The organism is Clostridium sp. AF17-21AC (assembly GCF_003461365.1).
Taxonomy (GTDB): Bacteria; Bacillota; Clostridia; order Lachnospirales; family Lachnospiraceae; genus Coprococcus; species Coprococcus ammoniilyticus.
Genome location: NZ_QTWY01000003.1, coordinates 288,357 through 395,388, shown reverse-complemented (window position 1 = coordinate 395,388; position 107,032 = coordinate 288,357). Strand labels below are relative to the sequence as shown.

Annotated in this window: 87 protein-coding genes, 1 pseudogene and 1 other annotated feature (1 of these 89 running past the window's edge); of the genes and pseudogenes, 23 read left to right on the top strand and 65 right to left on the bottom strand. The window is 40.4% G+C overall.

The window, feature by feature from the left end:
- Both DWW85_RS06870 and DWW85_RS06865 read left to right on the top strand, forming a co-directional pair.
- A partial coding sequence (locus DWW85_RS06870; RefSeq protein ID WP_147340902.1) for a DDE-type integrase/transposase/recombinase occupies positions 1–535 on the top strand: 535 nt, incomplete at its 5' end.
- A 166-nt stretch (positions 536–701) separates the two neighbouring features.
- Positions 702–1,736, top strand: a complete 1,035-nt coding sequence (locus DWW85_RS06865; RefSeq protein WP_117808124.1) for an acyltransferase — start codon at positions 702–704, stop codon at positions 1,734–1,736.
- A 44-nt stretch (positions 1,737–1,780) separates the two neighbouring features.
- Here DWW85_RS06865 and DWW85_RS06860 read toward each other — a convergent pair whose 3' ends face one another.
- The 14 genes from DWW85_RS06860 to DWW85_RS06795 form a co-directional block, all read right to left on the bottom strand.
- Positions 1,781–2,971, bottom strand: coding sequence for an acyltransferase (locus DWW85_RS06860; RefSeq protein ID WP_117808123.1), 1,191 nt, complete (start codon positions 2,969–2,971; stop codon positions 1,781–1,783).
- A 59-nt stretch (positions 2,972–3,030) separates the two neighbouring features.
- Positions 3,031–3,513 (bottom strand): Cys-tRNA(Pro) deacylase, encoded by a 483-nt coding sequence (gene ybaK, locus DWW85_RS06855; protein WP_117808122.1) that lies wholly within the window; start codon positions 3,511–3,513, stop codon positions 3,031–3,033.
- Between the two features lie 6 nt (positions 3,514–3,519).
- Positions 3,520–3,903, bottom strand: a complete 384-nt coding sequence (locus DWW85_RS06850; RefSeq protein ID WP_117808121.1) for a response regulator — start codon at positions 3,901–3,903, stop codon at positions 3,520–3,522.
- Positions 3,900–7,295 (bottom strand): ATP-binding protein, encoded by a 3,396-nt coding sequence (locus DWW85_RS06845; RefSeq protein WP_117808120.1) that lies wholly within the window; start codon positions 7,293–7,295, stop codon positions 3,900–3,902. The genes DWW85_RS06850 and DWW85_RS06845 overlap by 4 nt, the downstream gene beginning before the upstream one ends.
- A 58-nt stretch (positions 7,296–7,353) precedes the next feature.
- The gene (locus DWW85_RS06840) at positions 7,354–8,043 is read right to left on the bottom strand and encodes a YkgJ family cysteine cluster protein (RefSeq protein ID WP_117808119.1); all 690 of its coding nucleotides are present in this window, start codon (positions 8,041–8,043) and stop codon (positions 7,354–7,356) included.
- Positions 8,036–10,879: an ECF transporter S component gene (locus DWW85_RS12920; RefSeq protein WP_117808118.1), complete on the bottom strand. Its 2,844-nt coding sequence runs from the start codon at positions 10,877–10,879 to the stop codon at positions 8,036–8,038. Before DWW85_RS12920 ends, DWW85_RS06840 begins: the two co-directional genes overlap by 8 nt.
- Positions 10,831–11,745 (bottom strand): energy-coupling factor transporter transmembrane component T, encoded by a 915-nt coding sequence (locus tag DWW85_RS06830; RefSeq protein ID WP_179970001.1) that lies wholly within the window; start codon positions 11,743–11,745, stop codon positions 10,831–10,833. Before DWW85_RS06830 ends, DWW85_RS12920 begins: the two co-directional genes overlap by 49 nt.
- Complete coding sequence (locus DWW85_RS06825) at positions 11,738–12,727, bottom strand: DUF4430 domain-containing protein (RefSeq protein WP_117808117.1); 990 nt, start codon at positions 12,725–12,727, stop codon at positions 11,738–11,740. Before DWW85_RS06825 ends, DWW85_RS06830 begins: the two co-directional genes overlap by 8 nt.
- A 91-nt stretch (positions 12,728–12,818) precedes the next feature.
- Entirely contained in the window at positions 12,819–14,867 is a 2,049-nt protein-coding gene (locus tag DWW85_RS06820; RefSeq protein WP_117808116.1) for a hypothetical protein, read from the bottom strand.
- Positions 14,868–15,247: 380 nt separating this feature from the next.
- Positions 15,248–15,688: a thioesterase family protein gene (locus DWW85_RS06815; protein WP_117808115.1), complete on the bottom strand. Its 441-nt coding sequence runs from the start codon at positions 15,686–15,688 to the stop codon at positions 15,248–15,250.
- A gap of 89 nt (positions 15,689–15,777) precedes the next feature.
- Positions 15,778–17,451 carry an AMP-binding protein gene (locus tag DWW85_RS06810; protein WP_117784457.1) on the bottom strand — a complete coding sequence of 558 codons (1,674 nt, stop codon included), beginning with the start codon at positions 17,449–17,451 and terminating at the stop codon, positions 15,778–15,780.
- 422 nt (positions 17,452–17,873) lie between these two features.
- Positions 17,874–19,244 carry an ArsB/NhaD family transporter gene (locus DWW85_RS06805; protein ID WP_117808114.1) on the bottom strand — a complete coding sequence of 457 codons (1,371 nt, stop codon included), beginning with the start codon at positions 19,242–19,244 and terminating at the stop codon, positions 17,874–17,876.
- A gap of 153 nt (positions 19,245–19,397) precedes the next feature.
- Positions 19,398–20,849 (bottom strand): 4Fe-4S dicluster domain-containing protein, encoded by a 1,452-nt coding sequence (locus DWW85_RS06800; protein WP_117808113.1) that lies wholly within the window; start codon positions 20,847–20,849, stop codon positions 19,398–19,400.
- A gap of 82 nt (positions 20,850–20,931) precedes the next feature.
- Positions 20,932–21,696: a YwaF family protein gene (locus tag DWW85_RS06795; RefSeq protein WP_181986525.1), complete on the bottom strand. Its 765-nt coding sequence runs from the start codon at positions 21,694–21,696 to the stop codon at positions 20,932–20,934.
- Between the two features lie 632 nt (positions 21,697–22,328).
- Between DWW85_RS06795 and murC the strand changes: the two genes are divergently transcribed.
- The 4 genes from murC (at position 22,329) to DWW85_RS06770 (ending at position 27,507) form a co-directional block, all read left to right on the top strand.
- Positions 22,329–23,711: a UDP-N-acetylmuramate--L-alanine ligase gene (murC, locus tag DWW85_RS06785; RefSeq protein ID WP_117808110.1), complete on the top strand. Its 1,383-nt coding sequence runs from the start codon at positions 22,329–22,331 to the stop codon at positions 23,709–23,711.
- A gap of 312 nt (positions 23,712–24,023) precedes the next feature.
- Positions 24,024–25,187, top strand: coding sequence for a DnaD domain protein (locus tag DWW85_RS06780; RefSeq protein WP_117808109.1), 1,164 nt, complete (start codon positions 24,024–24,026; stop codon positions 25,185–25,187).
- 19 nt (positions 25,188–25,206) lie between these two features.
- Complete coding sequence (locus DWW85_RS06775; RefSeq protein WP_117808108.1) at positions 25,207–26,211, top strand: ATP-binding protein; 1,005 nt, start codon at positions 25,207–25,209, stop codon at positions 26,209–26,211.
- Positions 26,212–26,307: 96 nt separating this feature from the next.
- The gene (locus tag DWW85_RS06770) at positions 26,308–27,507 is read left to right on the top strand and encodes a ribose-phosphate pyrophosphokinase (RefSeq protein ID WP_347465299.1); all 1,200 of its coding nucleotides are present in this window, start codon (positions 26,308–26,310) and stop codon (positions 27,505–27,507) included.
- Positions 27,508–27,647: 140 nt separating this feature from the next.
- Here the strand turns inward: DWW85_RS06770 and DWW85_RS06765 are convergent, their stop codons facing one another.
- Together DWW85_RS06765 and DWW85_RS06760 are read right to left on the bottom strand one after the other, a co-directional pair.
- Positions 27,648–29,342 (bottom strand): AAA family ATPase, encoded by a 1,695-nt coding sequence (locus DWW85_RS06765; protein WP_117808107.1) that lies wholly within the window; start codon positions 29,340–29,342, stop codon positions 27,648–27,650.
- Between the two features lie 2 nt (positions 29,343–29,344).
- Positions 29,345–30,397 (bottom strand): DNA repair exonuclease, encoded by a 1,053-nt coding sequence (locus DWW85_RS06760; protein ID WP_242996071.1) that lies wholly within the window; start codon positions 30,395–30,397, stop codon positions 29,345–29,347.
- Between the two features lie 104 nt (positions 30,398–30,501).
- On the opposite strand from DWW85_RS06760, the gene DWW85_RS06755 reads away from it, so the two are divergent.
- The 4 genes from DWW85_RS06755 (at position 30,502) to DWW85_RS06740 (ending at position 33,739) form a co-directional block, all read left to right on the top strand.
- Positions 30,502–30,798: a hypothetical protein gene (locus DWW85_RS06755; protein WP_117808105.1), complete on the top strand. Its 297-nt coding sequence runs from the start codon at positions 30,502–30,504 to the stop codon at positions 30,796–30,798.
- A 289-nt stretch (positions 30,799–31,087) separates the two neighbouring features.
- Positions 31,088–31,675: a VTC domain-containing protein gene (locus tag DWW85_RS13100; RefSeq protein ID WP_181986524.1), complete on the top strand. Its 588-nt coding sequence runs from the start codon at positions 31,088–31,090 to the stop codon at positions 31,673–31,675.
- Entirely contained in the window at positions 31,641–31,865 is a 225-nt protein-coding gene (locus DWW85_RS13095) for a hypothetical protein (protein ID WP_117808103.1), read from the top strand. The genes DWW85_RS13100 and DWW85_RS13095 overlap by 35 nt, the downstream gene beginning before the upstream one ends.
- A gap of 176 nt (positions 31,866–32,041) precedes the next feature.
- Positions 32,042–33,739 carry a carbohydrate-binding domain-containing protein gene (locus tag DWW85_RS06740; RefSeq protein ID WP_117808102.1) on the top strand — a complete coding sequence of 566 codons (1,698 nt, stop codon included), beginning with the start codon at positions 32,042–32,044 and terminating at the stop codon, positions 33,737–33,739.
- Positions 33,740–34,194: 455 nt separating this feature from the next.
- Here DWW85_RS06740 and DWW85_RS06735 read toward each other — a convergent pair whose 3' ends face one another.
- From DWW85_RS06735 to DWW85_RS06705, 9 genes and pseudogenes are all read right to left on the bottom strand, one after another.
- Positions 34,195–35,595, bottom strand: coding sequence for a DUF6034 family protein (locus DWW85_RS06735; protein WP_117808101.1), 1,401 nt, complete (start codon positions 35,593–35,595; stop codon positions 34,195–34,197).
- A gap of 213 nt (positions 35,596–35,808) precedes the next feature.
- Positions 35,809–35,976: pseudogene (locus DWW85_RS06730) on the bottom strand (sporulation transcriptional regulator SpoIIID); the annotation flags it as partial.
- Positions 35,963–37,522, bottom strand: coding sequence for a recombinase family protein (locus DWW85_RS06725; RefSeq protein WP_117808099.1), 1,560 nt, complete (start codon positions 37,520–37,522; stop codon positions 35,963–35,965). The gene DWW85_RS06725 and the pseudogene DWW85_RS06730, both read right to left, overlap by 14 nt.
- A gap of 136 nt (positions 37,523–37,658) precedes the next feature.
- On the bottom strand, positions 37,659–38,666 hold the full coding sequence (locus DWW85_RS06720; protein WP_147340899.1) for a hypothetical protein: 1,008 nt from the start codon (positions 38,664–38,666) through the stop codon (positions 37,659–37,661).
- Positions 38,647–38,817 carry a hypothetical protein gene (locus tag DWW85_RS12695; RefSeq protein WP_181986523.1) on the bottom strand — a complete coding sequence of 57 codons (171 nt, stop codon included), beginning with the start codon at positions 38,815–38,817 and terminating at the stop codon, positions 38,647–38,649. The genes DWW85_RS06720 and DWW85_RS12695 overlap by 20 nt, the downstream gene beginning before the upstream one ends.
- 4 nt (positions 38,818–38,821) lie before the next feature.
- A complete protein-coding gene (locus DWW85_RS06715) occupies positions 38,822–39,676 on the bottom strand; it encodes a TIGR04255 family protein (protein ID WP_117808097.1) in 855 nt (284 codons plus the stop codon).
- A gap of 48 nt (positions 39,677–39,724) precedes the next feature.
- Positions 39,725–39,889, bottom strand: a complete 165-nt coding sequence (locus DWW85_RS12690) for a hypothetical protein (RefSeq protein WP_181986522.1) — start codon at positions 39,887–39,889, stop codon at positions 39,725–39,727.
- 68 nt (positions 39,890–39,957) lie between these two features.
- On the bottom strand, positions 39,958–40,746 hold the full coding sequence (locus DWW85_RS06710; protein ID WP_117808096.1) for an ATP-binding protein: 789 nt from the start codon (positions 40,744–40,746) through the stop codon (positions 39,958–39,960).
- Positions 40,746–41,288 (bottom strand): replication initiator protein A, encoded by a 543-nt coding sequence (locus tag DWW85_RS06705; RefSeq protein ID WP_347470672.1) that lies wholly within the window; start codon positions 41,286–41,288, stop codon positions 40,746–40,748. The genes DWW85_RS06710 and DWW85_RS06705 overlap by 1 nt, the downstream gene beginning before the upstream one ends.
- Before the next feature lie 679 nt (positions 41,289–41,967).
- Here DWW85_RS06705 and DWW85_RS06700 point away from each other — a divergent pair.
- Positions 41,968–44,085 carry an AAA family ATPase gene (locus DWW85_RS06700; protein ID WP_117808094.1) on the top strand — a complete coding sequence of 706 codons (2,118 nt, stop codon included), beginning with the start codon at positions 41,968–41,970 and terminating at the stop codon, positions 44,083–44,085.
- Positions 44,082–45,116, top strand: a complete 1,035-nt coding sequence (mcrC, locus tag DWW85_RS06695; RefSeq protein WP_117808093.1) for a 5-methylcytosine-specific restriction endonuclease system specificity protein McrC — start codon at positions 44,082–44,084, stop codon at positions 45,114–45,116. The genes DWW85_RS06700 and mcrC overlap by 4 nt, the downstream gene beginning before the upstream one ends.
- 50 nt (positions 45,117–45,166) lie before the next feature.
- On the opposite strand, the gene DWW85_RS06690 is transcribed toward mcrC, so the two are convergent.
- The 5 genes from DWW85_RS06690 to DWW85_RS06670 form a co-directional block, all read right to left on the bottom strand.
- Positions 45,167–45,784, bottom strand: coding sequence for a DUF2971 domain-containing protein (locus DWW85_RS06690; RefSeq protein ID WP_117808092.1), 618 nt, complete (start codon positions 45,782–45,784; stop codon positions 45,167–45,169).
- Between the two features lie 16 nt (positions 45,785–45,800).
- Positions 45,801–46,796, bottom strand: coding sequence for a hypothetical protein (locus tag DWW85_RS06685; protein ID WP_117808091.1), 996 nt, complete (start codon positions 46,794–46,796; stop codon positions 45,801–45,803).
- 27 nt (positions 46,797–46,823) lie between these two features.
- Entirely contained in the window at positions 46,824–47,084 is a 261-nt protein-coding gene (locus DWW85_RS12905; protein WP_242996069.1) for a sporulation transcriptional regulator SpoIIID, read from the bottom strand.
- A gap of 174 nt (positions 47,085–47,258) precedes the next feature.
- Positions 47,259–47,453 carry a hypothetical protein gene (locus tag DWW85_RS06675; RefSeq protein WP_117808090.1) on the bottom strand — a complete coding sequence of 65 codons (195 nt, stop codon included), beginning with the start codon at positions 47,451–47,453 and terminating at the stop codon, positions 47,259–47,261.
- 1 nt (position 47,454) lies between these two features.
- Positions 47,455–48,378, bottom strand: coding sequence for a hypothetical protein (locus DWW85_RS06670; protein ID WP_117808089.1), 924 nt, complete (start codon positions 48,376–48,378; stop codon positions 47,455–47,457).
- 200 nt (positions 48,379–48,578) lie between these two features.
- Between DWW85_RS06670 and DWW85_RS06665 the strand changes: the two genes are divergently transcribed.
- The gene (locus DWW85_RS06665; protein WP_179960571.1) at positions 48,579–49,349 is read left to right on the top strand and encodes an arginase family protein; all 771 of its coding nucleotides are present in this window, start codon (positions 48,579–48,581) and stop codon (positions 49,347–49,349) included.
- 17 nt (positions 49,350–49,366) lie between these two features.
- On the opposite strand, the gene DWW85_RS06660 is transcribed toward DWW85_RS06665, so the two are convergent.
- Positions 49,367–50,704 (bottom strand): MATE family efflux transporter, encoded by a 1,338-nt coding sequence (locus tag DWW85_RS06660; protein WP_117808087.1) that lies wholly within the window; start codon positions 50,702–50,704, stop codon positions 49,367–49,369.
- Positions 50,705–50,814: 110 nt separating this feature from the next.
- On the opposite strand from DWW85_RS06660, the gene DWW85_RS06655 reads away from it, so the two are divergent.
- Positions 50,815–51,636 (top strand): MerR family transcriptional regulator, encoded by an 822-nt coding sequence (locus DWW85_RS06655; RefSeq protein WP_117808086.1) that lies wholly within the window; start codon positions 50,815–50,817, stop codon positions 51,634–51,636.
- Between the two features lie 25 nt (positions 51,637–51,661).
- Here the strand turns inward: DWW85_RS06655 and DWW85_RS06650 are convergent, their stop codons facing one another.
- A complete protein-coding gene (locus DWW85_RS06650; protein WP_117808085.1) occupies positions 51,662–52,867 on the bottom strand; it encodes a lanthionine synthetase LanC family protein in 1,206 nt (401 codons plus the stop codon).
- A 520-nt stretch (positions 52,868–53,387) separates the two neighbouring features.
- On the opposite strand from DWW85_RS06650, the gene DWW85_RS06645 reads away from it, so the two are divergent.
- Positions 53,388–55,073 (top strand): ABC transporter ATP-binding protein, encoded by a 1,686-nt coding sequence (locus DWW85_RS06645; protein WP_117808084.1) that lies wholly within the window; start codon positions 53,388–53,390, stop codon positions 55,071–55,073.
- A 300-nt stretch (positions 55,074–55,373) separates the two neighbouring features.
- Here the strand turns inward: DWW85_RS06645 and DWW85_RS06640 are convergent, their stop codons facing one another.
- Positions 55,374–55,613, bottom strand: a complete 240-nt coding sequence (locus DWW85_RS06640; RefSeq protein ID WP_117808083.1) for a hypothetical protein — start codon at positions 55,611–55,613, stop codon at positions 55,374–55,376.
- A gap of 1,072 nt (positions 55,614–56,685) precedes the next feature.
- On the opposite strand from DWW85_RS06640, the gene DWW85_RS06635 reads away from it, so the two are divergent.
- Positions 56,686–57,465: a YlmH/Sll1252 family protein gene (locus DWW85_RS06635; protein WP_117808082.1), complete on the top strand. Its 780-nt coding sequence runs from the start codon at positions 56,686–56,688 to the stop codon at positions 57,463–57,465.
- A gap of 229 nt (positions 57,466–57,694) precedes the next feature.
- Here DWW85_RS06635 and DWW85_RS06630 read toward each other — a convergent pair whose 3' ends face one another.
- The 5 genes from DWW85_RS06630 to DWW85_RS06610 form a co-directional block, all read right to left on the bottom strand.
- The gene (locus DWW85_RS06630) at positions 57,695–58,963 is read right to left on the bottom strand and encodes a GHKL domain-containing protein (protein ID WP_117808081.1); all 1,269 of its coding nucleotides are present in this window, start codon (positions 58,961–58,963) and stop codon (positions 57,695–57,697) included.
- Positions 58,960–59,682, bottom strand: coding sequence for a LytTR family DNA-binding domain-containing protein (locus tag DWW85_RS06625; protein WP_173784027.1), 723 nt, complete (start codon positions 59,680–59,682; stop codon positions 58,960–58,962). Before DWW85_RS06625 ends, DWW85_RS06630 begins: the two co-directional genes overlap by 4 nt.
- 29 nt (positions 59,683–59,711) lie before the next feature.
- Positions 59,712–60,047 carry a helix-turn-helix transcriptional regulator gene (locus DWW85_RS06620; RefSeq protein ID WP_021944672.1) on the bottom strand — a complete coding sequence of 112 codons (336 nt, stop codon included), beginning with the start codon at positions 60,045–60,047 and terminating at the stop codon, positions 59,712–59,714.
- Between the two features lie 297 nt (positions 60,048–60,344).
- Positions 60,345–60,815, bottom strand: a complete 471-nt coding sequence (locus DWW85_RS06615) for a methylglyoxal synthase (protein WP_021944671.1) — start codon at positions 60,813–60,815, stop codon at positions 60,345–60,347.
- A gap of 85 nt (positions 60,816–60,900) precedes the next feature.
- Entirely contained in the window at positions 60,901–62,070 is a 1,170-nt protein-coding gene (locus tag DWW85_RS06610; RefSeq protein WP_117808079.1) for an NADP-dependent malic enzyme, read from the bottom strand.
- Between the two features lie 248 nt (positions 62,071–62,318).
- On the opposite strand from DWW85_RS06610, the gene DWW85_RS06605 reads away from it, so the two are divergent.
- Positions 62,319–62,864 carry a DUF6512 family protein gene (locus DWW85_RS06605; RefSeq protein WP_117808078.1) on the top strand — a complete coding sequence of 182 codons (546 nt, stop codon included), beginning with the start codon at positions 62,319–62,321 and terminating at the stop codon, positions 62,862–62,864.
- Positions 62,865–62,917: 53 nt separating this feature from the next.
- On the opposite strand, the gene DWW85_RS06600 is transcribed toward DWW85_RS06605, so the two are convergent.
- Positions 62,918–63,703: a hypothetical protein gene (locus tag DWW85_RS06600; protein WP_117808077.1), complete on the bottom strand. Its 786-nt coding sequence runs from the start codon at positions 63,701–63,703 to the stop codon at positions 62,918–62,920.
- Between the two features lie 1,120 nt (positions 63,704–64,823).
- Positions 64,824–65,077 (top strand) — a binding site (T-box leader).
- A 151-nt stretch (positions 65,078–65,228) separates the two neighbouring features.
- Between DWW85_RS06600 and DWW85_RS06595 the strand changes: the two genes are divergently transcribed.
- Entirely contained in the window at positions 65,229–66,443 is a 1,215-nt protein-coding gene (locus DWW85_RS06595; protein ID WP_021944668.1) for an aminotransferase class I/II-fold pyridoxal phosphate-dependent enzyme, read from the top strand.
- A 93-nt stretch (positions 66,444–66,536) separates the two neighbouring features.
- Here DWW85_RS06595 and DWW85_RS06590 read toward each other — a convergent pair whose 3' ends face one another.
- The 5 genes from DWW85_RS06590 to DWW85_RS06570 form a co-directional block, all read right to left on the bottom strand.
- On the bottom strand, positions 66,537–67,355 hold the full coding sequence (locus tag DWW85_RS06590) for a PD-(D/E)XK nuclease family transposase (RefSeq protein ID WP_117808076.1): 819 nt from the start codon (positions 67,353–67,355) through the stop codon (positions 66,537–66,539).
- Positions 67,356–67,564: 209 nt separating this feature from the next.
- On the bottom strand, positions 67,565–72,043 hold the full coding sequence (locus DWW85_RS06585; protein WP_117808075.1) for a hypothetical protein: 4,479 nt from the start codon (positions 72,041–72,043) through the stop codon (positions 67,565–67,567).
- Positions 72,030–72,755 (bottom strand): DUF6063 family protein, encoded by a 726-nt coding sequence (locus DWW85_RS06580; RefSeq protein ID WP_008402483.1) that lies wholly within the window; start codon positions 72,753–72,755, stop codon positions 72,030–72,032. Before DWW85_RS06580 ends, DWW85_RS06585 begins: the two co-directional genes overlap by 14 nt.
- 21 nt (positions 72,756–72,776) lie before the next feature.
- Positions 72,777–74,414 (bottom strand): hypothetical protein, encoded by a 1,638-nt coding sequence (locus tag DWW85_RS06575; protein ID WP_117808074.1) that lies wholly within the window; start codon positions 74,412–74,414, stop codon positions 72,777–72,779.
- A 125-nt stretch (positions 74,415–74,539) separates the two neighbouring features.
- Entirely contained in the window at positions 74,540–74,731 is a 192-nt protein-coding gene (locus DWW85_RS06570) for a transcriptional regulator (protein WP_008402480.1), read from the bottom strand.
- 501 nt (positions 74,732–75,232) lie between these two features.
- Between DWW85_RS06570 and pap the strand changes: the two genes are divergently transcribed.
- Entirely contained in the window at positions 75,233–76,705 is a 1,473-nt protein-coding gene (pap, locus tag DWW85_RS06565) for a polyphosphate:AMP phosphotransferase (protein WP_117808073.1), read from the top strand.
- Here pap and DWW85_RS06560 read toward each other — a convergent pair.
- From DWW85_RS06560 to DWW85_RS06545, 4 genes are all read right to left on the bottom strand, one after another.
- Positions 76,702–79,461, bottom strand: coding sequence for a CDP-glycerol glycerophosphotransferase family protein (locus tag DWW85_RS06560; RefSeq protein ID WP_117808072.1), 2,760 nt, complete (start codon positions 79,459–79,461; stop codon positions 76,702–76,704). The genes pap and DWW85_RS06560 overlap by 4 nt on opposite strands.
- A gap of 115 nt (positions 79,462–79,576) precedes the next feature.
- Entirely contained in the window at positions 79,577–80,665 is a 1,089-nt protein-coding gene (locus DWW85_RS06555) for an NAD-dependent epimerase/dehydratase family protein (RefSeq protein ID WP_021944663.1), read from the bottom strand.
- A gap of 111 nt (positions 80,666–80,776) precedes the next feature.
- Entirely contained in the window at positions 80,777–81,589 is an 813-nt protein-coding gene (locus tag DWW85_RS06550) for a LicD family protein (RefSeq protein ID WP_117808071.1), read from the bottom strand.
- Positions 81,590–81,709: 120 nt separating this feature from the next.
- Entirely contained in the window at positions 81,710–82,459 is a 750-nt protein-coding gene (locus tag DWW85_RS06545; protein WP_242996067.1) for an HAD hydrolase-like protein, read from the bottom strand.
- Positions 82,460–82,665: 206 nt separating this feature from the next.
- On the opposite strand from DWW85_RS06545, the gene DWW85_RS06540 reads away from it, so the two are divergent.
- The 3 genes from DWW85_RS06540 to DWW85_RS06530 all read left to right on the top strand — a co-directional run bounded on the left by DWW85_RS06540 (position 82,666) and on the right by DWW85_RS06530 (position 86,640).
- Entirely contained in the window at positions 82,666–83,847 is a 1,182-nt protein-coding gene (locus tag DWW85_RS06540; protein ID WP_117808069.1) for a PD-(D/E)XK nuclease family transposase, read from the top strand.
- A 432-nt stretch (positions 83,848–84,279) separates the two neighbouring features.
- Entirely contained in the window at positions 84,280–86,178 is a 1,899-nt protein-coding gene (locus DWW85_RS06535) for an oligopeptide transporter, OPT family (RefSeq protein ID WP_117808068.1), read from the top strand.
- Positions 86,179–86,328: 150 nt separating this feature from the next.
- On the top strand, positions 86,329–86,640 hold the full coding sequence (locus DWW85_RS06530) for a PqqD family protein (protein WP_161117480.1): 312 nt from the start codon (positions 86,329–86,331) through the stop codon (positions 86,638–86,640).
- Positions 86,641–86,869: 229 nt separating this feature from the next.
- Here the strand turns inward: DWW85_RS06530 and DWW85_RS06520 are convergent, their stop codons facing one another.
- The 6 genes from DWW85_RS06520 to xerA form a co-directional block, all read right to left on the bottom strand.
- Positions 86,870–87,118: a type II toxin-antitoxin system prevent-host-death family antitoxin gene (locus DWW85_RS06520; protein ID WP_117808066.1), complete on the bottom strand. Its 249-nt coding sequence runs from the start codon at positions 87,116–87,118 to the stop codon at positions 86,870–86,872.
- 145 nt (positions 87,119–87,263) lie between these two features.
- Positions 87,264–88,364 carry a PDDEXK nuclease domain-containing protein gene (locus DWW85_RS06515; protein WP_117808138.1) on the bottom strand — a complete coding sequence of 367 codons (1,101 nt, stop codon included), beginning with the start codon at positions 88,362–88,364 and terminating at the stop codon, positions 87,264–87,266.
- A 31-nt stretch (positions 88,365–88,395) separates the two neighbouring features.
- Positions 88,396–89,379 (bottom strand): WYL domain-containing transcriptional regulator, encoded by a 984-nt coding sequence (locus DWW85_RS06510; protein WP_117808065.1) that lies wholly within the window; start codon positions 89,377–89,379, stop codon positions 88,396–88,398.
- A gap of 59 nt (positions 89,380–89,438) precedes the next feature.
- Positions 89,439–90,557, bottom strand: a complete 1,119-nt coding sequence (locus tag DWW85_RS06505; protein WP_117808064.1) for a DUF3800 domain-containing protein — start codon at positions 90,555–90,557, stop codon at positions 89,439–89,441.
- Between the two features lie 36 nt (positions 90,558–90,593).
- Positions 90,594–91,706: a restriction endonuclease subunit S gene (locus tag DWW85_RS06500; protein WP_117808063.1), complete on the bottom strand. Its 1,113-nt coding sequence runs from the start codon at positions 91,704–91,706 to the stop codon at positions 90,594–90,596.
- 10 nt (positions 91,707–91,716) lie between these two features.
- Positions 91,717–92,700 (bottom strand): site-specific tyrosine recombinase/integron integrase, encoded by a 984-nt coding sequence (gene xerA / locus DWW85_RS06495; RefSeq protein WP_117808062.1) that lies wholly within the window; start codon positions 92,698–92,700, stop codon positions 91,717–91,719.
- A gap of 91 nt (positions 92,701–92,791) precedes the next feature.
- Between xerA and DWW85_RS06490 the strand changes: the two genes are divergently transcribed.
- Positions 92,792–93,379 (top strand): restriction endonuclease subunit S, encoded by a 588-nt coding sequence (locus tag DWW85_RS06490; RefSeq protein WP_117808061.1) that lies wholly within the window; start codon positions 92,792–92,794, stop codon positions 93,377–93,379.
- On the opposite strand, the gene DWW85_RS06485 is transcribed toward DWW85_RS06490, so the two are convergent.
- The 11 genes from DWW85_RS06485 to DWW85_RS06445 form a co-directional block, all read right to left on the bottom strand.
- Positions 93,358–93,915, bottom strand: coding sequence for a restriction endonuclease subunit S (locus tag DWW85_RS06485; protein ID WP_117808060.1), 558 nt, complete (start codon positions 93,913–93,915; stop codon positions 93,358–93,360). The two genes, DWW85_RS06490 and DWW85_RS06485, sit on opposite strands and share 22 nt — an antisense overlap.
- Positions 93,908–95,542 carry a class I SAM-dependent DNA methyltransferase gene (locus DWW85_RS06480; protein ID WP_117808059.1) on the bottom strand — a complete coding sequence of 545 codons (1,635 nt, stop codon included), beginning with the start codon at positions 95,540–95,542 and terminating at the stop codon, positions 93,908–93,910. The genes DWW85_RS06485 and DWW85_RS06480 overlap by 8 nt, the downstream gene beginning before the upstream one ends.
- 11 nt (positions 95,543–95,553) lie before the next feature.
- The gene (locus tag DWW85_RS06475) at positions 95,554–98,739 is read right to left on the bottom strand and encodes an HsdR family type I site-specific deoxyribonuclease (RefSeq protein WP_181986521.1); all 3,186 of its coding nucleotides are present in this window, start codon (positions 98,737–98,739) and stop codon (positions 95,554–95,556) included.
- A 17-nt stretch (positions 98,740–98,756) separates the two neighbouring features.
- Positions 98,757–98,963, bottom strand: coding sequence for a helix-turn-helix transcriptional regulator (locus DWW85_RS06470; protein WP_008789334.1), 207 nt, complete (start codon positions 98,961–98,963; stop codon positions 98,757–98,759).
- A 208-nt stretch (positions 98,964–99,171) separates the two neighbouring features.
- The gene (locus DWW85_RS06465) at positions 99,172–101,649 is read right to left on the bottom strand and encodes an RNA polymerase sigma factor (protein WP_117808058.1); all 2,478 of its coding nucleotides are present in this window, start codon (positions 101,647–101,649) and stop codon (positions 99,172–99,174) included.
- Between the two features lie 63 nt (positions 101,650–101,712).
- The gene (locus DWW85_RS13035; protein WP_278286976.1) at positions 101,713–101,841 is read right to left on the bottom strand and encodes a hypothetical protein; all 129 of its coding nucleotides are present in this window, start codon (positions 101,839–101,841) and stop codon (positions 101,713–101,715) included.
- Between the two features lie 109 nt (positions 101,842–101,950).
- Complete coding sequence (locus DWW85_RS06460; RefSeq protein ID WP_117808057.1) at positions 101,951–103,039, bottom strand: fibronectin type III domain-containing protein; 1,089 nt, start codon at positions 103,037–103,039, stop codon at positions 101,951–101,953.
- Positions 103,040–103,069: 30 nt separating this feature from the next.
- Entirely contained in the window at positions 103,070–103,423 is a 354-nt protein-coding gene (locus DWW85_RS06455; protein ID WP_117808056.1) for a hypothetical protein, read from the bottom strand.
- 311 nt (positions 103,424–103,734) lie between these two features.
- Positions 103,735–105,525, bottom strand: coding sequence for an RNA polymerase sigma factor (locus DWW85_RS06450; RefSeq protein WP_181986520.1), 1,791 nt, complete (start codon positions 105,523–105,525; stop codon positions 103,735–103,737).
- Between the two features lie 75 nt (positions 105,526–105,600).
- Positions 105,601–105,765 carry a hypothetical protein gene (locus DWW85_RS12685; RefSeq protein WP_156782874.1) on the bottom strand — a complete coding sequence of 55 codons (165 nt, stop codon included), beginning with the start codon at positions 105,763–105,765 and terminating at the stop codon, positions 105,601–105,603.
- A 193-nt stretch (positions 105,766–105,958) separates the two neighbouring features.
- Positions 105,959–107,032: the 3' portion of a hypothetical protein gene (locus DWW85_RS06445; protein ID WP_117808054.1), read on the bottom strand. The gene runs 18 nt beyond the window's last position; 1,074 of the gene's 1,092 nt are visible here — the last part of the coding sequence; its start codon lies beyond the right edge, outside the window — the gene reads right to left on this strand; its stop codon occupies positions 105,959–105,961.

Here is a 107,032-nt window from a genome sequence, read left to right as displayed (position 1 = left end):
TCCGGGACAACGCATACAGGTTGATGTAAAATTTGTTCCTTCTGCATGCCTCAAAAATCCCAAGGTCATCGGCAAACAATTCTTTCAGTATACTGCCATTGACGAGTATTCCAGATGGCGTTTCGTAGAGGCTTTTGAAGAACACAACACGTATTCTTCTGCTATGTTTATAGAGCATCTGGTGAAAGCCTTTCCGTTACCCATTCAATGTATCCAAACTGATAATGGAGCAGAATTTACAAATCGTTTTACCACTCACCGTGACAAACCCACACTATTTCAAGTGCATCTGAAGCAGCATGGGATTCGCCATAAAGTTATACGACCTTTTACACCACGACATAACGGGAAAGTTGAAAGAAGCCACCGAAAGGATAATGAGCGTTTTTATGCAACTCATACTTTTTATTCTTTTGAGGACTTTGCCAAACAGTTGAAAGTGTATAATCGCAGGGATTATAACAACTTTCCTATGCGTCCATTAGGATGGAAATCTCCAAATCAGGTACTAAAGGATTATCTGGCATCTGTGTAACATATGTTTGACAAACCTACAATGTTATATTTATTAAGATAGCATCCGCGACATTTCATTGTTTTATCTGATTTGTTAATATTGGCATATGTACAAGCTTTACTTTTTGCGGTATGATTGTTTTTGCACATTGAACCAGTAATATATATTGAAAAAGGAGTTTAAAATGAATACTGTAAAGACAAGGAAAAGACCAACATGGGATGTAATCTCAGATTATCGTGGGGTTTTGATGGGAATTTCTATTATATGTATTATAATCTTTCATTATGTGGAGGACTGTGGCATCTATCACGTCCACAAAAACGGATGGGTAGAATTTTTCCGTAACTATATCACCAGTTCAAGTGTAGACGGTTTTCTTTTCTTATCCGGTTTTGGTTTGTACTACGCAATGAAAAAGCATCCGGATATTTCCCAGTTTTATAAGCGGAGATTCACACGGATTCTTATTCCTTATTTTTTAATTGCCATCCCTGCGCTCTGCTGGAATGATTTTTTATTTGATAAGACTGGGGTAAAAGCTTTTTTCTCTGATTTGTCCTTTTATTCATTTTTCACCCGAGGGATGTCATGGTTCTGGTATATTTTATTAATTTGCTTTTGTTATCTTATCTTTCCATTCATTTTCCGCGCAATAGATAAGGCACCAGATGAAGAATCTGAGCAAATGCGTATAATTAATTTATTTACTTTTTTTACCATGATCACATTTGTAATCCGCTTATCCAATAAAGAGTTGTTTGATAATACCAATCTGGCCTTATTACGTATTCCCTTTTTCTGTTTAGGCTGTTTTATCGGCAAATACTCATATGAAAAAAGGTCTATATCCGGCGGGACTTATGGATTAATGCTCTTATCGTTATTTGCAATTCAGTTTCGAAAAGGAAGCAAGATCATATTCGCACGATATTCTGCTGCTTTTCTCAATATCAGTGCATGTATTTTAATTGCAATTTTATTCAGCAAGCTGAAACATTTTGAAAAAATACATAATTGCATAAAGAAGTTCTTTGAATGGTTCGGCAAATATTCTCTGGAATTGTATCTGGCACATGTTACTGTACGAGGTGTTATGCGCGATTACGGTCACCCTACCTGTTATGGTCGAAATGAGCTGATTATGGTTGCCATATCTATTGTATTAGCATTAATTGTAAACCAATTAACAAAATGGATTGAACATTTTATTCATTAAACATAAAGGCTTCCTGTTCGAATTATCGTTAGGAAGCCTCTTTTTTATACCTGTTTCTTTTCAAGATATATCCACTTTACATATTTAGAAGTGATGATTGTAAATAATCCCCCTATTAAAATTGTAAATAAAACTGTAAAAATAAAACTTCTGCCCTTTTCATCTGTCAGCCATCGTACAACACTCATCCATACCGGCACGATCATGCACCAGCAAACCATAATCATTCGAAAAATAAAAGCTTTCTTTGAATTAGTATTCGCTGTATACTTGCCATTCATATATGGCCACCACCGATTCATCACATATGCAATTCCCAGAAGCAAAGCTTCTACACCAAACACCATGAACATTTTGATAAACGAACTTGATAATTTATCTGCCCATATTGCTTGACATATTCGAATTAAAGCTATATGTGCTCCCAGCGCAAATAATGTATTTCTTCCCATAAAAGCAAGAACTTTATCCTTTGAGAACTCGCTGAATAACAAGATCAGGGCAATACTAAATGTTAATGATGATGTCACAAATAATGGTATTGAATAATATTGTCCATATACCATGAACACAGTCTTATTGCTGAATGCACTAACAAATCCAATTGTTGTAAGTATAACTATTACAAGGTTCTTATAATTTCTCAATACGTTCTTTTCCAGTATATATCTGCGAACCAAATAACCAGTATAAATATAACCTGCTCCGACCATTCCTGTATTAACATGGTATGGCAACTGCTTATCTGAAAAATAAAATCCCAGAGCCATGATGCCAAATGCCATAAGTAACCGAAGCCATCGTTGTCTTCCTGTTATTTTTACTATAATCAGAATATATAAATATGCAAAAAATAATGCTCCAAGAAACCAAACCGGATTTACAGTCGCAGGATAAATTTTATCCTGCGATACAAGATTTCCTATTAATGTATGCCAATAATTTGCTTTTCCCTTTCGCAAAACCCGATAATTTAATACCCATATTGGAAATAACGAAAATACAACCCAAAAATATGGAATAATAATACTTTGAAACTTATGTCCAACCTGCGAAATCAAACTTCTTTCCAACACTTTTTCCGGATAAAATAATAATCCTGATATCATAAAAAACAACGGCATATGAAATGCCGCTCCAACATGTGATATCACTCCGAGCACACTTGCATGACACAAAACAACAATAAAAAAGGCAAAGCCTCTCAACTGATCAATCCAGTCCTTCCTCTCCATTTAATTCTCTCCCCATTTGTTTTATTACGACTTTATCTATAATCTTCTAATGTCAAAAATCACTTAGCCGATATAATATCCGCATACCGTCCGTTCACCGCGCGAACTAAATCATCCGGCTTTAACATAATCTGTTCGCCAAGGCGTCCACCGGATACGATCATCTGAGGAAGTGTTTCCGCACTTTCATGGATCACGGTCGGATATGCTTTCTTCATGCCGATCGGTGTACAGCCGCCACGGATATACCCGGTAACTTTATTGATATCTTTTACAGGAAGCAGCTCAAGGTTTTTCTCACCGACAACCTTAGCTGCTTTTTTCAGGTCGATCTCTTTGTCGATTGGAAGTGCAAATACATAATATCCCTGACTCTTTCCGACCGTAACGATCGTCTTGAAGCTCTCGTCGTAGCTCTGTCCAAGCATATCTGCAACATGCACACCATCGATAAATTCTTCACAGTTATATTGATTGAGCGTATACGGAATCTTCATACGATCGAGAATCCGCATCGCATTTGTCTTTGTCTCTTTTCCCATTGTTTCTTATATCCTTACACACTCATGAATATTCAAAACACGTTCGAGCCGCGCTGTTAATGCATTCGCTGTAAATGGTTTACAGATGTAGTCTTCCGCTCCTGCTTCAAAGCATTTTGTCTCTGAATACTCATCTGTAACTGCCGTCAGGAAAATAACCGGAATACTCTTATATTCCTGATTCACCTTCAGTCTGGATATCACATCATATCCATCCATACCCGGCATCTTCAGATCCAACAGGATGACATCCGGATGAATCCGTTCAAGGACACGGAACGCCTTCTGTCCATCATTCACGGCTGATACTTCAAATTTGTTCTCCAGGATTCCCTGGATCATATCAAGTATCATCTTATCATCATCTATAACCAATACTGTTCGTTTCACTTAAGTATCCTCCTAATATCCGTTTCCAGTTTTTCTGCCAGTTCATAAGCTTTATCCATATCATAATCCGAAACATACTGATACAGCTTATCGAGTATTCCATAATACTTTGCACCCATTTCATCTGCTAACTCCGGTATCTCTGTCTTGTACAATCGTTCCAGACAGGTGCATGCAGCTTTCTCTTTATACTCAAAAACAGCAGTTTTTAAATCACTGATGATCGTAAGCATCTCCGTTATATTTGTGACCGCTTCTTTTTCTATTTTACCATCTGTTTCTATATTCGCAAGCCATTTTTTTATCTGCTCCAGAAGCTCCCGGTACTGGCTTACTGCCTGGTCATGATTCATCTGAATATACGCCAATGCCGTCTGTGGATCCTTACATGCTTCTTCCAGTCCTGCAGCGGCTGCCGCCATAGAATCTGCACCAATGCTTGCGGATATTCCCTTCAGGCCGTGGATCGTTATATCATAATTAAAGATGTCTTCTTTGTTCTTACATTCTTCAAGCTTCCGGATCCGTTCTTCACTTCCATCCAGATAAGTCTGCAGCAGACTGATATACAACTCTCTGCTTCCGCCAATATAGGATAAGGCTTTCGCGATATCAATTCCCGGTATGCTCCATTCTTCTGCCTGCTGTAGATCCGGTGTGCCGTCTGTTTCCTGTCCTCTTGTGACAGTATCTCCATTCCCGTCTCCACATTCCGTTACATATTCCTGTGGAAGATTATCTTTAATGATCTGTTCAAAGCGTTCCGGATTGATCGGCTTCGACAGATAACCGCAGAAGCCAGCATCCAGATACGTCTGCTTTGCACCCGATAATGCATTTGCCGTAATCGCAACTGCCGGTATATCTTTATAAATGCCGCCATCCATGGTCTTCACATGCTGGAGCATCTCGATTCCATCCATTTCCGGCATCATATGATCGATCAGCAGAAGCTGATAGGTATGCTGGCGGATCAGTTCCAGTCCTTCTGCCGCACTAAGTGCCGTATCGATCTGAAGTTTTGTATTCTTTGCAAGTCCAACCACGACCTTCAGATTAACCTCATTATCATCTACAACCAGGATCCGGGCATCCTCTGCATGGAAGGACTCCTGATAACAGACCTCTTGATGAAGCTGTTCTTTATATTTCTTTCTGTAATCCCCGATCTGTTCTTCATTTACGATCTCCTGTCCAACCGTTGCCGTAAATGTGGAACCTTCACCATATACACTGCTGACTGTAATATCTCCACCCATTGCAACCAGCAGATTCTTGGTGATCGGAAGTCCCAGTCCTGTACCTTCAACTGAGCGGTTCCGCTTCAGATCCAGTCGTTCAAAATTTGTAAACAGCTTATCCATATCCTCACTCCGCATACCAATGCCGGTATCGGAAACTTCAATCGTCAGGTTCTGTTTATTATCCATAACAGTTCCTGTGATATAGAGACGAACTTCACCCTTTTCTGTATATTTTACTGCATTTGTTAAAAGGTTCATAATAATCTGTTTGATACGCACCTCGTCACCCTTCAAATTCTCATGCAGCTCCGGTTCTACATAGATCTTAAGTTCCAGCCCTTTTTCCATAATACGCTTCTGGATGGATCGTTCGACATCCTCCACAAGGCTGCTCAGTGAATAGTTCTCGTTCACCAGATATACCTTTCCGGATTCAATCTTGGACAGATCCAGAATATCACTGATGATCGTAAGCAACGATTTACCGGAATTCTTGATATACATAGCGTATTCCTTGATATGCGGCTGTCTGCTCTCCCGGAGCACCAGCTCATTCATACCCAGGATCGCATTTAACGGAGTCCTGATCTCATGTGAGATGTTTGCAAGAAATGCGGACTTGCTGTTCGCCGCAGCCTCTGCTTCTTCTGCCTTCTGTTTCAAACGAACCTGAAGCTGCTTGTTCCATGCGATCACCACAAGAAGCATCAGACTTCCAATCAATATGATAAGCAGATCCATAACCGTCTCGCTGACATCGAGTGGATCTGCCTGTGATATATAGCGGCCGGCAAGAACCATATACAAATAATAAACGATGGTACTGATCAGCATAAATATATTCAGTTCCATCTTCTGGTACAATGACACAACAACGGCTGCCGCAAGAAACATATCAGTCAGGCGGTTATGTTCACCCGGTACCAGTCCATACATCGCAACGATTGCAAACAGGCAGCCCGACATACATAATCCATGTATCTTTACCGTAGTCTTTCTGATAAAAGTCACAAGAAAGCTGACCAACATAGTTGCCAATGTCACAACAATGAACACCGGAGCCTTCTGAAACCGATAAAACATCATAATAAAATATGTGGCAAAAAGGATATATACATAAAATACAACCTTTTTCACCCGCTTATCATCCTGCAGAACAGAACCAGAGGCATAACGCTCAACTCCGATCGAAGCTCTTCCTTTTTTTCCCGTCCGGTATACACGGACAAACAGGTTCATATAAAGCATGAAGAATACCAGCAGTACAACAGCCAGTGTCACCGCAGAAGGGATTGCATTTTTTGCTGCCAGTTTGCTGACTTCATTCTTATCCACGATCGCAACCACATACCAGTTATCCAAGATTGGTTTCACAGATATCCATGCACTGTCTGTCTTATAGCTGACAGTACCTTCCGTCTCCGAAGCAAGTTCCTTATCAATATCTGAAACATAATTCTCATATGCACCCGTTCTGTGATATATGCTGTCCAGTGTTTTTCCCATAAATGCGGGATTCTCCCCCGCAATAATGCTTCCGGTCTGATCAACAATATAGATTTCACCCGCTCCTGCATCCAACTCTTTCAGAAGATTTGACAGATCCTCCAGATCAACATCTACACCGATCAGGTTCGAACCGTCCCGGAACATACGTCCGACGGATACCACCTGCCGGTTCGTCTTCATATCCAGATATGGTGTCGTAATCGTAAGTTCTGTACCATTCTGCTTCATCTCCTGATACCAGGAACGATCCTCGATCCGATATCCCTCTGGCTGCTCCCATGCAGTACTCAGCATCAGTTCTCCGTCAATATATCCATAAATCCCCAGATACTGCATACTTTCTTCATTTTTCAGATAATCGGTCTGTTCGGTAAAATACGCACGGAACTCATCCATACTATATCCCGACTCATGCATATACTGCACTGTGAAATAATTCACTGTCAGAATATCAATCGCATCCGACAGGCAGTTCTGACAGGACATGGCGGCATAATCTATATTATTGTTCATCTCATCATCCACCTGCTCCGTTGTCTCCCGGATCTCTCTTGCACAGAAGATCAGGATCACGCCTGCCATAAGGATCACAAATATACTTATATAAAATACCAGTCTTTTATATGCTCTTTTTACCATCGTTCACACTCCCCGCCTCTTATCCGCATTTATACCGTTCCCGATCAGGATCTGTCTGCTAGATTCCTGACTCAAGCAGTTCTTTCAGATGCTCCAATCGCATCTCAAACTGCTCATAAAAATCCCGGTTCTCCTCATATCTCGCAACATACATGATATTCAGAATATACATACACATCTGCTTGATCCGTGCATCCTTACTTTCTTCTGCCCCGTCCTGCATACGGATCCGTGCAAATGTCTCCTGCACCTGCTTCTGAAAATCATGCCACTCATTAATGTACTCTGTATATCTCGGCAGATCCGGTGTATCGATCCATTTTGATACCTTGACCTTCACCTTGCCTGCCCGATCACATTCATGGATCTGAAGAAAGTATTTAAATCCGCCATCCTCATAATATCTGCCAAGCGGAAACAGTCTGCAGAATCCCGGCCTTGCCGCATGGATCCCACATCTGCCTTCTGCATTTAAAAAAGTACATGTCCCATTTACCATCTTGATATTTGGAAGGATCAACCCATCTACAACATTTAGCTCTATCGTATCGGCAAGCAGAGCTTCAAAACTCTTCCCTGTCTCCTTTGTCAGTCTGCTCACATCCAGCGGATCTAAGATGATGGAATTTCCCATTCCCTCACAGCAGGCATGACACCCTTTACATTCATTGCAATATGCTTTTACCATATCCGTCTGATCGTATAAACGACCATCCGATATCTCTTCCAGACTACAATTTCTAAGCATGCTGTTTTACCTCACACAATACTCCATATTTTATCTTGATCCGGTCCAGTTTCAGCAAAAATGGCCGGGCCATGATCCACAGAAACAGAACCGTCGCAAATCCCTGTACCACATCAAACGGAAAGCCGGTTACATACGCTGCCACGATCATCTTAAGGTTCACTGCCGGCTGCCACATGATCACAGATGCCGGATTCATGATACCGCCATAGATCAGAATACAGCACAGGCCGCCAAAGATACACAGGCCAAGTTTCGTCACATTCTGACTTCTGACCCGACTGTTATTAAATACAAGCCCCGCCGCAAAACCAACCAGGCCAAGTGAAAACATCTGCCATGGTGTCCACGGTCCCTGTCCAAATACCATATTCGATACCAGCATCGTCACTGCTCCGGTCACAAATCCGGTCTCACATCCAAATGCTACCCCGCTGATGATCACGATCGCCATAACCGGATTAAAATTCGGGATCATAAAAAATGCTGTTCTTCCGACTGTAGCAAGCGCGCACAGAACTGCCACCGTTACAATATCCCGTGCTCCCAGTGCCTTTGTCTCAAAGGCTGTGAGAAACGGTATCATCATTTCGATCAGAACCAGAAGAGAAATAAAATAATACTTCCGGTCTGACAGAACCGTCTTGCCAAACCAGATCGTTCCTGCCACTGCTGCAATACAAAGAACCGTTATGATCATTTTTTTTCTGCTGATCCGGTTCCTTCTGCGCAGGTCAATATCCTGATCCCTGTTTCTTCCGACCGGACGCAGCAACAGAATATATATGACCGTTGCCAATATAAATATACCATACAAGATCAGATATTGTATACCTTCTCCGGTCACCGTTCCATCCTCAATCAGCCGGGTCAGATCCGCCTGTGTCATTGTCTTATAAAAACAGAACGCCATGATAACCGTTGTAAGTAGAAGTCCCAGTTTTCGGACAAATGACATTTTTTCCGGTTTTTTCTCCTGTATTGATATCTCGCTTTGAGTGCCGCTTCCTATCCGGTCTTCTTCCTGCTTTGCTTCGTCATTTTCCTTCCTGTTCCCGGTATCTGTCCATACAATTCCGTCATCTATATCGTCATCCGGTTGATCCCATGCACCGGTTTTGCCATATGCATGCAGGATATCCTCAACCGTTACAGCGCCCCGGATTGTTTCTTTTGCTATTCTGGCTGCCGCAGTCGTATAGAATTCATTTCCTGAAAAATAATCGTTTGTTCCCGCAACCGTTGCCACTCTGCCATCAAAGATCAGACAGATCCTGTCAGCCGTTTCTGCGCAGAATTCAATATCATGACTTACCATCACGATCGTATGTCCGGAAGCTTTAAGCTTCTTCATCATATGCGAAAACCGTTTTTTAAATGCTGCATCCATGCCCTTTGTCGGTTCATCCATCAGTATCACATCCGGAGCAGCAAGCAGTACCTTTGCAAGTCCAAGTCTCTGCTGTTCTCCCCCTGACAGATCATATGGATGCTGCGTCAGTACAGATTCCAGCCGGCAGAAATGAATACTTTTCCAGATCATTTCCTTCGAAATCTCCTGCTCCGCCACCTCAAACGTCCCATGTCTGCGGATCAGTCCCAGTTCTTCTCCAACTGTATTTGCAGTAAATAACAGCTTGGGATCCTGCGGAAGATATCCGATCCGGAGTTGCTTCTCCCGCCGGATCCTGCCTCTGTCCGGCCGGTAGTTCCCTGCGATCAGGGATAACAATGTTGACTTTCCGCATCCATTTGTACCATTTATGGCAAGGATCTCCTGCCGCTTTACCGACAAGGTAAGTCCGGACAATACCTCTTTCTCCATGGATGAATAATGAAAAAAAACATCCTTGATATTGATCACGTTCTCCGCTGTCTGATTTTTTCCCTGCGTATCCGCCTGCTCTGACTGTCCCCCTGCTGCCATCTGTTCATGTTTCTCATCATACTGCCGCAGCCATTCTCTGCCCTCTGCAACTGTAACCGGACAGTCTGTAACTCCATAACCTGACAATCCAAATGCTATCCTGCATGCCGCAGGGATCTCGATTGCCGGTGCATTCTGTGCCAACAGCACCACGCCATCTACAATGCTTCCATCATAGATCACTCTGCCATCTTCCATCAGAATGAACTGGCTGCACATCGGCCAGATTTCCTCCAGTCTGTGTTCTGTCAGGATCACTGTAGTTCCAAGTTCCCGGTTAATACGATACAGGCACTGAAAAAATTCCCTCGCTGCCATTGGATCTAACTGGCTTGCCGGCTCATCTAAGATCACCACCTCCGGCGCCATTGCCATGACTGATGCCAGGTTTACCAACTGCTTCTGTCCGCCGGACAATTCATTTACCTTTTTGTGAAAAATCCCATCCAGACCAAAGAACGAACACATTTCCGCTACCCGCTTCTGAATAAAGGCATTGTCATATCCAAGACTTTCCAACCCAAATGCAAGTTCATGCCATACCTTATCCGTTACAAGCTGTGCATCTACATCCTGTACAACAAATCCGATCTGCTCCGTCTGTACACGATCATCTATGTCTCCAAGTTTTTTCCCCTGAAAACAGACAGTTCCTTCCCGTTTTCCACGAGGTGTCAAAACGGATTTCAACTGTCTGAGCAATGTCGTCTTCCCACTTCCGGAACCACCTGCGACAATGACAAAGCTGCCCTTTTCTATGGAAAGGCCGATATCCTTTAATACCGGCTTCAGATAAACATCATCCCTCTCCGATGCAATATCCGGATATGCAAATGTCAGATTATCGATCTCATATAATTTCATCTTTTCTTCCTTTCCCGGATTGCCTGATACAAATGCATCACACATGGCAGGCTTACTAATAACAGATAGCCTGCAAATACCGCAGTTCCCATTCCGTCTGATCCATTTCCTGTTATATCCGGATAATACTGCCAGTCGATCACGCCCCGGATCATTCCTGCCGCAACAAAGCTTCCCGCTGCCAGAATCACGACCAGACAGCAGCCATCACTTTTTCTAAAATGAAATAACGAATATGCTGTCCTGCCTTTTAACCCATATCCCCGGCTCTTCATACTGTCACCTGTTATGACCGCCCGTTCTAACGCCCAGGTTGCTGCCGAAGAGATCACTCGCATACCGGTTCGAAGCCGTTTAAAATATTTCCCAGACATCACACAGCCTGCCGCTTTCTGTGCCTGATATACCTGCCGGATCCTTGCGGTAAATTCCGGCAGGAACTTCAACGTCATAGACAGAACGATCGACAGATACGGTGCCAGCCGCCCAAACAGATAGATCATTTTATCAGAAGTCATGATCCTGTTGAAGGATGAGAACCAGCACAGTACTGTCACCAGCATTACAGCAGCCGCTATACCATACAGAATAGATTCGAGCGTCAGCGGATTGCCGGACGGCAGATACCGCAGGATCGTCACCCCCTGATGACTGAATGCCGGATTAATGAGTGCCGTCAATATCACAACCGGCAGCATATAGCGCAGATTCTGATATAGTGCCCGTCTGCCATTCAGGCAGATAGAATATGAGACCGCTCCCAAAAAAGCGATCCCTAAACTAACCGGATGAAGCGACATCATTGCAAATCCGATGACAAATATAAAATATATCAAATTCACGATTGGATGACTGTCTGCAAATGCATCCCTTCTGATCTTCTTCACCTGTTTCTCCTGTCTGTTATTCAAAATATGGATTTCCTACATCTGCTCCAAGGTCACAGGTGTATTTCCATTCAATCTTATCTCCATCTTTCAATACATATTTTGAGCATCCAAATGCCGGGAACTTCCCATTGACACAATACTCCCAACCGGATAATTCTCCGCAGTCAAATTCATACAGATTATGGATTCCCTCAATGTAGTAGCTTCCGTATAATGCAGTAAAGGAATATTCAAGCTGTATACTCTTTTTTTTCGTGATATCCTTTAATACATCAAATACGGTCTGTCCCTTTTTAAATTCTACCTCGATTTCCTTCAGGATCCAGCCATCGGCAGGTACACAGGACTGCTTGCTCTTATCTAACATATTCCAGTTTTTCAGAATATTATCGCAGTTAATCGATATCGTGCAGGTATATGTCTGCTCCTCGGTCTGCTTCTGCTCTGTCGTTTCCGGTTCTTCCGTTGTTGCAGGCTTCTCCGGTTTCTGATGCGCCGGCCGTTCCGTCGTTGGAGCTTCTGTCGTATTCTGCCCCGGTTCTTCTTCCGTCGTTGGCTGTTCCGTTATTTCCGGTTCTTCTTCCGTCGTCGGCTGTTCCGTTGTTTTCGATTCTTTTGTTTCAGTCGTTTGTTCCGTCGTTGGCTGTTCGGTCAGAACCTCTGTCGTCCCTGAGGAGCCTTGTCCATCCGGGTCATATGGATCCTGTCCATCTTCTGTTGACACTCCTTCTGATGTCTCATCTGTACGATCTGTGTCCTGACTATCAGCGTCCTGACCGTCTGTTGTTTCCGATTCCGTCATCGATGACCTTCCGGTTTTCTCCTGACCAGTTTCAGTTTCTGCCAGTTCGGTCGAATTCCGGAATTCCGCATGCTGCTTTCCAAATCCGGAAAAGCCTCTGGAACCCGGTGCATTTCCACCATACCAGAATGCCACGGTAAGGATCAGCACCACCGCCAGAATACCAATTATTTTTTTTATATTTTTTTTAATGAACTTCATATACTGCTGCTTTCTGTCATACGGTATTTATTGTACCTGTAGTTTCTGTTCTCCGGGTATCTGCATGTTTAGTCAGCTTCTACGATCCCGATCACGCCCGGATATTTACGGTCTTGCTCCAACTGCTGTAATACTTCCTTTTATTCACCGTTTTACAGCTCCGGATCCGTACATAGTATTTCTTTCCGGCTTTTAATCCGGCTATAGTCTTTTTCACGGTTCCGGCTTTTTTTATCGCGATCGTCTTTGCCCCCTGCATGGACGCCTTCGTTCCATACATGATCTGGTAACTGTTCGCCTTCGTGTTCTTCTTCCAGGAACACTTCAGTCTGCCTTTTCCTGTCTTTTTTACTTTCAGGGCTGGCTGTTTTACCCGGTATATTGTGTGTATGGAACTGTATGCTCCATATACACCATCCGCATACGCCCGTATCTTATATGCGTATTTGCTTCCATTTGTAACTTTAGTATCTGTAAAGGAACATCCATTTGCCGCCTTTACCGACTTATATTTCTTCCAGGAGCCATTTCCCGCTTTACGATATATGATATATTTCTCTGCGCCTGTCGTCTTTTTCCATTTCAGCCGGATTCCGGTTTCTGTATTTGTCACCGAAGAAATCACCGTTGCCGTCGGTGCGATCGTGATCGTTCTGCTTACGCTTCCGGTATAATCACCCTTACCTTTTACTACGACCGTTGCCTTGCCCGACATTTTATTATTCTTATATGTGACTGTATAATCTGTGTCTTTTTTTAAAGTGATCGTTGTTCCATCCAGCTTTTTACAGGTAACAGTCACTGCAGGTCTGATCGTCTTTCCGGTATATATGTATGCGGTCTTTGAAATGGTTACGCTGCAATCTGTCAGATCCATAACACATGCTTTATCCGCATCTGTCATATCATACAAGGTTGCCTTTTTATTCTGGAACCTCTGATACGCTACCAATGCGTAAAACGACTGCTCGGTCGCCATCTGATTGCCGGATTTTTCCGTGTCTACATGTTTAAACATTCCGGTTGATGATATATAAAAATACAACAGACCATCCAGCACAGACTTTCCATTTTTTACAAAACGACTGTCCGTGCTTCCATCAATTCCAAGACTGGATAAAGTCACCAGCACCTGTGCCGTGCTTTCTGCATTCTCACTTCCATATGAACTGTATGCTCCGGAGGTTTTCTGCATATCTGAGAGAACTTGTATGTTCCGGTCCACTGCTTCCCTGATCTGCTTCTGAAGTTCTGTTCCAACAGTTATCCGTCCGGTATAATATGGTGCAAATGCCTGCAATGCCATTGCTGTCACATCCGGATCTGCCCCCTGTGAATCACTTTTCGTCAGATTAAATCCACCATCTGTAAGCTCACTGCTTAATATATAAGATAACAGTTTTTCTCTGGATACCTGGGCTGTTGTTTTACCCGATGTGATCTGCGGTATCTCATAATTACCGGAATCCAGCGCAATCAACGCCCAGATTGGTCCATTTAAGCCCTGTTTTTTTACATATGTCATATCCGATAAAGCTGCTGTCAGATCATACCCTTCTACGTTTGACGCATCTATCCCCATAGCAGTCAGTGCAAGAATGGCTCTGGAATTTTCCGTTCCCTTTCTGCTGTCGAGCTTCAATGGCACAGTCTTTGCACTTCCACCTGTAGTTGTTCCATCAGCAGATGCCTGTGCTTCTCCGGCTGCCTGTAATACCCGTACCAGATTCTCATAATAGGCACGATACCACAATACATTCTTCCGTCCATAACGGCTTTCTCCGATCACAGCCCACTCGCCACCGATTGAAGCATTTGCAGGGCCATACCAGTCTACGACGGAAGTTCCGCCTGTTTCATCTGCCACTTCCACCTTATAGGTTGTCAGCTTTTTCTCGATTGCAACAGACGTTTCCTTCAAAGCCGCCTTATAATCAATAGAAGTATCCGAAGCTGCCTCTACCTGACTAAGCCCCGCGATCACACCTGTGCCTGCCTGTTTGCCAGTTCCGTCAAATGCTCCATTCACAGCAACCTGTCCAAACAAGGAAACAGCCATCACCATTACCAACATATAACTAACAATTTTCGTCCAATGCGATCTATACATTTTCTCTCTGTTTTCTTTTATCTTTCTCATTCTAACCTCATATCATTTCAAAATACATCATGCCCTGCAGCCATGATCTTCATAATCTTTCTTAACAAGTTTTCCTAACAAGCTCATCCATAATGCTCATACATAATACCTGATTCCGCATGGAAATCCCCTATATCAAGCCTATACTAGCAATTATAAAACAATGTGTCAACAGCGAGGATCTGGCAGGGAAACACAAACAAATGTAGCTATAAAAAACGCCCACGCCGTGATCAGATATTTCTTTTGGCAGACCTTGTCTCCCGTCGGTCCTTGATGAACCGCTCTGCGGTGAATTTAGTACCGCTACGTGAGACACAGAACGAAAGTGTTCTGCATAAAGAAATGTTCTGATCACGGTGTGAGCGTTTTTTATAATATTATTCTTCAGCCTGCTGCTTCATGAGCTCCTTGAAGAACGCATCCTTCTCCGGATAACGTTTCCGCATGAACACCGGCTTATTGTTCTCATCCAGCAGACAATGACAGGATGTGCCGACGCACCGAAGCTCTCCAGTCTTCTTGTCATGTACTTCATAGGAAAATCCAATACGGATGCCTGTGTACTCTGCAAGCTTTACATAGATCACAATGTTGTCTCCATATCTGGACATGGTTTTGTATTCCGCAGATACCGACAATACCGGAATAATGATATTGTCGTCCTCGATGGTCTTGTAATCCCATCCAATCTGCTTCATCCAGTCCAGTCTCGCTTCCTCAAACCATCTGATATAGTTAGAATGATGAACAATTCCCATTCTGTCAGTTTCATAGTAATAAACCATACGCTCATATGGCTTAATTTCCATATCTATCATTTTATGAACATCTCCATTTCCTGCCTGCTTCTCACAGGCTATGTCATTTCATCTGCCTGTAATCTATCCCAGCAGATAATCGTCCGGACTTATTTCCAGTCTTTCTCTTTGATCTCTACACGTCTTACCTTACCACTGATCGTCTTTGGCATCTCATCGACAAATTCGATCACACGAGGACGTTTGTAGCTCGCCATGTTCTCCTTGAAATAACGCTTCAGCTCTTTCTTCAGGTTATCATCGCCAACCGTTCCTTCTGTCAGAACGATCGTTGCCTTGATCGCCTGTCCTCTGGTTCCATCCGGTATAGCTGTAACTGCACATTCCAGAACATATGGGATCTTCATAATCTCATTTTCAATCTCAAAAGGTCCAACACGGTATCCGGCAACCTTGATGATATCATCCACACGGCCTACGAACCAGAAATATCCATCCTTGTCCATATATGCGGTATCACCCATGTGGTAATAACCGTCGTGCTTAACTTCTTTTGTCATTTTCTCATCATTATTATAAGTAGAGAACAGACCATATGGTTCGCCATCTGCAATCTTAATAACGATCTCACCGGTCTCATCTACATCAGCAAGTGTTCCGTCCGGTCTCATAATGTGAACATCATAGAGTGGGCTTGCCTTACCCATGGAACCCGGTCTCGGTGTTGTATTTTTCAGATTTCCGATTGCAAGTGTAGTCTCTGTCTGACCAAAGCCTTCAAAGATCGTAAATCCTGTCATCTCTTTGAATTTATAGAATACTTCCGGATTCAGGGCTTCTCCTGCGGTTGTGCAGTAAGTCAGTGCGGAAAGATCGTATTTGCTCAGATCCATCTTAACAAGGATTCTGTAAAGGGTCGGTGGCGCACAGAAGGTTGTGATCTTGTACTGTTCTACAAGCTTCATGATATTGTCTGCACTGAATACATCAAAGTCATAAACGAAAATACAGGTCTCGCATAACCACTGACCATAGAGCTTGCCCCAGAGAGCCTTACCCCAGCCGGTATCGGATACTGTAAAATGAATACCATCCGTCTTTACGTTATGCCAATATCTTGCTGTAATATAATGTCCAAGTGCATACAGATGATTATGTGCAACCATCTTTGGATGCTTGGTTGTTCCTGATGTGAACATGATGATCATGGTATCATGTGCATAGACTGTATCTTCACCTGTCGGACGTGCAAATTCTTTGCTGAATGAAAGGATATCTTTATCAAATGGATGGAAATGCTCTCTCTCACCATTTACGATAACCTTGATCACCTTATCATCCGGATCGATGGCTGCCATTGCATCCGGAATCTTGTCATCAGCTGTACATACAACAGCCTTTACATTTGCAGCTTCAATTCTGTATCTGTAATCTTCTACCTTTAAGATATTGGTTGCAGGAATTGCTACAGCTCCGATCTTGTGAAGTGCAAGAATCGTAAACCAGAACTGATAATGACGCTTTAATACCAGCAGCACTCTGTCGCCCTTCTTGATACCAAGGCTCTTATAATAATTTGCTGCCATATTGGAATACTCTTTGATCTCTTTAAATGTAAACTTCTTTTCTTCCTTATCTCTGGACACATAGATCAACGCTGTCTTATCCGGTGTCTTTTCTGCTAATGCATCCACTACATCAAATGCAAAATTGAAGGTCTCATCATTTGTAAATTCAATCTTGCTTAATACACCATTCTCATCAAATGCTGTCTTGACAAACTTTCCGGCAATTCCTTCTTCCGGTTTTAACTCTGTTATCATACTGTCTGTTCCTCCGTAAAATAATGATCTATATAATGAAAAATGTGTTTCCTTTTTTCACGTTTTCGCAACTTCGTTCTCGGTTTTTTCAGACTTTATTCTGGGTTTTTCGTTAACTTCAAACGTAGTTTTGAAAACTACTTTACCTATAGTACCATATTTCACTTATCTGTCAACAGTTTTTTGCAGTTCATTTTTACAAAAAACGGGGGAATTATAACTACAACCAGCTAATTATATATTGACTTACGTCGATTTCTATTCGCTGCATATGCCTGATTCGTAAATACTCCTGTGCCAACTCGTCCTTCGGACTCAAACAGGCACTCGTATTTACTGGCACTATGCATCTCATTACGAAATCTTTGGTAATGTCAATATATAATTAGCTGGTTGCAGTTATATTCCACCTTTATTATAATTTAGAAATATCGCAGATAAATGCAGACCATTGAGATCAGAATAACGATAACGGATGCCGGAGCCGATACCTTACAATATTTGCCCCAAGAGATCGGATGACCTTCTTTTGCCGCGATCGACATTCCGACAACATTTGCCGATGCCCCGATCGGAGTCGCACTTCCACCGATATCTGTACCCATTGCCAGTGTCCATGCAAGAACCGAGAGATCCACACCTGTCGATGCTGCCAGAGTCTTGATAACCGGGATCATGGTTGCGGCAAATGGAATATTATCTACAAATGCACTTGCGATCGCGGATACCCAGATAATAATGGCTATCATTACCTTGGCATTTCCATGGCTTACCTTCCCGATAAATCCGGCTGCCAGTTCCAGAATACCGGTCTGCTCCAGACCGCCGACTACAACAAACAGACCAATAAAGAAAAGGATCGTCTTATAATCTACATTTTTTAAAATATGTCCGATATTCTTTCCTGATGTCAGAAGAACCAGTATTGCTATAAACAGACCGATAAATGCAACTGTCAGTCCGGTCTGTGCATGTGTGATAAGTAAGGCAACCGCACATAAAAAGATCACACAGCTAATGGCAAATGCCCGTTTATCCGTGATCGCAGATACCGGTGATGGATGATCTTTCTCCGAAGTCTGTGACGCCGAAGATGCAGTGAGTTCTTTCCTGAAACAAAAATAAAAGTAAAAAATAATAACCACCAGTGAAAGTACCGCCATCAGGCCGGTATTTGTAATAAAATCGGAGAACGAATACCGAAGGGATGTTCCGACAATGATATTTGGAGGATCACCACACATTGTTGCCGATCCACCCAGATTTGCACAGAAGATCTCAGACAGGATCAGCGGAATCGGATTAAAGTCCAGAAGCTGCGCCAGTTCCACCGTAACTGCTGCTAAGAACAGGATAACCGTGATACTGTCAATGAACATAGCAAGGACAAATGACATGATCATGAATGTAATAAATATCGGAATGACCCTATACCGAACGGCTTTCGCGATCGTCATACATAGCCAGCGAAAGAAACCCGCCTTTGCCATACCTTCTACCATAACCATCATTCCCGCAAGAAAGATAATCGTGGCCCAGTTGATACCACCCGTACTCTCGGATGAGGCTCCTGCCTCATACCAGAACGAAAGTGTAAAAATGTTTCTGATATTTAATGTTTCAAGTATCGCATCCATGCTGTGCATTGCTACACCAAATACCAGAACAAGTGTTGCCAGTCCACATACCAATGTGATAACATGACGCTCAAATTTTTCGGATATGATCAATCCGAACATAACTACAAAAATGGCAAGTGCCAAAATCTGTGCTACCATGCGTGTAACCTCCATTGAAAAAAATGCCGCCGGGCTTATTTTATGTTTCGTCTGGCGACATTTAATTTTCTTACTTTCTTCTTTATTTTCTTTTGTTGTTAATAGTTTCTGCTTTTCCCTGTAATATCAGAAGTCCCCACATCCGATATTACAATTACCTTCTTATATCTAACGGATCATATCAACCGTTTCTGCATTCTGTTTGTCCAGATTGTCCTTGATCAATATATCCGATGATTTTGCAAGTGCTGCATTTCTGTCACGCATTGCAAGATTTGGATCCCGGTGTCTCGATGGACCGCCGACACAGCCACCTTCACATACCATACCTTCGATGAAGTCTTCTGGAAGTCTTCCGACCTTCATCAGCGTCAATGCCTTCTTGCATTCGGTTATGCCACTGCATTTGCATACAGATACATCACCGGTACAGCCAAGTTCTTTCATACTTTCAAGAACTGCTGCGGTTACACCACCTGCATTTGCAAATTTCTTACCATAGATACTGCCCTGATCATCCGTATCTTCTTCCGGCTCCAGCTTTACACCCTTTGCACGAAGCATCGCACGGATCTCACCATAAGTCAGTGCATAATCTGCAGTATCCTTCTCTCCTGACATGGATTCCGCTTTCTTCGCGATACACGGTCCAATGAATACAGTAACTGCACCCGGAAATTTTTCCTTTATATAACGGGATGCTGCACACATCGGTGATACTGTCTCTGAGATCGCATCCTTTAATGTCGGAAAATGCTTCTCAATATAGTTCTTAAATGCCGGGCAGCAGGAGGTTGTCTTCTTCTCCCCCTTCTCCTTGGCTTCGATCCATTCCTTCGCCTCATTCATGGCAGTCATATCCGCTCCAAGTGATACATCTACAACATCATAAAAACCAATCTTCTTTAAAGCGGTTCTCCAGCTTGACATCGTAATATCTGCACCAAACTGGCCGATCGTTGCAGGTGCAAGCATAGCAAACACCTTAATATCTGAACGCATCTTCTTAATGATATCCACGATAAATGTCTTAGAACCGATCGCGCCAAACGGACATTTATGGACACAGGAACCACACTGTATGCATTTGTCCTGATTGATCACGGCAATACCGGTACCATTATCGGCCACCGAGATCGCATCCACAGGGCAGCTCTTCATGCAAGGTCGTACCAGATCTGCGATCGCATTATAAGGACAGGCTTTTGCACACTGCCCACACTCTTTACATTTAGATGGATCAATATAGGACTTATCCCGCCCCATGCTGATCGCTCCAAACCGGCAGGCTGCCTGACAGGCTTTACCCATACACTTCTGACAGTTATCTGTTACTACATATCGGGAGATCGGACATCCTTCACAGGCGGAATTAATGACCTGTACGATATTTCCGTCATCTTCAGCACCCGGTGCTTTACCTTCCGCAAGCCGGATCCTCTGTCTGATAACCTCTCGTTCCCGGTAGATACAACATCGAAATGCCGGCTGCGGTCCCGGAACCATCTTATAAGGAAGACTGTCTCTTTCTTCCTCCAATCGTCCGGCATACGCAAGCTTGGCAACTTCATACAATACTTCATGTTTTACTTTTAAAAGCGTCGCATCGTTTGTTATCATTTTTTCTCATTCTCCGTATTCTATCTTCCGTATACGCAGTTCTTTCTGCGCATATTTTCTATTATTATGACTTTTTTCTCAACTAATTCTTCCTATTAATGTATACCACATTTTTACCACAAAAGGAAGCGATTTTGTCCAGTATTCCATATATAACCAAAATACAAAGAATGACTGCAACGGCATACGTGATCAGATATGGAACATAGCCATGCCGCAGATAAACAGACAGAAATGGAGAACCATTGGACGGATAACAGAGGAACATAAAATTGCAGCCCCAGATCCTGTTTATAACATAGACAGAGGGAACAACTGTAAACAAGAACAAAAAGATCTGCCAGATCCTTTTTATAGAAGGTTTGTATCTGCCGGATGTCAGAACAAGCACCGGAATGAGCACTAAAAGTCCATGTATCAGAAAAGAATTGATGTGCATGTAATTAAATAACGGATATCTGGTCCAGTCCGGAAATAACAATGCTGCCATTGCACCGGGCATACTGATCACGCACATAATTTCTCCTAGAAATTCCCGGTGGAAAAATGCAAATCCCAGTTCCACAAAAATCGCCAGTCCGCACATCTCAAACGGAAGATATGATATCCCCATCTCCCCAATCAGGATCAGATAGATATCTTTCAATGATTCCAGGCATACCGATGCTGTTGCCAATATCTTCAGGATCTTATCCTGTGTAGCAGCATCCACCCTTCTATATCTATGACTGACAACCAGGCATACAGATACGATCCCGACCAGCCACCCCATATGAATCCATCCAAATAACGAAAAACCACCTTGCTCCGGCAGCTCATCCCAATATCGAAAAAAATCTCCAAACATACCTATATCATCTCCATAACCAGACATTTCATGCGATATAATGAGCAAAAGGTGCTTCCGTATATCCGCGCCATGGTCTGGCGGTGTTATAAAATATCATTGCGAGGATTTCGTCGTGAACTGCGCATTGTCAGTAAATGCGGGTGCTTGTCTGAGTCCGAAGGACGAGTTAGCACAGGAGCATTTACGAATCAGACATGTGCAGTGAACAGAAACCGCAGTGAGATATTTATAACACCGCCAGACCACGGCACGGATATACGGAAGCACCTTTTGTTATATTTAAAAAAGAAAAGAGCCACCAAAATGGTGGCTCCAAATGAGGGGGGAAAGGATTCAAATATATGAAAAGCTTTCGTATTGTATGTTACAGTATATATGTGAACATTTCATGAACGATATGTGAACTATTTATGTTTTCCATGTCAAAAAAAACGACAAATTTCTGTTAATAATCACGGAAATCTGCCTATATTTGACATGATACCGTATAATTTTCTATTTTTCGTTTTCATTTTGTCCGCATCGCACACTAAATTCTGAACTTTTCAATTTTTATGAAAAAATAATCCACTCCTTTTTTATCTATGCTATAATACTCACAAATATTCTTTTCAGGAAGGCGAAACATCATGTATAAAATTGATTTTAATCATCCAATAAATGTACATTTTATGGGAATCGGTGGTATCAGCATGAGCGGACTTGCCGAAATTCTTATTAAAGAGGGTTTTAAAGTCACCGGTTCCGATATGAAAGCATCCCATATGACAGATAAACTTTCTGACATGGGTGCTCTGATCAATATCGGACAAACCGCAAGCAATATTACAGATCAGATTGACCTTGTCGTATATACAGCAGCCATCCATCCGGATAATGAAGAATTTCAGGCTGCAAAATCCAAAAATATCCCTATGCTGACAAGAGCACAGCTCTTAGGTCAGATCATGGAGAATTACAAATACTCCATCGCGGTCAGCGGTACTCATGGTAAAACAACCACAACTGCCATGCTTTCTTATATTATGTTAGAGGCCGACGTTGACCCGACAATTTCCGTTGGCGGAATCATCGATGATATCGGTGGAAATATCCGTGTAGGTTCTTCTGATTACTTTGTAACAGAAGCCTGCGAGTATACAAACAGCTTCCACGCATTCAAACCATACATCAGCATTATCTTAAATGTTGATGCGGATCATCTGGATTTCTTCAGCGGCATTGAAGAGATCGCGGAGTCATTCCACACATTTGCAACAAAGACTCCTGAAAACGGAAAAGTCATTGTAAATGGTGATATGCAGTATTTTGATACCGTAACAAGAGATCTGAAGTGCCAGGTTATTACTTTCGGTGAAGATCCAAAGAACCATTACAGCGCTGCAAATATCCGCTTTGATGAATTTGGCCGTCCAACTTATACCCTTGTGATCGACGGAAAGGAAATCACCGACATCACACTTCATGTATTTGGAAAGCATAACGTATACAATTCCTTATCTGCTATTGCTGCCGCAACAGAGCTTGGCATCGGAATCGATGCGATCAAAGCAGGTCTGCTGCATTGTAAGGGTGCAGAGCGGAGATTCGAATATAAAGGAACGATCCTCGACAATGTAAAGGTCATGGATGACTATGCACATCATCCAACTGAGATTGCTGCAACCCTCGCCGCTGCAAAGAATACAGACTACCATGAATTATGGTGTGTATTCCAGCCTCATACCTACAGCAGAACATATGCCCTTTTCGATGACTTTGCAAAGGTCTTAAGTGTCTGTGACCATGTTATCGTTGCTGATATCTATGCGGCCAGAGAGAAAGACACAGGTCTGGTATCCTCAAAGCAGCTCGCCGAAAAGATTGCTTCTTATGGAACCGATGCGTTCTATCTGCCATCCTTTATGGACATCGAAAATTATTTATTGAAAAATTGCAAAAAAAATGATTTGTTGATAACTATGGGTGCCGGAAATGTCGATTCTATCGGAAATGAGCTGATAAAAAAATAATTATCCACATTATCCACAGAGCTGTGTGAAGGAGTTTTCCTCATACAGCTCTTTTCATTTGTTTACATAAAATTTACTTTCTTTTTTTCACAAATGCCCTGTTTTAGCACCTGTTCCCGATGTGCTAGTAACAAATAATTTTTTTATCCAAAACTTCTCCACATTATCCACAAAATCAACATCCCTGTCCATTTTTCCAACCGACTATTTGTTCTATTTGCAATTTAAAAAACACATGCTATAATGTGAGCACTTCTTGACCAGAGAAGGTTTGGAGACATCCAAAAGTTATGAAAGGCGGGAAAAGTTACCATGAGTTACATTACAATTTCAACAGAAGCAAAGGAAACATTTTCCCTGGTATCGAATCATTTTATTGATTATTATATGACCGAAGCAAATGGCGAATTTGTCAAGGTCTATCTATATCTTATCCGACTGTTGTCCTCAAAGGCACCGATCTCGGTAGCTGATATTGCAGATCATTTCAACCTCACAGAGAAGGATATCTGCCGTGCGATCCGGTACTGGATCAGCGAGGACGTATTACGTCTGGATTACGATGCATCCGGCCAGCTTACAGGTATTACCCTTCTTCCTCTGCATGAAAAAACAAAGGAAGAGGCAGACACCTCCCTGTCGCTCGACAGCATCTCTTTATTAAAGTTTCCGGAAAAGAAAAAGAAGCCTACTGTTCCAGCAGCAAGCAAACCGGTACATACCAAGAATACCATATCAGGACCGGAACCGGTTCAGAAACCGGCGTCTGTATTTCCGGAGAAACAGCCTTACTCTGCCGCCCTTGCAGCAAAGGCAAAGGAAGATGATGCATTTGCCGACGTGATATTTGAAGCAGAAACCTATTTCAGAAAAGAATTATCGGTGAATGATATCGAGATCCTGATCTATATTCACGATCAGTTAGGCTTCTCCACCGAGATCATGGAATATCTGATCGAATACTGTGTCAGCATTGAGAAACCGGATCTCCGTTATGCAGAGGGCATTGCCAAAAACTGGTATCAGGCCGGCATCCACACACTGGAGGAAGCAAAGGAAGCTGCTGAAAATGGCAACCCATTGTACCGTGCAGTCTTTAAGGCACTTGGTATCAACCGGAAAGCTCCAACCACAGGAGAAGTCGCATGGATGGATTCCTGGAATAAGGAAATGGGATTTGAACTGCCGGTCATCATTGAAGCCTGCAACCGTGGAATTGCACAGCATCCTCACGATGTAACATTTGCCTATATCAACGGTATTCTGAAAAAATGGCAGAAACAAGGTGTCAAAACAGTCGATGATATTGCCAAGGCAAGCACAGAATATCACGAAGCAAAAAAACGAAATACATCGCAAAAATCAAGTCAGTACAATGCTAAACCGAATGCTTTCAATTCATTCCAGCAAAAAGACATGTCGGCTGAGCTTGATGAAATGGAGCAGTTGTTCCTAGATGAGATAAATTCTCACTAAATAAGGATTATGTGTAATTATGAAAAATATAGATTATGATAGTATATTGTCAGGCTTTCAACGGAAGCGTCTTGAAAATGAAATTCTGGCAGACAATAGAAAAGCTGAAATATATGAAAAGATTCCTGAGATAAAAAAGATCGATCAGGAGATCGCTTCCTCTTCTATTCAGGCAGCAAGAAACAGAATACGAAAACTGCCTGTTAATATGGAAGACATCAACCAGAATAATCGGAAACTGGCAGCTTATAAAAAAGCTCTTTTAAAAGAACACGGATATCCGGAAGATTATCTGGAACCGATCTATGAATGTCCGCTCTGTCACGACACCGGCTATCAGGGAAGCCATCCCTGCAAATGTATGACACAGAAGGTGATTGACGAGCTGTACAACCAGTCCACGATCCGTGAGATCCTGGAGAGAGAGAATTTCTCTACTTTTTCCCTGAACTACTACAGCCGGGAGAATGATGGCACGCATAAGCATACGCCATACGAGAATGCCTCAAACACTCTGGCAGCTTGCAAAGATTATGTGGAGCATTTTGACGAATCCCACTCCGGTATTCTAATCTATGGAGAAACAGGACTTGGGAAAACCTTCCTGTCCAACTGTATTGCAAAGGCTTTGTTAGACAAAGGACACACAGTTCTTTATCTGACTTCAATAAATTTATTTGAAAATATTTTATCAGGCATTATAATGGGTAATGTGCGTGAAAAAGAAAAGATGATGTTATATGATTATATCTATAACTGTGAACTGCTGATCATTGACGATCTCGGCACCGAGGTTCCGAATACTTTCGTTAATTCCCAGTTATTTGAGATCATTAACATGCGCAACAACCGATCCCTTGCTACTCTGATTTCAACCAATCTGAGTATGCGGGAGCTTTCTGACCGGTATACGGAACGTATCATGTCCCGTATCATTGGTGACTTTAAGGTATTTCCATTATATGGAACAAATATCCGCTACACCAAACGAAAAGACCGGATCCAGAATAAAACTTCTAACTGATGGCATTGCAGTCTTCTGCATTTGCATATATACTATCAATGATACTAACAATATAAGGTATCGAATCATTACACTATAAGATTATGGAGGATATTTATCATGCCAGACGATAGCAAATTAGAAACCATACCCGTGGGCAGTCTCGGAATTGTCGCTCACAAAAGTTGTACAGGCCTTGGTGAAAAGGTTGATCATTATCTCGTAAAATGGAGAGCTAACAGAGACAATGTACACAAAGACAACATTGTTTTCCACGGATATGAAGCTGATACTTACCTGATCAGTGCCGATTGTCCACGTTTCGGCTCCGGTGAGGCAAAGGGTATTCTGAATGAATCCGTTCGTGGTAAAGATATCTATATTATGGTTGATGTCGGAAACTATAGCTGTACTTATACAATGGCAGGCCAGCCACAGCGTATGTCTCCGGATGACCATTATGCAGATTTGAAACGACTGATCGCCGCTATGACTGATAAACCAAAAAAGATCACAGTAATTATGCCATTCCTTTATGAAAGCCGCCAGCACAAGCGTTCTTCCAGAGAATCTCTTGACTGTGCCGTTATGCTTCAGGAATTAAAGTCTTATGGTGTTGACAATATTGTGACATTTGACGCACACGATCCTCGTGTCGTAAATGCCATCCCTAAGAGCGGATTTGAGAATGTACGTCCAACCTACCAGTTCATCAAGACCCTGCTCCGTACCACACCGGATCTTGAAATTGACAACAACCATATGATGGTCATTTCTCCGGATGAGGGTGCTATGCACAGAGCAATCTACTTTGCGAACCTGTTAGGTGTCGATGTCGGAATGTTCTACAAGCGTCGTGACTATTCACGCGTTGTTGATGGAAGAAATCCGATCGTTGCTCATGAATTCCTTGGTGATTCTGTTGAGGGCAAGGATGTTATCATCATCGATGATATGATTGCTTCCGGTGAAAGCATGATCGATGTTGCAAGACAGTTAAAGCAGAGAAAAGCAAAACGTGTTTACTGTATCGCTACCTTCGGTCTCTTCACAAAGGGTCTTGAAGTATTCGATAAGTGCCACGAAGAAGGTCTGATCGAAAAGGTCATCACAACCAACCTGACCTACCAGATGCCTGACCTGTTCAAGAAGGATTGGTACGAATCAGCCGATATGAGCAAGTACATCGCTCTGATCATCGACCACTTAAATCATGATGCTTCTATCAGCGAGCTGTTAGATCCTGCTGAGCGGATCAACGCACGTATCGCTGAGTACAAAGAAAAACATACCATCTCTGATAACTATGAGATGTAATTAAGTATAACTAAAAAACCCCGCCTGCATCCAGCTCTATCGTAGGTAGGGATTGAAACGCGTTGCACTGATGTTTCAATCCCTACCTGCAATAGAACTGGAAGTGGACAGGGATTTTTAATTTTTAATTTACAATCAATTTACAACTCTACATAATTATATTCCATAGAGAGATCATCCAGCATATCTCCAATGGCATTGTTTGAAGTAAAGATTATGACCTGATCGGTATCAATGCGGCTCATACAGTAGAGTGCATTTTTCAGACGGTGTTCATCATAGGCTGTAAAGATATCGTCTACAATGATCGGCATACGGTCTTTGCAGAGAAGCCCTGCGATGCACAGCCGGACAGCCAGATAGATCTGTTCAATCGTTCCGCTGCTTAGGAACTCGATCGGCATATAATGATCGTCGTCAAATACCGAAATATGCATATTTTCATCCAGTTTCACATCGTTATATTTGCCATCTGTAATGATACTGACGATCTCCGAAATATTCTCATTTAAACGGCCACCGAAATCATTATAAATATCCACCGATATATCATTGATAGTCTGGATCGCAAGGTCGATCGCCTTCTGTTCCTTCTCCATCACCTCAAACCGTTTCTGAAGCTCATCCCGTTTGCCCTTTAATTCATAATAGGAATCCCGCTTTGCTACGGCATCATGCTCCTTGAACTTCAACAGCTCTAATTTTGCATCATGTGCTTCCTGAAAATTCCGGTCGATCTCGATCCGGACTGTTCTGGATTCTGTAGCACGTCCAAGCTCATAGATCATCTGGTCGAATTCTGCCTCATCCGGTACTGCATCCGCTCCATCAAAGAAGCCCTTCCGGAATAATCCGTCAATGATCGTAACAGCCACAAATGCGATCGTACAGATTGTAAATAACTGCTGGATGGCTTTCTGGAAATTCAGCAAGTGAACCGCCAGCATAACTGCGGCAACAACCAGAATACCAGTCAGCATTATAATAAATATATTGTCAGTCAGCTTTTTCTGTGTCTTCGGACGGAACTCCTCGTCATCATCCAACGCTTCCACATCAAGGAAGATATGACTTCTGGTACGATCTTCGTCTTCATCCGGAATTGCTGCATTCTTCTCGTTTACAAGCTGTCTTGCCTCCCGTTTCAGCCGCGCGATCTCCATATTATAAGCATCCAGCTCTTCCCGGCGTTCTTCCCGGATTGCTTCCAGATCTCCGTCTACATCTCCAAGCGCATCCATCTGTTCATTTAACTGATCAATCTCTGCTGCCAGCTTTTTATTTTCAAAATTCCGGCGTTCATTTTTCAGATACCGGACCGCTTCTGTCTTATCAATATCGGCATTCCGGGTTGTGGTCAGATTTACCACATAATTGCCAAGATCCTCTGCCAGTTCCTTCCCCGGTGCAGCACCATGTTCTCCGATACAAAGGGTATTCGTATAGGTGCTTTTATCTACATCAAACAGGATGCCTTTATAAGAATTCGGATTCTTAAGCTGTACTTCTTTTCCTGTTTCAATCTCTGTCAGCGTTGCATTTTTATTTGTACGAAGGAAATTCCGCTCCAGAAGATAGCTTTTGTCATCTGTTACAGCGTATGCCTTTCCGGAATAACCACCGCCGTTTACCGGTTTGCGAAGCTCATAATTATCCAGCCTTGCTCCGATCCCTCTGGTCTTATCGATTCCATACAGCATGCCAACAATAAATTCTTTCACCGTTGTCTTACCGGATTCATTTGCACCGTAGATCAGATTCAAGCCCTTTTTCAGCCGGATCTCTTTATTATTAAATTTTCCAAATTCCTTTAATAACAGCTTATTTATATACATGATCACTTATCTCCAGTTGCAAGTATTGCTTCTACCCCATACTTTAATGCATGTTTGCTGATCTCATCCTCTGCATCCGCGAATCGTTCAATAAACTTTCCAAGCAGATTATCTTCATTATCCAGATGAAGCTTGTCCAGATCGTACTCACACAATGTATTATCCACGATCTCATAGATACGGTAGTTTCTCATCAGACCTGAAAAATCCGGTTTCAATCCATTTGCCATATGTCCGGACAGAATAATACGGTAAATATTCTGTGTCCCCATATTCTCCATCTGCTTCGCAAGAACATCCAGAATCTTTGCTTCGCTATATTCCGGTTTCACAGCAAGCCCCAGATTAATATAACTTCGACAGTTAAATGGCTCCCAACGTATCTTTGTCTCGCCATCCTTAATCTGTCCATAGATAAATCCATGTCTGCCGGTCTCTGTCCGGTCAAGCGGCTCTAACGAACCCGGATATGCCATCTTATTCTTCACGATATGCTTTGGTTTGTGGATGTGTCCCAACGCGCAGTAGTCAAATCCCGCCTCTGCCATTTGCCGAAAATTGATCGGAATATGCTTCTCATCTCCACCATGTGCCAGCAGAATATTGACTACATCCTCCATCTGCGGCATGATATCCGCATAGACATCTTCTGTATATTTCACCTGTCCAAAACTGAATCCTGTCACACAGACATTGATATCGTCCAGATATGCATTACTGAATGTGTCTGCCGGCATCAGCACTGTGTTCGATGTAAATTCATAACTCTCTGCCGGTGATCCTTTACTGATATAATCATGATTTCCCGCGATCATGATCGTTCTTGTATTTGTGAGCTTCGACAGCTTATAATCCAGACTCTTCAGATCCTGCAGGGATGGCTGTGCATGGAACAGATCTCCCGCGATCAGCAGCAGGTCTACTTTGCGTTCTTCTGCCACAGCCAAAAGGCGGTCAAATGTTGATTCGATCTCGTCTGCCCGCTCTTTGCTCCAGCTTTTATCTTTATCAGGAACGGCGCCCAGATGGACGTCCGCTATATGAATAAATCTCATAGGATAACCCCTTTTCTGTTTCTCAGCCAGAAAAACCTCTGGCAACTCACTCTTGATTATACCCCACCTGCCCCCTGATTGGCAATGGAATTTCTGGCTAATTATTGCGTCAGATCGACGCAAATACCGATGTCATCGAGATGGAAGCCGGTGAAAGCCAGTGGACATCCAGTACCAAGAAACAGATCGAGCGTCTGACATTTCTCACGGAAAAGCTGGTTTTATTATTCAAAATGGACGAGGAACAGCCACGGATCGAGATGCTGTCATTTGACCTCTCCGACCTCTTAACCGACGTCGTTACTTCCTTCGATGCTGTCTGTGCATCCAGAGAAAAGGAAATGACAACCTCGATCGAACCGAGTATCCAAATCAAAGGAAATGCCATAGTGCATATTTAACTATCAAAATTTATAGTCGAATGGAAGATACCATACTATTATGAAGTAAGCCTTATCCGAGGCCGGTACTTAAGTTGCATCTTTTGCAACTTTATGTACCGCTGCACGATAACTGAGACCTTAGCGAGGCTTTGCTGAGGTTAGTTCGAAGTTATACAGAGTAGGATACGAGCAAAAGCGTCTTACGGAATAATATGTAATGGTATCTTCTATTTTTATCAAATCATACTAAATACGCACTATAACATCTCCCGGTTTTTTTATACCTTTAAGTTCAATTAAGGTTGCTTTGCTAGACTTTAAGAAAGAAAAACCGCGACTACGAAGCTATAGCGTTCCGGATCAGGATACAACCGTATTTTTAGAGATCAAGAAGAAATACGAGGGCATCGTCTACAAACGGCGGATCAGCGCTCCCTATCAGAAAATGATGGACTATCTGGAGCACGACATCCCACCGATAACCAAGAAAGAATCCATGCTTGCAAATACAGCAACGAACGAACTGCGAACGGAACTTCCGGATGACATCCCGGATGCCGGAACAATTCAGATCCTGCATGAGATTGATTATTTTCGTTCGTATTATCAGGGGCTTTCCCCTCATGTATTTCTCTCCTACGACCGGGAAGCCTTCTATGACAAAAAGGGCAACGGATTTCCTGCTCTGCCTAGGCGTGTCTCTGTTGATCGGACTGTTTCTGGCAGGCATGGGATATCTTGCTTATGCGGTATTATTTGCTCTGATCCTCGGACTCGTCAGCCTGATCTTACATGCACTTGGGGTTGGCTCCCACAGCAAACCGGACTGCATGACTTTACGTATCACAATTCCGGAAGATTTGAATTATACAGATGCTTTCAAGGATCTGTTTGATACATATACAACCAGAGCATCCTTAAATGCCGTAAAAACGACAAATATGGGAAGCATGTTCCGCCTGACCTACGCCATTTCTCTCAAATCCGGCGCAGACCAGAAAAAATCCCTTGACGCACTTCGTTGCCGAAATGGGGATCTGGAGATCAGCCTGTTAAATGACTCTACCGCAGTCACCGAACTGTAGTCTTACAAATATAAAATGGAGGTGTTTTCTATGGCACAGAATAATAAAACATTTGATAAAAAATCAAACACAAATGCTCCCTTTGATACGTCATTTGGCTATCTGGGAAGCCTGTATCAGCGTTATATCAGAAATCAGAAAAAATAACCGCACTTGTAATTACGGGTGCTCTCACGATGTCATTTGCCACCGGATGCAACAAGGCGACAACCGATTCATCAACTTCCGATTCACCGACAACCGCAACCACCAGTGATGCCAATGCCACTTCCAATGGCTCTGTTTCAACCGTCAGCTTTACAAAATCAGATATGTTCACGGATCGTGACAGTGATCCTTCTTATGATGAAAAAGCCGCTTCAACCATCACATTTTCCGAATCAGGTGTAAGCAGTTCTTCCGACTCCGTAACGATCAGTGATTCGTCAACCGTTTCAAATAATGCAACAGATTCCGATACAAATGACACCACGGCTTCATCCTGCACAACGGTTACAATCTCCGAAGCAGGAACTTATATCCTGAGCGGCTCCGCATCCAACGCACAGGTTATCATCGATGCCGACAAAGAAACAAAGATCCAGCTTGTACTGGATGACCTGACTCTTAGCTGCGAATCCAGTGCTCCGATCTACGTCAGAAAAGCCGACAAAGTATTTATCACGCTTGCCGACGGTTCTTCTAACACACTGTCAACGACAGGAAAATTTGTCGCTATTGATGACAACAACATTGACGCTGTTATTTTCTCCAAGGACGACCTGACTTTAAACGGCTCCGGCAGTCTGACGATCAACTCTCCATATGGTCACGGCATCGTATCTAAGGATGATCTGGTCGTAACCAGCGGCACATATACAATGACCTGTGCCAAGCATGGCCTGTCAGGAAAAGACAGCGTCCGTATCTTAGACGGAACCTTTGATCTGACAGTAACAAAGGATGGCATCCATGCCTCAAATGATGACGACGAAAATCTCGGCTATATCTACATCGCAGGAGGTACATTTACAATCAACTCTGACGATGACGGTATGCACGCCGATTCAACACTTTATATTGAAGATGGAACGATTGATATCCAGAAAAGCTACGAAGGTCTCAAGGGACAGACCATTACCATTCTGGATGGCGATATCGACATCGTATCTTCCGACGATGGCATCAACGCCGCAAATGGCTCCGACTCTAATGACTCCATCGACGACAAACAGGGAAAAGGCGGTCCGGGAAATGGACAGATATCGGGCAATCCTCCTTCGGGGGATAATCAAACGCCGAAGGACCCACCTTCCGGCGATAATCAGATGCCGGATACACCACCATCAAACGATAATTTTGATCCGTCAAATAATTCTAACAATAATTCAGATCAGCCACAGGGCAACACACCGGGTGGCATGGGCGGCTTCGATATGGATGCCGATGAATCCTGTGTCCTCACAATTAACGGTGGAACAATTACGATCAATGCAGGTGGTGATGGAATTGACAGCAATGGTTATTTCTACATAAATGGCGGAACTGTATATGTCGAAGGACCGGAGAGCAATGGCAACAGTGCCTTGGACTACGGCATCTCCGCAACCATTACAGGTGGTTACTTCCTTTCAACCGGATACTCCGGCATGACGCAGAGCTTCAGCTCGGATTCTACCCAGTGTTCCTACATGCTGACGCTTTCATCAAATACCAGCGGAACGACCACCGTTACTTTGACCGATGCTGATGGAAAGGTACTCCTGTCACATGAAACTTCAAAGTCCTACAATTCTATCATTGTCAGTTGCCCGGAGCTTGAAGTTGGCAGCACCTACACCCTGACAGCCAGGGATACCAACCGGAGCATCACGCCGACCTCCACCGTCAACTAGGGTGGCAAGCCGAATGTCCACCGTGTATCGTAGTCTGTCCTGTAACAAACAAGCTATGCTTTCTATTCGGCACATACGCCCTAGTCGCTCATGCTCCTGTGCAACTCGCCCTCCGGGCTCAAACAAGCATTAAAAATTGACCGAAAATATGCCCGGTAGTTGATGGTACATTAACATTGTGAGGATTTCGTAATGAGGTTTGCACTAACCACTGGGCATTTATCGAGCAATACTATTTAACTGTATTTTAGCGCCTGCTGTATATCAACGGTCTATTCTGCAGCAACATAGCGAGCATTTCGTCAGGAGGTGTATATTGTCAGCGAATGCAGGTGCTTGTTTGAGCCCGAAGGGCGAGTTGCACAGGAGCATGAGCGGATCAGACATATACACCGAGTAGAAAGCGCAGCTTGTTTGCAGCAGGATAGACTGTTGACATACAGCGGGCATTAAGGTCAGTCGGTTGCGCTGGAAATGCCGCCGACTGCTTCGGCAAGCTTCATCAGGTCGAGGGCAGAGCCATCTCTGGCATCCAGAATTACGACCTGCTCCGGAAGCTCATGATCTGCAGGATCTTCGTATTCTGCAAGAATCCATGCCGGAACATATTCAAATCCGCTTCCATCTTCCTTCTGTTTCAGATAGTAAGACAACGTAATATCGTTAAATGCAATCTGCTTATATGCTGTCGGATATTTGGTGTAATATGCTGCTATAGACTCATTTGCTTTCTTAAGCATCTCATCAAAGGATAACAGTTCCACCGCCTGTGGGCTGCCATCTGCTTCTAGATAACTATTCCAGAGAGCATCGATCACTCCATTTGCATCTACCTGAATCGTATATTTTTCGATCGAAACATTCACAAATCCATTTGCCTGACGTAGATTATCAGCAGTCCAGACTGCTACATCCGACACCGGCTGATCCATAACCGATCTTATGTATTCAAATGAATATCCGTCAACAACCGTCGGCAGATTCTGATCAGACGAACCATCGTTCCGATACAGCCAGCACAGATCCGATTCACTCTGTAAAATCGCATCCGATCCGCCAATCTTTGACAGAAATTCTTCAGCAATCTGCCTTGCCTCATCTACCGATAGTGAACATTCATTAATATCCGATTCCAACTCTCCATATTCATCACCCAAGCCGGTATTGTATTCTTCCAGGCTGGATGTGAATACACCGGTCGCACCTTCCATCGGACGATACTGCAGAAGATCCTCCTTTATCCGGAAAAGCGTATCATTTTCCCCTTCCTGAGGAAAACTGATTCTGTATTCCAGATCACCAACTGTACCCATATATTCATCCGCGGAATAGTCTCCCGCATTTTCTCTCTGCTTTGAAGTCGTTTGCAGCAAACGGTTCATACGGTCAATATCCGAATCATAATTCGCGGCATGTGACGGATCTGCCTTTTTCTGCTGCTCGTACAGATCGATATATTCCTGAATATCCTCCTTTGACAGCTTGTCCATATTCTCCATATCATAATAGACATAGACACCCTTATCTGTGTCAAATAACTTTTCTACCAGATTTTTTCGATATTCCGGATCGATCTCTTTCATCTTTACCGGAGCTACATACATTGCACCGGTATTCGGCGCAGTAATATCCGAATCTGTCAACCGGATCTCTTTAAGCCCGGTCGATCCTGCGTCAAATGTGGTATCACACGATTCCGGAATACTATATTTACTCTGAACGCTCCCGCCATCTCCATTACCTACATCCACATTATAATCGGTATCTTTTTTTCCACACGCGGACAAAGCTGCAATACATGCAAATGCCGCTGCCATTACCACAAACTTTTTCTTTCTCCATAACTTCTGTCTCATTGTAATCGCCTCCGTTAACTATCTTTTACCCCTTATTCTCGTACATTCTCCTTGTTATATCTATTTTTTATTTTAACCAATCTCATCTGATAACACAAGTAAACTAAAAAAGAGAAGCAATCTTTTCCAAATTGCCTCTCTGCATCATCATCTCATGTCATTTTCTGACTCCATATCTTTTCGCCTTATACCAATCTATACAAATATTTTTATTCATTGTCCCTCTTGTTCTTCCCGCTCATGCAGATATTTCTCCTTCGTCGCCATTCCTCCCCGGATGTGCCGCTCCGCTTTATTCACATCCAAAACAACCCGGATCCTTGCCGCCAGAAATGGATTGATCTTTACCAGTCGTTCCGTCACATCTTTATGTTTGGTCGTTACAATTTAGAACGGTCTCATTTTCTTCGATTAATACAGACTCATCTAAGCCAAGATCTCCAAGCAAGCGTAAATAAATATCTACATTTCCATCCTTATCTACTTCTATCTTCTGAATCAATCGCTTTAACTGCTGATTGGTCATCTGGTGTACATCAGTAATATCTTCAATTTCTTTAAATGTATTATTTAAAATATTCTCTAACTGTTCCCCTTTGGTTAAATGATAAGATACCATCTTGAGTTCATTTTCTATTCGTTCCATTTCCTGGCGAGAACCACCAATCTTCTCATTCAACTCTTCACGAGAAATCAAATCATCCGTATACATATCCATATATTTTTGTCTGGTCTTTTGTAATTTAGCAAGTTCTGCATTTAATTCTTTTTCGTACTCTACATTTTCATCTTTAGCTTTATATACACGCTGGAATTCATTTACCACATGAGCAATCACTTTTTTCTTTTGTTTCAATACATTTGTAAAATATTCCTGTAAAACTTCAATGAGTTCTTCCTCATCCACAACCGTTTTATTCGGACAGCTATCTGCTCCCCGACCGTTTCGTCCGGAGCATACCCAACGTACATACGTGTTCTTATAAGTACGAACTGTTCTCCGGAAGGACCAGCCACATTCTTTGCATTTAATCAGTGTCGAAAACAGATGTTTATTACTCTGCCGTTCGTGACTAAGATTAAATGCATCATGTCTGCCTCTTAAAATCTCCTGTGCTTTTTCAAATGTCTCATCTTCTATGATTCGAAGTTCCGATCGCTCCACAACCATCCATTCAGTCTCGTCCTTGTCTCTTCTCTGACCAGTCAGGAAATCACTGACTTCTTGCTTGCCATTGATAATTTTTCCAGTATATATTTCATTTGTCAAAATACGGCAAGTTGCATTCTGACTCCATTTGCAATTTCGTTTTGTCTTATAACCTTTTTCATTTAGCATATTGGCAATCCTAGCAGCACCGTAACCTTCTTCTGTGTACCACTTGTAAATCTGCTGTACAACTTTAGATTCTTCTTTATTGATTGCAAGATTAAAATAATCTCCGATTGTTTTGTCATATCCATATACAATATTCGGAACTCGTCCTTTTTCTGCGTTCATCTTCTTGCCGAATTTTACACGCTTGGAAGTATTCGCACTTTCTTCCTGCGCCAGAGCCCCAAAGATGGTGAGGACGAACTCGCTGTTTCCCATGCTGGTCATATTCGCTGTAAGGAACTGTGTTTCAATCCCCAATGATTTCAGCTTACGGACATTCTGTAAAAGATCTACTGTATTTCTTGCAAAACGAGAGATGTCTTTTACAACAACCATATCAAATAATCCCTGCTCTGCATCAGACATCATGCGAAGAAATTCTTTACGATTTTTAATTTTAGTTCCGGAAATACCTTCATCTGCATATAATCTTACTAAAGTGTCCCCTGTGCGCTTGGTATATTCTGAAAAGAATTCCTTTTGGGCTTCCAGACTGTTGAGCTGATCAGCTTTGTCGGTGGAGACTCGGCAATAGGCTGCAATGTTCATAGTGTCACCTCTCTGTTATAGTTGTATAGTTCTGTTACATCTTTTATTATACCCAAAATTAAAAAATAGTAAACAAAAAATCGAGATTATTATTTTGCAAATAACACCTCGATTTTTAATAATTCTATTTTTTTAATCAAGCACTCCAATATTCTGCATTTCCTTCCATCTGGGTAGAAAATGTGTGTGCCAAAATATCTGTTTCAATTTTTATTATTCCATAGTTTTCATTTTCATTATTTTTATCTGATTTCCCTGTACACATCAAAAATTGTGTTCGCTTATCGTACTCTTCCATAACATTCGATAACGGCAAATTGTTACTACCCTTTCTATAAACCGTAGAACATGCAACATCACATTCATACCATCCCAAATCCAACATCTTAACAGAACTATCTGATCCATGATGAGGAATTTTCATAATATGTACATGATTTCCAAAATAATTACTTGGTATCTTTTCTAATGTATCATCTTCAACATCACCTGTTAAAAAAATTCTTACATCTCCCAATGCCAAAACAAAAAATATCGATCTATCATTCTTTATAAATTGATCCATATAATTTTGTTTACGAATGATTTTTGAATTAGGTGCATATGAAATAATTTCTAACGGATATCCATTCATATCCTTTTGAAAACAAACAGAATTATAAAACATCATGTCTTTTCTATCCGATATTGAATATACATTATATTCTGAAACAATATTAGTCGTACATTCTCTTAAATATTCAAAAAGCTTTTGTACTTCTTGACTGCAAGTTATTTCTTTTGCATCTATACCTTCTGGAATCCAAATACTCGTTTTTTCCGAAGCATACATATCAATAATATCTTTTAATCCTTTAGAATGATCAAAATCTGGATGTGTCCAACAAATAAAATCTAATTTATCAACTTTATTCTTTTTCAAAATTTCTGTAACCTTATCATTCTCAACCGTACAAAAACAATCTACTATTCCCGAAAAGCTAATTGCTCCATCTGTACGAACAAAAAACAAAACAGCTTCACCTTCAAGCTTATAACCAATTAAATATGTCTCAATAACTAATTTTTCTTCAAAAAAAATTATTTTTTTAAATGAAGAATTACTACCTCCCGAAGAATACATATCATACATTCTTAAATGCAACTTTTCTCCCCTTTATATTAGCGGTATTATTTGCAAACATACGAATAGTCCCCGCCCTGGACTTAGATACAAACTTTCCACTCACATTTTCATTTTTTTCAATTTTCATTTGTCTTTCATAAGGGTTTTTACTATGTGATACAAACTTCATAATCTTAAATCACTCCTTTAATTGCGGTATCTTGAAATGTATCCTGCTTTAACGTTTCAATTAATTCATCACTCAAAGATTTAATAAACACACCAAATTCAATTGTATTTTGTGTTTCCAGAGTGTCTTTTATCATCTGTTCATCGCATAACAAAGATAATATTTCTCTATTTCCTTCTTTAAAAACATCTATATCCACAACAACTTGATACATAGTTTTTTGAGTTCCATCGTCTTGTTGCATAACACCTTCTTGAATATTTCTAACATAATTTATTTGATAATTATTTTTAGATAAAACTGTAACCATATTAGACGCCACACAATCGCAATCTTCAAATTGTTTAATCACATCATCTATGTTGAATGCTGCTCTTGTAAAATAATTTGACAATCTAGCCAAATCATCTAAAAGACAAATATTTATTTTCCGCAATCCGATTCTTAACACTTGAAAGTAAGGGGATGTTGATTTGATTGTTTCAATGCTTTCTGCCAACAAAGATAAATATTTATCAAATGTTTCATATTTTTGGTCAATGTCTACAGTAAGCGTAAAAAAACTTTTACTTATTTCTAAAATTTCTTTTTTCTCAGAAGAGAAACTATATACTATACTTTTGTTATTGCCATTTATAGAAAATTGATTTTCATCCGGAATGTTTAAATCCATTTTTATTTGTACATCAAACTGATTCTCAGTTCTGTTATCCATTTTTTCAAAACCGGCATCATAAAATTTCTGACGCAGTGATAAAATACACTTTTCAACATCAGCTTCCATAAGTCCTTCATAATCTAAACGAAATATAATTTGTTTCAAAAAGTTATGTTTAATTTCAGAACGTAATTTTCTCATTGCTACGCCCTCCTTATTAATTGATTCATTATATCATACTTTCTTTTTTCAATCCATATACTCTTCACCCTTTTTATCATTTTTAATTTCATCTTGCAATATCTTCTCCACCTTCTCAGTATTCGCTTCTATCATCACCTTCAATATGTAATCGGCGGTCACTTCCACCGGATTTGGATTATGAAATCGATAGTTCAGTTTTCTTTTCGCCACGGTGAAGCTTCCACCTCCTCCCTGCTCACTCTTTGTCCATTACTATGAAAATTTCTTCTGAAATAGTCCTAGATTTTCAGAATGTTTTTCATCGTCTGCATATTGTCATTTGCCATGGCCTCTCGTCTGCTGACTCCATCAATTTTTACCGGAATACATCTTTCCAGAATTCTGTCATAAATTCTTTTCTTCTCAATCTTTGTCTCCTGTTTTAATTGTACTAAAGGAAGATTGGTCGTGGTAATCAAAGGTCTTCCTGATCGATATCTCCAATCAATCACACTGAAAATATTTTCTAATGCATACTCACTGTTCCGCTCTACACCAAGATCGTCAATAATTAAAAGCTCATATCCATTCAATGATCTGATGTATTCTGTCTTATCTTCAACTGCGAACAGATCATTGAATATAGTATTGAAATTTGTCATTTTCACAGTAACTTCTTGTTCCAGTAATGCATTTGCAATACAGGCAGCCAAATAACTTTTTCCTGTTCCAACTGGTCCCCAGAACAAATATCCCATATGGTTTTGTTTCATTTTTTCCCAGTTTGCTACATATTCTTCCGCGATTCTTATAACACCACTATCTCTGTCTATATTTTGAAATGTAAAACCCTCCATTTCTTTTTCTTCAAAGCAGATTTTCTTATTTCTTGCAATTAGTTCCCGATGCTCTTTTTCTTTATAATATTGCGCCTCTTCTGCATATGCCTTTCTTTCACACGCACACTGCCTGTGATGCATTCTCATTTCAAGTAAAGAACCTTTTGGATAAAATGCTTCTATGGGTTCCTTGCAAACAGTACAATGCATCAGTCCATCTGCACCTAAATATGTTTGTATCTCATCCATCAAAGGCTTTCTCCCTCCCCACACTCATAATTCATCTTTTGATTCTTTATACTGTAACTACTTACTCCATACTTATTACTTGTATTATTTTTCTCTATTACTTTATTAGATGCCGTATTTATATCCTTCGTAGAGTTATCATTCCGACCATATGAAGGCTCATTTTTCAGCTCTATATCGGCTTTCTTTATATCTGTCTGTAATTGTGCCTTTCCGGAAATCTCTACTTTGTCTGGTATCATTACATGCATATGTCTTGGTTTTGAAAATCCACCAAATTTCCGAACTAGTAGTCCTGCATCATCTAGCTCTTTCAAAGCGTTTTTTACAGAAGATTTACACTTCCCGGTTCTCTGGGATAGTTCTCCAATTGGAAATACTGCGTATACTCTTCCGTACTCATCTGTCCAATTATTTTTCCGAGATATCCTGGCCCGGTCATATAACAGCATATAAATAATTCTTGCATTCTGACTTATCGGTAATTCCAACAAGAATTTTGGAAATTGATAATACTGCATCTGCCACTCCTGCTCATCCATGTACAAATATTTCATTTGTTTCTTCCTCACCTTCTCAATATTTGAGGCAATATATTTTTGAATTTTATATCCGCAAAAATTTATTCCTCTATATATACAAAGGGAGAGGGCATAAAATACAGCCCCTTCATCAAAATTTTTTTGTTTTTTTCATAATTTCATTACTGAACATCCCAAAATTCCCCATAATCTTAAAGATAAACAGAGAACCAATTAAGATACTGTCGTCCCTAGTGAATCTCGATCTTTGTTAATTCTTTCTTCTTTTTAATCTGAATTTTTATACAAGAGCAAGATCCACCTGTGTTTAACAAGTTTATTCTTGATGAATATTCTATTTCATCCTCTTGATTCAATTTCATCTTCATCTAATTAGCTTCCATCAAAGATTTTCGCACCATTTACATGATATTTTCTTTAAAAATTTTCAAAAAAAGCACCCGGCTTCTGCCAGATGCTCTGTAAAAAATATTCAATTTTTACCTGCTTACATTTTCAATGCAGCCAATATAGTATTCTTAATTTTCGAATATTATCTACGATTATTACGATACGGTATTACCCGGGTGGATCTTGCTCTTCTCTTTCAATATCAATATAATTCTATTTTTCGATAATCTATGACACTGCTGCAGTTAAATGATATACTAATTCTAGTTTATAAATTCGGAGGTATATTATGTCAAACATTCAGATAACAGAAAATGGATCCGGGAAATATTCTCCTGAATGGTTTTTTAGCGAATCTCAGACTCCAGAATGGATTTCATTTGCTCACAAGGCTGATGAGCTACGAGAAAATTTTATGAATCTTTTTGGAATAGAACGCTTAAAATCTCTTTCTGGAAAGAACTTGTTAACTTCTTTGTTTTATAATGACGAAGGAAATAAAACCAATCTCTGCTATATGCTTGAAATGGACAAAGATATTCGTGAAGTATTTGGAAGTATTTCCGGCGGAGCAGCCTACAAATTTGGATTATTTTATCATAAGAAAAATCAGAGTTGGACATGTGGCTCACCATTAAAGCCTGTGCTTCTTACTGAAGCTGAAGCAATACAAAAAGCAGATGAAATGCGCAACGACCTGATTGAAGGTGCTGAAATAATATCTTCTTTTGGTCCTTTAGATTCTGAAGAAGATTATGAACAACTCTATAAACAACTGGAACATATCCCAGGAATCAATATGGTATGGCGCATGAAATATTACCAAATGCTCTTTCCAGCATTATTCGCTCCATTTTATGGTCAAGATATTCAGCTAAGAGTATTGCATTTCCTAAATCAAAAACCAAGTGATATTCCTTTCATTCGCATGGGACAAATTTCATTATATGCCAGAAAATGCAATGTTCCAGGAGTCGTTTTTGCTCATATTTACGGGAAAAATGTAGGATATACTAATGACACTGATGATTCTGACACAAATACTCTTTCCGATAAAAAACATAAAACTCACTACTGGATGTATACCGTCTTTGATGATAAAAGTTGGAATGAATGCCAACAAAAAGGAATCATGGTTTTAGGTATGGACGATATCGGTGATTATTCCCAATTTGCTTCCAAAGAAGCTCTCCGTCAAGAACTAATAGATGTGTACGACAGTAGCACTTCACGAAAAAATCAGGCTTTGATGGCATGGAATTTTGCGAATACAGTATCAGTTAATGATGTGATTTTTGCGAAACGCAGCAACACTCTTGTTGGTAAAGGTATTGTCACTGGAGGTTATGTCTTTGATGATCTTCGGCAAGAATATAAAAATGTCCGCACTGTAAAGTGGCTTCAAGTTGGTGAATGGGAACATCCTGGTAATGCAGTAGCTAAACGCTTAACTGATATCACTCCATACACAGATTATATTGAAAAACTTACCGCCATCTTTGCTCCAGACGAATTGGATGATGTAGACACACAACCAGAAATAGACTATCCAACTTACTCTTCTGTAGATTTTCTCTCAGATGTGTATATGAATGAACAAGATTATAAAACACTGGTAAATGTCTTAAAAATGAAGAAAAATATTATTTTACAAGGCGCACCTGGCGTTGGAAAAACATTTACTGCCAAGAGACTTGCTTATTCCATTATGGGTGCAAAAAATCCTGACCGTGTTCAAATGATCCAATTCCACCAGAGTTACTCATACGAAGATTTTATTGAAGGATACCGACCAACCGAAAATGGATTCACAATTAAAAAGGGCTCTTTTTACAAATTTTGCAAACTGGCTGAAGAAGATGATGAAAATGATTATTTCTTTATCATTGATGAAATCAATCGTGGTAATTTAAGTAAAATATTCGGTGAATTATTTATGCTGATTGAAAAAGATAAGCGTGGTATTGAACTGCAATTGTTATATTCTGATGAGAATTTCTCTGTACCTGCAAATGTATATATTATCGGTATGATGAATACTGCTGATCGCAGCCTTGCCATGTTAGATTATGCTTTAAGACGACGTTTTTCATTTTTTACTATGAAACCTGGATTTAATGCACCTGGTTTTCAAGCTTACCAAGATTCTCTAAAAAGTGATGACTTTAACAAATTAATTGCCTGTGTGAAACAGTTGAATTCCAAGATAGCAGAAGACATCTCTCTGGGTGAAGGATTCTGTATTGGTCACAGTTATTTTTGTAGTCTAACACCAGAGACAGTTAACACACAAACTTTGTCATCCATTGTAGAATACGAATTAATTCCACTTTTAAAAGAATATTGGTTTGATGAACCAGCCAACGTCATAGATTGGGGCGATCGATTAAGGAGTGCTGTTAAATGATTCCTGTACAAAATATTTATTATATGCTGTCCTACGCTTTTCAAGCATTACAAGCACAAAACTATAAAGATCTGGCTACAGAAAAATTTCATAATACCGCTGAATTATGTGCAGCCATTCTTGATAAGGGCATTAGCGTACAGCTAAAACGAGGCTTAGGAAGAGATTATCTGTCAAAATCAGAATCTCTTTCTACGCTACAGGGAAGGCTTAATATTTCTGAATCCATTAAAACTCAGACTCTACTGAAGAAGCAAATGATTTGTATATACGATGAATTTTCAACTAATACACAATTTAACCAGATTATTAAATCTACAATGTTAATGCTTCTTAAAGCCAATATCACAAATACACGAAAAAAGAGTCTTCGGAATCTATTATTATTTTTTTCTGATGTTAACGAAATTGATTTACGTTTTGTAAATTGGAACCAACATTATAATTGTTCCAATCAAAGTTATCAAATGTTAATTGGAATCTGTTATCTGATTTATAACGGACTTCTACAGACACAGAACGACGGTACCACAAAAATAATGGATTTTTTTGACGAACAACGTATGTGCCGTTTATATGAAAAATTTTTGCTCGAATACTATCGTAAAGAACATCCAGAACTATCTGCCAATGCATCACAGATTGCCTGGCAACTTGATGATTCTGAGAACCAATTGCTTCCTAAAATGCAAACCGATATTATGTTATCTCAAGGAAACAATATACTTATTATCGATGCAAAATATTATTCACATATGACTCAGCAGCAATATGGGACAAACACTTTGCATTCCAATAACCTCTATCAGATTTTTACATATGTGAAAAATAAGGAATTTGAATTAAGAAAGCTGGAACATACCGTTTCCGGAATGCTCCTTTATGCCCAGACTGATGAAAATGTTATTCCCAATAATACATACCAAATGAGCGGAAATCAGATTTCCGTGCGTGCATTGAATTTAAATCAGGATTTTTCCGGAATTGCTCACACATTAGATGATATTATCCAAAATTCTTTCAACAACTAAAAATGGGCTGTTGCAAAATCATTGATGTCTATTTTGCAACAGCCTCTTTTTCAAAAATACACACTTGCTATGACTACTATTCCCCGAATTTTTAATAAAATATCTTCTCTGTTTTTGTCCAAACAATATTTCACAAATTTTTTATAATACTTTGAACTTGGTACTATTATTTCACATTGTGAATACTCAAAGCAAAGTTCTCCCGGAACTCTCCATTCTCGCTCATGTGTCCAATCTATAATATGCTCTTTATTCGACAAATCCAATTTTACAATTCGCCACCATTCATTCTCGGGCAAATACTCTTTCGCCCGATTTGTTTCGTCATATATAACTGGTCTTCCGTTTTTCTTGTAAATAAAGTCTTTTTGGAATCTTATTCCAAATCCTAAATACCTTATCTTATGATTTTCTTCTTTTCTTAATTTTTCTTCATATTGCAAGTTTTCAGCAATGGCTGTTAACGGAGCCTCTTGCAAACAAACTGCTGGAATTTTTCCGCAAATAAAACCACTACTTGTTTTACTTCCTCTAATTTGTCTTTCTTCAAGAATATTTATCAAATTACGAAATGCTTCTTCAGCAGTCTCTCCCTTTGTTAAATGAGTGACTCTCGATGATAAATCAACACGATATTTGAATCGCTTTCTCCAATTCTTCTCATCCATGTTTTTCATACCCTCTCTAAAATATCGTTTCTTCAATCTGACTTTTTAAATCCACCAAATATTTATATAATAAATTTTTGCAAGAAAAATAATCCATATTAAACGCTTTTTCTGTTAATCCTTTTAAAACGTCTTTCTCATTAATTTCTATTTCTTCCAAAAATTGTCCTAACCCATAATGCGCAAAGCAATTACGTAATGACCTATTTTTCAATGTTTTATCTATATGATAATTTGTTTTATTTGCACTATTCAATTCTTCTATAAAATCACATATGTAATAATATTGTAAATATGCATATTTAAATTTTTGAGGTATTTCTTCAACAAAATATTTATCAAGGAACTCTATTATATAATTGATGTTACACAAAATACAAAAAAGAACAAATCCTAAATTATTTTTCAACTTGATTGGACTATTTCTAAAAAAATGATAATCTCGATATTTGACAATATTATTTCTGTCATCATAACTAAATGGCTCTAAATTTGTATCCAAGAAATAGGCCGCAAGCTTCCCAGTAACAATGCTCAAATCTCTGATCTTAGGACCTATTTTTTCATCTTCTAAAGTATTAAACGGCATATACATTGCACCTAAAATAGTATTGCCACAAACTGCTCCATTACAATAATCCGTTCCCACATTATAATAACCAATTATCTTTTCAAGTAAGCTTCGAATATTGTAAAAATACTCATCACTTTCATGAAATTTATCCAATAGTAATGTTTCATATTCTTCATATGACATTTCAAACAATTTGTGAGCTTGTCTTAATTTTACATAGTATTCTTTTTCTTCATCATTAAATCTCGGTGCATTTAGTCCAATTTTTTTGCACCATTGTTCCGCACCATCCGCAAAAATTCCTATATACGGTATGCTCATCATTACATAATTACTATTAATATTTTTAGCGTTATTTTGCATGTCAACTAACGTATATATAAATCGTGCATCTGATTGAATCAAATCAAATGCCGCTTTTTGTACTTTATTTAGCATATCCTGCACCTTCTTACTTACCTTTTATTAAATAAACATAGCATTTTGAATATTTACAATCAATATTTTTCTAAAGAAAAAGAACGAATACACATCTAAATTGATGGTTCGTTCTCTTTTATCATTTAACCATATATATAATATTTCTATACAGTTCTTTTTTATTACTACCATATGTACCGTGCTTTTGCTTACTCCGAATTTCTTTGCTGTCTGCCGGACAGTCGCTCCGCTTTCTACGATATATTGTCCAATTTCTTCTGCTCTTTCTTCAATATAATCTCTCAAAAAAATTCCCCTGCAAATCTCATTTTTACAATGTATGCAGAGGAATTTTTCTGTATGATGGAAAAATGATATAGATTAATATTTCCTTATTTTCTCAATTATTAACACTTAATATAAATGTTTCTAATCAGAAATCTGATTTAAATCAGATTTCATCACTCACAATGCTTTTACTTATATTTTCTTCGTCTTCTTTACATTAAATGTAATTAACTCAAACAAATTGTCCGGCTTATCATTTACAATTTCACACCATCCATTTTTTTGTAATTCCTCATAAAAACTTGTCCTTAATGTACTTTCAGTAAAAATGTTTACACTTGGATCTTTCTTTTTACTTAAAGAATGAAAAATATCTTTTAACTTCATGCTACTCCTCCAAATATTTTAAAATCGACTTAATATCATCAATGTTTATGGCATGCACGTCCTTATTACGCTTTAGATTTTCTACCAACTGCTTATATTTTTCTCTAATTTCTATACTTTTGATATCATCATAAAAGTTTCTCACTTTTGCTAATTCCGTAACCTGATTTTGGACAATTACCTTATCAAGCTCTTTTAACCGCTTTAATTGCAACAGAGAAGTAATGTAATAATAACCGGACCTTATCACATAATACTTATCATGTTCATATTTTTCATGTTCATTTATACATTTGAGAAACTCTTGTTTTTCAATTGCTATTTTATCCTTAAATCTTCTAATCAAAAAGTCTCGATCAAAAAGTATATTCTTAGTAATATTTAGTATCCATTGGTAGTATCCTTCCTGTCCAATTATTAACTTACCCTCAGAAATAACACTATTTTCATATGGCATTCCAGCTGACGCGGCAAAAAGGAATGATAAATAATCTCGATATACGATATCTATTTGACTCTTATTTCTTTCATTTGCCACTTCGCCAGTTGTTCCTTTATTATGCATATATCTATTCTCATTTTTAGGAAAGCCTAACATAAGAACTATGAAATCATAATCACCATGTAGCCTACTATCTGGAATTACAGATGAACCATACTGTATCAGTAAATAATCTTTATATTCCGGAAAATGCTCTCTCATCGTTTCATTAATTCCGAGTGATTTAGCCAGATCTTCTCTCCAGTCTTTACTATTATAATCTATATTGTTTAAAAGCTCATACAAACTCTTTGGAGCATTTTTAATCTTTTTATATAGCCAAACGATGCAAGCAGTTATAAATGTCGTGACAAGTCCAATAATAATCTCTGAACAATATCCATCCCAACTTTCGAGTATTTTTTTTATAATTTCTTCTATCATTTCTTTTCTCCCCTAAATAAATTAAAATCAAAATAATTATATCAAATATAACAAATAAAATAAAAATTTTATACGAAGCACGAAATAAACTCAAAATGGAATTTCACAAAATATGCAGAAGATTTTTCCTGTATTTCAAATCATGCTATAATAAAAACAATTACTTACAATCAAAAAACATCTACAAGGAAGTCTTACCCATGAATAACAAACCAAACAACTACATCCTGGATTTTACGCATGTATACTGCGATGAAGATATGAAGGATAACCCACGGTTTCACTGGATCGACTGCTCTGACATTGAAGGCTGCGCCCTGTATTGTTCAGATGAAGCCGCTGCCGAGATCCGGAAACGAATCATGCCATATGGAATCAACGGTATCCATTTTATTGACTCCGGGAATTTTCATTATGTAACAAAGATAACAACCGACCAGATCAAACGACCGTTCTCGCTCGTAGTATTCGACCACCATACAGATATGCAGCGACCACTCGTTGACGGAATGATGAGCTGTGGTGACTGGGCGGGGCTTGTTCTGGACCAGAATCCAAATCTGAAACAGTTAATTCTGATCGGACCGGAAGCAGCCGACATTTTCCAGATTGATGCAGTACGCAAAGACCGTCTTCTGACCTTTTCTGCTGAAGAACTAAAAAATGGGACTGCCCGAAAGAAATCAGCAAACATCCTCTCAGGTGTCCCATTTTATATTTCTATTGATAAAGATGTTCTCTCTACCCGTTTCACAGAAACCAACTGGAATCAGGGCGACATGTCACTTGACATGTTGGAACATCTGCTTGGCATCATCTTAAGCCATGAAACCGTATGCGGCATCGATATCTGCGGCGAATGCCAGCCGGATCTGCCGCTCCCGAAATATATGGAAGCCGAAGAAAAGAACGAGCAGATCAATCATGAACTGGTGGATTTTATCCGCATGCATATATATCAGAAAAAATAAAAAGCACTTTCCATCTCTCACCACAAATAACTTTTCTTGCCCCTGCCGATAAAATACGTCTTATGAAATGGCACAGTCACAAGAAGCGTCACCGCTTCTGCGATCGGTACAGCCAGCCATGCTCCATAGATCTTAAGGAAATGCGGTAGGATCAGAAGGCTTAACACCGTAAAGATAAATGTCCGGCTGAATGAAATGATCGCCGACACCTTACCATTTGAAAGGGCTGTGAAGAAACCGGAGGATGTGATATTTAATCCACTGAACAGGAAATTGATCGCAAAGATCTTGAATCCGATCTCTGCCAGTTCAAATGTTGCCGGATCATGTGTGAACACCGTAATGATCCAGGTCGCAAGCGCCTCTGCGATAACCGTCAGAATAATCGCCGATACCGCCACAAAAAGGAATGCAATCTTATAAATACTCCGAAGCTTCTTCTTATCCTTTGCACCATACTGGAACCCAACGATCGGACTGATCCCGATTGTAAATCCCAGATAAAATGCATTGAATAAGAACTGTCCATACAGCAGGATCGAGATAGCCGCAACTCCGGCTTCTCCTGCAAGACGCATCAGAACAAGATTGAACAATACCGTTACAACAGAATTTGAAAGCTCTGATACCATCTCTGAAGAACCGTTATAGCAGGCATGTCCAAGCTCCCGCAAGGAAAGTTTGAATCCGGTAAACCGAAGCTCACCTTTGGAGAACATGAAAAATACAAGTCCGGCAATCGCGGGAATGCACTGACCGATTCCTGTTGCAAGTGCCGCACCTGCAACTCCCATATCACAGATCACGATCAATACGTAATCAAGAACAGCATTTACAATACCTGCACCGATCATAAGCAGCAAGCCCATCGTTGGCCGTCCCGCTGTGACCAGATACATCTGAAACAACGTTTGCAGCATACAGGCAGGAATGAATAAGCTCACCATTCCCAGATAACTTTTACAGTCTGCCAGAAGCACTTCATTGGAACCCAGCAGTCTGGATATCTCTGTCAGGAACATCTGACTGATCACCACGATCACAAGACTGACCAGAATACATACCGTGACAAACTGAGTCAGGCTCTCACATGCTCTCTTTTTATTTCCCTCTCCAAGATATTTGCTAATGATCGCATTTCCACCCGATGCCAGCATCATGGCAATGGCGATCGCCACATTTACTACGGGATATACGATATTTAACGATGATAATGCATTACTTCCGACAAATCGGGATACAAAGATACCATCCACGATGGTATACAACGACATAAATACCATCATGATGATTGACGGTGCTGCAAAGCTCAGCAGCGACCATGGCGTAATGCGACGATTTAATGATTTACCCATTTTAACAAGTCCTCTCCGTTTTATAACACTTTTCTAATTGACAAAGCCAAGCATATACTATAGGGTAACCCTATAGTCAAGTGTAATTTTGAAAATGAAAGGAAATTCAAATGAATAAAAAGATATATATGACGACCGGCGAGTTCGCCAGGATCATGCGAATAACAAAAGAAACCCTGTTTCATTATGATGAGATTGGTTTATTTCAGCCGGAGCTCACCCAGCCAAATGGTTACCGCTATTATTCGATCTATCAGACCGAGATCCTTGACACCATCCTTTTATTAAAAGACCTCGGTATGCCGTTAAAAGAGATCAAACAGCAGCTTGCCAACCGTGATCCGGCAAAGATGCTCCATATATTAGAAGAACGTGAACATCAGATCAATACGGAGATTGCCAAATTACGCTCCATGGAAAAATGGATCTCGCAGCAAAAGAGCAAGATCCATTTCGCTATGCAGATCGATCCGACAGCCATCTTTATTGCTGACTTCCCGGAACGATACTATCTCTATGCAGAAGCACCGACCGCTACAGATGCTGAACTGTATCGAAAAACCGATGACCTGATCAATCTTCTGCTAACGGTCGGTTCTACTTTTAAAAATGATTATGATATGGCATATTTCCAGCATGCTTCCCATATCGAATCAGATAAGTACGCTGTCTATGATAATGTCGCCCTGTTGTTAGATAACAAGCCTTACGGGCTTCCTGTCCATACCTTGCCTGCAGGAAAATATCTCACCGCCTACCACACCGGTCACTGGGATACGATCGGCGATACTTACGACCGCCTGATGACCTTTAAACATGAGCACAACATCCATACTTCCTCTGAATATCTGGAACACAATGTTATAGATAGCTTCACTGCCGAAGACCCGCAAGACTACATTACCGAAATCACTGTAGCCTTAGAAGCATGATCTACATTTTTATATAAGGCTCCGCTTAAAACTTCTCAAAGAAATGATATTCGTACAGGTTGGTCAGCTTCTTACCTGTCAGCGCCGCATAGGTACGAAGTAGCGAGGATGCACAACCTGCCACACCAACATACAGTCCCGGATAGCTCACAACTCTGGTCGGGATCGTTCTCCACCAACTGTCATACCAGGTACGAAGTCCCGGTGTCCGGTGATCCGAATCGGAAAGCATCACATCAGCCGTACGGATCATATAATCATAGAACTCTTTCTCTCCGGTATATTCATACATGGCAGCAAAATGCTCCAGAATACCTGCTGTTCCACAGCACTGGCACTGGCAGTTCCAGAAGCCCCAGGAATGTTTCTCCGGCGCACCGGCACGGACGATACCGCGCGATAATTCGATCGTCCAGTTCCGGTAGATCTCCTCTCCGGTAATCTCATACAGTTCACGAAATGCCTGCGTACTTCCAACCGGGCCATGACATGTACTGAGATAATATTTGTCATACGTCGGACCTGTTACCGGATGATCCTGATATGGAATCAATCGTCCGGTTTCATCTCCAACTGCGATATTCATTGCATATGTAAGTCCTTCCTTTGCCAGCTCCAGATATTTCTTTATACCGGTCTTACGGTAAAGGATATCTAAGAATACGATAAATCCGCCATCTGCGGTGATATCCTCCTGATCACTCCAATGCAGTCCTCTCTCATCGGTTACTGCTGCTTCAAGCAGGACATCTGCAACATATAATACATAATCCCGATACTCCTGTTTTCCTGTCACCTGATACAGGTCTTCAAGGAAATATGCCTCACCAACCGGGCCATTGTAAGGGCCTACCGCCCAGCCCGGAACCGGAATAATACCCTTTACCTCTGAATGAAGCGTCGTCTGATACCATTCCACGCCAACCTTCGTTGCAATGATATGCGCCGCTGCTTCCTCTGCCTCAGTCAGCCAGCGTGTGTCTCCGGTTGCTTCATACAGCCGAATAAAGAAAATACCAATACCTGCCGAACCGTCATACATACTCTTCGGCGTAAATAACGGAACATCCTCCCGGTATCCATCCTGTCCTTCCGGCAGAGCCTGCCAGATTCTTCCATATTCCGTCTTAATCGCCAACGTATCGATCCATTCCGCCGTATCGATCGCCGCTTTCAAATAATCTTCTGCTGTATTCTTTTGAAAAATCTCCGGTGTAATCAACTTCGCCATATCTTCGTCTCCTTTGTAACTTTATCCTATGCTGTAAAAACTTCTCACTCTATCCCAGTTTATCTCGCTGTTTATTTTCTCTTTCTCCAGCCATTCCTGTTTCAACGTTTTATTTCCTAGTATTTCTATATGATAATTATACATGCATTTTCAAATTAAGCAAGCCCTAAAATCACACCCAAACTATAACTATACTATTAAGTGTCCTTTTCATTACATTTTGTATCGTGTTATATCGTTCTCCCCTTATTTACGAACTCTCATAAGGGAAAATAAGGGAAAGAAAATCTGGTAACAAATTATAGAAATGGCGCTAGAATATTGGGACTTGATATGATAAGATTAACGGAAATACTTTATTTGAAAGAGGTGAGAACGATATGAAATATATCCGAGATAATTACTCAGTACAGTTGATGTAAACTGTTGGCAGATTGTGCTGAGGTGAAAATAAACTTGCTAGCAGTCGTTAACTGTACTGTCCAAATGATTGAAATACAATATATAAAGGAGTACAGTTATGCGCTATATAAAAGAAATTCTAAAGAATAACAGAATATGGGTATTAGCTTACATTGGACTAGGTATATTTAATGCATTTATGGCTAATTACAAGACGGACTATTTTCAGAAGGTTATTGACGGATTGGCGACTGGAACACTTACATTTGCAGGAGTTATAACCTACGGTCTTATTTTGCTGGTAAATTATTGTATGAATTATCTGGATAATTATCCAGAAAAGAAATTGGAGTATGGTATTTATCTGGATTTTAAGCTTTTGTCGCTTAGAAAAATAAGTACAATCGATTATACGGAATATCAGAAAATAGGTACTGGAAAACTTGTTCAAAGGATCGAGAATGGCTCATCCGCAGGCAGAAATGTAGTATTCAATTTCTGGTTACGTTTGATTCGTGATTTACTTCCTACCATTGTTTTTAGTGTATATTTTATTTGGAAGATTGATAAAATAATTACTTACATTTTGTTTGTAGGCTATATGCTTATTTTTATAATAACCAATATTCTACTAAAGTTTCTATACAAAATAAAAGAAAAGATTTTGAACAGTGAGGAGCTATTCAATCATTTTCTGGTCAGGGGCTTTATGGAAATGTTGGTATTCCGTATGAGCAAACAGTTTCCGAGTGAAATAAAGAAAACTCGTAGTGCCAAAGAGAATATTGTTTCATCAAAAGTAAAAATGAATATGATTCATGAAGCATTTTTTACAATATTTGCGCTACTTGTGGCAATGTTAGATATTAGTATTTTATTTTACGCATGGAAAACAAAAAATCTTACAGTGGGTTCTATAGTTGCACTCATTGCGCTGATTGAAAATGCTTACACGCCGATCGCTATTTTTAATGTACTTTATGTTCAATATAAATTGGACAAGGCATCCTATAAGAGATTTGAAGAATTTTTAGATTTAAAAGATGATAATCAATTAAGAAATGGTAACGCAATTAATACGGACATTGGTGAAATAGCGATAAAAAACTTATCGTTCCAATATGAAGAACGGAAAATTATTGATGATTTGAGCCTGTTCATAAAAAGGGGACAAAAAATAGCTTTTGTAGGAGAAAGTGGCTCTGGAAAATCCACTGTGATTAAGATATTACTGGGATTACTAAAATACAATCAGGGAGAAATCTGCTTAGGTGATATGGAGTTAAGTGGAATTTGCCTTAATAATTTGTATGACAAAGTCAGCTATATATCGCAGGATGTTCCCGTTTTTGATGGAACAATAAAAGAAAATCTGGTATTTGAAAAGAACGTGTCAAAAGAACAAATGCTGGACGCATTGAGTGAAGTGCAACTATCTCATTTGGTTGAGAATCTTGCGGAAGGCTTAGATACTGAAATTGGTGAGAAAGGAACCTGCTTATCAGGTGGAGAAAAACAAAGACTTGCCTTCGCCCGCTTGTGGTTTGAAAACCCTGAACTTGTCATTTTGGATGAAGCAACATCTGCAATGGATAATTTAACAGAAGAGATTGTAATGAAATCGGTTATGCAAAAAATGAAAGATAAAACGGTCATTGCGATTGCACATAGATTAAATTCCATTGCCGGTTTTGACAGAATTATTCTCTTTAGAGAAGGGAAGATTGTCGGACAAGGGACTTTTGAAGAACTATTACATACAGATTCTTATTTTAAGGAACTGTATAATGCGAATGTTCAATAATAGTATTTGTTACATTTGAATTTGTAAAAAATTTAAAGTGGCTGGCGCTCTTGCATTTTAGTGTTTGAACGACAGCCACCCAACAGAAATTCACACTATTTTAAGCGAATAGTTTTTGCTTTTGTAGATATTCGAATTGCCTTTGTACTCATATTTTTTCACAGATGCATTATCTAGTTGAACATCCCCTGTAATGAATATAAGTAAGATTTTCGTTATAAAATACAGCTTGCCAGCATATGCGGGCGCATGTTTGAGCCGGAGGCGAGTTTGCGCAGGAGTATATGCGAATCAGGCAAACTACTGCTCATCCTCCAGCATCTCCCGGTCCTTCTCCATCTCCTGCACAACCCCAAACGTCGACAGCTCATCCGCAAATTCTTCCATATAATCCTGATAATGCTCCACCAGCTCCGCCTGAACCATATCCACGCACTTCTTTTTACCCAAATGATGCTTCTTATCCACACCATGCTTCCGGCTTGAGCGCATCCCCGGATATTCCTGATCTGCAGTCCTGTTTCTTCTATTAAATAACATTTCCCTATACCTCTTTTCATACAAAAAGGAACCGCCACACATATAAGCCATTCCCGTTTTCTTTCTTTATAAAAGAGTATCGACATCCAGAGAGCGATTTATACCATTCAGTCTGTTATATCAATTAAATCATAAATAAAAACCCGGGAGAAATTAAAATTGTGTATAGAAAGGGCTTGAGCCCCAGTAATTAATACTGAGGCTCATTCTTAAAGGAGAGGTCATGGAGGATTCCAAAAAGGGGGGGTTTGGGGGGGTTTGGGGGTTATGGGGTACATTACATCGTAATATAGGGATTATACGAATTCGTGCATTGGGAATCCTCCATCATATCTATTCAAATGTTAAGTAATTGTCTTTTTTTAACTTACTACACTGTAGTAACTTCTTTCAAGATGTTCGTTTTTATTTCCTGTCCATCTCTTATGGTGCTATGATAACAAATTCATTCAAATTTGTAAATATTGCATAATAAATAAAGTTTTCCGGGTTTTATGGTTCTTTTTGCACAAATTTTACTATATATGATAGCTTTATGAATATTTTGACGGATTTTGCCTGTCTCATTTTGTCAAATTTACTATTTCTTTACTCAAACAGCCAAATTCAATCAAATAAAATTTGATTTGCGTGCGATACTTTTCGACATTTTACGATTTTTTACAGCAGCAAAAATTTGAAAATATTGTGAAAAATGCCATTTTTTGTTCAGGATACTTTTTTATATCGCGAAGCGTTTATATTTTCTTCTTAAAAAATAAAATCCGGAATGTAACAATACCTAATTTCTCCGTCAGATATAAAGAAAAAGGAGCTCAAAACTGAACTCCTCATCTTTCGAAAAAAATACTATGCAAATATATAACGTCTGTCACAATCTTACTGACCCCGTATTCGGAATCCTCTTCTATCGCGCCAGACGCTTTACACAATATATACGTTTGTATAGATTTTGTCAAGAATATTTCAAAAAAGTTAAGATTTCTTTCCCCCCTTTACAAATTGTTCCAATAATCCTATCATTCTACATAGATTGAAAGAACACAACACAGCCGCGCAGGAGGAAAACCACATGAATACAGATGCATTATTACAGGGACGATTCAAGGATCTTGCAAATAAAGCCTATCAGAAGAATATCTATACCTTTACAAATTTTCTGTCTGCATCCGATCTGGATATTTTCTATTCTATCCTGCCGGACATCAACCATGTACCATATCAGATTTTCGGTGGCCGGGAAGGATGTGACCGTGTTATGATCCGCTTTGGATCAGAGGATATGACCGGATATGAACTTCCATTTCCGATCACCATACTTCAGATCACACCATTACTGGACAAATTTTCAGACGAGCTGACTCACCGCGACGTTCTGGGTTCTCTGATGAACCTCGGTATTGAACGTGAAATGACCGGTGATATTGTTATGAAAGAATCCTCCAGAAGCGGAAAACGAAATACCGCTTATGTGTTCTGTGTATCTTCGATCGCAAATTACATCACTGATAATCTTACCCGCATCAAACATACCAATGTCCGCTGTATCATCTGCCCGGATGATGACCTGCCGGATATTGTACCAACACTGGAAGATTTTCAGTGCATTGCCGCCTCAGAACGGATCGATGCTGCCATTGCTTCTATCACGAAGCTCTCCAGAAGCCAGACTGTCGCCCTGTTCCGTGAAAAAAAAGTATTTTTAAATAATCGCATTCTTGAAAATAACAGCTATAACCTAAAACCGGAGGATACTCTGTCCATCCGCGGTTATGGCAAATTCATCTATAAAGGCTGTGGACATGAAACCCGTAAAGGCAGGATCTATCTGACGTTTGAACGTTATGTCTGAATCAATACATACAAACAGTGCAGACCTGAAGCAGCTAAGCGAATCTCCCGATATGCTGTGCTTCCGGACCTGCACCATTTTTGACATCTTATAAATTTTTCTGGTTTATTTTTTTATGTTGTCACTACCCTCCTTCCATTTTGTTTATCGGAATCCCTTCACATATCCCGTAACATCACTATACAAAAAAGCACCTGCCCAAAACCGTTGATGTAATAAATAGCATGTCTCAATGTAACTTTTGGTATTGCAGTTCCAAAAAAGCACGCACTACATACTCGAATTCACTCTTTTTTATTTCAAATGTTCCATTATAAAATGCCACTACTTCCTGCACGATCTGAAGCCCCAGACCATGCGGATTCCGCTCCGCCTGCCCATTACGCAATCCGGGTATTTGCTTTTCTGCCCCACCGACTGGTCCGCTGATCTGTATGCTGTTTGCCGTCATTTCCTTGATCGTATTCCTGCATACGATCATAAGATTGCTCCTGTCATATAAAATCTTGATCCCTATTTTTCCCCCACGAATCGTATATTTTACGGCATTGTCCAGTATATTTCCAAGCAGCATATTCAAATGATGGTCATTGATCGCAAGATCGATCGGCACTGATATCCATGTCGTGATCTCAATTCCCCGTTCGGATGCTTCCCGCTTTTTATAGGACAAAATTGCATCGATCAGAACATGCCCGGAAATCACCTCCTTTGCCACCACAACTGCCAGTGCCTTTTCATATTCCTGATGCAGCAGCTCATATTGACCATTTTCCAGATACACACATTCCAGCATATATTGCTTCTTCAGGTCATGACGAAATTTCCGAAATTCCTGCCAGACCTTTCCCAGAGAAAAACTATATGCCTTATACTGTTCTGCTTCCGCACGCATCGTCCGGACATTCACTTCCCGTATCTGTCCATTTCTTTCCTGACGATACAGGTTACTGGATAATATATTGACCGCATACAGAAGCAGTACAATGGCCGGAAAATGTTTTCCTCCACATGCCGTCCGAAAATGTGTAAACAATGCCAAGGTTATTACCGGAACACAAAATACCTCCACAAAATCTCCAAACGTCACCTTATACTGCAAGACCAGTAGTGGATCCGGACAAGTCTCATCCATATCGGGTGCACCAACATTTGCATGATGACTTCTCCACAGCATTCTCCACGCCAGAATATTCAATTTTATAAATACTAAAAGGATAATTCTTGAAATAGATACAGCAGATATCTGAAGCCTTATAAAAGTTTCTTTTCCAACATCAGCATGGCTTCCAACCATAATAAAATAACGATAAACAAGCTTTTCCGCAGCGATCATAAACACTGCCAGATAAATGCCTGTAACAGCCGCCTGTTTCCATGGATATTGAGATTTCCCGGCTATTTTCCTGCATTTTCCGGATATACAGCCAGAACTTCCAAATAACCGGATTGTCCAGATATAAAAAAGATTAGATGCCAGCGACAGAATAGAACTCAAATGCCTGCTCCCCCGATCCAGTCCATATAATATTCCCGGACATATTTCTTATTGTCTCTGCTGATGGCAAGCTCCATCCCATTACTCATGATAACTTCTGAGTATCGAAGCTCCCTGATATGACTGGTATTGACCAGATAGGATTTGTGGATCCGGACAAAATGCTGCTGGTGCTCCTCCAGATATTTTTCCAGATTCTCAAGTTTATCATAAAATTCAAATATTCCGGAGACACAAACAGCCGTGATCACCCGGCGGTTACTCTCCAGATAAATAATATCTCCAATGTTAATAGCGTAATACGTGCGATTATAATAGAATGGAAGAATTTCCATATTGTTTCTGACATGACATATAATTCTGTCAAGCAAAGGAAGAAAGGTCTGTTCATTTACCGGTTTATCTAAAAACTGAAATGGCTGGACATCAAAGGCCGCCCGATAATATTCACTGTACCCGGACACAAATACAAGAAGCATAGATGGATACTGTTTCCGAAGCTGTACTGCCACCCGGATCCCATTCATCTCCGTCAGCTCAATATCCAGAAATACGATCTGATACATCCCGCTCTGGTCGATCTCCATCAGCAGCTCCTCGCCACTGCAAAATGTATCAATCTGAAAATTGAAATTACAGTTTCTCATATACGTTGCTGTCATCTGACTGATCTCGTCCAGAACATGCTGCTCATCATCACAAACCGCAATCCGAATCATAATATTCCCCCCCATAATATAATTTGTACTTATTTCATCATTGCTGTAAGTTTATCAAGCATATATAACAACTGTTCTGTTTTCTCAGCCCCAAATCTCTGATATGAGATATGTTTTTTCTTCTCGTCATCCCCAATTTCATAATCCATATACAAACTGTCCTGAAGAACATAATCAGCAGATATCTCCAACGTATTGATCAATGCAACAAAACAATCCAGTGACATATCTGCCTTACCTGTTTCGATCCTGCTGATATATTTATCACTGAGTTCAGTCAATTCTCCCAACTGTTGCTGGGTAAGACCTTTTTTCTTTCTTGCTTCTTTCAACCGTTGTCCTAGAAACGTTCTGTTAATCTTCACTAATCTTTCTCCATATTGCTTTCCGGATTAATATGCTTCAACCTTCTCTTTTGTATTCTGTCAAAATTTGTCTTTTTATAGAACAAACCAACGAAGCATTTTCTAACCAGCAGTAGAATTTCTAAATTGTTTTTTGCGCAGAGCGTTTTTTCTTTTCATTTTTTTCTGCATACAAAAACAGTGCCTGACCGATACAACCATTTCCACGAATCCACCGTGAATCTGACAGTATTAAAACCAGGCACTGTTTTTATTTTTATATGTTTGTCTTTCCTGTAAATTTATAAGATATACCGTTTACAGACTTTCTGCACGTTGTCTGATATTCTTCTTGAAATTGATCACCTTATGATCGTATTCCTGATCCATGTATTTGGAATTGATCATAAAATCTGCAGTCGACTTGTTATTTGCAATTGGAATATCATACACCTGCGCGATACGAAGCAGCGCTTTTACATCCGGATCATGTGGTTGTGCTGTCAGAGGATCCGAAAAGAAGATCACCATGTCGATTCTGCCCTCTACGATCTTGGCACCGATCTGCTGATCACCGCCTAATGGTCCGCTGTTGTAACCTCGCACCGGCAGTCCTGTCTTATCTGCGATCATCCGGGCTGTTGTTCCGGTTCCGCAGAGAAAATGATTTTTCAGTATGTCCTTATTATCATTACACCACTCGATCATCTCAGCCTTTTTGCTGTCATGTGCGATCAGTGCAATATTCTTCTGTTTCTCAATCGTAAGTGTCACAAAATCATCTGTCATATTAGGTCTCCTTTCTGTCAAAACCTGCTTACCTTATAAGAATTACCACGACATTTCTGCCAGTGGACATTTCTGCAAGCCTTTATTATTTTGTTATACCAAGCTTATGTGCTTCATCCGCAACTGCCTTGGCAACCACCTTTGCTACTCTGTCATCAAATGCACCCGGAATAATATATTCTTCATTTAATTCTTCATCGGTTACAATTGATGCGATTGCTTTTGCTGCTGCCATCTTCATTTCCTCTGTAATTCCTGTAGCCTTTGCATCCAGTGCGCCACGGAAGATACCAGGGAAAACCAGAACATTGTTGATCTGATTTGGATAGTCAGAACGTCCAGTCGCCATAACACGAACGCCACCCTTCTTTGCTTCCTCGGGCATGATCTCCGGTGTCGGATTCGCCATAGCAAATACGATAGGATCGGCTGCCATGGATGCTACCATCTCTGCCGTTACGATATTCGGTGCTGATACTCCAATAAATACATCCTTCCCCTTCATGATCTCTGCAAGATTTCCGGTCTGTCTGTCTTTATTTGTGATCTCTGCCATATCTGCCTGTGCCGGATTCATCCAGTCCTGACCCGGACAGAGTGCACCCTGCTTGTCAACCAGAACTACATTTCCGATGCCAAGCTGAAGAAGCAGCTTACAGATAGAGATACCGGCTGAGCCTGCACCATTGATTACAACATTTGCCTTATCAAAATCTTTACCTACCAACCTCAGTGCATTGATCAGACCTGCGGATACAACAATAGCTGTTCCGTGCTGGTCATCATGGAATACAGGGATGTCCAATTCTTCCTTCAATCTTCTCTCAATCTCAAAACATCTTGGTGCTGATATATCCTCCAGATTGATACCGCCAAATACAGGAGCGATTCGTTTTACGGTTTCTACGATCTCATCTACGTCCTTTGTATCAAGACAAATGGGAAATGCATCTACTCCACCAAATTCCTTAAACAGGATAGCTTTTCCTTCCATAACAGGAATCGCAGCCTCCGGTCCGATATCGCCAAGTCCGAGAACTGCAGTTCCATCGGAAACAACCGCTACCATATTGCCCTTACATGTATATTTATATACATCAGCCTTATTGTCACGGATCTTTCTGCATGGCTCTGCAACACCCGGTGTATATGCTGTACTTAGATCATCTCTGTCCTTGATCTTTACCTTTGAAATGACCTCAACCTTTCCTTTATTTTCTTCATGCATCTTTAAGCTCAGGCTATTGTAATCCATTTGTATACATTCTCCTTTTAATCTCTCATTATTTTCTTATGCCAGACTGCTTGACTGCCCGCATTTCTGCATGCTTCTGTTCATGCATATATTCTGTTTATACGGAATATAATATATAGATATAATAGCACAAACAAGCAGTCTGCATCAATGAATCCTGCTAATTATTATGGTAAAAATATAATTCTATTTTTAAATACAAAACTGCTTCTGCGCTTTATGAAAATCTTACAAGGAGAATCATTCTTATGTATCATTCCGGCAAATATAACTTTTTTATCTGGGGTATCTTTTCTTCGATCTGTATTGTCATTCTCGGAAGTATCTGGCATTTTCTTTATGATATTCTTGGAAAAAACAGCCTCATTGCCTGGTGTGCTCCGATCAATGAAAGTATCTGGGAGCATCTGAAGCTTACCCTGTTTCCGACTCTGATCGTCATGTTGATTCTTTATGCACTGCACTACATTCCCGATCAGCCTTCTATTCATAAAGTTATCCTGATGATCTCAACCGGTATCTGTATCGCCAATCTTATCATTGTAAGCATCTACTATGTCTTATCCGGCGGCTTCGATCGTACCAGCATGGCGATTGACTTGACCGCCTATGGAATCGGTATTCTTGCCGGGCAGTTCTTAAGTGCCATACATCTGCTGCCACTTCATCGGATCCCCAAATGGATATATGCCATCGGCTATATATTCCTGATCGTCCTTATCATAATTACGGCTGTATTCTCTTATAATATCCCGGATTTTCCAATCTTTGTTCCATCCGATCAGACGGTATGAAAAAAAAGGAGACAGTCACCCCACCTGCTATGGGTTGACTGTCTCCTTTTTAATTAATGCTGCTTAACTTCCGTTTTTACTCTGTAGATAGCTTTCTGAAATGCAATAATGTTATTCATACCATATTTTTTTACGCTAAGTCTGATGCGTCCACCTGCATATTCGATCACTAGCCATTTCTTGATCAAAACAAGGAATGTGATCAGGAATATAATTGCAACAATGATACCACTTGCCAATATACTGCCATCATCGGCTGATGAAGCTCCTATGATCGAACCGATCAGAATCAGTATCGCAACGATCAGAATGGAATATGGCTTGTTATCTGTTATCTTTGTACCGGTAATATCTGCTGCATCTACAATCTCTCTTGTAGATATCCGGTTGATCAGTCCTTCCCGGTGATTGTAATATAATCGTTTATCTGTAAGTACTGCCTGCTCATTTTTTAACCCCTCACCCGAAATCAGATTCAGAACCATGCCATTGCTTAATGTTGCAACCGGCGTTTCACCTTTTTCAACGAATACCTCGTCAAATACATCTCCGGATACCTGACTATTGTAATAATTGTTCTCCGACGATGTCGTCTGCTGTGACGTCTGCGTATAATAATTTGTATTATATGGATTTGCCTGTGCATTGTTATAATAGGCATTCTGCTGATAGTATGCATTATTCTGTGCATTCGTATCATATGCTCCATATGTATAGCCCTGCTGTGCTCCATACACATTCTGTGCTGCAGCTGTATTCGGCTGCGTCTGTGTCGCTGTTGCCGTGTTCTGTGTCTGTCCGGTCGTTTCCTGAACATTATTGTTTTCATTTGTAGCCATTTTCTCGTCTCCTCTTCTTTGTAATAAAATGTCCTTATGCAGGTCTTTCAGCTTTCGCTTTCTCTAATATTTAATATAGTCGTTTGCAAAAACAAACGCAAGCGGCTACACTGTTTATTTTGCAAAATCCACTTACAGATTTTCTGCCGCTATTTATATGACAGATCATGTGAACTAAAAGTTTTAAAATATTTGAAACCGGATCAATTTAAATACATACAAAAACCCAGATGCATAAGCACCTGGGTCTTTGTATGTATTTAATTTTAGATTATTGTCGAAGTATTCTGTAAATATTCGAGGTTTCCACACCCGCCATATAAAACGCCATTTTATATAAAATCTATAAATAAATTCTACTGAAGGATGAGCAATTATGTATGCTCCCGATGCAACTGCATCATTCAAATTTTAGATGTATGGTACAATATTTCAAAAGATGTGAAATGTTATACCGCAATGGTACATATTATATAAACTCCTGCTTATAACGAATCTAAACAAGTGGCATCTGTAACAGTCACTGCCTGAACAGATACTATGTTGTACCAATCCTTCCAACAACTTCTAAGCGTCTATGTGATATAGCCTAATGCCCTTGAAACACTACCTATATCTTGTGTTTTGAACAATCCTAGCAGAACATAATCGGTAATCTAATACCTACGTCCCGATACTTCAATCTATGCCGAACCGGCATCTGTGTGGGGACTTGTTTCAAGTTATATCGATAAGGCATCCCGTGTGGAAACAACTTCCCAATCATGTATGCTGCTATGATAAAACTGTTCTTCAATTGTATCCAACGGAATCTCCTCCTTCCTTGAACTTCTGGAAAACACCTTTTACTTTTGACCAGTTTCCGTGTACCGGACCTCGATCTGTTTATCCAGGTGGCATCTGTTTGATGACCGTTCTTTAATGTATCTTTATTATATGTGATAATACCCATTTTGTCAACATTATTTTTTGACAATTTAATCATTTTATTGTATTTATTTTGTCTTTTTGTATTCAAATGTTGTATTGTAGTATTAATTGTATATATTTTTTAAACAATTATAATTCCATAAAAATTAAGTTGACTTTTCCCCTGTGCAGTGCTAGACTTTTAGAAAAATCAAAGGCTATGACAGGAAGGAGTACTTAAGCAAGTGTTACTTCAGAGAGCAGGCGGCTGGTGTGAGCCTGTAGAACATCTTAAGGAAGCAGTCCCCGAGCTGTGATTGCGAAATAGGTTTTAGATTAGCAGTCAACGGAAGGTTCCACGTTACAGGAACAACGGTTAAGAGATCTGGCCGTACAGAGTGCAGGAAGTTTTTCCTGAAGTTAGGTGGTAACACGGACTATAAAAATAATAAGTTCGCCCTAAGCAAAATTTATTTGCTTGGGCTTTTTTATTGTCATCTTATAAAGTCCGGCAAATTCCCATAACAACAGTTTCCTGTACAAGAATGGATTCTTAAGGTTGCTTAACTTCCGGTTTTGGGAGCCGGATAAATTCTTATAAAGAGAGGTATATCGCATGAGAACATACGAAAAATCAACGAAACTCGATAACGTTTGTTATGACATAAGAGGTCCTGTTATGGACGAAGCAAACCGCATGCAGGCAGCGGGCATTGATGTTCTGAAACTGAATATCGGAAACCCTGCACCATTTGGTTTTCACGCACCGGATGAAGTCATCAAAGACATGTCTTACAATCTGAGAGACACCGAAGGATATTCCGATTCCAAGGGCTTATTCTCCGCAAGAAAGGCTATCATGCAGTATTGCCAGTTAAAGCATATTCCAAATGTCGGAATTGACGATATCTATACCGGAAATGGTGTAAGTGAACTGATCACCATGTCTATGCAGGGACTTTTAAATAATGGAGATGAGATTCTGGTTCCTTCTCCTGATTACCCATTATGGACAGCTTCTGTCACACTGGCAGGCGGTACTGCTGTTCACTATATTTGTGATGAACAGAGTGACTGGTATCCGGATATCGATGATATGAGAAGTAAGATCACTCCAAATACAAAGGGTATCGTCGTGATCAATCCAAATAACCCAACAGGTGCCTTATATCCAAAGGAGATTCTGGAACAGATTGTTGATCTTGCAAGAGAATTCGATTTGATCCTGTTTGCAGATGAAATCTACGACAGACTGGTTATGGATGGCAGAAAGCATGTTGCACTCGCATCTCTGGCACCGGATGTGTTCACGATCAGCTTCAACGGTCTGTCCAAATCCCATCGTGTAGCCGGTTACCGTATCGGCTGGATGTGTCTATGCGGCAGAAAGGATCATGTAAAAGGCTACATCGAAGGTCTGAATCTTCTGTCTTCAATGCGTCTTTGTTCAAATGTTCCTGCACAGAGTATCGTTCAGACTTCTCTGGGCGGTTATCAGAGTGCCGATGAACTCCTGCTTCCGGGCGGACGAATCTACGAACAGCGTGAATATATCTACAATGCCCTTTGTGACATTCCCGGTGTATCCGTTGTGAAACCAAAAGCTTCTTTCTACATATTCCCGAAACTGGATCAGGAGAAGTTCCATATCAAGGATGATGAGAAGTTTGCCCTTGATCTTCTCCGTGAGAAGAAGATCCTGATCACCTGTGGTACCGGCTTCAACTGTACAGACCCGGATCATTTCCGTATCGTATATCTGCCAAATATCGTGCAGCTTAAAACCGCTATGGGAAGAATTGCTGATTTCTTAAGCTACTACCACCAGTAAATCAAAAAAAGATTAAACCGCCTCCAGCCCTCATAAATAAAGGGCTGGAGGCGGTTTTTATCAACACGTTTTGTCCTATAGATCTATCTTAATTTATGAAACAATAAACACATCACTATAGTATTGTTCTGCTTGCTCCCTGGTCAGATCATATCGTTTCATTATTCTTTCAATGGTTTCCTTCTGATCAAGTCCACATTCATCATAAGTTTCAATCGCTTCATAAATTCCTTCTCTACGTACAAAAGCTGCAAATTCATCTTTCATATAACCATCCTCCTTTATACTGTTCTTCACATGTGTAAATTTGTTATAAGTATTTGGAAATTTATCCTTATCAGCGACTGTTAATTGCTTTTTTTGAAATAAAGTCATTAAATCCGATATCTTACTTCCATCCTTTATTTCAGTATTTACATAAATTTCTGTCAGTCCATTATCAACAACGCTTCCCGTTTCCAGAATTGTATTCTGAGCATGATATATCGTTCGTCCCTTTCTGAAAATATCAAATTCAGAAATATATATAATACATAATGTCTGAACATGATCAAACGAATCGCCTGGCTCTGAATTATTTGCTGTTATTACAGACGCATGAAACCGAACCCTTTTCACATGATTACAATTCATAGATCGTTGTATTTCTATATTAAATACATTATCTTCTTCTCCTATAACATATGCATCCATTCGAATTGAACGGCCCGCAAGATTGCGGATACTTTTTTGAGCAATCAAAGAATCTGGTTTAATTTTGAGTTCAGCATTATTGAAAATTGTTTGAAGAAGTTCTTCTATAAAAAGAGGGTCTTCACACATAACCTCAAACATTGCATCATTCATAATTACCAGCGAAGAAATAAGTTCCTGTTTTTCACTGTCAGTATGTCTTTTCTTTTTTCTATTCATTATATTACGCTACCTTTTTCATGTCAAAACACATCTAATATTGTTATTTGACAAGTTTCTTCTTTCCGGCACCTATATTGTCGACAGATTCAGCATAACAGAAAAATAATCAAAAAAGACACTAATGTAATAAACAGCATGTCTCAATGTAACTTTCGGTAAATTTATGTAAAAATCTTTGATTATAACCACAAATAAAACAAATACCATTATATAAAGTCAAAGGTTGCCTGCTGGTAGGTGATGTCCTGATATTCCAGTTCCTCCTGCGAGGTCTTGCTGGTGTAATCGACAACAACCGTCTGCTGGCGGTTACCGACCATCTGCTGACCAAGAACGTAGTTCACATCAAATTTGCCGGTGATCGCCGGAGTTGCGCCACGGGCAGGAACGATCAACTGCACATGATTAGCTGCAAGCATGGCAAAGATCGGCTCCCAGATATATACATCCTTTGCCGCGCCAAATGGGTTATCAATAAAGATCGTCTTTGTAGAGATCTCACCCTCCGCGCCATAAGAATACATACCTGCAATATAATTGATGATCGCAACCAGGAACTGAATGTAGATACCCTGTGACTGTCCGGTACTACCAACCGCTTCTTCATAACGAAGATACCGGCTCTGCTCCTTGATACGCTCTCTCTTATATAGTTTCAGCTTGATCGCATTCATGTCTGTGACCATTACGCCAAATAACCGCTTCAATGCAAGACAGTCACGGATATAACGGACACGCTTCCTCTCATCCTCATAGGCATCTGCGCCCTTTACGATATCGTCAATATAATCAGACATACGCTGTGCAAGGAATTCTTCTTTCACATATGGGATCGTCAGATCAACCATACGGATGACTTCTTCTCCAACGGTGATCTTCGATAATTTTGGAAGCTTCTCAAGCTCGGTCTTTACATCCATACAACGCTGTAAACACTGACTGCAAAAATTCTCCTTGATCGCAACCATATCTTCGATTCCTTTTTCCACTCTTTCCTTTTCCAGATCGATATAGGAAATGATCTGTAACAGGCTTTCAAGTAACGCCTTTGCATCATAGTAGTTTTCAGGTATGATGACATCTCTGCGGATCGTTTCTGCCATCTCGAATACACCCATTTCACTGAGTGCTTCCGCTGTCTGTCCCTTGAACCGCATCAGTTCATTTCTTGTCTTTTCCAAATTCTTGCGACTTCTGTCATATCGTAACAAACTGGTCTCAAATGCCTGTCGCAGCTCCTCTTTTCCGGCTTCTAACAGCTTACCATTTTCTACATTGATGTCATTTGTATCTACGATACGTTTTACATCTTTATAAAGCTCGATCATATAGCCCTGCTCTTTGTTACAGGTCTCATATTTCTCTGCTGTCTTCTTATAACTCTGTTCCAGCTCGGCAAGGATCTGATCGCCCTGTGCGATCGCCTGCTCTGCTTCACTTAAAGAAATCTGTTCTTCTACATATGCATCTTCACCATAAGTCTTTTTCAGACTGGCAACCGCATATTCGATATTTCCTTCCAATCTGCCGGAAGCCTTTGATACATTCTTCAGTTCTTCCGCCATGGATGCTGATACCAGTTCCAGACGCATCAATTCATCAGAAAGTGCCTGTAACTGCTGTTCAGATGTGGTAAATAACTGTGTCTGTGCTTCCAGATCCGAGAGTTTCACGCCACGCTTCTCGATCGTATGCAGGATACGATCCATTGACTGTGACAATGCCTGAACCAACTTCTTCTTATCCTCTACATCCGGTGCATTTTTATTTGCTACTGCATACATCGCCATAAATTCTGTCTCCAGCACTTCATCAGAGATCGTAAGGATCTCGATATCCCGTCTGGATACATCTTCCGTTTCCTGTCCAAGTGCCACCTGAATCTTCTGCTTTGGATCCAGTGACACATCCACTTTGCCATCCTCCAGGTAATAAGGTTTGAAGTAATTCTGCCATTTATCCTGTATATCCTGAATACTGTTTGCGATCGCAAGCATCCGTGCCTCCGTCTCGCTCACAGTTGTATTCCATCTGACTGCATCCCGCTTCAGCTCCTCGATCTGTCCGGTGATCCGCTGTTCTTTCTGAACATTCTCCGTATAACGGGATTCTTCCTCAACTGCCAGATCAGAAAGCTCCTTAATACGAAGCAGGATTGATTTGTCTTCCTCCAGCTCATGCAGCTTTTCTTTTACGGATGCCTCATCTTCTTTCTGCTGGGTGATCCGGCTTGTCCGTTCTGTTATACGATCCTGAAGCTCACGGACCTCATCCTTTTTATTTAACAGATCCTGATTCAGCTTTCGTTCGATATCTGCCGCATCCAGGTGCCTCTCATCTGCCAGATGACTGACAAATGCCAGATCTTCCCGGTAGGTCGCAAGCTTCTCATCGATCATGGATATCTCATCCTCAAGGCCACGGATCTGGATCGTCAGTTCTTCCTTTAACGATTTCAGAATCTCATCATCTGTAAAATATTCTCCTTTTCTGCAGACCATAACGGCATTTTCGTTTATGGTAACTGCCTTTTCAGACAGGTCATCCATATCGTAGATCAAAACCATTTCATTGTCTGTCTGAATCGAATCCAGATTGATATCCTCTGCAATATCAGCGAAATTCTTCACGACTACTCCATACGGAAGTGCCCCGTTTTTCTTCAAGATCTCCGTCCGCTGCTCCGGCTTAAGTGCTGCCAGATAATCAGCTCCGTGCATCGCCATATGTCCATGTCTGGTCACGATATAATCAATAACTGCCGATGCTCCTGCACTTGGTCCGAATAAACGTCCGGATTCCAGATATTTGCGTCTTGCAAGCTGTCGGTCAATCTCCTGTTTTCTGATGACCGTCTCGGTCAGCGTTCCTGTGATCCTTGCATTGATCGCATCTATGATTTCTTCTGCTTTCTCTACACTATATACCGCCATAATGCTTTCTAACTTCTTAGCTGCCTGACGATATTCCTCTGCATCCAGATGGCTTGTCTCATATTCTTTTTCCAGTGTTTCCAGACTGTTTTCCGCAAGTGACAACCGGTAACGGTCTTCAAATACCTGCTCCTGATCTTCCCGTATGCTCTCTGCAAGTGCCTGTAAGGATGCCTCAAATTCTGCTGCCTTTTCTTCGGATGCTTCGATCACGTTTGCCGCATCCGACACAACAAGCAGGGCAACCTGTGAGGTCAGCTCGGATATCTTGTTATTTAAGGACTGTAATTTGTCCGAAGCCGCTTTCCGATTATCCCCGGATACAGCCAGATCGATCTCGCCCTCTTTGATACATTTCATGCAGTAATCAGCCTCTTTCACTGCATACTCATGCGACTGTTCGACCTCTTCCTTTGCCAGAAGAAGCTCTTTCAAACGCGCATCATCCCGAAGCTTTCTGTTATAGGCATAGACCGTCATTTTCTCACGGTCTGCCCCGGTATTCTGTAAGATATGATCGATGATCTTCTGATTCTCGGATAACTGTTTTCTGTCTTCCAGATAACCCAGATAATCATTGATACTTTCTTTCATATTCATATCCTGCTTTAATGCCGATACCTGTCGTTCATTTTCAGCAAGATTTGCATTTAACTGTTCTGACTTATCCCGGAGCTCCTGCAGACGGAAACCATCTCTGGTGATCTTCAGATTCTCCAACCGCTTCTTCTGGCTTTCCTTCTGTTCAAATGCAGTCTGTTTTGCCACAAGCAGTTCTTCCAGATGTTCATTTTCTCTCGATGTCAGTTCTTTTCCCGTCACATAGATATCCGCAAGCTGCCTTGTGATATCTTCGTGTGCCTCGTACTGGTTAATACAGGAATTGACCTTTGCCTGCAGGACATTGATCAGCTCGATCTGATGATCGAAGTTCGCGATATCCCGTTTCTTCTGTGCCAGCACGTTCAATTTATCCTTAATATCAAGCAGCGTTTCTGCCATCGTGCTCTCATCCCCATCCCTACCGGTACGGGTCAGAAATGCTTTCTCTATGATCTCCTCGATCAGCAGATCTTCTACTACTTTTCTGGTCGTCTTATAATTCGTCTCAAAATAAGTACGGACATGACCCTCTGTCTTATTGATTCCACGGATGATCTCCCAGTGGCTCTCATGCAGACCATATTCGCTGATGAACCGCTGGTACTCCCCTTTCCGCTCAAATAAGCGCACTTCAAGGCTCATATCCTTATGTCCAAGCTCCTTAATGTAGGATTTTAGACCACTGTATGTAATTCTTTCATTACCATTTGACAATGGAAGATTAATGATATCGTTCTTATTATAATCCCGATAGAAAATGCAGTAATTGAAATACTCGATCGCCGCCGTCTGTCCGTCCTGTGATGCTCCCTCGTCGGATTCCTTTGCTTTCCTGGCACAGAAGCCGGTCGTCATGTAGCGGTATCCATCCTTGATATCCGCGTCGTCTAATTTCCATTCGATCAGGGAATGAATAGTCGTATTGCCGCCACCATTCCGGAATAATTTCTCGATCGGCTGCTTATCATCTAACGTACAATTCGGTATCAGATTCTGAAGCAGAAGAAGCATCAGCACACTCTTTCCTCCACCGTTTGCAAGGTCATAAAGCGTGTTCTTGCCATACATACGCATCGAAAAATCATCGTACTGCTGTGTACCAAAGTTGTATTTTACATTATTTACCCGTATTCGGTTAATGCACGGCATCCTCTTCACCTCCAAGCAGCTGATACAGACGTCCCCTGTATTCTTCAAAATAATTCTCACATAACGCCTTGAACCGATCGGTCGGATAGTAGCGTTCTTCGTTCTCGACAAATAATTTCTGGCTGACCATAAAGTTAAATGTCAGCTTCACATAACCGGATTTGGATGCCTTTGACGCCTTCGTCTTTTCTCCGTCATAGACTGCATGACTGACTGCCGGAAGCTCATCCCACAGCAGCCCAACCGCTTTAAAGCTCTCTGCCCCGACATCCTCTGCAGAAAATACAGACAACCGCTTCGTCACATCTGCCAGATATTTGTCCGCCTCTTCGATCACCTTTTCCGGCTTGATAAATTCACGGAACTGATAGCTTCCGGAATCTTTATAAAAATACAGCAGGATCACATACATGAGGAAATAGCACAGGAACAATTCTTTATTCAGCCGCAGTCCAAGTATGCGCTTCATATCGTCATTTGTATAACCAAATACCCGGTTGCCTTCACCCGGAGTGATATAAAGTGCTTCGTTGTATTCGTAAATACTCAGATTCAGTTTCTTTAACAGATTGCCTACAATCTCGTAGACCTCTGCATTTCCATAATAATCTTCGTACAGAGCACTGTTTTCTCTGCTTGCTTTCGCGATCGTTTCGCCCTGTATCAGTCTGGCGTAGATCTCAATCGCCTTATCCAAATTTCTGCTGTCCATCTTTTTTCCTCACATGTATTTTTATTGCAATTCAAATATTATGTTCGTAACATACATATCTGCTCCAACCGGGATCTCCTCAGTGCTGTCAAAGGTCAGCGTGAAGCGCATATCTTTGTATGGCTCAAATGAGATATCCGGAGCATAAGCATCTTCCGAATAAATATCCGGTACGCTTACGGTTGAAATGCTGTCGGCTGTAGCCTGTGGCATCTGCTGCTCTCCGATGCTGTCCCGCACCTTCTGATATTCCCGAATACTGTCAACTACCAGCTTTTCAAGCATGGTATCCTGCTTCTTTAACATCCGTCTGATATCATATTCCTTCTTCTGTGCCAGATGGGTAAGGAATGCGTAATAATCGGCATTCTCATAGATTTCTTTTCCAAATCGTATCTCTAGGAATCCGTTGAATTCTTTCAGGCTGAGCTTCTTCCAGCGGGCAAGCACATCCATCAGTTCAAAGAATAACTTGCCATAGTTTCTGCCGGAGCGTTCTTCTTCAATCTCGTCCTCGTAACGGAAGTTCGCATTTACATCTTCTTTCTTTGCTGTCACCATCTTCGCCTCATCCTCTGATTTGAGCGTAAGAAGATTGTCGATCGATGTCATCGAGAACGACTTCGTGATCGCCGGTGCAAATAAAGGAGCAAGAATCATGCCCATCTTATCCGGCCGATCCCCCCTGATCATCTTCTGTAATTCCTTTTCAAAATCAAATACCGGACGCAGACGCTTTAACTTCGCCTTCTGAATAATGTTGTCCGATATATTCTGTAATTCCATGGTGCTGTTGATCAGATTTCCATGCTTTAATATGGTCTTCTTCAATTCCAGCTCCAACTGACTGATCTCATCCAACAACGTAGAACCTTTTGTCAGATGGTCAAAGTTCGCTTTCGCAACTGCCTTATCGACCAGTGCCTTGTTCTTCGCAAATAATTTCTGTTCCTCGGAAAACCATTTGCCAACCGTCTTCATATATTTCTCATAAGCTTCTGCCCCGGCAAATACATCGTAAGAAAGCAGATCTACGATATCGTCTTTTTCTCTTACAAGCCGGTTCACTTCGCTGTTGATCCGCTTGACAACCTCGATACCTCCCTTGAAATTCTCTCCGGTGATCATCTTCTCAAGCAAAACCTGTTCTACATTGATCTTGCTCTCGTCCTTGATCTCCTTGGTATCAAGATAGAATTCTATCCCATCCGCAGTTATGTAATAGAGCACTTTTCCATCCGTGATCCGGCTGTCGATCAGTCTGACACGCCCGGTCTTCTTCTGCTTCTTACCCGGATCGTAAAATGTAAATTCAAATGCTTTTCCATCATTTCTGATCTTGTCAAATATATATAAGATCAGGTCTGCCATATCCTCGTCCTCGATCTCAATATCGAAATCACGGATCAGTAGCTCTTTTATAAATGCTTCACACTGGGGATATGTGATGTCCCTCTCGTTGAAGTTGTTTTCCTCAATAAAAAAACGCAGTACCGCCATGGTGATATATCCCATATCCAGACTGTTATATCGTCCATCCCTGTACTGTGTAAATGCAGTTTCCGATAACACAAAAAACGGGTAGTATTTTCTTAAGTTATACATTCTCGCATTATGTTCTTCGATTATGTCATTGATCATCACGTACTGCTTTGCCACTGTTTCTACTCCCTGTTTTGTGTGCTTTATTTTCTGTTTTTCTTAAAAAATCACGGACACATAACATGCCCGTGATTTTTCAATACCTATTCGCCCATCATCTGTTTAAAAAATAATTACCTGAATCAATCCTGCTTTGCAAGATTTTCTTTGTCTACTTTGTAAACCATAAGACGAAGAAGATAGTATGGCATTCTTCTATTTCCAAGTTCCCAGTCCTGTACAGTTCTATACGGTATCTCGAAATACTCAGCAAATTCGCGTCTGTTCATTCCTGTAGACTTTCTTAATTCTAATAATTCTTCACCTGATGTCATAGTCTGTGTCCCTCCTGTATCATTCCTATGTGCATTCTTTCTGAAAAAAAAAGAATGCTTTCATTCAATATTATTTCAAAATTCAGCACAAAATAAATTCTACAAGAATCCAACCCTAACCTCATGTATATTCTACAATATAACGGTCGGCATGACAATAGAATTTGTTAACACATTAAAAAATTTTTTTATATGCGTGTCCTTTAGATAATTTAAACATTTTGTCCATTGACTTTATGATATAACCGGAAAATAATGAAATTAATTTTTTATATTATACATTGATATGCATGGGATACCTTTAACATTACCAATCAGGGGACGCTTCCGCTCGTTTCCCCGCTGTGTAACTTCGAACTAACCTCGGATAAACCTCGGTAAGGTCTCAGTTAGGTCTGCAACGGTCCTTAGATGCCCCTGTATTGGTAAGTTAAGATATCCCAACGCATAATTCACACAATATAAAAAATTAATTTCATTATTACACAGGGGGTGTTATGTATGTTGAATAATCGAATTATGAAGGAAAAGCCATCGGACGAGGAAATGAATACACGGTTAAAGGCTTTGCAGAAAAAGCTGGCGGCGCAGACGCTGGCTGTCCGGGAACACAAGCTTCCGGTCATCGTTCTGGTAGAAGGCTGGGGTACTTCCGGCAAAGGCAGTCTGGTCGGACGGATCATCAACAATATCGATCCACGTTTTTACCGGGTTGCATCGCTGGAAAAGGTCAGAGAAGAGGACAGGCGGAAACCATTTCTCTGGCGATTTGTAAAAGAGATACCGGAAGCCGGCAATTTTGTCTTTATGGATTCCGGCTGGATGGATCAGCTTACGCGTGAATACGCACACAAAGAATTGTCAAAAAAAGACTACGAGCTTCGAATTGCCAATGTTCGGAGATTTGAACGACAGCTGACCGATAACGGCTATCTGGTTGTCAAATTCTTCCTGAACATCTCGAAAAAAGAACAGAAGAAACGGATCCGGACGCTTGCCGATGATCCTGCAACCAAATGGAGAGTGACCGATACTGACCTAGCACAGAACAAACATTATGACAAATACATGGACATCTTTGACAAATTCTTAGATGCTACCGATTCTTCCCGCGCGCCATGGTATATCATCGATGGCTGCTCCAAGAAATGGGCGGAGCTTCAGGTTCTGGAAATCCTGACCGAGGGAATCGGTGTTGCCCTACAGAATCATTCACTGGCAGTTCCGATCCCGCAGAATGTATTCCCTCTTATGGACATGCCGAAGCTGTCAGATATCTCTTTACGGGACAAGACGATATCTGATGAAGAATATTCCAAACGTCTGAAAGAATTACAGGGAAAACTTCGAGAGCTGCACAACAGCATTTACCACAAAAAGATTCCTGTCATCATTGCATACGAAGGTTGGGATGCTGCCGGAAAAGGCGGCAATATCAAGCGTGTAACGGAAGCATTAGATCCTCGCGGTTACGAAGTATTTCCGATCGCAAGTCCTCTTCCGTATGAAAAATCCCGACATTTTCTCTGGCGTTTCTTCACCAGGCTTCCACGCTCCGGTCATGTAGCTATCTTCGACCGAACATGGTATGGCAGAGTCATGGTAGAACGGATCGAAGGATTTTGCAGTGAAAATGACTGGAAACGTGCTTACAACGAAATCAACGAATTTGAAAAAGAACTGTATGACTGGGGTGCTGTGATCATCAAATTCTGGATACAGATTGATAAAGACACCCAGCTTGAACGATTCACGCTGCGTCAGAATACACCGGAAAAACAATGGAAGATCACAGATGAGGACTGGCGAAACCGTGAAAAATGGGATCAATACGAAACAGCCGTCAATGAAATGCTGCAAAAAACAAGCACCACCTATGCTCCATGGCACATCATCGAATCAGTCGATAAAAAATATGCCCGGTTAAAAACCCTGGAGATCATAGTTGATGCTATAGAAAAAGCTATATCTTAATGAATCTTTGTCTTCTGGTAGTCGATCATGACATCATAGATCCGTTCACAGTTGTCATGGTCGTCAAACCGGAAGAAATCATCGGCACGTCTGCGGTACTCCGGTTTCATCTCGCAGTTATTCTGCATATAAGAGATCAGAACATCGATCAATTCGTCGTTGTCCTCGCAGATCTCGCCAAATCCCATCGTATCATAGTGGAAGGTTCCTTCCTCATAATGCTTCGGTATATCGTGATGGTGCAGATAGACCACCGGCTTACGCATATAAGCGAAATCAAACTGAACGCCGGAGAAATCCGAAACCATCAGACTGGATTCCCGGAACACCTTCTCATAATTGACACCGGAATGTCCATGAACGGCAACCGCCGGAATGATCTCTACCGAATGATTCTTATCAAAATCATCGATCTGCGGGCTGACGATCGGATGAAGTACATAGACGATCTTATAATTATATTTCTTTGCCGCAGCGATCAGACGCTCATCATTAATAAGGCTGTTATATACCTGATAATAGGTTGTCTCCTTAAAAAGTGGATTGTAGTCACGGCTCACACCCTCATTCTTTGTAACCGGAACTGCTGCCTGCATCCGCCAGGTCGGAGATAACAGGATCTGCCGTTTATCTTCATTTATGAGTCCATCATAACGCGGTACTCCGGTCAGCTTCAATGCATCATAACCCTCATAGCCGTAGATCGGCTTCGACAGATTTTCAATCTCATATTTGGATGCACAGAAATACAACCGTGTATTATCTCTCAACCGGTTCTGCGCAACTGCAATCTTCTGGATAGACATACCATGCTGGACACAGGCTACATGGAAGTTCATCAGATCACGGATCAGTGCCGAATTGATCGTACCGAAATCATTAAATGCGTAGACGGTAGAGTTTGACACAATCACCATATCCGCATACAAAAATGCATACCGGTGCTTGATGCTTCTCCGTTTGACCGGCTTCATACCTTCGCGTTCCAGACGTGCATAATCTTCCGATGCTCCATCTGCCAGATAATAGCATTTGATGCCATCCTTCTTGCTTCTTGCATATTTGTACATGTATTCTGCGGAGTCCCCCGCCTTATATATCTTATCAAAAAAGAGCCAGATCGGACGATGCTTTAAAACCGGCTTTGCCTTTAAGAACGCCCGGACAATGATGAACTTAATAACCTTCTTCTGTCCGGTTGCAAACATATCCCGCCATAACGTCAGTTCTCTGCCTGCGATCTTCCCATGCTTTACCGGATCAACCTTCATGATATTGGCTTCTGTCTTATACATATACAGCTTCTTATTGATCTTCCAATAGCTGTGACGGAAACGGTCACACAAACGGCTGAAATGAGAATCGAATTCCAGAGTGACCGGAAGATCCTCTACCGACATTCCCATCGTTTCACCATTTTCAAAGACATCCGCCCGGACTCTTGTTACATAAGCCAGTTCTGTTTCCTGTCCATATGGAAGCTCCACCCGGATCGTAAATGCCCGAAGCTTGAAGATCGACATGCCAAATGCTTTTGTATGTGCATACCGCTCATTATATTCTGCCGGATAGAAGCGGTCACCGACCAGAACACCAAACTCTGCTCCATTCATCAAAAGAATAGGCGATAACCGTCCTTCGATCGTAAGCTCTGTGTGATCCTCCATATCTTTATTGTCCATAAACTGAATGTCCGCCGTCGGCTTCGTAAGCTCTCCAATCTGGATATCATTATAGCTGTAGCAGCCATCTGTAAAATCAAATTCCAGACCGGTGTCCTTATACTTTAAGATCAGCAATACCCATACCAGGCAGTCTTCATTCTTCATATCCACATGGTATCCCTGATTCTCACAAATGATCGAATCATCTATATAAGAGAGCACTTCCCCAAGCCTCCACAAAAAAGCCTCGCCGTCGGTCTCTTCAAATAAATGCTTGTTCAGGTTATCGAGATTTGCCTGGATCATATATTTTACAATGAACAGTGCATGCTGCATAACAAGCATCTGCAGGGTTTCCTGATGGATGGACATTTCCTTTAACCATTCGATCAGCTGATCAACGGTATCCTTATACCATGCCCGGTCATAGATTCCTTCAAAAAAGGTCTTATCCCCTTCAAAGCTGTTTTTCAAAGTATAGTCAACACCATCGATATAATAGAGTTTCTCATCCAGACAGGCTCTTGCCTGAACCGCAAGCAGCCATTTTAATACCGGAAATGATCCCTTTACCAGAACGTCCTCCAATGTATGCGCAGGGCCTCCGAATGTCACATTTGCATCCTGTCCGGCATTCTGTATTCCGGCAGAACTACCCTGTATTCCAGCATCTGCGATCTCCATTAACTGATTTAACAGGCTTCCCTTAAACACCATACCGAATGGTGTAAATCCGTGCAGGAATCTTAAAATCTCCGTAGAGATCACCCCATTTGTAAGCTGCTCATAGACACCATGAAATTCCTGATCTCTGTCCAGCTTCTGTGCAAGCCAAGGCGCATGCTTTCCTTTCTCGCGATATGCGGAAAACGGTGCATACATGATTCCCTTCTTGCTGTTCCTGCTCGGTCCGTATTTCTTCGGCAACAGAAAGATATCTCCGTTCCTGTGGTCATCAACAAAGGTCACGATACGCGCAAAATCCTCATCTGAAAGGATATCGCCCTCTTCCATCAAAAGGAACATCCCCTGCTCATCAAATTTTCCATGTATACTGAAACTGTCCGCTCCGACTACGATCCTGTTTACCAACTGCCACGTCCTCCTGTTTTCTTTATCCCAGACTTTCCTGTAATGCAAATAACTGCTGCTACCATAGAACAGATCGTCCCCTGCAGCAGCAGTTTCTGCTTATTTCTTCCAATCTTTATCTTGTATACTCCATGCTCTTCATCATGCGGGTATACATTTCCTCCAGACCGATCACCGGCTTCCAGCCAAGTGCCTGAAGTTTATCTGAATTCAAGCGCATATTTACATCCGGTGCATAGCCAAATGTCATGGCGCTTTCCGGTATGTCAAATACAACCTTGATCTCATTATTTGCCAGTTTCTCTGCAACCATCTTTGCCATATCTCCGATCGTGATATGTGCTTCCGGATGCGCTACGGTATAGGCTTCACCATCATTTCCCTTTACAAGAAGGAGCAGAATACCCATAACGGCATCTCTGGTGTAGCAGTAATTACCAACGGATTTTCCGGCTGTGTGCAGAACAATATCCGTCTTATTCATAGCAGCCTTTGCGAACTGTGCAAATACACGATTCTCTTCATAGCTGATACCTGCGCCAAATGTCTGTGACAGTCTTGCAATACGAACCGGCAGCTTATACTCACTTGCGTAAGAAGAACACATACATTCGCAGAGACGTTTGCCCTCCGGATAACAGCTTCTTGGATTGTGGATATCAATGTATCCCAGATCATCTTCTTTTACATATGGCTTTTCAGGATCCGGTGCACCAAATGCTTCCATTGATGATATATATACAACACCCTCGGACTGCTTCTCCTTACCAAGGTCTAACATATTCTTTGTACCATTTACCGCAGTCATGATCGTCTCCACCGGATAGTCCACAAAGAACTTGGATGCTGTAGGGCTTGCTGCATGTATGATGTAGTTGATCTGTACTTCTGAGATCTTCTTGCCATTTGACAGGGTTACAGTCTCATCGGTAACCGGATTTCCAACATCGCCGATCACATACACCAGCTTATCCTTTGCAAATTCATCATAGATCTTGTCTGCCTTTTCTGCATTTCTGACAAATGCATAGATCGTGATATCAGCATTCTTTACTTCGTTCATCTTAAGCAGTGCCTTTACGATCTGTGAACCAACCAGCCCGGTTGCTCCTGTGATCAGGATGGATTTACCGTATAATTTCTCATAATCTCCACCTGCATTTGCAATATACAACAGGTCCTCTTCTAAAATCTTATCTTTCATTTTTATTTCCTCCTGAATGATTTTTATTTATTTTCGTCTTGATATGGAAAACACTTGTACTATTCATGTTGTCCACCGTTTACTCTGTTCCTTATACAAATATCTATATGCTTACTCTACCTGATACATTTTGATAATGTGAGCTTTCCGGTCTTCTTCTGGCGGAAGCTTCATATAGTCGCCGTAAAGGGATGTCAGGTAATAGTCTGTACAACCCGGTGCGATCAGCTCTCTGCCGCCAAATGTCACCTTCACAGGCTTCACATATTCCTCTCTCGGCATCTTCTCCTGCGGACCATAGCCACAGGCAATGCCTCCTACATATTTGCACGATTCAAAATCATACTGCGTACATAGCCGTATCAGCTTCTTCACGGTCCGCTTCTTGCCCCAGATCAGATGTGCAAATGGCTTTAAGACCGGCTTCACGATCTTCTTGACCAGATTGCCACCCCGGCCGGTCTTCATCTTCAGATACTGTATGATCCTACGGTACCAGAGTGCTTTTTTATAGATTTTCTCAATCTCTGCATCATCATCCGGCAGTCCATCCATCGGGAAAATATCCATCCATAAATAGATGTCATATTTGTCCTTCGTATAATATTTGTCCAGTCTTGTCCTCGTATCCGCAAGCTTCGTATATGGCTCATCCAGATTGCCAAGGCTTGCTGACAGGAACTTATGCTCCGGCAGAAATGGCTGCTCTTTGATCACTTCCTGCAATCTCTCATAATCCGGTCGTGGCATCAGAATGTCGATATCATCATCCCACGGAATAAAATCCTGATGTCTGACTGCTCCAAGCAGCGTGCCGCCGCACAGATAATACCGCAGTCCATGCTTCTCACACAGATCATGAAACATGAACACCATTGTTTTCTCACGCTCATGGATATCCTCAAGCGTCAATAATTTTCTCACGTTTTCGTCTCCTCTTTTATGGTATATGCCTGCATTTGCCTTCTATACACCCTTAATATCCTTATGAATACCCATTAAAAGTCTCCTTATAATATCAAAAGGGCTTCTGTCTGATCTCTCTTACAATGTCAGGAGCTCCTCCGGGCTGTTGATGATATATTCCGCACCAGCTTTTTCAAATTCCTCACGGTTTCCATATCCATACAGAACACCGACCGTATCAATTCCGCAGGCATGTCCGCCATCAATGTCAAACATCCGGTCACCGATCATAACGGCATCCTTTTCATGTATCTGTGTCTTAACCTCTGGCTTGGAATCGTCCATCATGACTGCCTCTTCCCGGTCTGCCTGTGGCATATCCGTATCTTCCGCGTCGGCTTCCTTCAACCGCTTCAGGCACTCCGCGATCAGCACCTGTTTGTCCGATCCGGTTCCATCCGGATTGCTTCCTACAACGACATCAAAGTACTGTGCCAGATCGAATTTCGCCAGTATCTTCTTCGTTGGTTCTGTTGGTTTGGAGGTCGCCACTCCGATCTTCGCACCTTTTTCTTTTAAATCCTTGAGTGTCTGTGGGATGCCATCATAGATAGATGTCTCATATAGACCTGTCACATTGTATCGTTCTCTGTACTTCGCTACCAGCCAGAGTGCCTGATCGTGGTCAACATGACATTTGGATGTAAAGGAATCGTACAACGATGGTCCGATAAATGTCTTTAACACTTTCTCCGATGGCTCCGGCAGTCCGGCTGCATCCAGAGCATAGCGGATGCAGTTGAGAATGCCCGGCTCGGACTGGCTTATTGTGCCGTCCAGGTCAAATAAATAGTATTTATACATAGTGTTGCCTTTCTGTCCGTTCAAAATTCACGCCACCATTGTAGCATAGATTGTTTTTTCCCTCAACAACATTGATGTAATCTTGGGTTATGGGGGGATAAACAGCAAAAATTACCGAAAGTTACATCCAGACATACCATTTGTTACATTGGCAGTCTTTTTCCTCTTTTTTCTGCTATGCTGTTCCTGTCGACAAAACAGGCGCCGGAAAATAACGAGGAATAAAATTTATGTATAACAAAAACAATGATAACCACCTTAACAAACAATCGGTATCCAATGAAAAGAACACCACTAAACTGGTAGACATCCACCAGCTCTTTCCTACTCGCACGGAACAGGAATGTCTCGCTGAGCTTCGGAAGCATCCGCGAAGCTACTTTGCTTATCAGAACATGTCGCCAGAATGGAAGAACCGCTTTCTGGGGTTTATGGAGGGTACAAAAACTCTGCCTTTAACTTATGATCCATTTTTCAAGAAACTGTTCAACCCGGACATCTATCCGGAACGGCTATCCAGTCTGATCAGCAGTATCATCGGCACAAAGGTAACAGTTCAGTGCATCCTGTCAAATGAAGACAGCATGCTGCCGTCCACCTCGCTCCTGCTTCTGGATATCCTTGTCCAGTTGGAAGATGGCTCGATCGCAAATGTCGAGATCCAGAAGATCCCATACGCTTTCCCGGGAGAACGTATGTCCTGCTACTCCTCCGATCTCATGCTGCGTCAGTATACAAGAGTGAAAAGCCTGAAAGGAAACGCCTTTACCTACAAGGATCTGAAAACGGTTTACACGATCGTGATATATGAAAAAAGTCCGGATGCATATCTGACTGATGCATTATCCGATATCTACCTGCACCACGGCAGAACTGTTTTTGATACCGGAATCGAACTGAAACTTTTACAGGAATTCTATGTGGTTGCCCTTGACGTTTTCTGTGAAAGTAAGTATGCTAAAGATATTAATGAATTAAATGCATGGCTGTCATTACTGACTGCCCAGTCGGTTGACGACCTTGCTGCACTGGTATCTGACTATCCATGGATGGAAACTATCTGCAAGGATATGTCTGAATATATGTATGATCCGGAGGAGGTGATCACCATGTTTTCAGAAGCACTTCGAATGTTAGATGAGAATACGGTTCACTATATGATCGATGAACTACAAAAGGAACGGGATGAAGCAGTAGCTGCTCTGTCTGAAAAGGACTCCGTGATATCCGAAAAGGACTCTCTGATATCCGAAAAGAATGCCAAAATTGCTACAGTTCTTTCTGAAAAGAATGCGATGATTTCAACCTTATCTGAAAAGGATGCTGAGATTGCGGCTGTTCTTTCTGAGAAGAACGCAATGCTTTCTGAGATCGCAGCTTTAAAAGCACAGCTTGCCGCCCTCAATAAATAAACTATTTTATAACAATAACACATAAAGTAAAAACGCCTGCTGGCTGTATCCATGGAATATACGATATAATGAACGCAAAATCCATTTGCTCGCAAGGATGCAATTTTGCGGAATGCATTGAGTGAGCTTTGCTCACGATATAATGAGCGCAAGAGAGCCGACATGCTTGCATGATCGGCGAACGGCGAATGACAATCACGATAGCAGCGGAAAGTAGCGAAGCTACGAATCGTGATATGATATTCCTTAGGTACAACCAGCAGGCGTTATTCTTTAAGCACATCCCACCCGTTTTCAGTTCTATGACCGGATGCGCGCGGGATGATTCTTCCGGCTTTATAAGCATTTCCCGGCACATTCGAATTTTCTGTGTATGTTTCTGCCAGACTCTGTACATACTAGTGGCATAAAACTATGATTTGAGGGTTGTATATGAAACAATTTAAACCATATATTCCGGCAGACCGGGTGATGCCGGAGCTTACGCCGACATCTGTGATCCTTGGGATCATTCTGGCAGTTGTGTTTGGTGGTGCAAATGCATATCTTGGCTTAAGAGTCGGCATGACTGTATCCGCTTCGATTCCTGCTGCCGTTCTTTCTATGGGTATTGTGCGCATGATCATGCGCCGCGATTCAATTCTTGAAAATAATATGGTTCAGACGATCGGCTCTGCCGGAGAATCTCTGGCTGCCGGAGCTATCTTTACGCTGCCGACCCTGTTCATGTGGGCAGATGAAAATCCCGATATAAAACCTCCATCTTTTCTGATGATTGCATTTGTCGCCATCTGTGGCGGACTGATCGGTGTGTTGTTTATGATCCCACTTCGTACCGCTCTGATCGTAGAAGAACATGGTACACTTCCATTTCCGGAAGGAACTGCCTGCGCTGAAGTACTGCTCGCCGGAGAAACCGGCGGTCACAAATCCACGCAGGTATTTTCCGGGCTTGGTATCTCCGCTGTCTATAAATTTATTGCTGATGGTCTGCATTTATTTCCAAGTGAGATCACATGGACGATTCCTGCCTATAAAGGATCGGGCTTCGGCATGGATGTTCTCCCTGCACTGGTCGGTGTCGGCTATATTTGCGGCGCAAAGGTTGCTTCGTATCTGTTAAGCGGTGCTGTACTTGGATGGTTTGTTATCATGCCTTTGCTCGTTCTTGTTGGAGGTGACAACATCCTGTTCCCCGCTTCCGTTCCGATCCGCGAACTGTCAGTCGATCAGTTATGGGGAAATTATGTGCGGTATATCGGCGCAGGCGCGGTGGCAGCCGGCGGAATCTTCAGCCTGCTAAAATCATTTCCGCTGATCGCATCCACATTTGCCAAAGCCCTGAAAGGCTTCGGACATACAGATGGAAATTCGCGAACATCCAAAGACATTCCGCTTCCTTATGCAATCGGCGGTATCCTGATCGTAGCATTTGGTCTGAGTGCATTTCCGGATATTCCGATCAATCCGGTCACATCCATTCTGATCATTATTTTTGGATTTTTCTTTGCAACCGTATCTGCAAGAATGGTCGGTGTCGTCGGCTCGTCGAATAACCCCGTGTCCGGTATGGCGATCGCAACCCTGCTATTTGCAACGATCCTGTTAAAGCAAGCCGGCATAACAGGATACCGGGGTATGACATCTGCCATCTGCATCGGTACTGTTATCTGCATAATTGCAGCCATGGCCGGAGACACCTCGCAGGATCTAAAAACGGGGTATATCGTCGGTGCAACCCCATATCTGCAACAGATCGGCGAACTGATCGGATCGATCGCATCCGGTCTTGCGATCGGTGGTGTTCTCTATCTGCTGAATGCCGCATGGGGATATGGTTCTACCGAGCTTCCTGCTCCACAAGCAACCCTTATGAAAATGGTCGTTGAAGGTGTTATGAATGGCAATCTTCCATGGGGACTTGTTATTGTCGGCATTTGCATTGCTGTCGTTGTCGAAATCTTAGGTATCTCGGTTCTACCATTTGCCATCGGACTGTATCTGCCGATTTACCTGACAGTTCCGATCATGATCGGTGGTCTGATCCGCCTTTTCATAGAGAAACGCCGCTTTGCCAATGAAGTTTCCCGCGAAACCGTCCGCAATAATGGTATCCTTTTTTCCTCCGGTATGATCGCAGGTGAAGGGCTGGTCGGAATCCTGCTTGCCGTCCTTGCCGTATTCGGCGTAAGTGATCGGATCAATCTGGGACTTATGGGATTCCATCTTGGAAAATGGGGCGGCTGCCTGTTCTTCCTTGCCCTGCTTTTCAGTATGATCTACATGATCCATAAAACGAAGGATAAACAATCATCCAATAACACACTTTAATATCTTCACCCGGAAAGGATTTATTCTCTCATGCAAAAATATAATATACAAAATGTCATTGCAAAACAGAACCATAATCGTAAAGATACCCTCTCGCAATTTTTTATAAAAAGATCAAAATCCGGTTTTCTTTCCCATACTGCAAACTATATGGACAAAATCCCCTGCATCAATCTGAATTATACATGGGAACAGTCGCCCGATGGAATTATTGTGATCGAGATGCCGCATACCGGTTTTTATCACAAGATCGCCCAGAAATATTTTCACAAACCAAAGAAAAGCCATATCAGGCTTGACCGATATGGCAGTACCTTATGGGTTCATATAAATGGCGACAACACGGTATTCAATCTGGTATCCATCATGGAAGAACAGTTCCCCGAAGAAGCTCCTGATATGTTAAAACGTGTTATCGCCTTTCTTGAAACGCTGGAGAGGGTAAGGTTTATATATTTTTAGTATTATTGTGTGTAGTCTTCCCATACAGCATACTTATAATCAGTCTGAAAACTAACTCTTTTGGAAAGCTCTGCGCCTATCACTGGAAACATTTGAAGGTTTTCAAATTTGTTATAAATCTCCTTCCTGTACTGTCCGTGCTGCATACTCCTTATTATCTTCTGCAATATACTCTCGAATTTCTTTCAAATCCTTAACAACAATCGGATTGATCCGTAATTTTAACATTTCATTCCCCCATTTGTTCTTTTAGTTCTTCTATGCTAAGCCAGCCTTCACCATCCTTTACCGCTTCTTCTGCTTCCTGAAGTTTCATCAAAAGCTTCTTTTCTGCTCGATCACGTTCATAATCTTCAATATCCATAACCACAAAACGTCCTCTACCATTCTTGGTCAGATACACAGGCTCTCCTTTGTGACAATTTTTCAGAACTTCATTATAATTTCTCAAATCTGAAACTGGTAAAATGTTAGCCATATACTTTCAACTCCTTCCTTTATGTATTGCTCATTTCTACTAATAGTAAATGCAAAAAAGCTGTAAAATTCAACGTAAATTTTTACAGCTTTCTGCATTTATACAGGTTCCATCCTACAATTTGTGCAGACGGTCTGCACAAATTCTATTCTGTTTCCTTTTCTTCATTGTCCTGCTGCTGAAGATAGAACATTGCCTTTTGAGTTTCAATCTCCGCTTTCAGTTCTTCTTTTGTCGGCAGGTATAATTTGTACTTGGAAGCAAATAATTGTTCATTGCCGTGCATAACAGAATAACGGGCAATATCATCATCTGTATCGGAACAAAGGACAATACCGATTGTTGGGTTATCGCCCTCGCTGCGTTTCAGTTCATCATACATACGGATATACATATCCATCTGTCCTACATCTTGATGTGTTATCTTCTCTGTTTTCAAATCAATAAGGACAAAGCATTTCAGTATGTAATTGTAGAATACAAGGTCGATATAGTAGTCCTGCTTCTCCGTATGAATATGCTGCTGTCTTGCCACAAAAGCATATCCTTTTCCAAGCTCCATCAAGAATTTCTGCAAATTGGAAAGAATTCTTTTCTCAAGGTCACTCTCTGTAAAATCTGTGTTCTGAGAAAATCCTAAGAACTCTGCAACTACCGGATTTTTGATAAACTCCAACTTATCATTCTGATACGGTGCTGTCAGTTCCTTCATTTCACTTTCTACAAGCTCTTTTTTCTGTGTCTTGAGCATACGGTAATAATACTGAGAAGAAATGTTCCTCTGCAAAGTACGGACACTCCAAGTTTGTTCTGCGGCTTCTTTCTCATACCAGTCACGAGCTTCCTTATCTTTAACCTGTAATAACGCTGCATAATGTGACCAAGACAGTAGTCCAACAGATTTTCCAGACGGTGTCTGGAAAATCTCAGGGTAAATCTTATAGAAAGAATAAAAGCTGTACAGATTTGACTTTGTATATCCTTTTCCATATTCAGCCGATAATTCTTTTGCTAACTTTTTTATAATTTCAGCTCCATATTTTGCCCTATCCTCGCCCTGCAATTCTTCACTTGCAATTCTATAACCAAGGAGCCAATTTCTCTGTATCAGCGTTGTATTGACCGCCCGATATGCAGCTTTTTGTGAAGATTCAATAATCCCACACATATCCTTTAAAATGTCATCGGTTTTAACAAAATTATCCATAAAATTATTTTGACCGATTTTTTCTAATTTATTCTCCATAGCCATCGCTCCTTTGGATTTCATTTTCAAATTATTCGCTTTCCTGCATACCCTCATCGGCTTGTGCAATCATCTGTCTGTACTGTTCTTTTACACTTTCCGGTGCAAGTATCTGTACCTTGCCATTAAAGCCAAACACCCAACCGAAAAAAGTCGGACTGGCTGATACTTCGGTCTGTACCCTGAAAGAAGTCATATCATACGCAAGGGTTGTCACATCTTCTCCGAAACGGTCAACCATTGTTTTCATCAAACTGTTATCACATCGTAAATCCACAAGAACTTTCTCGCCGGAGAACATAAAGAAAACTTCTTTTGTGTAATTCTCAATATTAAAATCATCCGGCATAGGAATAATATCCTTATCCAATATCTCAGGTTTTGAAGCAATACGGTCTACCCTGAAATTGATAACCTTACTTTTCTTCTCAGAATATCCGAGAACATAATAATAGTCCCCACACCAGAGAAGTTTATACGGACTGAGCTTATACACTTCGCCCTTATTCTTCAGAACCTTTTTCTTTAATCCGGTGTAATCATAATACTGGAAAGAAATCTGCTTACCTGCATTGATGGCGTCATTTATAGCGTCGATGATGTAATATATCTGCTCATTATCCGGCTTAATTCGATTGACCACATAGTTATTACGCTTCAACTTTGCCACCTGCCCCGGACTGGTCATCGTATGTATCTTCTCAATCAGCGTTTTGCTTTTCTTCTTTGTAATAAACTTCGATGACTCTACTGCATCTATCAGCAGTTTCAGTTCCGGCAATTCAAACTTACGACTGGCTACAAAGTATTTGCTCTGCGTAGAATGGATAGTAACAATGTCCATGCCAAACTCCTGAAGTGCTGCAATGTCTTTCGTAACAGTAGTTCTATGTGCAGATATTCCATATTCATCATTCAATATATTGATTAACTGTGTTGTGGAAAGAGGATTTTCTTCATCTGTTCTTTCCAGTAAAATCTTTTGTAAATATAAAATTCTTGGCTTTGTTTCCATAGCCCGTCCTTTCTAAATTTCACAATACTTTATATGAAATATAACCATTCTCATTTTAATCAAAGTGGTAACTCCACATTCATTCTATCTATATCTTCCATAATTTTTTCTTTGTAGAAATAAAATAGTCCCCAAAATTTTTCCTTGTGTTTCTCAAATTGTCCATATTCATTTCCAAAAATGTCACGAATTACAAAAGGTAACACATAATCTGAAATCTGGGTATCCATCTTTATATGTTCCATTCCAATAGTATTTATAATTCTCGAATAATTTTCAGTAAACCAAATATTATCTGTCCATTGCTTATTACATCTAAATGCTTCAAACGACTTTTCAAAACACTTACGATAAATACTGCTTATATTATCTGCTAACTGAACCAATTCATTTTCTTTACTATCAACAAAATTGATATGTATTTTATTATCTTCAAATGACTGATTATATTCTTCTTCATACCCCATTAAGTTATCGTGATATATTTCTGTCTTGCTCATATCAACTCCGTGTAGATGTTTTAAGCTCAAAAGCATTTCTCCTAATGCCGTCATATTCACAAAATTTACAGTATTTTTGCAGCTATACGCTTCGTAAGTCAACGGAAATTCTCCATAATCCTTATTTTCTAACATAAGCTTAGCAAATGCTATATACAAATTATAATCATTTCTATCCAGTTTCTCATAAGGAAAAGAAATAAGATATTCCAAAAATTCTTTTTTAGAATTATCGGTGTTTTCACATACTGCGGAACAATAATGTAAAAACAGTTCTTCTTTTTCTCCCGCCAAAGCACTTGCCATCATATAAAAAGTTAATGTTTCTTGCTGTTGAAAAGGCACTCCAAAAATATATACCGAAATCAATGTTGACAAGTAAAATATCTTATCATAATTACAGATAAAGAAATGCTTATCATCAAGCACATTGGTTATAAAATATTTTAGGGCTTCATTATTACGCTGAGTCATAAGCTCAGAACCTTTTATTTCTCCTGTAAATCCGAAACGATTCTTAAACTGTCTATACTTGTTCAGTATTTCTATTTCATCTTCTTTATCAGCAACAAAAACACTTCCCAATACAAAATGTCGTTGTCCATCATTAAACAATTGTCCATTTTTGTTTGGCATAATACAGCCAGAATATCCAGATTCATCAAAAAATAATTTCAATTCATTTCTCCTTATGCTAAACGATAATTTATCGTATCAGTCACTGATGGTCGCCTGACCGTTCATCAACATAGGTAAAAGCCAATTTCTAAGAGATGTTAGCTGTTGATTTTCTCTTGTGTTCTCAGAAATAATATCAAACATCGGCATTACTTGACGGTTAAATGCTTCTAATTCCCGCTTTTCAGGAACATAGATAGGTCTGTCTTTAAGTAAAGGCTTTTGCAAATGCTTCAACCCCGTTCCTTGGAAGAATTTTTGGTCAAGTTCAGGCTTGATTGAAAATAACATTAGGTAGAGATAATCCGACATTTCTGATTTTGCAGAAATGCTCCAAGTATCTGTTGAATAGGCGGCTTTACCAACATAAAATTTAACATCAGCGTTACCGCCGGTATTTAAAAAGCAATTTCTACCGTCAACAAATGGTTCGTTCCATTTCAAAATAGTTGCACCGCTTGTAAAGAATGGATATTCGCCATTTGATGTTTTTGCTTCTCCGACCTGAATAGCTGACTTTTCAGCTTCGGTCAAAATGTCTTTTAGTTTAGCATTAGGCTTTTTTGAGAAAAAATTATGCATATAAATGTCATAAGCCATTGCTGATAAATTATCGTTTATTTTACTATTTAAACAAATTTTATCATCAATTTTCTTTAATGCCACAGAAATCCTATTCTGCTCTTCGATATTAGGTAATAACACTGTAATATCTTTAAGAATATCCGTGTTTAGTGAAGGCATAGTTGAACCAACAGCAGCATTTATAATCTGCTTTTTTACGCCATTTCCTTCTAAATATTGTGATAAGAACAACATATTAACTGGTGTTTTTTTTCTTGCTCGAATACAATCAGACCCCTGTACCCAACCATTTTCATTTTGGAAAATATATGCGTGCCTATCAACAGAACCTTTTCTTCCAAAAACTATATCTCCGGTTTTTAGTATGTGTTGTGATAATCTATCTCTTGCTTGTTCTGATATATAATCTAAATTTTCTCTAATAACCATTCCAACACCAATATTTTTCACATTGATAACCGGTATTCCCTCATTCACATATTCACTGGCACTAAATTGAGTTCCAAATGGACCTGTTTGAAAATCGACTAATTCTCCCAGTCTAATTTTTCGCAATTCTTTCATAATACCTCCACTATCCGATATATTTTCTATGAGCCAATTTAACATTGCTCTGTTTGACCATTGCATACTGCAAAGTCGTATCTATTTTTCTATGTCCCAAAAGCTGCTGTAACTGTTCAATAGGCATTCCTTTATCTATTGCCATAGTTGCAAGAGTACGTCTAAATTTATGTGGATGTACCTTGCTAAGACCTAATTGTTTTCCAAAATTTCGCAATCGCACTTCAATACCCCCTATTTTTAATCGCTCATAAGGAGCTTTTAACGATACAAATAGTGCCGGATTATTATCCATTCTGCTCTGCAAATAATTCTGCAAATGTATTTTTGTTCTGGCGTCAAAATAAACAACTCGCTCCTTATCGCCTTTTCCAAAAACAACACATTCACGCTCATTGAAATCTATATCTTCTCGATTTAACAGAACCATTTCTCCAACTCGCATACCCGTTGAAGCAAGCATATCAATCATTGCCAAGTCCCTGAGTTCTGTACAATTATCTCTCATCAATTCAAGTGCTTCATCTGAATAAGTTTCCTTAATATTCGTTCTAGTTTTAACCTTATGTATTCTTCTAACCGGACTTTTCAAAATATAATCCTCGTCCTCAAGCCAAGAAAAAAAGCTGGAAAGTATTCGTCTTATATTATCAATCGTAACTTTACTTGAATTTTTACTTGACTGATATTTAGTAAGGTAACAGCGTATATCATCGGTTACAATATATTTAATACCTTTACCTATACTATCAATCATTGCCTGTATAGTTGCTTTGTAATATTTCAAAGTTTTTTCGGAACAGCCCTCAATTCTCTTTGCCGCTAGGAACAACTCAACCAAGTTCTGCTCCGATAATTCCTTATCCTTTTCCGTCTTTTTGACTTCATAATCAAAAAGTGTATGTTGCAGTACCTCCTGCAATCGCTGTGTTTGTGCATTGTTCAAATAAGGTAGCATACCCTGAACAATATCCGTAATTAAATTCTGTTTCATAGTCAATTCTCCTTTTATATCACTTAGAGAACAACTATGGAGCGGTAGTCCCCTGCTTTAACTCCTGCCACTCACAAGAGTTATGGGATATATGCTAAACGATAATTTAGAGCAGCAAATGCACCTGATTTTTGAAAATATGATGGCTAAAGCAGCAACCCACAAACTTTCTGGAAAATACACTATTGCTCAAAATCTTGCAACCGTTGTTACGGGTAAAGAAGATGCCAATTTTTCTGTACCTAATGGAAAATACAAATTCTTTACTTGCTCAAATACGCCTTTGTCGTGTGATGAGTATGCGTTTGACGCATCTTCTATACTTATAGCAGGTAATGGAGATTTTAATGTCAAACATTATTCTGGAAAGTTTAATGCGTATCAAAGGACATACGTTCTTACTCCAGATAAAAAATATTTTGGTCTATTATATTTAGCAAGCCTATACAGGATAAATTCTTTTAAATCACGTTCTTCAGGCTCGATTGTAAAATTTATTACGAAAAGTGATGTAGAAAATATTCCTGTATTTATACCAAACGACAGGTTTTACTTGCAAGAATTAAACAAATTAATTTATTTACAAGAACAAAATAAACTTGAAAACGAATTACTTGTTAATCTTCGTGACTGGTTGTTGCCTATGCTGATGAACGGTCAAGCCACCATCAGTGATTGATACAGTAAATTATCGTTTATCCTCTTATTATTTTCAATTTTTCTTGTTATTCCATGAATAACTTTTACTATACGATTTTGCTGTCCAATTGTTGGCAATTCAACCTCAATATTCCCTAATATTTCTTGATTCAAATTACTAATACTTGTTTGTTGTGTGTTTGAAAAGAGCTTCCTAAACAAAGGTGACTTGAATAAATAAAGCATATATAATGGGTTTACATTATTATTAGTTATTCTAAATCTGATGCAAAAACCTGAAAAAGTCACTTTTTCTTTAATCTTTTCAATAAGCATAGCTCGTCCAACAAGATTTTTGTTTCCGTTAGAACGAACAAACAGTATATCATTATCCTGCAATAAATAATCCGTGCTTACTATATCCTCGTCAACCTCTTTTAATCCGTCCAATTTTGCCAAATAATTATCTCCAAAATCTGGAACCCCTATCATTTTACAACCAGATAATACTCTCTCTGCCGAAAAATTCAGTCCATTTTTAAATGTACCTATTTCGGATAACTTTACCTTACTCATACTTTACCTTCTTTAACTGCTCCATAATTTCCGTTTTCAGTTTGTCGCCCTCTGCAAAATATTCCTGCAACTTCTCTGCATAGGCACTCATACGAGCATTAAATTCGTCCTGTGATAATTCAACATATTCAATTTTCACATCAAAATACTGTCCTGCTGAAAGTGAATATTTTTTTTCTTTGATTTCATCATAGGTAACAGCAACTGAAAAATCATCAACAGCTTCTTTATTAAGGAATGTATCAACAATTTTATCAATCTCAAAATCACGAAGTCTGCGTTTCTGATTATTACCGTCCTTATATTCTTCTCCCAGTTTTGAAGCATCTATCAGTACAACCTTGTCTGTTTTTCTTGAATTATCGAAAAATAATACTGATACATTCGTTCCGGTATTAGCAAATACATTTGACGGCATACTAATACAGCCATAAACAATATGTTCGTCTACAATATGTTGTAGTATTTTCTTTTCTACACCCGACTTTGCAGTTATAAATCCGGTAGGAACTACAATCGCACCTTTTCCAGTTGATTTCAACGAATTAAGAACGTGCTGAATGAACAATGTGTAAATTGCCATACTCTCTTTCTTCTTGGCAGGTACTTTCGGAACTCCCGCCCAAAAACGAACAGGCATCGCTGCTATACGTTCTCTTGTATCTGAGAAATCCATCTTAAAAGGTGGATTTGAAACTACATAATCAAAAGTTCTTAATTCCTGTCCATTATCACTCTTATGATATGGAGCAATCAGCGTATCTCCCTGAATTGCATGGTCAAGAGAAGAAACCAAACTGTTCAGGATAAGATTAAGTTTTAACATTTTATTACTTCGCTGTGAAATATCCTGAGCAAAAATCGTACACTTATCTTCTCCAATTTTGTGAGCAAGAGCCATCAAAAGTGTTCCTGTTCCGGCTGATGGGTCATAACACTCAATGCTGTGTAAATCAGTTGCATTTCCAACAAGCAATCTTGCCATAATCGTTGCAATAGCGTGAGGAGTATAATACTCTGCATACTTACCACCGCCTGCGGTATTGTAGTCCTTTATCAGATATTCAAATATATCTGCAAAGAAATCATAGTGCTTCTCAAATGCTTCTTCAAAAGAAAAATTTACCAACTTATCAACCAAGGCACGGGCAAAAGGTGCTCTTGCTGTATCGTCCGTTACATACTGTGTCAGCTTTTCAAAAAGCGGTATTTTTGTATTCTGAGCAGTTTGAGTTGAAAATATATCAATATTCTTATCTGCTATATCTGTCATAGTGCTGTCAAAGATTAAATCAAAATCGCCTTTTGCCTGCTGATTCCATAAGTTGGCAATAAGATGTTCCGGGTTAAGTAATGGAATATCTGACGGTAAACTATCAAAAATATCCAATCGGTCATCTTCTGACATTTCTGCATAAGCAAGTTCCCATTTTTCGGCATTTTTAAGAACAGGACTGACTTTTTTTACTTCATATCCGAATTTATCATTAAGGAACTTATAAAGGAAAACCTGAGTGATAATTTTATATTCGTTACCATCGTTTCCCATACCATAGGTCTGACAAGTTGCTTTTAAGGCATCTATCAACTCTATGGTTTTTTCTTTTATCGTCTTTGTTTCTTCCATTGTGTTCTCCTTTATGCCACTGAATAAGTCTGGTTATACTGGTCAAGATACTGTTTTGTAATCCTGCTCTGTATAAATACTCTATCCTCACGAGCACTCGCTATTCCTAACTTATCAATGCCTGCTTTTATTTGTGTCATAACCGTTCTCTCAAAATATGCGTCTTTCTTCAATATATCATTTCTGTCATACACTTTCTGGTCAATATCAGACTTAATAGAAAGCAAAACATTCATAATAGACATATCATACTCTGAAACAATCGGCTGTTTATTTGCTGCTTTTCGAGCAAGATTTTCTTCCCTGATTCTTTTATGAACCCTTGCGAATTTCGCATCGCCATTATATTTCCTCAGCAGAACCGTGTTTTTCTTCTGCAATTCATCAAGCTTTTTTAGAATATCTTCCAGTTCTTTTCCTTGCTCCTCAATCTCAGATACACTCTTAGGTTCAAAGCCGTGTTGCTTGAAGCGAAGCAAAAATGCTTCCTGCAAAGTAATAAACTCAGGGTCATCAGGGTCGATATTCTGTGTAAAAGCACGAACAGTCTTTTTATACTTTTCTGTCACTGCGTCTTTACCACCGACAATTTTTAATTCTTCTTCACTGATTTTGCTGAAATTAAATGTAATATCCTCCATTGCTTCATTGACAAGCAATTTCGTGGTATCATCACTTGCAAAAAGTTCCTTCTGATTTATGTTATCAATATGATGTTGCACCTCTGAAATCAATGATGGCAATTTTGTTAATTCCATTTTTGCAAATGTTTCCTTTAACTCATCATCGCCAAAGGTTCTTACCAAATTACAACAATCACGAGCAGCAATAAGAATTTTTTTAAGTTTAAGCAATTCCTGCTTATCCTCAATCGTGGATATTTCAGAACTAAATTCTTCTGCATTATCTGTGGTGTAGTTAAAAAGAACCTGCTGCACTTCCTGCATTTGTTTAATGAGTTCTGCCGGGTCTTCAATAACCTGTTTGAATGTATCTGTTTCATTTCCAGCACCAACTTCATTCGGGTCATTAAAACGGTTCAGCTCTTTGAGGTATGCTTCATTTGTTTCCTCAAAATTCCTTTTTATATTTGCAAAATCAATGACATAACCATAATGGTTTTCTTTATATGGTCTGTTGACTCTTGTAATTGCCTGCAACAAATTATGGTCTTTCAATTTTCGACCAAAATACAGGCGTTTCAATCTTGGTGCATCAAATCCGGTAAGAAGCATATTGAAAACGATAAGAATATCAACTGTCATATTATTTTTGAAGTCATCAATAATCTTATCTCTTGTATCTTTGTCATCACTATCGTGAAGTATAAGTCCAGCTCGCAAATGACTTTTCATAGAAACGTCTTTATTAAGTTCCGTTTGAATTTCATCAAAATATGCAAACAGCTTCCTTGCCTGCTCACTTGTTTCACAAATGACCATACCGCCGAGCGTATTATCTCCCTGAATTTGTCTAAATCTCTTTAGGTCAGAAATAATATATCTAAGCAACTCTTTGACATAGTTATCGTGTTCAACAATCTGACTTTTCTTTACATCTTTCTTTTCTACCAAGGTTTCAAGTTTTTCATAAATTTCAGAAAGTCGCTCCTTATACTGCGTTTCTATATCCTCACGGATAATTTTCAGCGTATATCCATCTAAAATTGATTTGTCATAATAGTATGTATGAATATAATTACCAAAAACTCTCCAAGATTCTCTTTCTTCTTTCAAAAGCGGTGTTCCTGTCAACGCAATCTTAATCGCATTTTTATCCGCATCAAGAAGATTAGCCAAGAATGAGCCTTCTGGTTTATATCCTCTATGTGCTTCATCAATAATAAATACTCTCTGCAAATTCGTTGCATACGCAGGAAGGTCAACTTTTGACCTATCTTCAGCAAAACGCTGTATATTTACAACTGTAATTTCTGGTTTTCCCGTATTTCCCTCTTGTGCCTGATTGTTACGGAACTGTTCCATAAGTTCAGCACGGGAACTTGCTGTTTTTACAACCAATCCACGAGCTTCAAATTCTTCTGAAGCCTGTTTCAGCAAATCAAGACGGTCAACAATGAAATAAAACTTTGCAACCTTATTTTGCTTGCTAAAATAGTCAGAAAGAACATAAGTCAGGTAATAAGAAAGGGCTGTTTTTCCACTACCTTGAGTATGCCATATAACACCTGAATTAACACCTTCATCAATCTTACTTCTTACTGTTAATGCAGCAAACATCTGTTGATAACGCATTATATGTTTCTGCTCAATAAACTCTATCTTGCCATTTATTTCTTTATGAAAACGAACATAGGCAATTCCATATTTTAATATAAATAACAATCTTTCAGGACTGCACATAGATGTCAGTACTCGATTGGTCGGTGTATAGGTATCTAAATTTGTTTGATATTCCGGAGAAGTATGAATAACCTGACAATTAAAGTCAGTCAATATCTTCTTTTCAACAATCGGGTCAATATCCTTATATGGGAAATCTGCATTATAAGGTGCAATATCCAAATTTGTAGGATTTTCTTCTCTGAAACAGTTGAACGGTGCAGACTGTTTTGCCGTCGTACAATAGAATGCCCCCTGAACCGGAACAATACCACCCATAGTGTCATATTCCATATTATTAGAGAAAATCATCAACTGTGTAATATTCAAAAATCTCCTAAATTTTTTATTAGGAAATCTCTTTTGGTTCATTCTCTTGCTTTCTGCAACCATACCGCCGTGATTATTCGGCTTCTTTACTTCAACAAATACAAGTGGAAGTCCATTTACAAACAATGTAATATCAGGTCTAAATTCATCTTGGTCACGCTTACAAGTGAACTCGGCGGTAAAATGATATGTATTATTCTTTGGATTTTCAAAATCCACCAATCTAACAGGCGAAACAGACGATAAACGCTCGTAAAAACTGCGTCCTATATCATCATTATCTAATTCCTGCCTAATAGTTTTCAATGTCTGTTCCGCTTCTCCTGCGTAGGTAGGATTAAGCCGTGCGAACTGCTCCTTGAAAACGTTAATTAAGATATTGGTATCAGGATCATATACTGTGCCTGCCATATCTTCAGTTATTTTCCCGAAATAAGTATAACCAAGGCGTGTCAAATGAACCATTGCTGGCATTTGAACACGAGTAGCTTCGTTAAACATATTTTTCTTACCACTTGCCGCCATCTTCAGACCTCCTCATATCATTCGTCTAATATGACTTCACATACATCGCCAATATCACAATGAAATACTTTGCAAATTCTCATAAGCACATCAAGGGATACTGTTTCATTCTTATTTAATTTTGTTGCAACAGACGATGAAATCTCCGCAGCACGCATTAAATCTTGTCTTTTCATTTGATTATCAATCATAAGTTTTTGAAGTTTGTTGTAGCTTATTCTCATCTGTAACGCTCCTTCGTATTCTCCGTTCCTTTTTGTTACAGTTACTCATTTGACATTATACTATAAATAATCTATTTTTTTCAAGATATAGGGGTTTATTCGCAACTATCAACCGGAAAGGTGTCACTTTTTACCAACACCTAATACGACATTTTTGAGGATAAGAAAACGTAAAGTGCGTTTCATCGTATCCAAAACATCTTACTATTTACTGTAACCCTGTGCTGAAATATCCTTTTTCCTTATCTACATTATAAATGGCATAGCAGTCAAGGGCATCCGGTATCGGGACATTGTAATAATGAAAGCCCAGCCAGTTCTTCATTCCATCCGGCATATCTGCTGTCGGTGCACCCGGAAGATACACTGTAAATGTCGTTCCACCCGCAATTCCGTAAAGCTCTGTAAATGTGGTTTTGTATCCGTTATCATTTGCAACCACTTTACCGATCTCATCATCATACTTTAAAGTGTCCAGCTCCATTGTGTAAGTATATTTATCAACCTGTTTAATATTCTTAAATGATCCGGAACCGCTGGACGTTGATCTGCCCTCATAATTGCTATCATAATAAGATGCCGTAAAGGTTCCGTCCGGCTTGATATCCATACCGGCTCCCCATGCACCTACTCCACTCGTCAGAATAAATTCTTCCGGCAGATCCTCAGGCAATGTCACTGCTACCTCTCCGGCATTTCCGGCAGAGATTTCTTTCTTATCGGCAGATTTCTCCTGCTTTTTGTCAGATGCCGTTTTGTCCGTTTTTTTCTGTGTGATCTTTCCCAGATATTCCATAGCCTCATCATAAGTCATAGCGGTATCATCCAGCGTACCAAGAACCTCCTTGGCTTTATCCTTGCCCTGTCCATTGTACATTAATAACGTATGAAAATTCTTCTGCAGCTTCTCTACCTGAGCATTATACTTATCCTCTGTGATCTCAGAGCCGTTCTTTTGACATGTGACAACAGTTGCTGAATAATCGTCATTCGGACCTTTCTTTCTTGTCCAGGTTGTTGACTTCTGAAGCATGCCGGAATCATCTACCGTGAATTTGATATAACTGTCTGTATAACTCTCATCTCCGAACCCACTATATGCATATAAGGTTCCCTTTTTGGTTGTAAACAGATAGTAGCTGGTTCCGGAAGCAGCATTTATATCCCAGCCACCATATTCTTCCATATCCGTTCCAAAGATTCTTTTTGCTTTTGTTCCGTCAAAGCTATAAATATCCATCTGTGCAATTGAAGCTTCGTTCTGTTCTGACCTTATCAGGATCATCTCCGGCACATCATCACCTGTCACATCGGCAAACGTGATTGGAGTCTGTTCTTCCTTGGCTGTCTTTGTCGAATAATCATACTCATACTGCCAGTAATAATTGTCGATCTGTGTCTTATAGGATTCAAGTACCTCTTTGTATGCTGCTTTATAAAGACTTTCATCGATAGCTGCCTCTGTAGTTATCTCCGTTGAAGTTTCTGTAGTAACCTCTGTGGTTGCCTCTGTCTCCGCTGTCACTTCTGTTGTAACAGTATCATCATTTGCTTCCGAAGCGGCTTCTGTTGTCGCATTCTGATCTTTCTTCTTATCCTGTGAGTGCTTATATGCAAATCCTGCTCCGACCGCACCTCCTACCAGGGCAACGGAAGCGGCTGCGATCACGATCTTGCCTGTTACCGTTTTTATAAATGCCTGCTTTCCAACTGTAGCTGCGATAGCCTTTCCGCCTTCTACTGCCCCCGCAGCCGATCCGGCAGCTCCTGTCTGTGCTGTTCCTCCGGCTACTTGTCCAGCAGTTTCTCCTGCTATCTGGGATGCTCCTCCGGTCATCTGTCCGGCGGTTCCTCCTGCTATCTGGGCAGCCCCGCCTGTAACATTGCCCGCCATCTGCATAGCACCACCATGAATGATGCCGGCTGCAACATTTCCACCAAGACCTGCCATCTGCTCAAATACATGCGTAACGATCATATTTCCACGTTCTGCCATAAGCAGATATACAAGAAGACACATCGGTGTGTAGCTGTAAAGCTTGTAGCCCTTCTTCTGAAGCTCCTCTGCCTTTGCCTTGATATTCTTACGTCCATAATTCAACCTGGACTTTACGGTATTCTCCGAACAACCCAATATGGTCGCGATATCCCTGATGCTGTAGCCCTCCAGATGGAACATCAGCACACAGACCCTCTGTTCATCCGACAAGGAATCGATCAGCTCATGCACCATATCCTGTGTTTCCTGTACCGTACATGCCATTTCCGGCTGTGTGCTCATATTCTCATCTTCCAGATTGTATTCGAAGACATCCCCTTCATCATTTTCATTCTGCAGATCAGAAAACAGAACTGCCTGCTTCTTCTGAAGTGCGTTAAGCGCTGTATGTGCTACGATCGTACTCATCCATCCCGGAAATGCATTTGCATCCTGCAAACTATCTAATCTGGCAAATGCCTTTATATATGCATCCTGCAGGACATCCATCGCATCCTGTTCATTCTTCATATATTTCATTGCAATGTATAGCTTATTCCTGTATGTGTTCTCATATAAGAATGTAAAGCCTTCTTCCCGTCCTGCCTTCGCCTGCTCCACTGCCTGTGTATAATCGACACAGCTGCCACAAAACGGACAGTTGTATTCATTCCCCTGTAAATCATTTCCACATGTTCTGCACTTCATGTTATCCTGCTCCTCCTGCTTTTTATCTAATCTCTGTAATTATTGATTCTTTTTAACCATTATTTATCTGGACTGCCTGTCGTGCTCGATCCGTTCAAATAATTCTTTCTTTTGCTCTGGATCGTCCGGCAGCTCCTTTCGTTCTTTTCTTAACAATGCAACAAACGCGCACACTGCCTTCCACACATCCATATATCTCACCTCCTGTTTATTGGACAGATCAGGTGGGTAAAAAGTTTTAAGTTTTTGGATATTTTTTGCTTTATTATAGCATACCACAAAATCAGGATAACATTATATTCTATTTCTTTATCTTTACAGTCTTATATTTGCTCCATACAGAGTAACATTTCTTCTCGCGGGAACCTGCCTTTACATAAGAACGGACACGAACATAATAAGTCTTGCCTTTTTTCAGATCCCAGAATGTACAGTTATTGTAATTCTTAAATGGCGCATCATATACTTTCTTATTCTTTTTAAATTTCTTATCCGTTGCGATCTGGATCTGATATCCGGTCGCCTTGTTCTTGCACTTCCATGTTACCTTTAACTTTCCGGATGAAAGATTCTTTACCTTGTTTACAGTGGTCTTCGGAACATCTGTAAATGTCGTCTTAAATGTATACATTCCGGCATAATTTGGATCAACACTATATGGCCAGCCTTTGGTCATCGTGATGTAGTAGGTTCCCTTTGGCAGGAAAAATGTGTATTTTCTGGTTCCCGGTGTAACACCCGTCTGAATATAGTGAATGTCACCATTCGTATTCTCGATCACAACATTCATTTCCTTGATCTTGCTGTTGATCTGAATGTTCATGTACTGGTTCTTTGTCATCTTCATCTTATAGATATCTGTTGTCTCGTTAAATGCAAACTGTCCTTTATAGGTCGTACCTGCCTTATAGGTAAATGCCATCGTTTTCTCATCGTTCTGTGACAGCCATGCCTCGGAACGTGTCTCGCCGGATGCCTTGTATGATGCGGTAAATGTAAACTTGCAGCCGGTATAAAAACCTGCACACAGTGATAATTTATAATCACCTGCTAATAATTCTGCCTTATAGCTGCCATTTCCTTCACTGACTGATGCTGTATAGATCTCATTATCATACATATCGCTGACTTTTATATAATTAAGCCCGGTGTGTGTCTTTCCAATTCCTTCCGTCGCAATCGCAAGAGAAAATGTACCGGATTTCTTCATCGTAAATGTATACTCATATGTATTCTGTGCATCCTCCAACTCGCCACTGTAACTCTGTCCCCATACGATCTGCTGTGGACTGTTTAACACCTCTGCGGATACCTTTCGTGCAGGACTTACTGCACACATCATCACCATTAAAATTACTGCTAACATGATCTGTTTCATTTTTCTACTCATAATAATCTGTCCTCTCTTTCTACATTCTTTTTACTCAACTACTTCAACATCCATCATCTGCTCTTTGTATGCCTTACGGATCGGGATGATCGGCAATCCGATAAAGACCATGATCGAGATGAAGAAGGATACCATACCTGTAACGATGTCATATGGAAATGGTACGATGAGCCAGCCCCATTTTGCTATCTTGCCTGCCATTCTCACCGCAGTTCCAAACCCTCCGAAGAAGTAGGAAACAATGCCTGCCATAACTCCATACCCCATCATAGACATCGGGATCCTGCCACCAAAAATACCGGAAAGGACAAATCCTAAAACGGTTAAACAGGTTGCTCCCAATGCGATGTACTGTGCGATTTCGATTCTTTTCATTTTCTTCATTTTTTATTCTCCTTTTCTTTATCTGAGGAGCATTTTTTATCCGGAAATTCATCCATAAAAAATGCAACCTCTGTATCGTTTCACCTATATGACACAGAGGTTGCAAAAAAGTTTTATATTTTTTGAAATTTTTTAAAAATTTTTTCAGACACCATTTTTTAAGTATAATCGGAGAGTTTTTGGAAATACAATCGGAGAGATTCGGTATTTTCAGTCGGAGAGTTTTTTTATAGAATGAACTTTCTCTTATAAAATAAAATGCCTTCGACTGATTCTTAAAAAACAGCCAAAGGCACGCTAATAATTTTTTATTATTTGCTCTCTTTAAAATATTTCAATGCATCTGCATAGGACATTTCACATCCGTCACTTACTCCTCCTAAATTTCGACCTGCCATTATATTTCCTGACGAATCTCTGTTAATATCTGCCAACTGATCATATATGCCATAAGGAGCTGTCGCCGCCATGTTCTTCAGAACCTCACTATCCACTTCTTGATATATTTCGTCGCGTTTTGTCTGATATTCCTCCCAGGCCACAGATATACCATCCCGTTCTGCAACCGGCACCGTTTCTTCATCCCCCACTTGTTCTGCATGACAGGTCCAGACAATCGGTTGTAAGCTATCTCCACGAGAAGTAGCCACATCGAATTCTATCATCTTATCTATGATACCAATCTCTGTATCATCACTCTGTCCATCGCTGCAAAGTATGTACAACCGGCATCCATGACCTGAAGTTTCGTTAGCATCAACTATGACATACGGAGTTCCTTCCGCTCCCCATTTGTCCCGGTTCTCATCTGACCTTGTATCAAGTTCTCCACTATAAACCTGTACTGCTTCATTATCTATATATGTATATACATGAAGATCCGCTTTATTCGGATCTGATTCATCCTGTGCCGCAAAGATCAGTTCAGGAGTATCATCTCCCATAATATCAACAACAGTAATCGCTCTGGCTTCTCCTACCAACGTCGGTTCGTTCTCCCGCACCTGTGAAGTCTGCCAGCCATAATCCTGAATTTCCTGTCTATATTCCTTCAGCACCTCTGTATATGCATCCTGCCAGGTGTTCTGGTTGTGATTGTATATTGCTACACCGGCTGCTCCTCCTGCTACTGCCACTCCGGCTGCCGCCATTGTGATTTTTCCTGCTACTGTTTTCAAGAAGGTCTGTTTTGCCGCTGTAGCTGCTGCCGTCTTGCCTCCTGCGGCTGCACCTGTTCCCGCTGCCGACCCTGCAGCTCCGGCGACTCCGGTACCCCCGGCTGTGGCTGCACTTCCGGCAACAGATAATGCGCCTGCGGCACCACCATGAATCAACCCGGCACCGACTACACTTCCAACACCTGCCAGCTTGTCGAAGGTTCCTGCTACCAGCATGCCTCCACGCTCTGCCATCAGCAGATAGGTAAGAAGCGCCATAGGTGTGTAGCTGTACAGCTTGTAACCCTTCTTCTGAAGCTCCTCTGCCTTTGCCTTAATATTCTTCCGTCCATAATTCAATCTGGACTTTACTGTATTCTCTGAACATCCAAGAACTGTCGCAATATCTTTTATACTGTATCCTTCAATGTGGAACATCAGCACACACATTCTCTGTTCATCAGACAATGATCCGATCAGCTCCTGTACCATTTCCTGTGTTTCTTTCGTTGTACATGCCATCTCAGGCTGGGCTGTCATGTTCTCATCTGCGATCGAATATTCAAATGTCTCTCCATCCTGATCTTCTCTCTGCATATCCGAAAAATTCACTGTATGGCGATCTCTCAATGCATTCCTTGCGGTATTTGCAACGATGGTACTGAGCCATCCCGGAAATGAATTTGCATCCTGAAGACCGGAAAGCCGTTCAAATGCTTTCACATAGGAATCATGCAGAACATCCATCGCTTCATCCTCATTCTTCATGTATTTCATCGCAATATACAGCTTATTCCGATATGTCATCTCATACAGATAGGAAAAGCCTTCTTCCCTTCCGGCTTTTGCCTGCTCCACCGCCTCTGTATAATCAACTGCCGCCCCACAGAACGGACAGTTATATTCATTTCCCTGCAGATCATTCCCACATGTTTTGCAAATCATTTGTAGCCTCCCACACGCCTGTTTTTTCATTTTTGTATACTTTTAATAGAAATATGTCAGATCCGTTTTTTCTGTTTAGCCTATTATAGCCTTTACTGCACTAACATCCAGATTTGTTATCTCAACAATCTGATCCAAAGAATAGCCTTTCTTATGCATATTTAGTACAATCTCTGTTCTTGCCTTCTCTTCACCTTTAGCTTCACTTTCTTCCTTGATACCCTGACTTAAATTACACATAATACTCACTTCCTTTTCTACCACGTCTCACCGTCTCTCCAGATTTCATTGTAACGTAGTTCACAGGGGATAGCAAGATGAAGAAAATAAAGGCAACAAAAAACTGACATGAGGATCAGGTATCTTTTCTTCCGAAAATATGATGATCCATATGTCAGTTTTTGTACTTATTTATGTAGGGTTGTATTTATTATTATTTAATCTTAACAGTCTTAACCTTACTCCAAGAAGAATAATAATATTCATCCGGAGTACTACCATAATTATCAATCTTCACATAAGAACGAACACGAACATAATATGTTCCTTTTTTCAAATCAACCATATACATTCCTGTATATTCATCCTGCTTTGTCTTTTTGCCCTTTTTAAACTTTTTGTCTCTTGCAATCTGGAACTGATAGCCATTTGCCAATGAATTTTTCTTACACCGTATATACATCGTCTTATACTTATTATCCGGTTTTGTTTTAGTAATAGTTGGCTTTGGTATTGCTTTTGTAGAAGTTCTAAAGGAATAATTACCTGTATAACAATAATCAGTTGCATAATTCATGCTTCCTCTAAAGCTGACATAATATGTTCCTTTTGGTAAAAATACTCTGTATTTATGGAGTCCCGCTTCTATATCTGATACACTAACACTCCGGCTACCACTTGTATTTGCAAAACTGACATTCAGTTCACGAATCTTACTGGAAATTGTCAGATTTACATACTGGCTTTTTGTTACCCTCATCTTGTAAATATCTACATCATCATTCAACGCCAACTGACCTTTTACAGATTTGCCAAGCTTATAAGAGGTTGCTGTTCCCATCTCATTGTTCTTTGCCATTGTGCTTTCTGATTTGGTTTCCTTAGATGCTGTAAATGATGGTGTAAATGTGAAATTACAACCACTCATGCCATCATTCATACCTAGTACTAATGTATAATTACCAGCCAGCAAATCTACCGATATGCTTCCACTTACTACATTATAAGTATAATATACTTCTTTTTCTGTTTCATCTAAAATTTTCACGTTACTAATATCGGTAAACCCATATCCTGCATTCGATATCTGAATTACAAAAACAACCTTTCCGGATTGTTTCAAAGAAAATGCATATTTATAACATTTACTGGTCTCTGTACTGCCACTATACGAACTGTCCCATTTCAGTTCTGGTCCCTCTGTTGTTCCTGCTGCAGATGCCTTCTGCACTGGCATCACTAACATTACGAATGCTGCTGCCAGCATTACAATTAACCCTTTCCATAA

Bases quoted from the DNA above. Each gene is read 5' to 3' on its own strand.
- DWW85_RS06865 (WP_117808124.1), top strand. From the start codon at position 702: ATGAATACTGTAAAGACAAGGAAAAGACCAACATGGGATGTAATCTCA.
- DWW85_RS06860 (WP_117808123.1), bottom strand. From the start codon at position 2,971: ATGGAGAGGAAGGACTGGATTGATCAGTTGAGAGGCTTTGCCTTTTTT.
- ybaK (WP_117808122.1), bottom strand. From the start codon at position 3,513: ATGGGAAAAGAGACAAAGACAAATGCGATGCGGATTCTCGATCGTATG.
- DWW85_RS06845 (WP_117808120.1), bottom strand. From the start codon at position 7,295: ATGGTAAAAAGAGCATATAAAAGACTGGTATTTTATATAAGTATATTT.
- DWW85_RS06840 (WP_117808119.1), bottom strand. From the start codon at position 8,043: ATGCTTAGAAATTGTAGTCTGGAAGAGATATCGGATGGTCGTTTATAC.
- DWW85_RS12920 (WP_117808118.1), bottom strand. From the start codon at position 10,879: ATGTGTGATGCATTTGTATCAGGCAATCCGGGAAAGGAAGAAAAGATG.
- DWW85_RS06825 (WP_117808117.1), bottom strand. From the start codon at position 12,727: ATGAAGTTCATTAAAAAAAATATAAAAAAAATAATTGGTATTCTGGCG.
- DWW85_RS06820 (WP_117808116.1), bottom strand. From the start codon at position 14,867: ATGAGAAAGATAAAAGAAAACAGAGAGAAAATGTATAGATCGCATTGG.
- DWW85_RS06815 (WP_117808115.1), bottom strand. From the start codon at position 15,688: ATGATAGATATGGAAATTAAGCCATATGAGCGTATGGTTTATTACTAT.
- DWW85_RS06810 (WP_117784457.1), bottom strand. From the start codon at position 17,451: ATGATAACAGAGTTAAAACCGGAAGAAGGAATTGCCGGAAAGTTTGTC.
- DWW85_RS06805 (WP_117808114.1), bottom strand. From the start codon at position 19,244: ATGGAGGTTACACGCATGGTAGCACAGATTTTGGCACTTGCCATTTTT.
- DWW85_RS06800 (WP_117808113.1), bottom strand. From the start codon at position 20,849: ATGATAACAAACGATGCGACGCTTTTAAAAGTAAAACATGAAGTATTG.
- DWW85_RS06795 (WP_181986525.1), bottom strand. From the start codon at position 21,696: ATGTTTGGAGATTTTTTTCGATATTGGGATGAGCTGCCGGAGCAAGGT.
- murC (WP_117808110.1), top strand. From the start codon at position 22,329: ATGTATAAAATTGATTTTAATCATCCAATAAATGTACATTTTATGGGA.
- DWW85_RS06780 (WP_117808109.1), top strand. From the start codon at position 24,024: ATGAGTTACATTACAATTTCAACAGAAGCAAAGGAAACATTTTCCCTG.
- DWW85_RS06775 (WP_117808108.1), top strand. From the start codon at position 25,207: ATGAAAAATATAGATTATGATAGTATATTGTCAGGCTTTCAACGGAAG.
- DWW85_RS06765 (WP_117808107.1), bottom strand. From the start codon at position 29,342: ATGTATATAAATAAGCTGTTATTAAAGGAATTTGGAAAATTTAATAAT.
- DWW85_RS06760 (WP_242996071.1), bottom strand. From the start codon at position 30,397: ATGAGATTTATTCATATAGCGGACGTCCATCTGGGCGCCGTTCCTGAT.
- DWW85_RS06740 (WP_117808102.1), top strand. From the start codon at position 32,042: ATGTCATTTGCCACCGGATGCAACAAGGCGACAACCGATTCATCAACT.
- DWW85_RS06735 (WP_117808101.1), bottom strand. From the start codon at position 35,595: ATGAGACAGAAGTTATGGAGAAAGAAAAAGTTTGTGGTAATGGCAGCG.
- DWW85_RS06725 (WP_117808099.1), bottom strand. From the start codon at position 37,522: ATGAACATTGCAGCCTATTGCCGAGTCTCCACCGACAAAGCTGATCAG.
- DWW85_RS12695 (WP_181986523.1), bottom strand. From the start codon at position 38,817: ATGAAGTTTGTATCACATAGTAAAAACCCTTATGAAAGACAAATGAAA.
- DWW85_RS06715 (WP_117808097.1), bottom strand. From the start codon at position 39,676: ATGAGAAAATTACGTTCTGAAATTAAACATAACTTTTTGAAACAAATT.
- DWW85_RS06710 (WP_117808096.1), bottom strand. From the start codon at position 40,746: ATGGATGAGATACAAACATATTTAGGTGCAGATGGACTGATGCATTGT.
- DWW85_RS06705 (WP_347470672.1), bottom strand. From the start codon at position 41,288: ATGGATGAGCAGGAGTGGCAGATGCAGTATTATCAATTTCCAAAATTC.
- DWW85_RS06700 (WP_117808094.1), top strand. From the start codon at position 41,968: ATGTCAAACATTCAGATAACAGAAAATGGATCCGGGAAATATTCTCCT.
- mcrC (WP_117808093.1), top strand. From the start codon at position 44,082: ATGATTCCTGTACAAAATATTTATTATATGCTGTCCTACGCTTTTCAA.
- DWW85_RS06690 (WP_117808092.1), bottom strand. From the start codon at position 45,784: ATGGATGAGAAGAATTGGAGAAAGCGATTCAAATATCGTGTTGATTTA.
- DWW85_RS06685 (WP_117808091.1), bottom strand. From the start codon at position 46,796: ATGCTAAATAAAGTACAAAAAGCGGCATTTGATTTGATTCAATCAGAT.
- DWW85_RS06675 (WP_117808090.1), bottom strand. From the start codon at position 47,453: ATGAAGTTAAAAGATATTTTTCATTCTTTAAGTAAAAAGAAAGATCCA.
- DWW85_RS06670 (WP_117808089.1), bottom strand. From the start codon at position 48,378: ATGATAGAAGAAATTATAAAAAAAATACTCGAAAGTTGGGATGGATAT.
- DWW85_RS06665 (WP_179960571.1), top strand. From the start codon at position 48,579: ATGAATAACAAACCAAACAACTACATCCTGGATTTTACGCATGTATAC.
- DWW85_RS06660 (WP_117808087.1), bottom strand. From the start codon at position 50,704: ATGGGTAAATCATTAAATCGTCGCATTACGCCATGGTCGCTGCTGAGC.
- DWW85_RS06655 (WP_117808086.1), top strand. From the start codon at position 50,815: ATGAATAAAAAGATATATATGACGACCGGCGAGTTCGCCAGGATCATG.
- DWW85_RS06650 (WP_117808085.1), bottom strand. From the start codon at position 52,867: ATGGCGAAGTTGATTACACCGGAGATTTTTCAAAAGAATACAGCAGAA.
- DWW85_RS06645 (WP_117808084.1), top strand. From the start codon at position 53,388: ATGCGCTATATAAAAGAAATTCTAAAGAATAACAGAATATGGGTATTA.
- DWW85_RS06640 (WP_117808083.1), bottom strand. From the start codon at position 55,613: ATGTTATTTAATAGAAGAAACAGGACTGCAGATCAGGAATATCCGGGG.
- DWW85_RS06635 (WP_117808082.1), top strand. From the start codon at position 56,686: ATGAATACAGATGCATTATTACAGGGACGATTCAAGGATCTTGCAAAT.
- DWW85_RS06625 (WP_173784027.1), bottom strand. From the start codon at position 59,682: ATGATTCGGATTGCGGTTTGTGATGATGAGCAGCATGTTCTGGACGAG.
- DWW85_RS06615 (WP_021944671.1), bottom strand. From the start codon at position 60,815: ATGACAGATGATTTTGTGACACTTACGATTGAGAAACAGAAGAATATT.
- DWW85_RS06610 (WP_117808079.1), bottom strand. From the start codon at position 62,070: ATGGATTACAATAGCCTGAGCTTAAAGATGCATGAAGAAAATAAAGGA.
- DWW85_RS06605 (WP_117808078.1), top strand. From the start codon at position 62,319: ATGTATCATTCCGGCAAATATAACTTTTTTATCTGGGGTATCTTTTCT.
- DWW85_RS06600 (WP_117808077.1), bottom strand. From the start codon at position 63,703: ATGGCTACAAATGAAAACAATAATGTTCAGGAAACGACCGGACAGACA.
- DWW85_RS06595 (WP_021944668.1), top strand. From the start codon at position 65,229: ATGAGAACATACGAAAAATCAACGAAACTCGATAACGTTTGTTATGAC.
- DWW85_RS06590 (WP_117808076.1), bottom strand. From the start codon at position 67,355: ATGAATAGAAAAAAGAAAAGACATACTGACAGTGAAAAACAGGAACTT.
- DWW85_RS06585 (WP_117808075.1), bottom strand. From the start codon at position 72,043: ATGCCGTGCATTAACCGAATACGGGTAAATAATGTAAAATACAACTTT.
- DWW85_RS06580 (WP_008402483.1), bottom strand. From the start codon at position 72,755: ATGGACAGCAGAAATTTGGATAAGGCGATTGAGATCTACGCCAGACTG.
- DWW85_RS06570 (WP_008402480.1), bottom strand. From the start codon at position 74,731: ATGACATCAGGTGAAGAATTATTAGAATTAAGAAAGTCTACAGGAATG.
- pap (WP_117808073.1), top strand. From the start codon at position 75,233: ATGTTGAATAATCGAATTATGAAGGAAAAGCCATCGGACGAGGAAATG.
- DWW85_RS06555 (WP_021944663.1), bottom strand. From the start codon at position 80,665: ATGAAAGATAAGATTTTAGAAGAGGACCTGTTGTATATTGCAAATGCA.
- DWW85_RS06540 (WP_117808069.1), top strand. From the start codon at position 82,666: ATGTATAACAAAAACAATGATAACCACCTTAACAAACAATCGGTATCC.
- DWW85_RS06535 (WP_117808068.1), top strand. From the start codon at position 84,280: ATGAAACAATTTAAACCATATATTCCGGCAGACCGGGTGATGCCGGAG.
- DWW85_RS06530 (WP_161117480.1), top strand. From the start codon at position 86,329: ATGGACAAAATCCCCTGCATCAATCTGAATTATACATGGGAACAGTCG.
- DWW85_RS06520 (WP_117808066.1), bottom strand. From the start codon at position 87,118: ATGGCTAACATTTTACCAGTTTCAGATTTGAGAAATTATAATGAAGTT.
- DWW85_RS06515 (WP_117808138.1), bottom strand. From the start codon at position 88,364: ATGGAGAATAAATTAGAAAAAATCGGTCAAAATAATTTTATGGATAAT.
- DWW85_RS06510 (WP_117808065.1), bottom strand. From the start codon at position 89,379: ATGGAAACAAAGCCAAGAATTTTATATTTACAAAAGATTTTACTGGAA.
- DWW85_RS06500 (WP_117808063.1), bottom strand. From the start codon at position 91,706: ATGAAAGAATTGCGAAAAATTAGACTGGGAGAATTAGTCGATTTTCAA.
- xerA (WP_117808062.1), bottom strand. From the start codon at position 92,700: ATGAAACAGAATTTAATTACGGATATTGTTCAGGGTATGCTACCTTAT.
- DWW85_RS06490 (WP_117808061.1), top strand. From the start codon at position 92,792: ATGCTAAACGATAATTTAGAGCAGCAAATGCACCTGATTTTTGAAAAT.
- DWW85_RS06485 (WP_117808060.1), bottom strand. From the start codon at position 93,915: ATGAGTAAGGTAAAGTTATCCGAAATAGGTACATTTAAAAATGGACTG.
- DWW85_RS06480 (WP_117808059.1), bottom strand. From the start codon at position 95,542: ATGGAAGAAACAAAGACGATAAAAGAAAAAACCATAGAGTTGATAGAT.
- DWW85_RS06475 (WP_181986521.1), bottom strand. From the start codon at position 98,739: ATGGCGGCAAGTGGTAAGAAAAATATGTTTAACGAAGCTACTCGTGTT.
- DWW85_RS06470 (WP_008789334.1), bottom strand. From the start codon at position 98,963: ATGAGAATAAGCTACAACAAACTTCAAAAACTTATGATTGATAATCAA.
- DWW85_RS06465 (WP_117808058.1), bottom strand. From the start codon at position 101,649: ATGAAGTGCAGAACATGTGGAAATGATTTACAGGGGAATGAATACAAC.
- DWW85_RS13035 (WP_278286976.1), bottom strand. From the start codon at position 101,841: ATGGATGTGTGGAAGGCAGTGTGCGCGTTTGTTGCATTGTTAAGAAAA.
- DWW85_RS06460 (WP_117808057.1), bottom strand. From the start codon at position 103,039: ATGAGTAGAAAAATGAAACAGATCATGTTAGCAGTAATTTTAATGGTG.
- DWW85_RS06455 (WP_117808056.1), bottom strand. From the start codon at position 103,423: ATGAAGAAAATGAAAAGAATCGAAATCGCACAGTACATCGCATTGGGA.
- DWW85_RS06450 (WP_181986520.1), bottom strand. From the start codon at position 105,525: ATGATTTGCAAAACATGTGGGAATGATCTGCAGGGAAATGAATATAAC.
- DWW85_RS12685 (WP_156782874.1), bottom strand. From the start codon at position 105,765: ATGTGTAATTTAAGTCAGGGTATCAAGGAAGAAAGTGAAGCTAAAGGT.